Origin of the sequence: Bradyrhizobium diversitatis (assembly GCF_016031635.1) — a bacterium.
Taxonomy (GTDB): domain Bacteria; phylum Pseudomonadota; class Alphaproteobacteria; order Rhizobiales; family Xanthobacteraceae; genus Bradyrhizobium; species Bradyrhizobium diversitatis.
In genome coordinates this window covers 57,203-170,849 of record NZ_JACEGD010000040.1, presented here as the reverse complement: position 1 = coordinate 170,849, position 113,647 = coordinate 57,203, and the positions used below count along the sequence as shown (strand labels likewise).

Below are 113,647 nucleotides of genomic sequence, written 5' to 3'. Positions count from 1 at the left end.
GCCGCGGCGACGAATGCCACATGGCCTACCATTTCCCGCTGATGCCGCGCATCTACATGGCGATCGCGCAGGAGGACCGCTTCCCGATCACCGACATCCTGCGCCAGACGCCGGATATTCCCGCGACCTGCCAATGGGCGCTGTTTCTGCGCAACCATGACGAGCTGACGCTGGAGATGGTCACCGACGTCGAGCGCGACTATCTCTGGACCACCTACGCCAACGATCCGCGCGCGCGCATCAATGTCGGCATCCGCCGGCGCCTTGCGCCGCTGATGGACAACGACCGCCGCAAGATCGAACTGATGAACTCGCTGCTGCTGTCGTTCCCGGGCACGCCGATCATCTATTACGGCGACGAGATCGGGATGGGCGACAACATCTATCTCGGCGACCGCAACGGCGTGCGCACGCCGATGCAGTGGAGCCCGGACCGCAACGGCGGCTTCTCGCGCTGCGACCCGGCCCGCCTCTACGCGCCGCTGATCATGGATCCCGTCTACGGCTATGAATCCGTAAACGTGGAGGCGCAGTCGCGCAGCCTGTCCTCGCTGCTCAGCGCCACCAAACGGCTGATCTCGGTGCGCAAGTCGACGCTCGCCTTCGGCCGCGGCAGCATGACCTTCATCCGCCCGGCCAACCGCGCCGTGCTCGCCTATGTCCGGCAATACCGCGACGAGGTGATCCTCTGCGTCGCCAATCTCTCGCGCGCCGCGCAGGCGACCGAGCTCGACCTGTCACCGTGGAAGGACCGCATCCCGCAGGAGATGCTCGGCCGCACCCGCTTTCCCGCGATCGGCGAGCTGCCCTACATGATCACGCTCGGGCCCTACGGCTTCTACTGGTTCCAGCTGCTGGAACGCGACAAGTCCGAGCCGGTGACGCCGCGCGCGGTGCCGGAGTTCGAAACGCTGGTCGTGCCGGTGAATTCGAACTGGGTCTCTCTCGCTCGCGAGCGCGGCATATTCGAGCGCGACGTGTTGCCGGGCTTCTTGTCACGGACGCGGTGGTATCCCGAGCACAATCCCAAGCAGATCAGGACCGCGCTGACCTCGGCGGTGCCGTTCTGCGACATTGGCGACAACAGGCCCTGGATCGCGTTCTTCGAGACCAGGCAAGGGGACGCAGCCGCGCGCTACGTGCTGCCGCTGCAGATCGAATGGGTGCGCTTCGACCGCGAGCGGTTCAACCCCAGGGCCCTCGCTGCCGTGCGCCAGGGCGCACGCGAGGGCACGCTGCTCGACGTCGCGACCGACCAGATCTTCATCGGCCTGTTCCTGCGCAATCTGTCGCAGCACCTGGTGGTCGAAGAGAACAATCTGCGGCTGGAGTTCAAGCCCACCAGCCGTTTCGCCGACTACACCATCAAGGAGCCCGAACGCATCCGCGCGATCGAGCAGTCGAACAGCACCGCGCTGGTCGACAATCAGTACGTCGCCAAGATCTATCGCCAGCTCGAAAGCGGCATCAGCCCCGAGATCGAGATCGGCCACTATCTCACGGAGGTCGCGCGCTTCGCCAATACGCCGGCGCTGCTCGGCAGCGTCGAGTTGGTCGAGGGCGACCGGCGTAGCGCGCTCGGCGTGCTGCACGCCTATGTCGAGAACCAGGGCGACGGCTGGACCGTGACCACGGGCTATCTCGATCGCTATATCGACGAGCAGCGTGTGTTGCCGGCGGGCGAGAAGCTCCGCGAGACCCAGGGGCAGGCGCCTTACCTGCACTTCGTCGCGCAGATCGGCCGCCGGCTCGGCGAGCTGCATGTCGCTCTCGCCGCGGCAAAGCCGGACGATCTCGCTCCGGAGCCGATCGGCTCCGCATACATCAGGCGCTTGGTATCCGACCTCAAAGCACGCGCGGAACGGGTTCTGGACCGGCTCGCCGAGAGCCGCGACGGCCTGCGGGAGGCGGACCGCCCGCTGATCGATCAGCTCGCGGAGGCCCGTGCGAGCCTGTCCGACCGACTGAATGCGCTATTGCCTTCCGGGATCGGCGGGTTGAACATCCGTCATCATGGCGACTTCCGCCTGGGGCAAACTCTGATCGTGAAGGACGATATCTTCATCATCGACTTCGACGGCGATCCGCGTGTGCCGCTGGCCGACAAGCGGCGCAAGGCGCCGGCGGCGCGCGACGTCGCGGGCCTGATCCACTCGATTGACGTATCGATTGACACGGCTCTCAATCGCGCGCTCAAGGGCGCTTCCGACGAGCAGGGCCGGCTCACGGCGGCGCTCGACGAATGGCGCGAGCGCGCGACCGCAACCTTCTTGTCGGCCTACCACGAAACCATGACCGATCGGCGGGTATGGCCGGAAGATCGGCAAGCCGCGGACGGCCTGTTGAGGTTCTTCCTGCTTGATCACGCATTCAACGAAGTAGAGTACGAGCTGTCCCACCGGCCTGAGGGGCTGCATGCGCCGCTGACCGGACTGCTTCGCATTCTGTCCAGTGCCGAGAGCGAAGCCCATGCCTAAACTGCCTGCCGAGGCCTATGCGATCATCGAGGGCCGCCATTCCGATCCCTTCCACTATCTCGGACTGCATCCCGAGGGTGGTCGAAGCGTGGTGCGCGCGTTTCTACCCGAGGCCGTCAACGTGGAGGCGGTCGGCGAACATGGCGAGGTCGCCCCGCTCGACCGCGTCCACGATTCCGGCCTGTTCATCGGCGCCCTGCCCAATGGCTCGAAGCACTACCAGCTCCGCGCAAAGTTCGGCAACGACGTCGTCGAGTTCGAGGACGCCTACCGTTTTCCGCCGATCCTGACCGATTTTGATCTCTACCTGCTCGGCGAAGGCACCCATCAGCGCCTCTACGACAAGCTCGGCGCGCACCCGATGCAGCTCGATGGCGTCGACGGCATCGGCTTCGTGGTGCTGGCGCCGAATGCGCGCCGCGTGTCCGTGGTCGGCGACTTCAACTTCTGGGACGGTCGGCGTCATCCGATGCGGGTGCGCGGCAGCGGCTATTGGGAGCTGTTCATCCCCCATGCGAAGACCGGCGATCACTACAAGTTCGAGATCATCGGCCCGCATGGTCATCTGATTCCGCTGAAATCCGATCCGCTGGCATTCGCGAGCGAGGTGCGGCCGAAGACGGCGTCCATCGTGTTCGACGAAGCGCACCTGCCGCGGCCGCGGCCGGCGCCCGACGGCATCAATTCACTATCGGCGCCGATGTCGATCTACGAGGTCCATCTCGGCTCGTGGCGGCGCAAGAACGATAATGAATGGCTGACCTATCGCGAGCTGGCCGAGCAGCTGCCGGCCTACGCCCGCGACATGGGCTTCACCCATCTCGAATTCCTTCCCGTGAGCGAGCATCCCTTCGACGGATCGTGGGGCTACCAGCCGACCGGACTCTATGCGCCGACCAGCCGCTTTGGCACACCCGACGAGTTTGCGACACTGGTCGATGCCTGCCACCGCGAAGGCATCGGCGTGCTGCTCGACTGGGTGCCCGGTCATTTCCCCGACGATCCGCACGGGCTCGGCCATTTCGACGGCACCTCGCTCTACGAGCACGCCAACCCGCTGCAGGGGCGCCACCTCGACTGGGGCACGCTGATCTACAATTACGGCCGCACCGAAGTGACGAACTTCCTGGTGTCGAATGCGCTGTTCTGGCTGGAGCGCTATGCGATCGACGGCCTGCGCGTCGATGCGGTCGCGTCCATGCTCTATCTCGACTACAGCCGCCCGCCCGGCGCGTGGATTCCGAACCAGTATGGCGGCCGCGAGAACATCGAGGCGATCGACTTCCTGCGCCGCTTCAACACGGAAGTGTTCGCCCGCTTCCCGCAGGCGACCACGGCCGCCGAGGAGTCCACCGCCTGGCCGCAAGTCTCGCGCCCGGTCGAATTCGGCGGGCTCGGCTTCGGCTACAAGTGGAACATGGGGTGGATGCACGACACGCTGAGCTACATCAGCAAGGATCCGATCTACCGCAAGCACCATCACGGCGAGATCCTGTTCGGCCTGCACTACGCCTTCTCCGAAAACTTCATCCTGCCTCTGTCGCATGACGAGGTCGTGCACGGCAAGCGCTCCATCCTCGGCCGCATGCCCGGCGACGAGTGGCAGCGCTTCGCCAATTTGCGCGCCTATTACAGCTTCATGTTCGGCCATCCCGGCAAGAAGCTGCTGTTCATGGGTGCCGAGATCGCGCAGAGCCGCGAATGGAATCACGACCAGTCGCTCGACTGGCACCTGCTCGAATACAAATACCATTCCGGCGTCCAGGCGCTGATCCGCGACCTCAACCGGCTCTATCGCGCGGTGCCGGCGCTGCACCAGATGGATTGCGACCAGGCCGGCTTCGAATGGCTGGTCACCGATGACGCCAACCGTAACGTGTTCGCGTGGCTGCGCAAGGGATTCGACGAGCACGCGCGGTGCCTGGTGATCGTCAACTTCTCGCCGAACGTCTACCAGAACTATCGCGTTCCCGTGCCCCTTGGCGGCAAGTGGAAGGAAGTGCTCAACTCGGATTCCGCCCATTATGGCGGCAGCAATGTCGGGAATATCGGCGAAGTTCATGCCGAGGACGGCGAGCTCCGCCTCACCATTCCGCCGCTCGCTGCGATCTTCCTCGTTCCGGAAAGCTGACTGATGCGCCTGACTGCTGGATCGCCCGCACGCCTCGGCGCAAGCTGGGACGGACGCGGCACCAATTTCGCGCTGTTCTCCGCCAACGCGCAGAAGGTCGAGCTCTGCCTGTTCGACGCACAAGGCCGCCGCGAGCTCGAGCGCGTCGAATTGCCAGAGAAGACCGAGGATGTCTGGCACGGTTATCTCAACGACGTCTCCCCCGGCCAGCTCTACGGCTACCGCGTGCACGGCCCGTACGAGCCCGAGCACGGTCACCGCTTCAACGCCAACAAGCTGGTGCTCGACCCCTATGCCAAGCGGCTTGCCGGACGGCTGGTCTGGAGCGATGCGCATTTTGCCTACCGCACCGGGAGCCCGCGCGAGGACCTGTCCTTCGACCGGCGCGACAATGCGCGGGGCATGCCGAAGGCCGTTGTGGTCGACGAGACCTTCAACTGGGGCCGCCGCGAGATCCGCCCCAACATCCCCTGGGAGGACACCATCATCTACGAGGCCCACGTCAAGGGCCTGACGCAGAAGCGCGACGACGTGCCGCCGAATCTGCGCGGCACCTATGGCGGCCTGTCCTCGCCGGCGATGATCGAGCACCTGAAGAGGCTCGGCGTCACCACGGTCGAGCTGCTGCCGATCCACAGCTTCGTCGACGACCGCATCCTCGTGGAGAAAAAGCTCGCCAACTACTGGGGCTACAATACGCTGTCCTTCTTCGCGCCCGAGCCTCGCTACGCCCAGGACAATGCACTGGATTCCTTCCGCACCACGGTGGCGCGGCTGCACGATGCCGGCATCGAGGTGATGCTCGACGTCGTCTACAACCACACCGCCGAGGGCAACCATCTCGGCCCGACGCTGTGCTATCGCGGCATCGACAACGCTTCCTACTACTGGCTGAACCGCGAGAACCCGCGCTATTACGACGACTTCACCGGCTGCGGCTCGTCGGTGAACCTCACCCATCCGCGCGTGCTGCAGATGGTGATGGATTCCTTGCGCTACTGGGTCGAGGTCTGCCACGTCGACGGCTTCCGCTTCGACCTCGCCACCACGCTGGCGCGCGGGCCGAACGGCTTCGATCGCGGCAGCTCGTTCCTGACCGCGGTCCGGCAGGATCCGGTGCTGGCGACCGTCAAGCTCGTCGCCGAGCCATGGGACCTCGGCCTCGGCGGCTACCAGGTCGGCGCCTTCCCCTCGCAATGGTCGGAGTGGAACGACCGCTATCGCAGCGCCATGCGCCGCTACTGGAGCGGCGAAGGCAGCCTGATCGGCGACATTTCCAGCCGCATGACCGCCTCGTCCGACCTGTTCAATCACGACGGACGGAGGCCGCGCGCCAGCATCAACCACATCACCGTGCACGACGGCTTCACGCTCGCCGACCTCTTCAGCTACAACGAGAAGCACAACGAGGCCAACGGCGAGGACAATCGCGACGGCTCCAACGACAATCACAGCAACAATTGCGGCGTCGAGGGGCCGACCGACGATCCTGATATCATCAGCCTGCGCCGGCAGCTGCGCAAGAACGTGCTGGCCTGCCTGATGCTGGCGCAAGGCGTTCCGCTGATCCTCGCCGGCGACGAGGTCGGCAACTCGCAGTCCGGCAACAACAACGCCTATTGCCAGGACAACGAGGTTGGCTGGGTCGGCTGGGACAACCTCGGCAAGGACGGCGACGACATGATCGACTTCGTCGCCCAGCTCGCCGACATCCGCCGCCGTTTCTCGCAACTGCGCAGCCATCGCTGGCTCGACGGCCGTCCCAAGGACGGCGTCTCCTACGGCGCATTGTGGCTGACGCCCGCCGGCGACGAGATGACGGAGAGCGACTGGACATTCCCGGATGGGCGGTTTCTCTCCTATGTGATGGGCCCGATGGAACCGGGCGGGGCCGCGATCTTTATCGTACTGAACGCCGCTCCCGAAGAGATCGCATTCAAATTGCCCAAGATGACCGAATACAAGAGCTGGCAGCAGCTCCTGAACACGACCGATGCCAAGCTGAATACGATCGACTTTCTGCCCGGGAGCGACAGCAAGGCGCCGCCGCGTTCCGTGCTCGCCTTCGCGGGGGCGCTATGAGACCATCCTTCGGGGCGAGGCCGACGAAGGACGGCGTGTCGTTCCGACTATGGGCGCCCGCCGCGCGCCGCGTCGACCTCCTGCTCGACCGCGGGCACGCGATGCAGCGCCGGCAGGATGGCTGGTACGTCGCCGAGATTGCCGGCCTCTCGGCCGGCAGTCCCTACAAGTTCAGGATCGACGACGAGATCGACGTGCCGGATCCAGCTTCGGCCTTCCAGCCCGAGGACGTATTCGGCCCGAGCGAGGTGATCGATCACGACGCCTTCGTATGGCGCGCGCGCGAATGGCGCGGCCGTCCCTGGGAAGAGACGGTGCTGATCGAGACTCATGTCGGCACCTTCACACAGGAAGGCACCTACCGCGCCATGATCGACAAGCTCGATCATCTCGCGGCGACCGGCATCACCACGCTCGAATTGATGCCGCTGGCCGATTTCGCGGGCCGCCGCGGCTGGGGCTATGACGGCGTGCTGTGGTATGCTCCCGACAGCGCCTATGGCCGGCCCGAAGACCTGAAGACGCTGATCGACGAGGCGCATCTGCGCGGGCTGATGGTGTTTCTCGACGTGGTCTACAATCATTTCGGCCCGGAAGGAAACTACCTCGGCCGCTACGCACCGACCTTCTTCACCGACGCGCACACGCCGTGGGGCAGCGCGATCGATTATCGCGTGCCACAGGCGCGAGCCTTCGCCGTCGAGAACGCGCTGTCCTGGCTCGGCGACTACCGCTTCGACGGCCTCAGGCTGGATGCCGCCAACCACATCATGGCTGTCCCGGGCGAGCAGTCCATGCTGCAAGACCTCAGCGTCGCCGCCGGCGAGCTCGCCAAGGCCACGGGACGCCACATCCATCTCGTACTGGAGAACGGCGACAATCGCGCCAGCCTGCTCGACGCCGCGCAGGACCCGCCGAACGGCAAGTATCGCGGCCAGTGGAACGACGACTATCATCACGTCTGGCATGTGATGCTGACCGGCGAGCTCGCCGGTTACTACGCCGACTACCAGACGCCGCGCATGGACCTCGCCCGCGCGCTCGCCTCGGGCTTCGTCTATCAGGGCGAGATCTCGGAATTCTGGGGCAAGAAGCCGCGCGGCGAGCCGAGCGGCCAGCTGCCGCCGGCGGCCTTCGTCAATTTCCTGCAGAACCACGACCAGATCGGCAACCGCCCGCTGGGCGAGCGGCTGGAAAGCCTGGCATCGCCAAAGCAGATCGAGGCCGCGCTCGCGGTGACGCTGCTCGCGCCGATGGTGCCGATGTTGTTTCAGGGTGAGGAATGGGGCTCGACAGTCCCCTTCCCGTTCTTCTGCGATTTCCACGGCGGACTCGCCGAGGCCGTGCGCAAGGGTCGCAAGCAGGAATATGCCTGGGCTTACGAGAAATACGGCGACGAAGTGCCCGACCCGCTCGATCCGGCAACCCTGCAATCCGCCGTGCTCGACTGGACCCGCCGCACGCCGCAACAGGACGCGCGGCTCGCGCTGGTGAAAGACCTGCTCGCGCTGCGTCGCAAGGAGATCGTGCCCCGGCTCAAGGGCGCAAGCTTCGGCGACGCCGAGGCGGCCGACAACGGCCTCGTCACCGCACATTGGCGCATGGGCGACGGCACGACGTTGCGCCTCGTCGCCAATCTGTCGGATTGCGAGATCACCTCAATCCTCAGCGCGGGCACGCCGATCTGGGGCGGCGCCAGCGAGCGGCTCCCGCCCTGGTCGGTGGTCTGGCGTCTCGGAGGTTGAGATGCCTCCTGCCATTCCGCTCGCAACCTACCGGCTTCAGCTCACCGCGGATTTCGACTTCGACAAGGCCGCCGCGGTCGTCCCCTATCTCAAGGCGCTGGGGATCACGCACCTCTATGCTTCGCCGGTGATGAAGGCGCGCAAGGGCTCGACCCATGGCTATGACACCGTCGATCACAGCCAGTTCAATCCCGAGCTCGGTGGCGAGGCCGGCTTCGCACGACTGAGCGAGGCGCTCGAGGCGCACGATCTCGGACTCATCATCGATTTCGTGCCCAACCATGTCGGCGTGCATTTCGCCGACAACCCCTGGTGGCTCGACGTGCTGGAATGGGGCCAGGCCTCGCCGCACGCCGCCTCCTTCGACATCGACTGGGATCAACTGGCCTTTCGCGCCCGCGGCGGCGTGCTGCTGCCGATCCTCGGCTCGTCCTACGGCGAGGCGCTGGAGCGCGGCGACATCGAGCTGCGCTACGATCCCGACGAGGGAAGTTTCTCCGCCTGGTATTTCGAGCATCGCCTGCCGATCGCACCGGAGCGCTATGGCGAAATTCTGCGCGTGATCGTCAAGGAGGCGGACGCGGCGGAAACGGCGGCCGGCAAGCACCTGCTGTCACTCGCGACCCGCTACACGGGGCTGCGCCGTCCCAATCGCAAGGAAGCTCCCGGCTTCAAGGCCGAGCTCAAGGAGATCGCGGGCGCCGCCGACATCATCGGTCGCGGTCTCGCCGCCTATCGTGCCGGCAAGGACCGCCCGGCGCAGACGCTGACGCTGCATCATCTGCTGGAGCGCCAGCACTACAAGCTCGGGCACTGGCGGCTTGCCTCCAGCGACATCAACTATCGCCGTTTCTTCGACGTCAACGGGCTCGCCGGACTGCGCGTCGAGGACGCGAGCACATTTGCCGCCACGCACCGGCTGGTGAAGCAGCTCATCGCCGACGGCAAATTACAGGGAATCCGGCTCGATCACATCGACGGCCTGCGTGACCCCGCACAATATTGCCAGCGATTGCGCCGCTTGGTGCGCGACGCCCAGGGCAACACGAAGCCGTTCTATACCGTGATCGAAAAGATCCTGTGCGAGCGCGAGCGCCTGCAGAAGTTCGCCGGCGTCCAGGGCACCACGGGCTATGAATGGATGAACGTCATCACCCATGTGCTGGTCGATCCCAAGGGCCTCGAAGCGCTGGACGAGACCTGGCGGCAGATCAGCAACCGGCCGCCGCGGCTTGCGCCTTACGTCAAGGATGCCAAGCGGCGGGTGCTGGAGACGCTGCTCGCCAGCGAATTCACCGTGCTGTCGCGTCTGCTCGCGCGCATCGCCAACGGACATTACTCGACACGGGATTTCTCGGCCGACAGCCTGCGACAGGCGCTCGAGCTCTATGTGCTGCATTTCCCGGTCTATCGCACCTACCTGACGCACAGCGGCCCGACGGCACCGGACCGCAAGCTGATCGAGGACACCATCGAGCGCGCCCGCGGCGAGTGGTTTGCCGCTGACGAAGGCATTTTCGACTTCCTGCGCGATGCCCTCACCATGGACCTGCTCAAGCCCGGCCGTCCTCCGCACAGCGCCCCGCGCGTGCGCCGCTTCGCGCTCAAGGTGCAGCAATTCACCGGGCCGATGATGGCGAAGTCGCTGGAGGACACCGCGTTTTATCAGTTCCACCGGCTGCTTGCGCTGAACGAGGTCGGCGGCGATCCCGCGAGCAGCGGCCTCACCGTTCCCGCCTTCCACCAGGCCATGCAGGCCCGCGCCAGGGAATGGCCGCACGGCATGACCGCGACCGCCACGCACGACACCAAGCGCGGCGAGGATGCGCGCACGCGCATCGCCGCGCTCAGCGAGATTCCCGGCGAATGGACCAGCGCGGTGGCGCGGTGGAAGGTGTTGAACGCGCCGCATCTGACGCACCAGGGCAGTTTCCGCGCGCCGTCGGCGACGTTCGAATACATGCTCTACCAGACCCTGCTCGGCGCCTGGCCGCTCGAGGAGCCGGCCGATGCCGCTTTCGTCGAGCGCATCCAGGCCTATGCGCTCAAGGCCGCGCGCGAGGGCAAGGAGGAGACGAGCTGGCTCAACCCGCATGAAGCCTATGAGAGCGGCATACGGGACTTCGTCGGGAAAATCCTCGACCCCGCCCGGTCCGCAGAATTCCTGGAGGCGTTGCAGACGCTGGCTCGCCGCGTCGCGCTGCTCGGCACGCTGAACTCGCTGAGCCAGCTCACGCTCAAGGCCACACTGCCGGGCGTGCCGGACTTCTATCAAGGCACCGAGTTCTGGGATTTGTCGCTGGTCGACCCCGACAACCGCCGTCCAGTGGACTTTGCCGCGCGCCACGCGGCGCTGACCTCACTGCAAGCTCCGGACTGGAGTGGCCTGATCAAGTCCTGGCCGGATGGCCAGCTCAAGCTGGCCTGGACGCGACATCTTCTCAAGCTGCGCAATGGACTCGCCGACGTATTCGCCCGGGGCGATTATCAGCCGCTCGAGGTGCGCGGCGCACATGCCGACCACGTGATCGCCTTTGTGCGCCGTCATGGCCGCGCGGCCGCGGTCGTCGTCGTCGGGCGTCATTTCGCAGCGTTTACCCAAGGGGGCCGGGAATGGCCCGCGGTGGAAGGCTTCGATGCGACCGTCGATATCAGCGGCTATACCGCGACGGGCCTTGCGGGGAACGAAGTCCGGCTCGCGCAGGCCTGGCGGGATCTTCCCGTAGCCGTCATCGAAGCGCGGACAGCGAACGCGGTGAAGCCGATGCGGCAGCGCCTGCGCGGCTGAAGCTACTTGCCGCCGTCCTTGGTCAGCAGCAACTGGCCACGCTTCCTGATCGTCGCCTGCGCCATCTCGGCAAAGCGCTGCAACAGCCAGGGCAGCATCACCTCGACCCTGACCTGGTCGTCGGCAACGTCGACCTGACCGGTCGCGATCTGCCCGAGCGCGCGGATGCGGAAATTCATGCTGTCGCCGCTCCAGCGTTCCTCCTCGACCTCCATCACCGGAATGCTTGCCGCGGCGCGGCCAAGCCCCGTCTTGAGCCGGCGCACCGCCTCCTCGCGGCCGAGACGATGCGGGATTGAAACGACAAGCGGTGCTGACATGATTGCTGTCCGGTGATGGCTCTTCCCACATAGTCATGCCCGCCGCACCTGCAAAGGTTCCATGCAAGCTGGACCCCCGGCCTTGTTTCAACGCGGGAACTTTACAACCTGCGGCAAGTTGCCCCCGCACGACGGGACAGGTGCAAACGACCCTTGCAACAGAGGGCTGGAGGAGACTCGCATGTCAATCGGCACGATCATTCTGATCATTCTGATCATCGCCCTGCTTGGCGGTTTCAGCGGCATCGGCGGCGGGCCGTTCTACGGCACCGGCTATTATGGCGGCGGCGGCCTCGGGCTCGTCATCATCATCCTGCTGATCCTGCTGCTGATGGGACGGATCTAGGACGGGACTCCGGAGGGTGGGTTAACCGAGCGGACTGCGCGAAGCGCAGACTGCTTGGCGTAACCCACCACTTCTGTCTCTGCGGAAACCAAAGAGGTGGGTTACGCCTTGCGGCTAACCCACCCTACTTTTCGCCGCCAGCTTCTTCATCGCCGCCTTGATCGAAGCGGCGGCATCGTCATAGTCCTCCCACGCCTTCGACCGCGGCAACAGGCCCGGCACGGTGCGCAGCGTGTAGCGCTTGGGATCGAGATCGCTCTTCACCTGCGCCCAGGTCAGCGGCATCGATACCGTGGCCCCGGCGCGCGCCCGGGGCGACAACGGGGCCACCGCCGTCGACATGCGGTCGTTGCGCAGATAATCCAGGAAGATCTTTCCCTTGCGCAGCTTCTTCGACATGTTGATCAGGTAGCGTTCGGGATCGTCGTCGGCCATCCACTGACAGACGCCTTGTGCGAAGGCCTTGGCCTCCTTCCAGCTCACCTTGTCGCGCGCACCATGGAGCAGCGGCACCACGACGTGCAGGCCCTTGCCGCCCGTGGTCTTGCAGAAGCTGTCCATGCCGATGTCGGAAAGGCGCTGCCGCATCTCCTTGGCCGCCTCGACGACGTCGGCGAAGTCGACGTCGGGCGCGGGATCGAGATCGAACACCAGCCGGCCCGGCGTGTCATAGGCATAAGGCGCGCAATTCCAGGGATGCAGTTCGACGCCGCCGATCTGCGCCACGGCGGCGAGTCCCTCGACGCGATCGATCTGGAGATAGGGCTTGCGGTCGCCGGAAACTCTTGCGAGCTCCAGAAGGTTCGACGTCCCCTGCATCGCATGGCGCTGGAAGAAGCATTCGCCCTTGATACCATCAGGCGCGCGGATCAGTGAACACGGCCGGCCCTTGAGGTGCACGATCATCCATTCGCCGACGGCTTCGAGATATCGGGCAAGGTCCAGCTTTGTGACGACGCCGCCGTCGCCGTCGTCGGGCCAGAGCTCCTTGTCCGGCTTGGAGATGACGACACCCATGATCTCGGCGTTTTGAGCGGTCTGCTTCGACTGCCGCCCCGTCTTCGTGCGCGCCGCCTTCCTGGCGGAGGGCTCGGCGAGCTCGGTATCGACGGGCGTCTCCGCCTCGACCTCCTCAGCAGGCTTGTCCTGCCGCAGTCCCTTGAACGCCGCCTGGCGAATGTTGCCGTCGGCGGTGAAGCCGGCGAACTCGATCTCGGCGACGAGCTCCGGCTTCAGCCAGTGCACCTCGCGGGTCTTCTTCGGCGCATTCTTGCCGCCGAAGGGGCTGTCCTTGGCCGCCATGGCTTTCAGCGCAGGCATGATGCGCTTGACCTTGTCCGCGCCGAAGCCGGTGCCGACCATGCCGACAAAGGCGAGATGATCACCGCGCTGCACGCCCGCCATCAGCGAGCGGAACTTGCCGCTCGTGGTCTTGTAGCCGCCGATCACGACCTCATGGCCGGCGCGGCATTTGGCCTTGGTCCAGCTCTCGGTGCGGCCGGATCGATAGGGCGCGTCCAGCTTCTTCGACACCACGCCTTCCAGCTCGAGCTTGCAGGCCGATTGCAGCACGGCATCGCCGCCGCTCTCGAAATGCTCGACATAGCGGATCTGCGCCGACTTGCGCTTGCGTGCCTCCAATAGCTCCTTGAGCTGCGCCTTGCGCTCCCCGAGTGGGAGCCGGCGGTAGTCCCGATTCTCCGCGAAGAGGAGATCGAAGGCAAAGAAAATGAGGTCGTCGGTCTTGCCGTCCGACAGTGCTGCCTGGAGCGAGGAGAAATTCGGCGCGCCGTTGTGATCGAGCGCGACGATCTCGCCGTCGATCACGACGTCCGGCAGCGAGGTCGCCTCCTTCGCGATCGAAGCGAACTTGTCGGTCCAGTCCAGGCCCTTGCGCGTCTTCAGCGTCGCCTCGCCGTCCTCGACCCGGAGCTGCACGCGGTAGCCGTCGAACTTGATCTCATGGCACCAGCCCTCGCCGGCCGGCGGCCGCTCGACCAGCGTGCAGAGCTGCGGCGCGACGAAGTCCGGCATCTCCGAGACCTTCTTCGCGTTGGTCGCCGTCGTGGCCCTCTTCTTCGCCGCCTTGCCGCGCTTCAGCGCGGTGCGCGGCGCCGGCTTCACCGTGCGCCCTTTCGTCTCCTCGACACGGTTGGACTGCCAGACTGCATCGGCCCTGCCCTTCGTGCCCTTCGCCAGCATGAACGGCCTTGGCGCGCGGCCCTTGCCGTCGGCGATCTGCTCCATCGCGCGGCCGGAGGCGACGGACCTGTCCTGCTCGAGAATGTCGTTGTCCGCGCCTTCGCGGACATAATCGTCACGATGCTTGATCAGGAGCCAGTTGGTCCGCTTCTCGCCGCCGCGGTTGCGCATGCGCACCAGGACCCAGCTGCCATGCAGCTTCTCGCCGTGCAGGGTGAACTTCAGATCGCCCTTCTTGAAGCCGGCTTCCGGATCGTCCGATTCCCAGGTGCCGCGGTCCCACAGCATCACCGTGCCGCCGCCGTACTGCCCTTCCGGAATCGTGCCTTCGAAATCGCCATAGTCGAGCGGATGGTCTTCCACCTCGACTGCCAGCCGCTTGTCGTGCGGATCGAGCGAGGGTCCCTTCGTCACCGCCCAGGACTTGAATACGCCGTCGAATTCGAGTCGCAGATCGTAGTGCAGGCGGCTGGCGTCGTGCTTCTGGATGACGAAGCGCCGCCGCTTCGACGGCGCCACGGCGCTCTTGCCCGATGGTTCGGGCGTCTTTTCGAAATCCCGCTTCTGTCGGTAAGTGGAGAGTTTTTGCAGCACGACCGGTCCCGCTTCTCTTTCGGCATTAAGCCTATCACGGCGAAAGTCCCGCCCGGAACCAAAACCCTATGGGACGGTTGGGGTTCCAAAACGCCTTGAAAACGCTGGAGAACGGAATGGCCCCGCGCGCCTATTGGAAGGGAACGTTGAAGCTGTCGCTGGTCAGTTGCCCGGTCGTGCTCTATCCGGCGACCACTGCGGCCGAGAAGACGCGGTTTCACCTGATCAACCGCGAGACCGGGAACCGGCTCAAGCAGCAGATGATCGATTCCGAGACCGGCGACGTCGTCGAGAGCGACCAGAAGGGCCGCGGCTACGAACTGCGCAAGGGCAAATATGTCGAGATCGAGCCGGAGGAGCTCGAAGCGGTCCAGATCGAGAGCAATCACACCATCGACATCGAGAGCTTCGTGCCGCGCGACGAGATCGACCAGCGCTATCTCAACCATCCCTACTACATCGCGCCCGACGGCAAGGCCGCGGTCGACGCCTTCGCCGTGATCCGCGACGCCATGAAGGACGAGGAGCGCGTCGCGCTCGCCAAGATCGTGCTGACCAACCGCGAGCACGTGATGGCGATCGAGCCGCTCGGCAAGGGCCTGCTCGGCACCACGCTGCGCTTCCCGTACGAGCTGCGCGAGGAGGACCAGTTCTTCGACGACATCAAGAGCCCGAAGATCACCAAGGACATGGTCGAGCTCGCCGGCCATATCCTGCGCACCAAGGCGGCGCATTTCGACCCCGGCAAGTTCAAGGACGAGTACGAGGACGCGCTGAAGGCGCTGGTGAAGCGCAAGGCCAGCGGCAAGAAGATCGAGCTGCCGGAGCCCGAGGAGCGACCGAGCAACGTCGTCAGCCTGATGGACGCGCTGAAGCAGAGCCTGAAGGGACGCGGCGGGAAGAAGACGGCGACGAAGTCGCATGCGCGGCGTGCGACCGGACGGCATCGCGCCGCGAAGAAGGCGCATCGGTCCACGGCGCGGCACAGGAAGGCGGGGTGACAACCCAACCGTCATTCCCGGGCGATGCAAAGCATCGAGCCCGGAATCCATCATGCCAAGCGTGACGGGAGGAGAAATGGAATCCGGGCTCGCGCCAAGAGGCGCGCCCCGGAATGACAACGGGGATCAATCCCCCGCCTTCAGCCGGTACCCGATCCCGGTTTCCGTCAGCACGTATTGCGGCCGTTCCGGATCTGCTTCGATCTTCTGCCGGAGCTGGCGGACATAGACACGCAGATATTGCGCGTCGGTCAGTTCGTCCCACAGCTCCTTCAGCAGGAAGCGATGGGTGAGCACTTTGCCGGCGTGCTGCACCAGCACGCGCAACAGGTCATACTCCTTCGGCGAGAGCTTCACATCGCGCTCGCCGACCTTGACGATGCGGCGGACCAGATCGACCGAGAGATCGCCGGTGCGGAACACAGGGCGCTCGCCCATGACCTGAAGCTGGTGGCGCAGCGCGGCGCGCAGGCGCGCCAAAAGCTCCTCCATGCCGAACGGCTTGGTGAGATAATCGTCCGCGCCGAGATCCAGCGCCTGGACCTTGCCGGCCTCGTCGCCGCGGCTCGACAGCACCACGATCGGCACGGCTTCGTTGCGCGCGCGGATGGTGCGAAGCAGTTCGTGCCCCTGAACGTCGGGCAGACCGAGATCGAGGATGATCAGCGCCGGCTCTTCGTCGAGCTTCTCCAGCGCAGTCCTGCCGTTCGACGCCTCCAGTATCTCATAGCCTTGCGTGGTCAGCCCCATCCGCAGCAATTTGCGGATCGGCGGCTCGTCGTCGATGACCAGGACCTTGATCGGAGCAGCGCTCATGCGGCGGTATCCAATGCGTGGCTCTCTGCCGGAACGGGCAGGCGAATGGTGAGGACCGCGCCGCTCCGCTCGCTGCGATTGGCGGCGGAGATCGTGCCGCGCATCGCCTCGACGAAGCCACGGGAGATGGCGAGCCCGAGCCCGGTGCCGGGACGGACGTGATCGCCTTTCTGCGCGCGATAGAACTTGTCGAACACGCTCTCGAGCTCGGCAGGCGGAATGCCGGCCCCCTCGTCGGCGATATCGAGCACGACATGACCGCTCTCGCGCCGGCCGCGAATCGAGATCGTGGTCTCTGGTGGCGAATATTTTGCGGCATTGTCGAGCAGATTGAACAGCACCTGCTCGAACAGTACGGCATCGAGCTGGAGCATCGGCAGATCGGCGGCCAGCACCAGCTCGACCTTGTGTCGGCTAAGGATCTTGCTGGCGCGCCGCAGCGCGCTGCCCACGATTTCGCCGAGATCGTGCAGCGCCGTATTGGGCACGATAGCGCCGGATTCGAGCTTGGTCATGTCGAGCAGATTGGCAATGAAGCGGTTGAGCCGCTCGGATTCGTCGATCACGGTGGCGAGCAGGTCGCGCTTCTCGGTGTCGGAGAGGGCACCGGAAAGATCGCGCATGGTGGAGGCCGCCCCCAACACGGAGGCGAGCGGCGTCTTCAGGTCATGCGAGATCGAGGTCAACAGCGCCGAGCGCAGCCGCTCGGATTCGACCGTGCGCTTGACGCGGTCCATGTCCTCGACCAGCAGCACGCGCTCGATCGCGAGCGCGCCCTGGTCGACCAGCGCATCGAGCAGCCGGCGCTGGTCCGGCGTCAGCAGCGGGCCGGTGCGGTCGTTGTCGATGCCGATGACGCCGATCGGGCCGCGCCCGGTTCGCATCGGCAGGAACAGCCGCTTTGCGCCCGGCAACGTATCCGAGCCGCGGCCGGCGGGGCGATCGTTGCTCCAGGCCCAATTGGCGGCGGCAAGATCGGCCTGGTCGAGCTCGTCCTCCGGCGGATAGCCGGACTTCACCGTGAGCAGGCCCTCGTCAGGCAGCAGCAGCACCACGCGCACCTTCAGCATCAGCGCGATCTGGTAGGCGGTCGCCCACAGCACGTCGTCGAGCGTGGCGGTGCCGGCGAGCTTGCGACTGAAGGCATAGAGCTGCTCGGTCATCCTGATCCGGCCGATCGCGGTGTCGGCCTGGATGCGCACGCGCGCCGCGACATTGGAGACGATCATCGCCACCACCATGAACAGCACGAAGGCGGCGACGTTGGTCGGATCCGTGATGGTGAACGTGTAGATCGGCGGAATAAAGAAGAAATTGTAGCAGAGCGAGGCCGCGATCGTCGCCAGCAGGGACGGCCACAAGCCATAGCGCACGGCAACCACGACGACCGAAGTCAGCAGCACGAGGTCGACGTTCTCGATACCGAAACGGGGCTGGATCAGCTCCGCGGCGCCGAGACCGATCAGCACGATGCCGAGCGCCTTCAGATAGGGCAGCGGATCGAACGGCTCCGAGCGCGCGGCAGTCTGCACCGCCGTCTTTGGCGCAACCTCGCCGGGCAGCTCGTCACCGGCGATGACGTGGACGGTGATGTTGCCGGCGCGGCGCACCAGGTCGTGCACGACGGAGCCGCGCGTCATCTCGAACCAGCGCGAGCGCGTCGACTTGCCGATCACGATCTGGGTGACGTTGTTGCCTTGCGCGAAATTGACGACGTCATCGGCAATACGCCGGCCGACGGCGGGAATGGTCAGCGCTTCGCCGCCGAGAGCTTCCGCCAGCCGCAACGTGTCGGCCAGCCGATCGCGCTCCTCGTCGGACAATTGCAGGGATCGCCGCGTCTCGATCGAGATCGCGGTGAACGGCGCATGCAGCCGGTCGGCCAGCCGCTTGGTGTAGCGGACGAGGCCGGCGGCGCGCGGATCCTCGCTGACGCAGACGAGGATGCGTTCACCCGCGGCCCAGGGCCCGGCAATGGCATTGGCCTGCATGTGGGTGAGGAGCTGCTCGTCGACCCGCTCGGCGGTGCGCCGCAGTGCGAGCTCACGCAGCGCGGTGAGATTGCCCGGCGAGAAATAATGCTCCAGCGCCCGCTCGGCCTGCTTGGGCACATAGACCTTACCCTCCTTCAGCCGCTGGATCAGATCGTCCGGCGTGAGGTCGATCAGCTCGATCGCGTCGGCGCGGTCGAACACCGAATCCGGCACGGTCTCACGGACCCTGACATGGGTGATCTGGGCAACGACGTCGTTCAGGCTCTCGATGTGCTGGATGTTGACGGCGGTGTAGACGTCGATGCCGTGGGAGAGCAGCTCCTCGACGTCGAGATAGCGCTTGGGATGGCGGCAAAGGGGCGCGTTGGTGTGGGCGAGCTCATCGACCAAAGCAATCTGCGGCCGCCGCGCGATCACCGCATCGAGATCCATCTCCTCGACGATCTGGCCGCGGTACTCCAGCCTCTTGCGCGGGACCACTTCGAGGCCGCGCACCAGCGCCTCAGTCTCGGCGCGGCCATGGGTCTCGACGAAACCGACCACGACATCGATGCCGGCCTTGCGCTTGGCATGGGCGCTTTGCAGCATCTCGTAGGTCTTGCCGACGCCGGGCGCGGCGCCGACGAAGATCTTCAGCTTGCCGCTCGCGCTCTCCTCCCGGCGCGCGGCTTCCAGCAGCGCTTCGGGAGAGGGACGTTGTTCGGGATCGCGGCGCTCTCGGACCATCAGGACGGTTACGGCTCGTTAGGTTGTTCGCCTACCTCTTCGCCTCTCCCCGCGTGCGGGGAGAGGCCGGAATTCAAGCGCAGCTTGAATTTCGGGTGAGGGGGAGCCTCCACGAGTCCAATTGTCACCGTCGTCGTGGAGACTCCCCCTCACCCCAGCCCTCTCCCCGCAAGCGGGGAGAGGGAGAAGAAGGCTTCGTCCCAAATATAACCATCCGGGCGCCGCGAGCCTAGACTGCTACTTGGCGGCGATGCGATCGAGGGCGAGATTCAGCGCCAGAACGTTAACCCTGGGTTCGCCGAGCACGCCGAGCAGACGGCCTTCGGTGTTGGCGGTCACGAGCTGCTTGACCTGATCCTCAGGCAGATTCCGCGCCTTTGCCACGCGCGGCACCTGGAATTGCGCCGCTTCCGGCGAGATGTTCGGATCGAGGCCGCTGGCCGAGGTCGTCACCAGGTCGACCGGCACGGCCGCGTTCGGATTCTCGCTCCTGAGCTTGTCCATATCCTCCTTGAGCCGGTCCGCCAGCGCCTTGCTGGTCGGGCCGAGGTTGGAGCCGCCCGAATTGGCGGCGTTGTAGGGGGCCGACACCGTCTTGGTCGAATCATTCGGGTCCGGCGCAACCGTCGCCGAGGGACGGCCATGGAAGTATTTGTCGTCCTTGAACTCCTGCCCGATCAGGGCGGAGCCGATCACCTTGCCGTCCTTCTCGATGAGGCTGCCCTGCGCCTGCACGGGAAACAACGTGCCGGCAATGGCGGTCATCGCGAGCGGATAGGCAAGGCCGGTGATGGCGGTGAGTGCCAGCAAGAGGACGATGGCGGGGCGGATTTCTCTGAGCATGTTGGGTCTCCAGTGTCTTCCGTCATTGCGAACGAAGCGATCATCTCTCCCGTCGTTCCGCACTGACGGAATTAGGCCAAGTGCAAGGCAGTCACGACGAGGTCGATCGCCTTGATGCCGATGAAGGGGATGACGATGCCGCCAAGCCCGTAGATCAACAGGTTGCGCCGTAGCAGCGCGCCGGCACCGACGGCGCGATAGGCGACGCCCTTCAGCGCGAGCGGGATCAAGCCAATGATGATCAGCGCGTTGAAGATGATCGCCGACAGGATGGCGCTCTGCGGGCTCGACAGATTCATGACGTTGAGCACGCTGAGCTGGGGGTAGAACGCCAGGAACATCGCCGGGATGATCGCGAAATACTTGGCGACGTCGTTGGCGATCGAAAACGTCGTCAGCGCGCCGCGCGTCATCAGCAGCTGCTTGCCGATCTCGACCACCTCGATCAGCTTGGTCGGGTTGGAGTCGAGGTCGACCATGTTGCCGGCCTCGCGGGCGGCCTGGGTGCCGGTGTTCATGGCGACGCCGACGTCGGCCTGGGCGAGCGCCGGCGCGTCGTTGGTGCCGTCGCCGCACATCGCCACCAGCTTGCCCTTGGCCTGCTCGTCGCGGATCAGCTTGAGCTTGTCCTCGGGAGTTGCCTGCGCCAGGAAGTCGTCGACGCCGGCCTCGGCCGCGATGGCGGCGGCCGTCATCGGATTGTCGCCGGTGATCATGATGGTGCGGATGCCCATGCGACGCAGCTCCGCGAAGCGTTCGCGAATGCCGCCCTTGACGATGTCCTTGAGCTGGACGATCCCGAGCAGCTTGCCATCCCTGGCGACGGCCAGCGGCGTGCCGCCGGACTTCGACACGTCATCGGCGATGGCCTGGATCTCGCGGCCGAGTTCGGAAAGCGCGGCAGGCTGCATCGCCCGCGCAACGTTGCCGGAAGCGACCGCAGTCGGAGCGCCGCCGCCGACATAGTTCAGCATGGCATCGACCGCACCCTTGCGCACCGACGAGCCGCCGGCGTCGACGCCGCTCATGCGGGTCTGCGCCGTGAACGGGATGAAGGTGGCGCCGAGCTCCGCCATGTCGCGGCCGCGGATGCCGTACTTCTCCTTTGCCAGCACGACGATGGAGCGACCTTCCGGCGTCTCGTCCGCCAGCGAGGCGAGCTGGGCGGCGTCGGCCAACTCCTGCTCGGTCACCCCGCGCACGGGACGGAACGCGGTCGCCTGCCGGTTGCCGAGCGTGATGGTGCCGGTCTTGTCGAGCAACAGCGTGTCGACGTCTCCGGCGGCTTCGACCGCGCGGCCCGACATCGCCAGCACGTTGAAGCGGACCAGGCGGTCCATGCCGGCGATGCCGATCGCCGACAGCAGCGCGCCGATGGTGGTCGGGATCAGCGTCACGAACAGCGCCACAAGCACGATCACCGAGATCGAGCCGCCGGCATAGGCGGCGTAGCTCGGGATCGTCACGGTGGCGAACACGAAGATGATGGTGAGACCGGCGAGCAGAATGTTGAGCGCGATCTCGTTCGGCGTCTTCTGCCGCTCGGCGCCCTCGACCAGCTTGATCATGCGGTCGATGAAGGTCGAGCCCTGGGCTGCCGTGATGCGGACGCGAATCCAGTCCGACAGCACCTGCGTGCCGCCGGTCACCGCCGAACGGTCGCCGCCGGATTCGCGGATCACGGGCGCCGATTCACCGGTGATGGCGGCCTCGTTGACGGAGGCAACGCCTTCGATCACTTCGCCGTCCGAGGGGATCGTGTCGCCCGCCTCGACCAGCACGAGATCGCCGACCTTCAGGCTCGTGCCTGATACGAGCTTGAAATCGCGGCTCGCGCCGCTCAGGAGCTTGGCCTGGCTCTCGGTGCGGGTCTTGCGCAGCGTCTCGGCCTGCGCCTTGCCTCGGCCCTCGGCAACTGCTTCGGCAAGATTGGCGAACAGCACGGTGAACCACAGCCAGAGGATGATCTGGAAAGTGAAGGCGAGATTTTCCCCGCCGGTGAGGAGGTCGCGGACGAAGATCACGGTGGTGAGCGCGGCCACGATCTCGACCACGAACATCACGGGGTTCTTGATCATGGATCGCGGATCGAGCTTGGTGAAGGCAGCACCAATCGCGGGCACCACGATCCTGGGATCCAGCATCGCCGACACCGGCATACGCTTGTTGGGTTTATGGACGGGTTCCATGGAGGTCACTCCGAAAGAGCTGGATCAGAACAGGTTGCCGGCGTTCATCGCGAGTTGCTCGACGATGGGGCCGAGCGCGAGCGCCGGGAAGAACGTCAGGCCGCCCATGATCAGGATGACGCCGACGACGAGACCGACGAACAGGCCTCCGGTGGTCGGGAACGTGCCCATCGACGGCGGGATCGACTTCTTGGCCGCGAGCGAACCCGCGATCGCCATCGCCGGCACGATCATGAAGAAGCGGCCGACGAACATCGCGCTGGCGAGCGTGAGATTGTAGAAGAAGGTGTTGCCGGTGAGGCCGGCGAAGGCCGAGCCGTTGTTGGCGGTCCCCGAGGTGAAGGCATACAGCACTTCGGTGAAGCCGTGCGGCCCGGCATTCGCCATGGAGGCGACCGCCGCCGGATAGACCACGCCGACGGCGGTCCAACCGAGAATCATCAGCGGCAGGACGAGAATGGCGAGCATCGCCATCTTGACCTCGCGCGCCTCGATCTTCTTGCCGACATATTCCGGCGTGCGGCCGACCATCAGGCCCGCGACGAAGATCGCGAGGATGACGAACAGCAGCATGCCGTACATGCCGGCGCCGACGCCGCCGACGATGATCTCACCGAGTTGCATGTTGATCAGCGGGATCATGCCGCCGAGCGCGGTGAAGCTGTCGTGCATGGCGTTGACGGCGCCGCACGAGGCGGCCGTGGTGATCACGGCGAACAGCGAGGACGCGACGATGCCGAAGCGGACCTCCTTGCCTTCCATGTTGCCGCCGGTCAGGCCCAGCGCGTGCATGGTCGAGGTGCCCTGCGCTTCCGCCCAATAGCAGACGCCGACGCCGGCGACGAACAGCAGACCCATCACGGCGAGGATCGCCCAGCCCTGGCGCTGGTTGCCGACCATGCGGCCGAACACGTTGGTCAGCGCGGCGCCGAGCACGAAGATCGACAGCATCTGCACGAAGTTCGACAGCGCGGTCGGGTTCTCGAAGGGGTGCGCAGCGTTGGCATTGAAGAAGCCGCCGCCGTTGGTGCCGAGCATCTTGATCGCGACCTGCGAGGCGACCGGACCGACCGCGATGGTCTGCTTGGCGCCTTCGAGCGTGGTCGCCTCGACATAGGCCCCTAACGTCTGCGGCATGCCTTGCCAGACCAGGAACAGCGCGAACACGACGCAGATCGGCAGCAGGATATAAAGCGTGCAACGGGTTACATCGACCCAGAAGTTACCGACCGTGCGCATGGACGCGCGGGCAAAGCCGCGGATCAGCGCGACCGCGAGCACGATGCCGGTCGCCGCCGAGAGAAAATTCTGGTGCGTGAGGCCGACCATCTGGGTCAGATAGGACAGCGTGCTCTCGCCGCCGTAGTTCTGCCAGTTGGTGTTGGTGATGAAGGAGATCGCGGTGTTGAAGGACAGATCCTCGGCGACCGCGGACTGCCCGGCCGGGTTGAACGGCAGCACGGCCTGCAGCCGCATCAGGCTGTAGATGATGAGGAAGCCGCCGACATGGAACAGCAGCATCGCAACCGTGTAGGTCAGCCAGTGCTGCTCGCGCTTCTCGTCGACGCCGGAGATCCAGTAGATGCCGGCCTCGATCGGGCGCAGGACGGGCGACAGGAACGTGCGCTCGCCGTTGAACACGCGCGTCATGTACCAGCCGAGCGGCTTGGTCAGCGCGACGACGATCGCACAATAGAGAAAAATCTGGAACCAACCGATGACAGTCATGGCATTAACCCTTCAGGCTTCGGGTCCGGCGCAATAGCGGCAGGAGCAGCGCAAGCAGGCCAGCAACGAGCGCGGCGTCGGCCAGCAGCAATTGGATGATCAGCAGCACGGCGTCAGAACCGCTCGGGCCGCAGCAGTGCGTAGGTGAGATAGACCAGGAGGCCGAACGAGACGGCGCCGGCGAGCGCATAATCGAAGATCATGGTCCGCTCCCTCACAGCCGTTCGCAGGCGTAGGTGTAACCGATCGCGAGCGCGAAGAAGCCGAAGCCCAGCGCCAGCATCAGAAGGTCCATCATGACGATACTCCTCAGTTGAGACGTTTCCGGCATAGCCCGTCTCTGGATTCCGGCGGGCCGCTTGCGGCGACCGAAGGCGGCGCGGCCGGGAACTTCACCGCGCTGACTTGCCACCGCGCACATAGGTTTTCGAGATGGAGCCTACGGCGACGTTATAGGAATCTCATAAAGGCCGGCTCGCCATGACCGGCGGCGACGTGACGCCGGCAATGCATTCCAGGCGGTCGTTCCGGGCCGGCAGCGCAGCGGCGCGGCCCACCATCCCTCTCGCAATCGTGGTTACAGCAAGCCGTGGCGAAGGTCTTTTCAGAATGCCCTTCTTCCATAAGCCCCCACCTTCGGCGGAGATGACAGTCGAAGATCCGGCGCGCCTGGACGGAAGACTCCGTCCACTTATGAAATCCCTATATCTCTCGCCCGATCCCTATCTCGTTTTCAAATGCCCTCCGGGCCATCTTGGAGAGGCCGGCCGACTGACCGACGCCAACTTCAGGAGGCCTGACATGACCGCTGCTCTCCGACGCTACGATCCGCCATCACTCGGCGACCGCTTGCGCAATGCGCAGGCGATGACGCGACCGCTGATGATCGAGATCATCGAAACGGCCTCCCGGCGCATCCCCGCGCTCGGACAGAGCGGGCGCACCGCACGCCTCACGCGCCTGATCGACGCCGAAGCTCGCGCTCGCCCTGCTGTCGGCGTTCCTCGAGGTGCGGGTGCTGGCGACGGATGTGTCGCGGCCGAGCGTTCCTTCCGTCCGCCCTTTGCCGGATCCGCTTTGCGAGCCGGTCGCCTGCGATCACTACGGCTAGACCCGACGCCATGCCGCAAGCTCCGGACATGCCGCGCACGCAGAGCCCGGCGCGCGTGATCGCGCGATTCGCCGTCCGCCTCGTGCTGCTCATGGGCTTTGCCGCATTGGGCAGCGTCGGCTTCGGCCGGAGCCTCGTCGCCCTGCTCTGGATGTCGATCGTCCTGTGCGCGCTCGCCAGCCTCGCCAGGCGGGAGCCGCTGTTCGGCGCTGCGCTCAATCATTGGGACGAGGCTGTCGCGTTCGGCGCGCTGTTCGCGCTGGTCCACGTCGTCATCGATCCGGCCTGAACGACACAGTTCCGGCTTTATGATCTTCCTATGAGATCGCGGCTCGCCCGCCCTCGAAATCATATTCGCGACTGAGGATATTGAGCACGCCGGCAAGGACCTGCGTCCGAAACCGCCGTCGTTCCGAAGGATCAAACCCGTGAAACTCGTCGAACCTCCCTCGTGCAGTTCGCCTTCGACCATCGTCTTCATCGGCCGCAATCGCCGGGGACAATGGGTCGCTCAGGAGCAGAGCGGCCTCTATGGCGGCCTGTTCGTCAGCCGCGCCCAGGCGATCAAATATGCGCTGTTCGAGAACGGACAGCATCCCGAAACCATCGTCGAGCTGCCGCGCGAGATCGAGCTCGACATGGGCAAGCGCCCCAGCACCACCGTCGCGCGGCGCGTCGCCTGAGCCAACAGGGGAAAACCAATGCTCATCCCTCCCGCCGCCTGGTTCACCGGATTCATTCCTGACCTGCCGACCCCGTTCGACGCGGCAGATGCGATCGATCTCGAGGCATTCGCCGCACTGTGCGAGCGACAGGTCGCGGCCGGCGTTCCCGCCATCGTGGTCTGCGAGACGGCGGGGGAAGCGCCGACGCTCTCGCCGGCCGAGCAGGAGCTCGTCATCCGCACCGCGGTCGACGTCGCCCGCGGCCGCGTGCGGGTCATCGCTGGCGCGGTATCCAACGCAACCAGCCACGCCATCGAGCTTGCGCGGCGCGCGGAGGCAGCCGGGGCCGATGCCGTCATGTCGGTCGTGCCCGCCTACAACAAGCCGATGCAGGAAGGCATGCTCGCGCATTTCCGCGCCATCGCCGGTGCGATCGGACTGCCCGTGATCCTGCACGACAATCCCTCCCGCACGCTGCGCCCGCTCGCCGACGAGACGCTTCTGCGTCTGGTCGAGTCCCGCCAGTTCGTCGGCCTGCGCGATGGGAGCGGTGACATCACCCGTCCGATGCGGCTGTCCCGCAACCTGCCGGCAAGTTTTCGCTTTCTCTCCGGCGAGGACACCACCGCGTTCGGCTTCATCGCGGACGGCGGCGACGGCGCGATCTCGGAAGTCGCCAACATCGCGCCGGATCTCTGTCGCACGATCTTCTCGCACGTCAGGCAGGGCCGGCTGCAATCCGCCCGCTATCTGCACAAGCGCCTGATCCCGCTCATCGCCTGCCTGTCCAGGGAAAGTCCGGCCGCGCTCAAATACGGTCTCAACCTCCTTGGCCTGATGTCCGCCGCGACCAGGCTTCCGATCGTGCCGCTGGACGCAGCCGCGCAGAGAGGCGTGGTGCGCGCATTCGCTGCGATCGCCGACGAAGAATTGATCGACAGCGTCGGAGCCTGACTGGCGGGACGTTTCATTCCGTTCTCTCGATTTCCGTGACGTATCTCGAAGGCACCTCCACGTCTGGCAGACGCGGGCGCGAGGATCGGCATCCCTATGACATTCCTATGCGGGAACGCCGGCGCTCATCTCGCAATCCTACGCGGCGATCGACATCATAAACGGCAGATTGGCGCGGCCGTCTCGCCGCGCCAGGAATGAGGACTTCCACAATGTCGATCCTGACGCATGACCTTGACCGGCCCTTGGAGGCCGAACGCCCGATGCGCACCTCCGATGCGCGCAAGGCGCAACTCTCGCGCATCGCGCTCCAGGCGCTCAGCCTGCTCTCGATGGGCAGCGTGCTCACCGCGCTGATCGCGCTGAGAACCGCAATCCATATCTGGCACCTCCCCGCCTGACCGGCGCGGCAGAGATCATGACCCTGCAGATCCGTGAGGAGGCCGCCATGGCCGCGATCGCCCTCCCGCAGCGCGGTGGCAAGGCCCGGTTGAAGCCAGCTATCCCGCGGAAAAGGCGTTGCCTAAAAGTACCTGCCCGATCTGGCGCAATTTCATGGAACGGTGTAGAGCGGTTTCATGAGCACTGGCAACGTCAACGTCGTCGCGCACCCCCTGGTCCAGCACAAGCTCTCCCTGATGCGGGAGAAGGACCGCTCGACCAAGAGCTTTCGCGAGATCCTGAACGAGATCGGGATGCTGCTGTGCTACGAGGTGACGCGCGACCTGCCGCTAGAGCTGGTCGAGATCGAGACGCCGATCGCGCCGATGCGGGCGCCCAAGATCGCCGGCAAGAAGCTCACGCTGGCGCCGATCCTGCGCGCCGGCGTCGGCTTCCTCGACGGCATGCTCGCCTTGATGCCTTCGGCGCGCATCGCCCATATCGGGCTCTACCGCGACCCCGAGACGCTGCAGGCCGTGGAATATTACTTCAAGGCGCCGCAGGACCTGTCCGACCGCACCGTGATCCTGATGGACCCGATGCTGGCGACCGGCAACTCGGCCTGCGCCGGCGCCTCCCTGCTCAAGGCGCGCGGCGCCCGCGACATCCGTTTCGTCTGTCTTCTGGCCGCGCCCGAGGGCATCGCCCAGTTTCAGAGCGAGCATGGCGACGTGCCGATCTGGACCGCCGCGATCGACGAGCGGCTCAACGACCACGGCTACATCGTGCCGGGCCTGGGCGATGCCGGCGACCGGATGTTCGGCACCAAGTAGACAGCTTGGCGCGATCGGGTTACTCCGATTGCCATGAGCGCCAACGACTTTTCACTGCAATCGCTGATCCGTATCGAGACCGCCGCCGATCCCGCCCTGGTATTTGGCGACACACCCGTCTCTCGCGCGGAATTCTCGACGAAGGTCGAGCAGACCGCTGCCTGGCTTGCGGCCCAAGGCATCGGCAAGGGCGACGTCGTCGCGGTCTGGCTGGTCAACCGGATCGAGTGGCTGGCACTGCTGTTCGCCGCCGCACGGCTCGGCGCGGTCGTCGCCGCCGTCAATACGCGCTACCGCGGCGCGGAAGTCGCACACCTGCTCAAGGTGTCCGGTGCCAGGCTGATGGTGGTCGAGGCCGCTTTCCGCTCGATCGACTTTGCCGCCATCCTCGCCGATATCGCCAAGGCCGAGGTGCCCGCGCTGCAAAAGCTCGCCGTGGTCGGCGCGGATGCGATCCCGGCGCACTGGCCCTGCGTGCGGTTCGATGCGTTTGACAAGTCCTATCCGCCGGCTCCGCCTGCTCAAGGCGACGTCGACCTGCCGGTGCTGCTCTACACGACGTCAGGCACAACCAAGGGGCCGAAGCTCGTCGCACATTCGCAGCGGACGCTGGCGACGCACGCCGCCTCCGTCGCCCACGCGCTCCGGCTCGATCACCAGCGTCATTCGCTGCTGGCCATGCTGCCGTTCTGCGGCACCTTCGGCATGACCAGCCTGCTCGGCTTCATCGCAGCCGGCGCCACCATCCATGTACTCGACGCCTTCGAGGCCGCGCCGGCCCTGAATATCCTTGGCGAGCACGGGATCACGCACTCCTTCGGCTCGGACGAGATGTTCCGCCGCATCCTCGCCCTCACCGATGCGCCACGCCCATTTCCAAATCTCGAGGTCTGCGGCTTCGCCGCGTTTCAGCCCGGCTGGCGCGAGCTTGCCGCGGAGGCCGAGACGCGCGGCATGCTGTTGTTCGGCCTCTACGGCTCGAGCGAGGTGCAGGCGCTGTTCTCGATCTCCCGCGCCGGTGATGCCTTCGCCGACCGCATCGAGGGCGGCGGCTGGCCAATGTCGCCCAATGCGAAAGTCCGCATCCGCGACATCGAGACCGGCGAGCTTGCGGCCCAGGGCGTCTCCGGGGAGATCGAGATCAGCGCACCGTCACGCTTCCTCGGCTATTTCAACAATCCCGAGGCGACGCGCGAGGCGATCACCGCCGACGGGTTCTTCCGCACCGGCGACATCGGCCGGCTGCGCGGCGATGGCTCCTTCGTCTACGAGACGCGCGCCGGCGACGCGATGCGTCTCGGCGGCTTCCTGGTCGGGCCGGGCGAGATCGAGGACGAGCTCAAATCGTGCACCGGCGTGGCCGACGCCCAGGTGGTTGCTGTCGATCTGAAGGGCCAGGCGCGCTGCGTCGCCTTCGTGATTCCGGCAGGGGAGCCGCCACAGCAGGAAGCGCTCACGGCGCGTCTGCGCGAGCGGCTCGCCGGCTACAAGGTGCCGGCGCGGATCTATGTCGTGGACGCTTTCCCCGTCACCGACAGCGCCAACGGCGTCAAGATCCAGCGCGCGAGGCTTCGTGCCATGGCGATGGAGCGGATCGCTGCCGAATAGGCCGCCTCTCTGGTTTCCGCTCGAACAGTCGCTCAGTACGACTTCGCGAGCCCCAGCACCTTTTCTGCGATGAAGCTGAGCGCGAGCTGCGGGCTGACCGGCGCGATGCGCGGGATCAGCACTTCGCGCAAGTAGCGCTCGACGTGGAATTCCTTGGCATAGCCGAAGCCGCCATGGGTCATCACCGCCTGCTCGCAGGCCGAGAAGCCCGCTTCGCCGGCGAGATATTTCGCGGCATTGGCTGCGGCGCCGCACGGCATGCCCTTGTCGTATTGCCACGCCGCCGACATCACCATCAGCCAGGCGGCCTCGAGCTCGACCCAGTTCACTGCGAGCGGATGCTGGATGCCCTGGTTCTTGCCGATCGGGCGGTTGAAGACGACGCGGGTCTTGGCGTATTCGGTGGCGCGCGACAGCGCGAGCTTGCCGAGGCCGACCGCCTCCGCGGCAATCAGGATGCGCTCGGGGTTCATGCCTTCGAGGATGTACTCGAAGCCCTTGCCTTCCTCGCCGATACGGTCCTCCATCGGAATTTCAAAGTCCTCGAAGAACAGCTCGTTGGAGTCGACGATCTTGCGGCCCATCTTCTCGATCTCGTGGACCTTGATCCTGTTGCGGTCGAAATCGGTATAGAACAGGCTGAGGCCGTGGGTCGGCGAGCGCACCTCTTCCAGCGGCGTGGTGCGCGCCAGCAGCAGGATCTTGTGCGCGACCTGCGCGGTCGAGATCCACACCTTCTGCCCGTTAACGATGTAGCGGTCGTTCTTGGCGACCGCACGTGTCTTGAGCTGCGTGGTGTTGAGACCGGTGTTGGGCTCAGTCACGGCAAAGCAGGCCTTCTCGCGGCCCTCGACCATCGGCGGCAGCATGCGCTTGCGCTGTTCTTCCGTGCCAAACACGACGACGGGATTGAGGCCGAACACGTTGATGTGCACCGCGGAGGCGCCGGACATGCCTGCGCCGGACTCCGCGATGGTTCGCATCATGACCGCGGCTTCGGTGATGCCGAGCCCGGAGCCGCCATATTCTTCCGGCACGCAGATACCGAGCCAGCCGGCGTCCGCCAGCGCCTTGTGGAAATCGTGCGGGAAGCCGCCGTCGTGATCCTTCTTCAGCCAGTATGCGTCGGGAAAGCCCTCGCAGATCTTGGCGACGGCGTCGCGTATGGCTTCCTGCTGATCGGTGAGCGCGAAATCCATGTCCTCGATCTCCTTCTCGGGAGCCGCGGCCGCGCCATCTCCCTTCTCTTCGCGTTCCCCACGCAAAGGCCGTGGCCGCTTGCTGCGCCCGGGCGTGCCTTCGCCCGCGTTCTTTAGCTCGAAAAACCGGGTACAGATACGTGAAATTGGCGATCAACTGTGTCTAACATGCATGGGGTCATGCGGCGCGAAGGTATGCGCGCGCCGTTATTTCGCAGGGAGGAAACCGCGATGGCCGGACTTTATTTCGAAGATTTTTCCGTGGGCCAGGAGTTCAGGCATCCCCTGACCCGGACCGTCACGGAGATGGACAACACCATGTTCAGCCTGCTGACGCTCAACCCGCAGCCGCTCCACATCGACGCGCATTTCGCCGAGAAGACCGAGTTCGGCCAGCGCATTTTCAACAGCCTTTACACCCTCGGCATCATGATCGGCATGACGGTCTATGATACGACCTTAGGCACCACCGTCGCCAATCTCGGCATGACCGACGTCACCTTTCCAAAGCCGGTCTTCCATGGCGACACGTTGCGGGCCACGACAAAGGTGCTCTCGGTGCGGGACTCCAAATCGCGGCCCAAGGCCGGCATCGTCGAGTTCGAGCACCATGCCTTGAACCAGAACGACGAGATCGTCGGCACATGCCGCCGCATGGCGATGATGCACAAGAGGCCGGTCTGATGCGTTCGATGCTGTTCGTGCCGGGCGATTCCCCGCGCAAATTCGAGAAGGCGAGCGAAGGCAAGGCCGACGCGCTGATCATCGATCTCGAGGACTCCGTCGTCACCGAGAAGAAGGCGGAGGCGCGCGGGCTCACGCTCTCGATGCTGAAGAGCCGCCCCGGCCCGCATCAGCTCTACGTCCGGGTCAACGCGCTCGACACCGGCATGACGCTGGCCGATCTCGCCGCGGTGATGCCGGGCAGGCCCGACGGCATCGTGCTGCCGAAATCGCAAGGTGGCGACGACGTGCGGCAGGTCGCGACCTGGCTCGAAGCCCTGGAAGCAGCAGCCGGCATCGCGATCGGCACGACCCGCATCGTCTGCGTCGCGACGGAGACCGCCGGCTCGATCTTCGGGCTCGGCAGCTACAAGGGCTGCTCCCCTCGCCTTGCCGGCCTGATGTGGGGCGCGGAGGATCTTTCCGCCTCGCTCGGCGCGACCGAGAAAGCGAGCGGCGGCGTGTTCCACAGTCCCTATCGGCTCGCACGCGATCTCTGCCTGATGGCCGCGGCGGCGGCCGAGGTCGCAGCCATCGACACGGTCTACACCGACATCGACAATCTCACTGGCCTCGAGCAGGAAACGCGCGCCGCGCGGCGCGACGGCTTTTCGGCCAAGGCGCTGATCCATCCCAAGCACGTCGACATCGTCAACGCGGCCTTCGCGCCGACGGAGGCCGAGCGCGCCTGGGCGGAGAAGGTGATCGCGGCGTTCGCGAGCAATCCCGATTCCGGCACGCTGCGGCTCGATGGCCAGATGATCGACAAGCCGCACCTTCGTGCTGCGAGGAAGATCCTCGGCCAACCCTAGACCGGAATGCGAGCCTCGCCAGCTCGATCGGCTGCGCCCGAAGCTTCGACTTGAGGTCCCGGCCTCAGTCGAAGCCCTGAACGGGCGGCGCCGAGGTTGGGGCTGGCACGGCAGACGCGGCTTGAACCGGTGGGGCCGGATTGCCGGCAGCTCGCATCTGACCGTTGGCTGCCATCGCCTCGCGCGTGCGCGGTGCGGCGCGGCTCGCGGCCGTGCGGCGAGGCGGCTGCCGGTGTGTTACCGGCCGCGGGCTTCTCAGGCCCCAGGAGCGGGCGATCGAAGGTCCGGCCGTGTAGCCGACCAGAGCTCCGGCGACCGCTCCGACCGGGCCCAGCACGACGGCACCGGATAGAGCACCGAGCGCTGCATCGCCCGCGCGCTCCTGCGCGAAGGCGCTCGCCGGCACCCACGCCAGTATTGCAACAGCGGTGATCAGAGCTTTGGTCATCGGAGCGCCTCCCTCGCGGGAGATCACTCCTGTTCAAATATGGCCGCACGAGGTTCGCTTGCCGGCCAACAAGAGGCAATCGCTGGCGGAACCTAGCCGCCCGGGCACTTGGCCGAGCATCGATCTTCAGGACCCCAGCAACAAGGACAGGCGCGCCGACATCTTGACAGCGTTCACCCACCGCCTATTTTTTTCGCCGAGAAGAGACTTTCTCACCCTCGACATCAAAGGAATTAACGCGACCGTCTGGAGAGACGATGATGCTCGATGAGAATCTGGCCCGCATTCGTGCGCACCGCAACAATATCCACCGCTACCGGCGTCTGCTGAAGACCAGGCTGTCGGAGCTGGAGCGCCATTTCGTCGAGAGGCGCCTCGCGGAAGAGCAATCGGCGCTCGATGGACTGACCGCGGCGACCTTCCCGATCGGCTTCCGCGCTGCCGGAGCGCCGGCCAATGCGGCGGGGATGGCGCAATGAACAGCCAGCGAGATCTGCTCATTCGAGGCAGCGAAAAGGTCATCGGCCATTACGAGCTGCTTCTTGCAAGCGCCAGGACCGAGCATGAGCGCGAGCTCTACCGCCAACGCATCGAACGCGAGCGGCGGCTGATCCGGGACCTGCAGGGCGGATGGGATCACCGCGCCGCCTGAGCTGGGAGATCACACGGCCCGTCATCCCAGGGCAATCGCATTTGAATTTTGCAGAGGTCGTCATGCCCGGGCTTGTCCCGGGCATCCACGTTCTTTGTGTCGCGTGGAAAGGCGTCATGGCCGGGACAAGCCCCGCCATGACGCTGTGGAGACAGCCGGTGCCCATAGCGACATCTCATATGCGATGGCCCTGCCGTCGCAGGGGACGACCTGCTTCCGCGGTTCGTCCCCGCATTCGTTTCAGCGAACGAGGCGATTGGGGCCTGCGAGCGCGCTGCTGGGCTCAGCCGCCGGCGCCACTCTCACCGTGGCGGTGAGCGGCGCACCCTTGCGCAGCAGAGTGAGCTTCACGTCCTCGCCGATGCGCGCAAGGCCGATCGTGTTGCGGAGCTGGGCAGCAGTGCGGATCGGGCGGTCATCGGCGCCGGTGACGATGTCACCCTTGCGCAGGCCCGCCTTCTCTGCAGGGGAATCCGCCGCGATCTCGGCGACGACCGCGCCCTGGTTCAATCCCTTGTTGATCGAGGGATGCAGGTCCTTCAGCGAAACGCCGATGCGGCCGCGCTCGACGCGGCCGCTCACGATGATCTGCTCCATCACCTTGCGCGCCATGTTGGCCGGAATGGCAAAGCCGATGCCGACATTGCCGCCCGCGGGCGAGATGATCGCAGAGTTGATGCCGACGAGTTCGCCGCGCAGGCTGACCAGCGCTCCACCGGAATTGCCGGGATTGATCGCGGCATCGGTCTGGATGAAATCCTCATAGCCCTGCTTGCCGAGGCCGGTGCGGCCCAGCGCGCTGACGAGCCCCGATGTCACCGTCTGGCCGAGGCCGAAGGGATTGCCGATCGCAAGGACGAAATCACCGACATCGAGCCCGTCGCTGTCGCCGAAGGGAAGCGCTTTGAGCCCGGCCGGGTTCTGGACCTGGAGCACCGCGACATCCGTCGGCGGATCGCGGCCGATGACCCTGGCGGAAAACTGCCGGCCGTCCTTGGTCGTGATCTGGACGGCGGAGGTGCCTTCGACCACGTGATTGTTGGTCAGCACATAGCCTCGCTCGGCGTCGACGATGACCCCGGAGCCGGTCGCATTGACCTCCTTCTCGATCTGCCGGGGAACGTCGAAGAATTCGCGGAAGAGCGGATCGCGATAGAGCGGGTTGTCCTCGCGCACGCGACCGTGCACGGAGATGTTGACCACGGCAGGCGTCACCTGGCGCACCAGCGGCGCCAGGGTCGGAACCGGGCCGCCGGTCTTCAGATCCGGAACCTGGCCGGCGGCAGGCTGCGACGCCGTGAGCGTCAGCACCAGCAAGGCCAGGAACAGCAGACGCACAGCATTCATCATCGTCACCTGCCGCTTGTGTTGTGAGGACAGTTGGAACCTTGGTGCTTCAGCCTTCGTCGCCTGACGCGACGATCCAGCCCTGCAGGGCCAGAAACGGAACGGCCCAGGCGGCCGCGGACTGTCCGAGCAGCACGAGCCCGAGTACGGCGGGCGTGAACATCATGCCGCTCGCCTTTCAGCGGCGGCCCATGGCCGCCGCAGCCGCATCGGCACGCCGCCACCCCGCGGCGGGTCGTCATTGTCGTTGTCGCCGTCGAGCTTGCGCAACGCGGCCAGAATGTCGGCGAGCCGGACCGTGTGGCTCATACCGGGAATCTCGCGCAAGGCCGGACAGGATTCGACCGCGTACATGTCGGATGCCCAGGACGACAGGATGATGCGCTTCTCGGGCGAGGAAAGCTCCGGCGCATTCAGAACGTCGGCGGGCGAGCCGTAATGGGCTGCAGGGTGAAACAGCGGATTGAGAGTGCCGGGATTGGTATTCACGTTGGTCATCGGTGTGTCTCCCTCATGCTCCTTTCCGGGGGACGGTTTTGTTGACGATGGGACGGCGGCGTCATCGCCGCCGTCCCGCTTGACACTAGTGCGTGTTGATCGCGATGCGCTTGACGCCTTCGCGCGCCTTCTCCGATTTCGGCAGCGACACGGTCAGGACGCCGTTCTTGAACGACGCCTCGGCCTTGTCCTCCTCGACGCCCTCCAGCGGGATCTGCCGCTCGAAGGCGCCGTAGTAGCGCTCGGTGAAGTACCTGCCTTCGCCGTTGCGCTCCGCCTTCTTCTCGCCGCGGACGGTCAGGACGCCATTGGCGATCTCGACCTGCACGTCCTTCTCGGTGAGGCCGGGAAGCTCGGCCGAGACGGTCAGCGTCCTGTCGGTCTCGCTGAGCTCGACCTTCGGCCAGCCGAAGCGGCCTTCCATCAGCGGCGACAGGCCGGTCCCGCCGAAGCCGCGGAAGACGTCGTCGAACAGACGGTTCATCTCGCGGTGAAGCGTCAGGAACGGATCGAAATTATCGCGCGCCGGCGCAAGCTCCTGGTTTCTCGACCAGGGAATGAGATCACGAAAAGCCATGGTTCTCTCCTTGATGCATCGGGAGCGCGGCCCGCGCATCCGCGCGCCGCGTTCCGCCCTTCGATCGATCGAGCGCTTCAGGCTGCTTTCTTCTGCTCGATCTGCGATGCTGCAGGAGCGCCGCCCGCGATCGGAATCCGGCGCGGCTTCATGGCTTCCGGAACCTCGCGGACGAGGTCGATGATCAGGAGCCCGTCCTGGAACGAGGCCTGCTTCACCTGAACATAGTCGGCCAGGTTGAACACGCGCCGGAACGGACGCGCGGCAATGCCCTGGTACAGATATTCGCGCGCAGCGGTCTCGGGCTTCTTGCCCTCGATGGTGAGCGCGTTCTGCTCGGCCGTCACGGTGATATCGCTGGCGCCGAAGCCTGCCACCGCAAGGCTGATCCGGTAATGGTCTTCGCCGGAACGCTCGATATTGTAGGGGGGATAATTGTCCTCGGTCGCCTGGCGCAGCGTGCTGTCGACGAGGTCGGCCAGGTGGTCGAAGCCGATGGTGGAGCGCCACAGGGGCGCGAAATCGAAACTGGTCCTCATAACCAAGTCCTCCTGAGAGCAAGATGGATACGAAGGAGCGCAAGGCGGGTATTCAGACGGGTCCGAAACGACCTGCCCGGCGCCCGTGCCGGACCCGGTTGGCGTCCGGCACACCGCTCTCGCGGCGAAAAACGACTTAGAAAACCGGAAATGGCTTTCAAGAGGGTGCACGAAAAAAAATTTTGGGCCCCCCGGGGCGCCCCCGCCGTCCGTGGCCGGCGCAGCGCGCTGACCTTCAGGATCTCAGCGGGCCCCGCGCCGTCTCCGGCGCCAGCAGCGTGGCGATGATCGTGACGACCGAGAGCGCGATGATATAGACCGACACCGCCCAGTACGAGCCGGCCCATGCCAGCAGCCCAGCCGCGATCAGCGGCGAGAAGCCGCCGCTCAAAGCTGCCGCGACGTTGGCGCCGAGCGAGGCACCGCTGTAGCGCACCTGGGTGCGGAACAGCTCCGGCATGAACGCGGCCTTCGGCCCGAACAGCAGCGCATGGGTCAGCGTCATCGTGACGACGAGCGCGAGCGTGATCAGCGCCGGCTCCCTGCTGTCGAGGAACCAAAACAGCGGAAAGGCCAGCGCCACCGAGAAGACGCCGCCGGCGAGATACAGCGCCTTGCGTCCGAAGATGTCGGACAGCCAGCCGGCAAGCGGCAGCGTCGCGAATTCGACGATGGCGGCATAGACCACGGCATCCAGGATCACCTGCCGTGGCAGACCGAGCTTCGACGTGGCATAGACCACGGTGAAGACGGTGAGGAGATAAGCGAGCCCGACCTCCGATACCGTGATGCCGATCGCGAGCAGAAAGCTGCGCCAGTCGCGGCGCAGCACCTCGAGGGCCGGCTGCGCCAGCACCTCCCTGCGTTCGACGATCTCCTTGAAGTGAGGCGTCTCCGCGAGCTTGAGCCGCACCATGAAGCCGACGCCGACGAGCAGAATGCTGATCAGGAACGGCACGCGCCAGCCCCAGCTGAGGAAGTCCGCCTCGGGTAGCTTCGTCATCAGGGCGAAGATGCCGGTGGAGGCGGCGACCCCGACGGGAAAGCCGATCTGCACCAGGCTGCCGTAGAAGCCGCGGCGATTGCCGGCGTGCTCGATCACCATCACCACCGCGCCGCTCCATTCGCCGCCGAGCCCGATGCCCTGAACGAAGCGCAGGCAGACGAGCAGGATCGGCGCCCAGAGGCCGATCTGATCGTAGGTCGGCAGGCAGCCGATCAGGAAGGTGCCGAGTCCCATCGCGATCATGGTCGCGACCAGCATGGTCTTGCGGCCGAGCCGGTCTCCGTAGTGGCCGATGATGGCGCCGCCGATCGGCCGCGCCACGAAGCCGACCGCATAGGTCGAGAACGCCGCCAGCGTGCCGACGAAGGGGTCGAAGCTCGGAAAGAATAGCTTGTTGAAGACCAGCGCTGCCGCCGTGCCGTAGATCAGGAAATCATACCACTCGATGGCGGTGCCGAGTGCGCTCGCCCACACCACATGCGCCGTCGTCGATCTCTCCGCCGAAGCGGAGGCCCCTACTACCGCCGTCATGCCCTGCCCCAAAAGATTCCGTGAGCATCATGGCTAAACGCACCAGGGGTTGCAACCAGCGGGCGTACCGACGCCGCGGACTAGGCTGCGAGATTTTCGCGAGGTTGCCTCAACACCCGTCATTGCGAGGAGCCCTTGCGACGAAGCTGCTTCGCTTCGCTCGCAATGACGGGGCATTGACGCAGGAGCGCTCCTTACACGGCATTGCCCGGCCATAGCGGAACGCACCCGGCACGTCTAATTCGCCATTGACAGATTTATTCGCTATTATCTAATTTACCTCCACAACAACCCGCCGCGCCAAGCGGCCAAGAAGAGAGGAAACGGCAATGAAAGGGCTCCTGGCCTGCGCCATGCTCGCGGCCATGACTTCGGCTGCCATGACCACGGCGGCCACCGCGCAAGTCTCCGATGACGTGGTGCGGATCGGCGTGCTGACGGATCTGTCGAGCTGGGGCCGCGACAACAGCGGGCCGGGCTCGGTGGAAGCCGCGAAGATGGCGGTGGAGGAGTTCGGGCCGACCGTGCTCGGCAAGCCGATCGAGGTCATCAGCGCCGACCATCAGATGAAGACCGACGTCGGCGTGCAGATCGTGCGCGGCTGGTTCGACAACGGCAAGGTCGACGCCGTGGTCGACATTCCCAATTCCGGCATCGCGATCGCCGTGCACAACATGGTGCGCGAGCGGAGCAAGATCGCGCTGCTATCCGGTCCCGGCGCGAGCTCGCTGACCGACGAGCTGTGCAGCCCGAACACCGTGCACTTCACCTACGACACCTACGCGCTGTCGAAGGTGACGGCCTCGGCCGTCATCAAGGAAGGCGGCAAGTCCTGGTACTCCATCACGGCCGATTATGCCTTCGGCCAGCAGCTCGAGAAGGACGCAACCCGCTTCATCAACGAGATGGGCGGCAAGGTGCTCGGCGGTGTCAAGCATCCGACCAACACCGCCGACTTCTCCTCCTTCGCACTCCAGGCGCAGAGCTCGAAATCCGACGTGGTCGCCTTCGCCAATGCCGGCCAGGACACCGACAACGCCATCAAGCAGTCCGGCGAGTTCGGCCTGGTCCAAGGCGGCCAGAAGCTGGTCGGCCTCCTGATGTTCGACACCGACGTGCACGCGATCGGCCTGAAGGCCGCGCAGGGCACCTATATGACCACGGCTTCCTACTGGAACATGGACGAGGCCACCCGCGCCTGGTCGAAGAAGTTCTACGAGCGCACCAAGGTGATGCCGACCATGATCCAGACCGGCGTTTACGGGTCGGTGCTGCACTATCTGAAGGCCATCAAAGCTGCCGGCACCGACGAGTCCGCCAAGGTGATGGCCAAGATGCGCGAGCTGCCGATCGAGGATATCTTCGTTCACGGCGGCAAATTGCGCGAGGACGGCCGGGTCATCCGCGACATGTATCTCGCCAAGGTGAAGACGCCCGAGCAATCGAAGGAGCCGTGGGACTATCTGGATATCGTCAAGACCGTGAAGGGCGAGGACGCCTTTCGCCCCGTCTCCGAATCCAAATGTCCGCTCCTGAAGAAGTGAGGCTCAGATGACCGGCAACGAACATGGCGCCATTGAGACTTACGAATGCGATGTGCTCGTGGCCGGATCGGGCTGCTCCGGCATGTCGGCCGCGATCACCGCGCGCCACCGCGGCCTCGATGTGCTGATCGTCGAGAAGGAGCCGCGCTTCGGCGGCACCACCGCGCGCTCGGGCGGCTGGCTCTGGATTCCCGGCACCTCGCTGGCGAAAGCCTACGGCATCGAAGAGACGCCGGAACAGGCGCGCACATATTTGCGCCACGAGGCCGGCAACAACTACGACGCCGCGCGGGTCGATGCGTTCCTGAGCGCCGGCCCCGAGGCGGTCGATTTCTTCACCACCAGGACCGCGTTGCGCTTCGACATGCCGCTGGTGTTTCCGGATTATCACGCGGAGGCACCCGGCGGCGCGCAGGGCGGCCGCTCCATGGTGACGCGGCCGTTCGACGGGCGCGAGCTCGGTGATCAGATCAAGACGCTGGGCATGCCCCTGCCCGAGCTGACCGTGTTCGGCATGATGCTCGGCTCCGGCAAGGAGATCATCCATTTCATGCGGGTGACGAAGTCGCTGACCTCCGCGGTCTACGTCGCCAAGCGCCTGTCGCGGCATCTGATGGACGTGCTGCGCTACGGCCGCGGCATGACGCTCACGAACGGCAATGCGCTGGCGGGGCGCCTCGCGAAATCCGCGCTGGATCTGAAGATTCCGATGTGGCTGTCCTCGCCGGTGCGCGAGCTGACGGTCGAGAATGGCGCCGTCACCGGCGCGATCGTCTCGCGCGAAGGACGCAACGTGCGCATCCGGGCACGCCAGGGCGTCGTGCTCGCCTGCGGCGGTTTTCCCCATGACGTCGAACGGCGCAGGAAGATGTTTCCGCATGCACCGACCGGCAACGAGCACTATTCGCCGGGGCCGACCGGCAATACCGGGGATGGACTACGCCTGGCGGAAGCCGCCGGCGGGCATGTCGAGAATCGCTTGCCGAACGCGGCAGCCTGGGTGCCGGTGTCGCTGACCACGCGCAAGGACGGCTCGAAGGGTGTGATGCCGCATTTCATCGACCGCGCCAAGCCCGGCGTGATCGCGGTGATGCGCGACGGCAAGCGCTTTGCCAATGAAGGCAATTCCTATCACGACTTCGTCCAGGCCATGGTCAAGGCGGCCAAGCCCGGCGAGGAGATCGCCGCGTTCCTGGTCTGCGACCACAAGACGTTGCGCAAATACGGCCTCGGCTGCGTGCCGCCCTTCCCGATGCCGCTGGGCCATCACCTGAAGTCCGGCTATCTCATGCGCGGCGACACGCTGGAGGCGCTGGCGGCGAAGGCCGGGATCGATGCCAAGGCGCTCACCGAAACGGTCGGGCAGTTCAATGCGACCGCGCCGCTCGGTCACGATGCCGCCTTCGGCAAGGGTTCGAAAGCCTATAACCGCTACCAGGGCGATGCACTGCACGGCCCGAACCCCTGCGTCGCGCCGATCGAGAACGGACCGTTCTACGCCATCAAGATGGTGATCGGCGATCTTGGCACCTATGCCGGCATCGTCACCGACGAGAACGCGCGGGCGCTCGACGCCGAGGGCCGGGTGATTCCCGGCCTCTATGCCGCCGGCAACGACATGGCAAGCATCATGGGCGGCAATTATCCAGGCGCCGGCATCACCCTTGGGCCGGCGCTGACCTTCGGTTACATTGCCGGACGGCATCTTGCCGACAGCGCCGCCAAGCGCGACGCAGCGTAGGCCACCCCGCCAGGAGGCGCATGAAGAGAGAAAGCCGCGGCATCCAGTCGATCGAGGTCGGCGGAGAACTGCTCCGCGCGCTCGCAAGATGCGGCGAGCCGATGATGCTGCGCGATCTCGCACGCGAAGCTGGCATGACGCCGGCCAAGGCGCATCCCTATCTCGCCAGCTTCTCCCGCATCGGCCTGATCGAGCAGGACGAAACCACCGGCCGCTACGAGATCGGCGCGCTGGCGCTCGAGCTCGGCCTGATCAGCCTGCGCCGGCTCTCGGGCGTGCGCATCGCGCGTCCCAGGATCGCGGCGCTCGCGAACCAGATCGGACACGCAGTCTCGCTCGCTGTCTGGGGCACGCACGGCCCAACCGTGGTGCAGCTCGAAGAGCCGGCCCAGCCCGTCCACATCGTGATGCGGGCCGGTTCGGTGATGGCGCTGCTGGAGACCGCGACGGGCCGCGCCTTTGCGGCGTTCCTGCCGGAGAAGACGATCGCTGCCGCGCTCGAAAGCGGGCTCGATCGTCGCGGCGTCGGCTACAATCCAAAGCGCGCGGTGAAGGGCGCCAAGGTCGCCGAGATCCTCGCCGAGGTGCGCAAGCACGGCCTTGCCCGCGCCCTCGGCGATCCCCTGCCCGGCGTCAACGCATTCTCGGCGCCCGTGTTCGACCATTCCGGCCACGTCGCGCTGGCCATCACCGCGATGGGGCCGGAAGGCACGTTCGACGCGCGCTGGGACAGCCCGATCGCGCACGCACTGCGCGATTGTGCTGGCGGCATCTCGAAGCGGCTCGGCCACGGCATGACGGTCGCGGCGGAGTGAAGGGCGAGCTGCCCGCCTCACGACGACTGTCATTCCCCGCGAAAGCGGGGAATCCAGTACGCCGGGGCCCATCGATTCAACCCACGACCGCCTCGGAGTACTGGATCGCCCGCCTTCGCGGGCGATGACACCGAGTGTGGGGCGACAACGCCCTACTTCTCCTTCACCGGCACCGTGTAGTTCAGGACGAGCCGGCCGCCATCGGGATAGATCGTCTGGCCGGTGACGTAGGACGCATCGTCGCTGGCGAGGAACGCCACGACCGAGGCCACCTCGCTCGGCTCGCCGCCCCGGCCCGCCGGCGTGCGTGACATCACCGTCTTGCGGGCGTCCTCGGAGGTGTAGATCGACGACCTCACCATGTCGGTCAAAATCGTGCCCGGTCCGACCGCAACGACGCGGATGTTGTGCGGGGCGAGCGCAACGGCGGCAACCGACGTCAGCTGCTTCATGCCGCCCTTCGACATCGCGTAGGTCGCAAGCGCCGGGATCGCCAGCAGCGCGTTCACCGAGGACATGTTGATGACGACCCCGCCGCCGCCCTGCGCGATCATCTGCCTCGCCGCTGCCTGCACGCCGAAGAACGCGCCTTTCAGATTGATGCCGATGATCTCGTCGAATTCCTCTTCGGTAATGTCGAGGATGTCCCGGTTGCGGGCGACGCCGGCATTGTTGACCATGATGTCAAGACGGCCGAACTCCTTCACCGCGGTCGCGACCAGCTGATCGACATCAGCACGCTTGGCGACGTTGCCGACGATGGTGCGCAGCGCATCCGGCCGTCCGAGGTCGGCGGCCGTGGCAGCCAAGCCCTCGGCATCGACGTCGGAGATGACGACCTTGACCCCGTCGTCCAAAAATCTCTTCGCGCAGGCCTTGCCGATGCCGCGCGCTGCGCCGGTGATGGCGGCGACCTTGCCGGATAATTTCATGGGTTCACTCCTGGACTAAAGCGCGATGAGATGACGACGAATCGTCATCGCGCTTTGGGTTATTGTTTGAGCATGATCCTTTCGGAAAACCGCTGCGCATTTTTCCGGATCATGCTTTAGTGACGATCTCGCGGACGCATTCACGCAAAGACGCGCGGGCGCAGCCCGGCATGAAACCAGGTGATCATGGAATAGATGTCGTAGACCGGCAGCCCGACTTCGGCCTGAAGCGCTGCGGCATAAGGCGGCATGTTGGTGCATTCGAGCACGATGGCACCGACATCCGGATTCCTGGCGACGAGCTCTTTGCCGGCCTCGACCACGTCGCGCTCGGCTTGCGCGATGTCCATATCGTCCTTCTCGGCCTTGATCAGGACACGGAAGAACTCCTTGCCGTTCTCGGTGCCGACCAGCGGCGTGTCGAGCGGCACGCCGGCGCCTTCGAGATGGGCCGGCGTCAAGGTCGAGCCCGACACCGTGACGAGGCCGACGCGCTTGCCGGGCGGCAGGGTCGCCTGCACCCACGGCACCTGCATCAGCGACGAGGTCGCGACGGGAACGCAGACGGCCGCCGCGATCTCCTTCTGGAACAGCGAGAGGAAGCCGCAATTGGTGGTGATGGCCTCGGCGCCTAACCGCACCAAATCCTTGGCCGCGTCGATGAAGTCGGGCAGCAGGCCGGCGGCGCCCTTCAGCACCACTTTCTCCGGCGAGGCGCCGCTCACCACACGATAGAGCACGGGGAACGGCCAGGTCGTGCCGTTGCCCATGTCGCCGGGAATCCGGGGGAAGCGCGCCTCCAGCATCAGGATGCCGAGCGGCGCGCCATAGATGGCCTTGCCACCACGGGCGATGCGGGAGGATGGGCTGGCTGAGACGGTCATGGTGCGCTCTCAGAGGAAACGATCGGGCGCGAACGGCGCGAGTGGAATTTCTGGCGCCTTGCCGCTCAGGAGCTGGGCGACGAGACGGCCGGTGCGGGCCGAGCCGACGAGGCCGACATGGCCGTGGCCGAAAGCATAGACGATGTCGCGCGAGGCGCGCGCGTAGCCGATACAGGGCCGTCCGTCCGGCATGCTCGGGCGATGGCCGAACCAGGACTTGATGCGGGAGGCCGGGATGTCCTTCGGCAGTTTCGGAAACATGCTGAGGAGGTGGCTGCGCAGGATTTCGGCGCGCTTCCAGTTGGGCGCGGCCTCCAAGCCGGCGATCTCCACCGTGCCGGCGGCGCGCAGGCCCTTGTTGGTCCAGTTCACCACCATCTTGGCGTCGGACGCCATCATCGAGCTGCGCGGGCCCGATTCCGGATTCTCGATCACGACATGATAGCCGCGCTCGGTTTCGAGCGGGAGGGGATCGCCGACCGACGCGGTAAGCTGCCTGGATCGCGCGCCGGCGGCGATCACCGCGGCATCGCAGGCAATCTCGCCGGTCTCGGTGATAACGGCGACGAGCTTGCCACCATTGAGCTTCAGCCCGGTCGCCTTGGCGCGCACGTGCTTCGCACCACTCGCAATCGCATGATTGGCAAGCGCAGCAACGTAAGCGCCGGGATCGCGGCAGCGCCCGGCCTCCTCCACCACCACGCCAAAGGTGTAGCGCGGATGCAGCTCCGGCTCGCGCTGGCGCATCTCATCCGCGTTGAGCTCCAGCCATTGGACGCCGACCTTCCTGCGCAGGCGCCAGCCGAGGTCATTGTCGAAATTGCCGCGCGAGGGGAAGACATGCATCACGCCGTTGCGCTCGATCAGCTCGGGGACACCGGCTTCTTCCGCGAGCTTCCTGTGCAGCAGCGGCGCGTCCTTCAGGAGATCGCGCAGCGCGAACGCCGTGGTCTCGACCCGCGCCGCGGTCCAGCCCGAGAGCAGGTACTTGACCAGCCAGGGCAACGCCTTCGGCAAGTAGGACCAGCGGATCGCGAGCGGGCCGAGCGGGTCCATCAGATAGCCCGGCACCTTCTTCCAGATGCCCGGCTCAGCCGGCGGGATCACCGAATGCGAAGAGAGCCAGCCGGCATTGCCGTAGCTCGCCGCCTGCTCGCCGCCGGGCTCGCCCGGATCGATCAGCGTGACGCGATGGCCCTCGCGTAGCGCCTCGATCGCGCTGATCACACCGATCGCGCCGGCACCGATGATGGCGACGTGGCGGCCGGCCGGCATCGCTTTAAGCCTTCACCGCCGGCGTGAAATCCTTGCCGACCGAGATCGCGCGCGGATCGATGATGCAGTGGAGGATCGACGGCTTGCCCGACGCCAGCGCGCGCTCGAACGCCGGCGCGAACTCTTCCGTGCGCTCGACGCGCTCGCCATGGCCGCCGAACGCCTTCGCGTACATCGCAAAGTCAGGATTCTTGAGCTGGGTGCCGACGACGCGACCGGGGTAGTCGCGCTCCTGATGCATGCGGATGGTACCGTACTGCGAATTATCGACGACGATGACGACGAGCGGCGCGTCATACTGCACGGCCGTCGCGAACTCCTGGCCGTTCATCAGAAAGCAGCCGTCACCGGCGAAGGCGACGACGACACGATCCGGACACTGCCGTTTGGCCAGCACGCCCGCCGGCACGCCGTAGCCCATCGAGCCCGAGGTCGGCGCAAGCTGGGCGGCAAAGCTGTGGAAGCGGTGATGGCGATGGATCCAGCCGGCATAGTTGCCGGCGCCGTTGCAGACGATGGCGTCCTTCGGCAGGCGGTCGCGCAGCCAGGTCATCACCTGGCCGTACTGGAACGAGCCCGGCAGCTCGCGGGCCTTCCCGGTCCAGGCGAGATAATCGGCGTGTGCCTTGGCGGCCTCGCCCTTCCAGGCCACCGCGCCTGTTGGCTTCAGCGTCTCGACCGCCGCGGCGAACGTGGCAGGCGTCGCCTGGATCGCAAGCGCCGGCTGATAGACCCGGCCGAGCTCTTCGGAGCCCGGATGCACGTGGATCAGCTTCTGATGCGGGGTCGGAATGTCGAGCAGCGTATAGGACGAGGACGGCATCTCCGACATGCGGCCGCCAATCAGCAGAATGACATCGGCACCCTCGATGCGCGCCTTCAGGCCTGGGCTCGGCCCGATGCCGAGATCGCCGGCATAGTGTGAATGATCGGCGTCGATCAGCGAGGCCCTGCGGAACGAGGTCGCGACCGGCAGGTCGAACCGCTCGGCAAAGCGCGCAATGCTTCTGGTCGCCTCCTCGGTCCAGCGCGAGCCGCCGAGAATGACGAGCGGCGCCTTGGCGCTCGCAAGCATCGCACCGACGCGTTCGATATCGGCAGGTGCCGGCCAGCTCACGGCGGGCTCGATGCGCATGGCATCGGCAACGGCGGCGGTCTCGGTCAGCATGTTCTCCGGCAGCGCGATCACCACGGGACCAGGGCGGCCCTGCATGGCGACGCGGAAGGCGCGCGCCACCAGCTCCGGAATGCGATCAGGGCGATCGATCTCGACCGCCCATTTCGCCATGGAGCCGAACACCGCCTTGTAGTCGAGCTCCTGGAACGCCTCGCGCTCGCGCATGCCGGTGTCGACCTGGCCGACGAATAGGATCATCGGGGTCGAATCCTGCATCGCGATGTGGACGCCGTGGCTGGCATTGGTCGCGCCGGGCCCGCGGGTGACGAAGCAAACGCCGGGCCGCCCCGTGAGCTTGCCATAGGCCTCCGCCATCATCGCCGCACCGCCTTCGGCCCGGCAGATCATGACGTCGATCGGGCTGTCATGCAGTGCGTCGAGCGCCGCCAGATAGCTCTCGCCCGGCACGCAGGTGACGCGCTCGACGCCTTGGGCGACGAGCTGATCGATCAGGATCTGGCCCCCGATGCGGGTGTTGCGAATGGTCATGTCGGCTCCCTCGAGACTTCGGCAGTGCCCCTCACCGCCTCGCAAAATTTCGTCCGGACGTGGCGTAGGACAGGCCGACAGGACGCGCAAGATCGAAAGGCTTTTCGCACCCTGCGCAGGCGGCATGCCCGTCCCTGCCGTTTGCACGACCGCCCCTGTCGCGGCCACCCTGGACCAGATCCGTGAACAGATACCGGAGCGCTTCGAGGTGCGCGGCGTCAGCGCGGCGACCACGGAGTGCCGTTCTGACCTGGTGCGGCCCAACTCCGCTCCGACCGAATCCAACCGGTTGCAATCGCGCTCGCCCAGGTGAGCATGCCCTTGCTGCGCGCAAGTGCGGCCATGGCCGCACTATCGTAGGGCACGTAGCGGATCGTCGCGGTCCAGGCTCCTCCGGCATGCTCCAGCAGGGCATAGCACGCGTGGGGCGTGCCGACCTCAACGACGTAAGGCACAGGCAATTTCCCGTCGTAGCCGGGCAGCCCGACGCTGCCGGGGTTTACGACCAGTCGACCATCCCTCAGACGAACGACCCTCGGAATGTGAGTGTGCCCGCACAGGATGACTTCGGCCGTGATCCCCTCGGCCTCGGACTCGATCGCCTCGATCGGACTGGCACGCACGCCGCCGTCATCGGCTATCTGATCGAGCCAAAAGGCGGCATCGTTCCTGGGTGACGCATGGCACAGGAATACCCGGTCTCTGTACATCAGCGTGGGTGGCATGCTTGCCATCCAGTCGAAATGCTTGCGCGCGAGTTGCTGGAAATCGCTGCGCGCCGAAGTACCCGCCTGCCGGAGCTCCAGGAGGATTCGATCCTGATCGCCCCGCACCGACGGAAAGCCGCGCTCGATGAGCAGGTCTGCAGTTCTTGCGGCCTCGAGCGGCCCGCTGACGTGGTCGCCAAGATTTACGACGTCGTCGATACCGAGCGCGGCAATGTCCGCAAGGACGGCGTCCAGCGCCGGACGATTCCCGTGCACATCCGCGATCGCAGCAAATTTCATGTGACCCTCCCAGTCGAGATGGCCGACGATTCACGCAATGCGGGACGATGCAGGGATAGCGGTTCTCTTTAGCTGCATTTGTAGAAGCGCCCGCAAGCTGAGGATCAAATCGGCGCTGGGGAACAATGACACGACGAAGGTGCCGCAATCAAGGGACGGCTACCGGGCTTCGGCGTCTTCGTCTACGATCCCATTGAATCACTGCCGGGAGCACTGGAATGCAAACCATCGGCCTGATCGGCGGCATGAGCTGGGAGAGCACCGCGCTCTACTACAAGCTGATCAACGAGCGGGTCCGCGACCGCATGGGCAAGCTGCATTCGGCACCATTGTTGATGTATTCCTACGATTTCGAGGAGATCAAACAGATGCAGTATGCCGGCCGCTGGCAGGAGGCGGCGGCCAGCCTGGCGGAGGTCGCACGGAGGCTCGAAAGCGCCGGGGCGCGTGCGATCGTGCTCTGCACGAACACGATGCATAAACTGGCGCCCGAGATCACGGCCAGCGTGACCGTTCCGTTCATCGACATCGGCGACGCGACGGCGCAGCGGATTCGGGCCAAGGGATACCGGCGGGTCGGGCTGCTCGGCACCAAGTTCACGATGGAGCAGGATTTCTACATCGACCGGCTGCGCGCGCATGATCTCGATGTGCTGATTCCTCCGGCCGACGAGCGCGCCGACGTGAACCGCATCATCTACGACGAGCTGTGTCTCGGGCACGTCGCCGCTCCCTCGCGCCGTCGCTATCAGGAGGTGATGGCGGCCCTCGTCGTCCGCGGCGCCGAGTGCATGATCCTCGGCTGCACCGAGATCACGATGCTGGTCGGCCAGGACGATACCTCGGTCGAGACGTTCGACACGACGGCCATTCACGCGGAGACGGCAGCCGATTTTGCGATCGGATGATGCGTCTTCGCCCACCTTCCCCCGCGTGAACCGCCCACAGAGCGGACGCGAACTTGAATGCTGCACTGCGGCCAAAATCGACGGAAGTTGCGCTTGATTTTTGCCTGTCCTTGCCCCACCCCGGAGGCATGGCAAACGACAGTAAGGTCATCGCCGCCAACGCGGCCTTCTACGCCGCCTTTTCGGCCGGCGATTTCGACGAAATGCAGCGGATGTGGGCGGATGACGACGCCATCTCCTGCATCCATCCCGGCTGGCCGGCCATCATCGGGCGCGCCACCGTGATCGGAAGCTGGCGCGACATCCTGCAAAACCCGGAGCGGCCGCAGATCGTCTGCGCCGAGCCGCAGGTGATCGTCGATGGCGACAGCGCGCGGGTGCTCTGCATCGAGATTGTCGACGGCACCGCCTTGGCCGCCGCGAACCATTTTCGCCGCGTCGGCGACGACTGGCGCCTCGTGCACCACCAGTCCAGCCCGATCGCGCAGATTGTCGAACAGGCCGAGGACGATAGAGCGAGTCACCGCGTCCACTGACCGCAGCGATCACGTAGGCGTGATCTACTGTGCATGGGGTTGTTCCTCAGTTTTTGGTGGCGGCACCGAGTTCCGACAGGTCGTCCAGCACGACCCGCGCCGCGGTGAAGTCATCGTCCCCAAAGAACATGCTGCGCGTGATCAGAACCGGGATGCCGGCACGCGAGGCCGCAACCAGGCCGTTGGCGGAATCCTCGATCGGGCCGCAGCGAGCAGATCCGTCACGCCCGGCCGCAAGGGGCAGCAGCCGGTTTCGATCAGCTCGGCATAATGCGCGGTCTTGACGCGGTGCAGCTCTGCGATGTCCATGTCCGACAATGGCGGAGCGGTCCCCAGCCTCGTCTGGTAGGCGCGCATGCGCTCCTTGCCGCCCGTGACCCGCAACAGCTCCTTGTAGACGGCACGGTCCCACCGCCAGTCGAGACCGTGGCGGGCGAAGGCGAAGTTGAAGGCCTGCCGATGCAGCTCCTCGGTCTCGGCGAGGGTGCCGTCGACGTCGAAGATCAGCGCAGCCGCGCGCCGGATCAGTTCACCGGCATCGCATCGCGCTGCCGCGGGCGCTCCCGCCTGAACGATCGATCCGGTCGCCAACGACGCCTCCCTCCCGAGCTGCCTGTGACGAGCGAGGATCGCGCGAAGCGGCAGGCGCGACAAATCGCAATATCTTTTGCCGGACCCAAAAATCTCTTATGAGCGAGAGGCGCCACGGCGCGAGCGGGAACTCCGACCTGCACAGGAGACGCATGCGGCTCTTCATCCTCGGCCTCGGCTACAGTGCCCGGCACTTCGTTCGCCAATACGGCGGCAGCTTCTCGCATGTCGCCGGCACCGTGCGCGACCCCGCGCAACGGAACGATTTCGGCCGCCTTGAGGTGCATCCGTTTTCCGGCAGCCGTCCGTCGCAAGAGACGGTTCAGCAGGTTCGCGACGCCGATGTCCTCCTGGTGTCGATCCCGCCCGGCAGCGCCGGCGATCCCGCGACCACGGCGTTCGGCGACGTGCTACAGGAAGGCCGCCGCAAGGTCGTCTATCTCTCCACCATCGGCGTGTACGGCGATCACGGCGGCGCGTGGGTCGACGAGGGCACGCCGCTGCAGGCCGTCCTCGACCGCACGCGCATGCGGGTTGCCGCGGAGCAGGCCTGGACGGACGCGGCGCGCGGCGATGCGGCGATCCTGCGGCTCGCGGGCATCTACGGTCCCGGTCGCAACGCGCTCGTGACGCTGCGCGCGGGAACGGCGAGGCGCATCATCAAGCCGGGACAGATCTTCAACCGCATCCACGTCGACGACATCGCCAGCGCGATCATGGCCGCCATTCGTTACCCGAACGGCGGCACCTGGAACGTCTGCGATGACGAGCCCGCGCCGCCGCAGGACGTGATCGCCTATGCGGCGAAGCTAATGGGCGTGGCGCCGCCGTCAGAAGAAGCGTTCGCGACCGCCGAGATGTCGGCAATGGCCCGCAGCTTCTATGCCAGCAGCGCCCGTGTCTCCAACGCGAAACTGAAGCGCGAGCTCGGCGTCTCGCCGGCCTACCCCACCTATCGGCACGGCCTCGACGCGCTGTGGCGGGCAGGCGAAGGACGATAGGGTTCCTGCACTCCCACGCCTCCCAGACATGCCTTGCCCGCGCTTGACTTCATCCCAGTGCGGTCGTGATCTAGCCATCGAGCGAGCCACCACACAACGAGCTCGCCTCTTGGGAGAATGCAATGAACAAGACGATCGCCATGATCGCTGCGACTGCCGTCATCGCGCTCGGTGCGGCGCGCGCCGCGCCGCTGCCCGAAGCCAATCCCGACGACGTCGGTTTTTCGAAACAGGGCCTTGCGCGCCTCGATAGCTTCTTCGCGCGCGAGATCGCGGCCAAGCGCGTACCCGGCGCAGTGGTCGCCATCGCGCGCGACGGCAAGCTCGTCCACTACAAGGCCTATGGCATGCTCGATCCCGCCAAGAGCACGCCGATGCCGATCGATGCGATCTTTGCGCTGGCCTCGATGACCAAGCCGATGGCCGCGGTCGCCGGCCTGACGCTGATGGAGCAGGGACGGCTGCCGCTCCAGGCCAAGCTGTCCGACTACTACCCGGGCTTCGCCGACATGAAGGTCGGCGTTCCCCAGGCCGACGGTTCGCTCAAGCTCGAGCCGCAGGCCTCGCCGATCTTCATCCACGATCTCTACCGGCATACGTCGGGATTGATGTATGGCGGCCGCCCGGACTCATCGAGCCCGGTGGCGCGGCAATATCCCGACGGCATCGCGCCGGCGATCGAGGCGACACCCAGGCCTTCATCGACCGCATCACCAAACTGCCATTGGCGCATCAGCCCTCGACCGAGTTCGAGTATGGTTTTTCGATCGACGTGCTCGGCGCGGTCGTCGAGAAGGTGAGCGAGCAGAAGCTCGGCGACTATCTCGCCGCCAACGTCTGGCAGCCGCTCGGCATGAAGGATGCGACCTTCCACCCGACCGACGCCCAGCGCCCTCGCCTTGCCCGCCCGTTCACGAACGATCCGCTGACCGGCAAGCCGCAGGCCATCAAGCTCCTGGACACCCCGACCAAGTTCGATTGTGGCGGCGCGTGCTCGTTCGCGACGGTCGGCGACTACATCCGCTTCGGACAGATGCTGCTCAACGGCGGCGAGCTGGACGGCCAGCGCATCCTCGGTCCGAAGACCGTGCATCACATGACGTCCAATCACCTCGGCCCCGAGATCAAGAACAAGGTGGCCAATGTCGAGCCGCATCGCGGCGGCTTCGGTTTCGGCCTTTCGGTTGCGGTCCGGATCAGCGAGGGATTGTCGTCAGTCCCCGGCAATCCAGGCGAGTTCACCTGGAACGGCGCCTACGGAACGCAGTTCTTCTGCGACCCCGAGGAGCGTCTCGTCGTGGTGGTGGGGACGGCGGCCCCTGGTGAGCTCAGGAAATATTACCGCGAGCAGGTCCAGGACATCGTCTACGGCGCGATGGTGAAGTGAGGTCGCTGCGTGCAAATCAAAGGGCGGCCGATCGGGCCGCCCTTCGAAACCATGCATCAGCTCAACACGCCGTACTTCTTGAACCAGGCCTGCGCCTGCTTCCAGGCGTCTTCTGCGGCGTCCTTGCGGTAGCTCCCGCGATAGTCGGCATGGAAGCCGTGCGGCGCTTCGGGATAGATCTTGAACTCGGCCGTCTTCTTGTTCTGCTCGAGCGCTGCCTTCATCTGCTCGACCTGGGCGACGGGAATGCCGGTATCGGCGCCGCCATAGAGGCCGAGCACCGGCGCCTTCATCTCTGGCGCGAGCTGCATCGGGCTCTTCGGCCACAACGGACTGGCAGGATCGACCAGCGTGCCGTAGAAGGCGACGCCTGCCTTGAGAGCGCCGCTATGGGCGGCGTACTCCCAGACCGTGCGGCCGCCCCGGCAGAAGCCGATGATGCCGAGCCTGGTGACGTCACCGCCGCGCGATCCCGCCCACGTCACCGTCGCATCGAGATCGGACATCAGTTCGGCGTCCGGCTTGGCATTCACCACAGCCAGCAGATCCTTGATCTCCGAGACCTTGGTCAGGTCGACGCCCTTGCGGAAATAATAGTCGGGCGCGACCGCGAACGCACCGAGCTTGGCCAGGCGCCGCGTCACGTCCTTGATGTATTCGTGCAGGCCGAAAATCTCCATCGCCACGACGATCACCGGCGCCCTGGTATTGCCGGCCGGGCGGGCGAAATAGGCGGGCATCTCCTCGGAGCCGACCTTGATCTTGGCATCACCGGCCTCAAGACCGTTGGTGTCGGTCGTGACCACCTCGGCGCGCACGGGCCCGGCCGCAAGCGTATAGCCCGCCGCCACGGCCGCGGTGGCACTCATGAATCCGCGACGTGAGACCGGGGCGCTTTTGGTCAGCCCGACGACGTCGGATGCCATGGTGGTTTCGAAGCTCATCGGTCCATTCCTTCCTGCTGCCTGCTACCCCTGGGGCGACGCATTCGCCAATAGTTGCTGGCGAAACGCAAATCACCAGCCTGCGAGCATGAATCGTCGAATTCCAGGATATTGCCGGCCATAGCAATGAAGGCGGCACGTTTTGTCGTTGAACCGCGCGGCTTGTCCAATGCCCAACGACACCCTGACATTCCCTGGATCGCGCGTGTGCCGGACTTAACCGTCTAGCTGCATTGCATCGCAACATCCATTAACCGAAAAAGTCGGTTCTTTCCCGGCCTGCCACGCCGCCAGAGGTTGCGAAGAATGCCCCTGTTCGCACACTCGACATGATCAGCCGCAACAAATGGCCATTGGAGCGGCGGCAACGACACATCATGTTGCTCGCGCATCGAACACCATCGCCAATTACCGGGCGAACCGTCGTCATTTGATTGAAATTTTCTGAGGATCCGAGCTGCGCGATTTACTCGAACTTACTTTGTGACGCCCTAGTTCCACGGCCGGAAGTTCCATCTCCGAAACGGAAAGGCATCTTCCCCCAGCAATCCGCCGCCCGCCAACGGACGAAGGAGCGCCCGCGGGATTCATTCTCGTCCACTCAGATTGCGCTACCCAAAGCTCAATTGAATGGACGCTTATACGACCTGGAACTGAAATGAATTTGGCTCGCGAATCGATTGAACTGTTGGAGCAGGCCGCGCGAATCCTGTGGTTCGAAGGCACCAAGCACGGCTTGCGCGACCGCGAATGGATGGCGCTGCGCTTTCTCTCCCGGGCCAACCGGTTTTCCCGAACGCCATCGGCGCTGGCGAGCTACGTCGGCACCACGCGGGGCACCGCCTCGTTCATCATCGGCGAGCTCGAGCGGCTCGGCTACCTCGAACGAAAACGTTCGGCCACCGACAAGCGGTCGGTGATGTTGAGCGTGACCCAGCAGGGCAAGAAGTTCCTGGTGCGCGACCCCGTCAACGTTCTCATCGAGGCGATTGCCGTTCTCGACGACGACGTCAAGATCCGCTTCCGCGACACGTTCCGGCACGTGCTGGATCAGTCCGACGCAGCCGAGCAGCGGCATCACACCGACGTTTGCAAGCGATGCATCTTCCTGCGGGAAGATCGCACCACCACGGACGGCAAGACGACGGTCGAGTTCAGCTGCCGCCTGTTTCGTGCACCGATCGCGGAGACGGAGGTCGATCTGCTATGCACCAGCTTCGAGCATCACCGTCAATAGAAGGCTGCTCAAGGCGTCGCCTTGCGTAACGAATAGATGACGCCGCCGCTGGATTCCACCACCAGGCGCCCGTTCTCGTTTCTGATATCTTCGATGCGGCCGAGGCCGGGCACTTGTTGTCCCAGCACGGCCTCGATGACCCCGTTCGGGCCTTGCAGAATCGCAATCCCCTCATAGGCCTGGCGGACCGACCAGCCCTTGATCATCTTGCGCGGCACCGACGTACGCTCGGACGCAGGCACCGAGCCCGTGAATTCGGGCGCTGCGACCGAAGCCATCATCGGCCCTTGCGGCGACGCCGGCTGCGATTGCACCATTGCCGCCGGCGCTGGAGCCTGCACCTGGGTCTGAACCTGTGCCTGGGCAAGCTTGTCGAGCTTCGCCGTCGAGGACGAACTCACCCGCTCGATCCGGTCCAGGTTCTCGGCAAATCTGCCGAAGCGATCATTCGTCGCCTTGCTCGATTGATCGACCGCAGTACGCAAGCCATCGAGATTTTCGGACACGCCCGACACCTGCCTGCGCAGTTGCGCCACGGTCTCGCGCAGATTCCTGATCTCGGTATTGGTCGCAACGTTGTTCTGAGCGGGCTGGGTGGTGAGATAGGCGATCACGCCGGTGCAGGCGCAGACCACCAGCATGGCAGCGACCGCGAGAGTTGCGAGCGGTGCGACCCATGTCGGACGGGGCGGCGGTGGCTTGGCCACGATCACGGCCGGCTTGATCACGGCCGGCGCTGGTTTCGGGATCGCCATCTTGTCGAGGCGCGCCTTGGCACGAATGCGCTTCAGCCCCTCGAGAGCTTCCTTCGCGAGAGCTTCGTCGCTCGCCGCGGCCGATACACGCTTTGCGCTCGCAGCGGGCTTGTCCGCTCGCGTCGCACCATCCTTTGTATCGCGCGCCTCCGGAGCCGGCTTCGCCACCGCGGAAGCATCCGCGGTCGCGTTGGGACGAGCTTGTCCATCGGACAACATGTGAAATGCTCCGTTCGTTCGACCTGTCGAACGGTGACGTTATTTGCCGAAGCTTGCCTGAGACGTGTGCATCGAAACTTTCCATAGCGCGCGATGCGGTGTTGCGAATCGGATCACGTCATACACGCGGCGATAGTGCGACTCGAAAGACACACACTCGCCCAGATTTCACCAAGCTGGAGTCGTGTCGCCACAAGTGAGTCGACTTGTCGCATGTGGAAAGACAAGCGCCAGAGTCAATCCGGGGTTGAAGAGGGCTCGATTTGCAAGACCGTTGCTCTACTCAAAACAGCTGTAATTGCACGGGGATGCGGAACTTTACATCCGCCGCAGTGCAAAACTAGTTTGGAAACCAAATCAACTGATGCGATTGAATACATCAAGAAACAACCGGAAATGAATCAACAGCATCAAGCACGTGTAGCAACCGCTTTGCTGCGCACGCTTGATCGGAAATCGGCAATTGTTACGGTCCTACTCAAGTGATTCTCGCCAGTTGGCGAGGAGATCGACACGGTTCAGCAGTGTTCGGAAGCGATGAGCAACTTGGCGCAACTGATCTAGGTCGTTTCTCAATCCGCTCCGCGAGGTGATCCGCAAGGCACCCGCCGGGCCTCACGCCAGTAAGCGTTCAGTATCGAGTTGATGTAGCAGGCCTGCGTGACGCAGGCACTGAATGCGTAGGGCTGCCCGCGAATATCGAAACCATAACAACGGTTCGCGGGAAGGAATGTCGTCAAACAGCATCGTTGCCGAGCCGGAGCATCACAACAACCATCCGGCCGCAACAAGTGCGAAACAGGGGCGAAAGACTGATGTATATTATCGTTGATGATCGCGAGAGCGTCGCGAACAGCTACGTTGGAGGGCTGGTTCGCGAAGGCGTGTCGTCGATCGGCTTCTCTTCCGGAGAATTCTGGGACTGGCTGCAATCCGCGAGTGAATCGGATTTGGCGGCGGTGGACGCCTTTCTCCTCGGGGATTGCGATGCACGCGGAAGTCTGCCACGGGCAATGCGCAAGCGTTCCTCGGCGCCCATCATCGCCGTGAGCGGCCAGAAGATGCTCAAGAACACGTTGGAGCTGTTCGAATCGGGCGTCGACGATGTCGTGCACGTGCCGGTTCACTTGCGGGAGATCCTCGCCCGAACGGCCGCCATCGCGCGGCGCCGCGTAGGCGAGCTGCCGAGGCCCTGCGAGAGCAGGATTCAGGTCTTCTTCAACGGCCGTGACCCCGAGATCGCGGGCCACGCCCTCACCCTGCCCCGCCGCGAACTGCGCATTCTCGAATATATGGTCGCCAACCACGGCAAGTGGATCACCAAGACGCAGATCTTCAACGCGGTCTACGGCATCTTCGAGTCCACCTTCGACGAGAGCGTGATCGAGAGTCACGTCAGCAAGCTGCGCAAGAAGCTCCGCGACCGCCTTGGCTTCGACGCGATCGTGGCCCGACGCTACGTCGGATACCGCCTCAATATCCCGGCCGGCGAGACCCTCGACGAGCCGGTGCAGGAACTCGACGAGGTCGGGATCCTCCTGAACAGAGCCCATGCCGCCCCGGCGGCCTATCCGGCCGGAAACTGACACGGCAGGAGGCTGCCGCCAAACCTGCAACGGCCTCTGCGAGCAACTTCGCAGAGGCCGTTGTACTTCCAGCGGCAGAGACGGCAGGACATATGCGTGCATTCGCGGCGCGACTGTCGTGGCGCCGTCAGCTGGCCATTGGGGGCACGATCCTCCCGGAAACGCCGTTCCGGATGGCTTGCTCTACGGCTTCTGCTGGAATTCTTCCCTGGACACGTAGTTGAAATCCTCGACCAGGACGTCCTGGACCACTTCAGCCTGCATCCGTTCGTTGACGCGCTGCTTGATGGCCGTGGTCAGGATGGACAGGTCGTAACGGGCGAGCTTCCTGAAGTCGAGGCGCTCGTCGGCATAGATCCTGCGGAAGGCCTCGTCGACGACGAACGGCTCCGGCGGAACGTTCAGCTGGCGCATGGTCCGCCCCTCGACGGTGTAGACGAAGCGCGCGACGATGTAGCCCTGCACATTGCCGTTCTCGACCATGGGCACGCTCAGTGCCCGCGTCTTCTGATATTGCAGCCCGTCGAGATATTCGTCCTTCGCCGGCAGCAGGCTGCCGTTCTCCTTCCAATAGGCGACGGCATAGCTCGTGCCCGCGGTGAGGATGCATACCCAGAGCCCGGCCAGCACCAGTCTGATCATTTTCCGTCCTGCGCTGTGCGACCGGTATAGGTGCCGTCCGACTCGGCCTCCTTGATCGCCTTGACGATGATGCTCGCGACCTCACGCACCGCATCGTAGTGCATTTCCAGAATGGAACGATTCCGCTCGAGCTTCTCGCGCAGCCGCTGAATCTCCTCGGTGATCTCGACTTCGCCGCCGAGATGCATCCGCGCCCGCATCAGGCGGACGAATTCGAGCATGCTCCGGCTCTTCCGCGCGCTGAAATCGTCGAAATCGATCTTCCGACCCGTCGCGAGCGCGGCCGTCTCCTCCTCGACGATACTCGCGAGCCGGCGGATTGCGGCCAGCAGGCCGCGCACCTCGTCCGATCTCACCGCATCCGCGGCCTCGACCACCGCCTCGCCGCCCACGATCGGCAGCAGGACAGGCAGCAGCGCATCGCTTGCTGCTGCTTCCGTCGTCATCATTTCGCTGTCCGCGACCGCCTGGTCCATCGCCATGGCCGCCGCACCTTCTTGTGCCTGCATCGGAAATTCACCCCTCAACTTCTGTCACCCGTTCGCAGATCATGATCCAGCCTTCCCCGCCGCGTCCGGTCCGGCCGGATGTGCGGCGGCGAGCTGCTTGGCAATGCCAATGCCCTTGCCCTTTGCCAGCTGGTTGCCAAGCTGCTCTGCAAGCATCGACTTCCAGACGCCGCCAGCCGTGCCCTTGCCAAACACCTCCTCCGACTCCTTCGGCAACATCGTTTCGACGAAGGTCTGGAGGATGAACGCTTCGAACTTGCGATAAACATCGCCAGATCCCGGCGCCTTGATCACCTGCACCGGCGGACCGTTCACTGCACCCGGCTGCGATTCCGCAACCTTCGCGGATTGATCGGCGGCAGCCTTGCCGATCTCCGCGTCCATCGTGGCGGCGAAATCGGCATCGGCGGATTTCAACGTGTCGAGCTTCGCGGTCGCCGCGCGCTGCGTCACGGGATCGGCGGCTTCGAGGACATCGAGAACGAGGTCGGGTGTCGCGGTCACGATCATATCTTGTCCCGGTTGGCTGGCCGTGGCATCCAGGCGCGCACGGCAGGGCTTATTCCCGTCATCTCCTCGAGCGCACGCTTCTCCGCGTCACGGAGCTTGTCGGCGAGCGCGGCCTTCGCGACCTCCTCGAGCTGCTTCACGCGGCGGCTTTCCGCGCGGACATGGTCGAGCTGCTGCGCGGCCTGCGCCTGCACCGCGCGTGCGCCGACGCTCGTCCTGTTCAGGCGCCGCGCGATCGATTCGCTCGACGATCCCGCGGGCGGCCTGCCGTCGTTCAGGGCTCCGACCAGCCATTCCTGCTCGTCCTGCAGGCTGCGCTCCTGCTGCCGCAGTTGCGCGAGCTGCCATTCGGACAGCCGAAGCTGGAGCTTCACCAAGGAGACCAACCGGCCGAGCTTGTCCGAGCGCGACGTCATGACCGGATCACTCCGCCAGCCAGGACGAGACGCCGAGCATGAATTGCGTCAGCAGTTCGTCGCTGGTGAGGTAGAGCAGCAGGAAGCCGCCGAACAGCACGAACGGCACGGAGATGAAATAGACCGGGATCGCCGGCGTCAGCTTGTTGATCAGGCCGACCGCCAGGTTGACGATCACCGAATAGACGATGAAGGGACTGGTGATCCGCAGCGTCAGCACGAACGCTTCCGAGAGACGGCCGACGAGCAGCTCGAGCGCCATGCTGCCACCAAGCTTGCTGCCGGGCTGCCAGACGTCGTACGAGTTCATCAGCCCGCGCAGCACCTGCCAATGCTGGTCGGTCATGAAGAACAGCGTGGTGACGGCTGCCATGATCAGCGGCACCAGGGCCGGCGCCGGATCGGTGTCGGCGATCGGCGTGCCCGGGATGTTGCTGAGCCCGATCGCACTGGCCATCATGGTCGCCATGGTCTGGAGCGCGAGGAAGAACACGCGCCCGCCGAGCCCGATGACGCTGCCGACCACGAGCTCCGAACAGATCAGGAGCGCCAGCGTCAGCGGTGCCGCGTTGTCCGTGAGCGGCTTCAGGACCGCGATCAGGATCGGTGTCAGCGCAAACGTCGTGACCAGCGCGACGAACAAGCGCACCTGGGGCGGAACGTTGACGCTGGAATAGCCGGGCACCAGCATCAGGCAGGCGCCGATGCGGCAGAACACGATGAACGTCACCAGTACGCTGTCGGCGAGGCCGCTGATCACGATACGGCTCCGAGCGCCCTGATCTCGGCACTGCGCGCGACTTCGACATGCGACAGGATCGGCAGGGTCGGGAACACCCGCTCCAGGATCATCCGGACATAGGGACGGGCTTCAGGGGTCACCGCCAGCACCACGCTGGTGCCGTTCTCGGTGAACTTGCGGATCGCGGCGCTGGCTTCGGTCGCGAACTGCTCGATCAGGCGCGGGTCGGCGTCGAACTCGACGACGTCGCCCTTGGCATCGCGCTTCAGGCTCTGGTGGAACGCCAGGTCCCAGCGGTTGCCGAGACGGACCACGTTGAGCACGCCATTGTCGGAGAGGTCGCCGCAGATCTGCTGGGCAAGCCGCGTCCGCACGTGCTCTGCGACCTGCTCGGAGCGCCGCACATGGGGCGCGATCTCCGCGATCGCCTCGAGGATCAGGTGAAGATTGCGAATGGAGACTCGCTCGGCCAGCAGGATCTTGAGGATCGTCAGCAGGCCCGAATAGGAGATCTGCGAGGGGCAGAGATCCTCGACAAGGCGCTTGTATTCGGGATCGAGCCGGTCGAGCAGCCCGCGCATGTCCTTGTAGGACAGGAGCTGGGCGAGGTTCGCCCTGATCACTTCGCTCAAATGGGTGAGCAGCACCGACAGATTGTCGACCGGCTTGCAGCCCTGCCGCTTGACCTCGTCGGTGAAGGCTTCCGTCACCCACAGCGCCTTCATGCCGAAGGCAGGCTCGATCACCTCGTCACCCGGCACGTCGGGCTTGCCGTCCTTGTCGACCAGCACCAGCACCTCGCCGAGCCTGAGCTCGCCATGGGCAACGCGCGTGTCGTGGATCCGGATCTGGTAGCTCTTGGGATCGATCGACAGATTGTCGGTGAGCTTGATCTCGGGAATGACGAAGCCGTACTGCTTGGCAAACTTCTTGCGGATCTTGGCCACGCGGTGGGCAAGCTCGGTGCGCGAGCCCAAGAGATGGACCGAAAGGTGGCCGCCGAGCGCCAGCTCGATCTCGGCGGTCTTGAGCTGCTCCTTCACCGATTCCTTGGCCTCGGCCTGGGCGCGCTCGTCGGCCTTGGATGCCGCCTCCTTGCGCTCCCGCGCCGCCTGCCGCCTCGGCAGCGAATAGCCGACGAAGGCCATGACACCCCCAAGCAGCACGAACGGCGCCATCGGCAGTCCCGGCATCAGGGCGAGCACGAACATCATCAGCGCGGCAGCCGACACCGCGCGCGGATAGCCGCCGAGCTGCCGCAGCACCGCCTGCTCCGCCGAGCCTCTGGTGCCACCCTTGGAGACCAGGAGGCCCGCGGACAGCGAAACGATCAGCGCCGGCATCTGCGATACCAGACCGTCGCCGACGGAAAGCTTGGTGTAGACGTCGGCGGCGCGGGAGAGAGTCAATCCGTGATGGGTGACGCCGATGACGATGCCGCCAAAGATGTTGATCGCAGTAATGATGAGGCCGGCGATGGCGTCGCCGCGGACGAACTTCGAGGCGCCGTCCATGGCGCCGAAGAACGCGCTCTCCTCTTCGAGCTCGCGCCGACGGCGCTGGGCTTCCTTGTCGTCGATCAGGCCGGCGGACAGATCCGCGTCGATCGCCATCTGCTTGCCGGGAATGGCGTCCAGGGTGAAACGGGCGCCGACCTCGGCGATACGCGTCGCACCCTTGGTGATCACGACGAAATTCACCGTGACAAGGATCGCGAAAATGATCAGGCCGATGACGAAGTCGCCACCCATGACGAACTTCGAGAAGCCGGCAACGACATGACCTGCGGCCTGTTCGCCCTCCCCGCCCCGCGACAGGATCAGACGCGTCGTCGCGATGTTCAGCGCCAGGCGCAGGATCGTCGCGATCAGCAGCACGGTGGGGAAGGCCGAGAAGTCGAGCGGTCGCTGAATCCATAGCGCGACCATCAGAATCAGCGCCGACAGCGCGATCGAGAATGCGAGGCCGAGATCGATCAGGATCGGAGGAATCGGCAGGAACAGGATCGTGAGCATGGCCACGATGCCGGCCGCGAAGAAGGCGTCCGCTCCGAGGCGGCGCGGGCTGGGCAGGCTGGCAGCTAACGTATCGGCCATGGGTCACCGGCAGAAGGGTCCGGTTCGCAATCTGCCGCGCAAAGCTTACGCGAGGGTGGTGCCGGGGCTGTCCGGATCAGAAGCCGTGCTCGATCCGCGAATAGACCATCTCAGTGAAGGTCGACAGATGCGCGCCGATGAAGGAGCCCGAGACGGCAACGACGAGGAGAATGACGATGATCTTCGGAACGAAGGTCAGCGTCACCTCCTGGATCTGGGTCAGGGCCTGGATCAACGCGATGATGGTGCCGACCAGCATCGCGGCGCCGACCGCGGGCCCGGAGGCGACGATGATGGTCCAGATCGCGGCCTGGACGATATCGAGAGCGTCTCGCTCGTTCATGACTGGCTGATCGTGAGTCCGGGCCCGACGGCGACCTTCGTGCCGTCCGCGAGCGTCGCGATAGAGCCGTCGCTGTTGATGGAGACCGAAACGACCTTGCCGCTGAAACTGGCACCGGTCGAATCGGTGAAGCTGACCGTCTTCCCGATCAGCCCGTTGGCCTGCGACAGGGACTGCGAGGACAGCAGCGCGTCCAGCTTCGAATTCGTCTGCATCGCCTGCTCGACCGTCGAGAGCTGGGCGAACTGGCTCATATATTGCGAGGTATCCATCGGGTTGGTCGGATCCTGATTCTTCATCTCGGCGATGAGGAGCTGAAGAAACGTGTTGTAGTCGACGCTGTTGCTCGACGTCGGCGAGTTCGTGCTGTTCGAACTGGAGCCATTTCCGGTCGTGTCGGTTGCGCTGGTGACGTTCATCTGGCCTCTCCGCTGTCAGGCAGCCTCGAATGGGGAAACGGTGGCGGCGCCGGCCAGGATGGCCTGCTCCACCGGGAACAGGGCTCGAATCCGCTTGAGCGCTTCGAAGTAGCGGGTCGCGCTTACCAGCTCGTCGACGACACCAAGTCCGTCAAGCATCTCGCGGCTCTCGCACACGGCGCACAGGGCCGCGTGATGTTGCGCGTAGAGCGCCGCGGCATCGCGGACGTCGGTCGGATTCATCAGCATGAGCTGGACGATGAAATAGAGCTGCCGCAGCGCCGTGGTGGCGTCGGAAGCCTGCATGATCTGGCCTTCGAGCAGGAACATCACGTCGTTGACGAGCTCGACGGAGACCTTGCGGTCCACGCGAAGCACCGCGCCGTTGATGTAGATCCGCTCGCCCGCCCGCAAGGAGATCTTCATTAGAGCGCGTCTCTGATCAGGCGGTTGATCTCGATGAGCTGCACCACGTCGTTCGACCTCTGCTCGCGGAGACGGTCGGCTTCCTTGACGACCCATAGGCCGATCGAGATGATGTCGGCGCGCAGCTTGTCCGGCAGCCCGTTTTCCGGGTGCGCGAGATCTTCGATGAAGATCGTCCACAGCCGCCGCACATAGAGCAGGCTCTCGACCAGGTCCTCGATACTGAAGCGATCCTTCTGGATCCGCTCGAGCCGGTCGATTCCGAGAGTGAGCGCCTGTCGTTCGCGGCTTCGCGCCTCATAGCCACTTTCGTCAACGACCGCTTCATAGGCTTCAAACGTCATCAGGACCACTCTTCGCAGGAGACCGAACAACTCGACAAGGGTTACGAGGCTTCCAGGGGCAGCCTTGGCTCAGAGATAATTGATGAGGCTGATCTTCTGGAGCTGCGAGGTGAGCGCCAGGGCGGTCTGGATCTGGGTCTGCAGGGTGTTGACACGGACCGAGGCTTCGGTCGGGTCGACCTTCTCCATACCGACGATCTGATTGTTCAGAATGTCCTGCTGCGTCTTGAGCTTGGCGGTTGCGGTGGTGACCCGCTGCTGGACCGTGCCGACGCTGCCGCCGAGCACAGCGAGGTCGTTGATGGCGTTGCCGACAAGGCCGATGGCCTTGTCCACGACGACCTGGAACGTCTCCTGGCTCAGGTTCACATTCCCGAGATCGGCCATCATGGTGTAGGCCTCCGCGAGCTTGCGGAAGCCGGCCTCGTTGGCGCTGACGGACGTATCGGCGATCTCGGTCGTCGAGATGCGGCTTTGCATGGTCTGGTCCGTCGCCGATGACCAGTTGGTATTCCAGGCCGGGCTCGCGAACTCGGCATCGAACGTGGTGTCGAGGAAGGTCTGCATCTGGGCCGCGGTAATGGTGGCCACGGCGGCCGAGGATTGCGGGAAGCCGAACGCCGCGAGAAAATCCGCATCGACCTGGTTCTTGCTGGCCGAGCCCGCGGCGTACGGCGTGATCGGCGCGTTCTGCGTGTTGATGCCCGAGAACAGCGACGAGCCGTTATAGGAGACATTCAACGCGCCGATCAGGTCCTGGAGATTGGAGGCTGCAGGCGGCAGGATGACCCGCCCGCCGCCGTCGGTGCTGCGGGCCGCGATCAGATCCTTGAGGAAGTCGGTCGCGGTCTTGTTGAGCTGGGTGATGCGGTTCTGCGTCACGTCCAGGCGTCCCGCGACGAGCCCGTTGGTGTCGACGAGTTGATCGGCAAAGCTCCAGTCCGCCCGCAGCGTGAGGTCGCTTCCCGCCGTGGCGCCGAGTTCGAGGCCGACGTCGTAGAAGCGGCCGGTGGTTGCCTCCGTCGATGCCTTGCTCAGCGCAGCCTGGTTATTCGTGATCGAAGACCTCAAGGACGAGGACAGCATCAAGGTCGAGACGTAGTTCGCGCTCATCATGGCTTAGTTCCCCACGGCAGCCAGCAGGCTCTGCAGCATTTCATCGACGGTCGAAATGATCTTTGACGAGGCCGAGTAGGTTCGCTCGACCTGGAGCATCAACGCCATCTCGTCGTCCATGTTGACGCCGTTGACGTTCGACAACGCCGTGATGCTGCGGTTGAGCAGCGTGTTCTGGTACTCGGAGTTGTCGTTGGCGGTCTTGCGCTGGTTCTCGATCCAGCTCGTCGACGACGATGCGAAGTCGATCAGGTTGCCGCTCGGCTTGCCTTGCGTTGTTGGATCGAACGGTTGCGACGCATCCATGCCGTCGATGAGCTGCTGCAGCCGGGTCGAGTAGCCGCCGTTGCCCGCGGTGTTGTATTGGTAGGCGGGGTTTCCGCTGATCGCGCCGTCGCGCAGCAGGTTCGGGTTGCCGCCCAAGGCCGGATCGACCGATGCGGCGACCGAGATCGTGCCGGCGAGGCCCACCGAGACGGTGGCGCTCGCGGGCATGGCCGGCGCGCCGGGATAGGTGAACAGACCGGGGACGTCGGGCAGCGCCGCGGCGGTCTGATCGATTTCCCTGAAAGTGTTGATCAGGCCGCGCGCGATTTCGTCGAGCTGGCTCTGATAAGTGACGGCGTCCTGGTCACGCAGCTGGGCGAGACCCGCGAGCTTGCCCGACTTCAGCGGCATCACCGAATTGGCCCCGGTCACGGGGACGCCGTCGATGTAGACCGCATTGCCCGTGGTGCCGGCGGTGTAGGCATTCGTCGGCGCAAAGCTCACGGTCCGCGCCGTCTTGTCGAACAGCACGACACCGCTGTCGGCGTAGAGCGCAGCGTCGCCGTTGGGACGGATCGACATCGTGACGCCGACCTCCTGCGACAGCTGCGAGACGATGTTGTCGCGCTGGTCGAGGTAATCGGTGATGTCGTCGCCGGAGATCGTGCCCTTCACGATCGCGGTATTCACCGTCTCGAACTGGGAGAGCAGCTGGTTGATGTTCTGGACCGACGTCCTCATGTCGGCATCGGCGCCCTCGCGGACCGACTGCACGGTCCGGGTCGCCTGGTTCAGCGCGGTGGCCATGTCCTTGGCGGACGCGACCGCCGCCTGCGCCAGCGTGGTGTTGTCCGGGGCGTTGGCATATTTCTGCAGCGCCTGCTTCAGCGCATTGAGCTGCGCCGTCGGCGATTGATCCAGCTCGGGATCATCCACGGTCGATGCCGCAATCTTCTGGAGACCGTCATAGATCACGCTTTGCTTGGCGGACGCCGAGGTCGCGGTCAGGACGTTGGTGAACAGGCCGCCGCTCGCGGCGCGCTGGATCGCCGCGACGTAGACGCCGGCACCTGGCAGATTGTCCAGCACGGCGATCTTGCGCGAATAGCCGGCAGCGCTGGCACCGGCGATGTTGCGCGAGATCGTCGACGACTGAATGCCCGACGCCATGAGCGAAGCGCGAGCGGAGTCGAGAGCGGAGGTCAGGGACATGGGTTGCTCTTGCCCGGAATGGGCGCTGAAGAATTCAGCGCTTCAAGTTGACGACGACGTCGAGCAGGTCGGCACCGGTCTGGAACGATTTCGAGTTCGCAGTGAAGCCGCGCTGGGCCTCGATCATCCCGGTGAGTTCGTCCGCGAGGTCGACGTTGGAGGCTTCCAGGGCGCCGGACTGGATCGTGCCGAGCCCGCCGGTGCCGGCATTTCCCGCCTGCGCGTTGCCGGAATCCAGGTTGGTCGAATAGACGTTGCCCGGCTCGGGCGTCAGATTGTCGGGACTCGCGACGTCGGCAAGCATGATCGTGTAGAGCGTCAGCTGCTGCCCGTTCTTGAGAATCGCCGTCACGTGGCCCGCATCGTCGACGTCGACCTTGTCGATGGCCGAGGGAACGCTGCCATTGACGGTCGCCTTGAAGCTGAAGTCGGTTCCGACCTGCGTCATGTTCGACAGGTCCATGGTCAGCGCCGCACCGCCGGGGACGGTCACGGTGAGACCGGTCGGGCTCGCCGCGTCCAGCGCGCCCCTGCCGGCCGCCGTGGTGTCGAAGGTGAACGTGGTGGCGGCGCCGAGCGAGGTGCCCGTCGCGGAGTCATAGACCTGAATCTGCCAGGTATCCGAGCCGGCAGCCGTCGCCGTGTGGGACATATAGACGTCGAGCGTAACGGCCTGGCCGATATTGTTGTAGGCCACGATCGAGCTCTTCGATGAGTATGACGCCGGGCCGGGCGGACCGGCGATAACAGCCGCCTTCGGATCCAGATTTCCGGTCGTGAGCGTTGCCGCCGTCGACGGCACAGGCACCTGCGGAACCTGGGCAACGTTGACGATCTGCATGCCGGACAGGCTGTTCTGCGAGAAGTTGGTCACGAGACCGGGCTGCCCTAGAAGATAGTAGCCGGCCGCGTTGACCAGATTGCCCTGGGCGTCCGGCACGAACGAGCCGGCGCGCGTCAGATATTGCTGCGTGTTGTTGGCGTTCGAGACCACGAAGAAGCCGTTGCCCTGGACGGCGAGGTCCGTGGTCGACGTGGTGAACTGCGTGTGTCCCGCGTCGCTGATGGCGTAGCGGACCGTGGTCTCGACGGCGCCGGAATCGTAATTGCCGGAGCCGCTCTTCAGGATCAGCGAGGAGAACTCCGTGGAAGCCCGCTTGTAGCCGGTCGTGTTGACGTTGGCGATGTTGTCCGAGACCGTCGACAGCTTGTTGGACTGCGCAGACATACCGGAAACGCCGGTGCGCATAACACCATACAGGCTCATGAATTGGGCTCCTTTGGTAGGTTGCAGCTACAATGGGGGGTCTTGCTTGCGCGGGGCTGATGATTGGAAGCGATGCACAACTTCATGTTGTCATGTCGTTTTCGGTTGGCAGAACGAGCGCGCCTTGTCGGTCCACGCGCCGAACCCGCTCGAGACGAGATGAGCGACGATGTGACAGACGTAGCGCTTCTGCGCCGGCTGGTTGTTGGGACCGGCATTGTAGCGCGCGACCGCCATGGTCCAGCTGCCTTCGCGCTGCTTCAGCTCCTTGAGGAAGCGCGCGGCGTAGTCGACGTTCCTGGTGGGATCGAACATCGCCCGTACCGAAGCGAACTTCTCGCCGTGGTAATAATGGTTGATCTGCATGCAACCGAGGTCGATGAGCTTGATCCCCTTGCTGCGCATCGTCTCGAAATTCGCGATTGCGTCATCCATGTCCTTGGCGAACACGGTCTGGCCGTCGGCGCCGAGGGCGTAAGGATGCAGCGCGCCGCGCCGACCGGTCTCGGTGAGGCCGACGGCGTAGAGAATGCCGAGCGGAATCCCGTGCTGCCGAGCCGCGCGCGCCATCTCGCGTTCGCAGGGGCGCGCAATGTCGGCGGCCGCCTGGGCAGCGCTCGCACTAGAGATAAACAGGGCCGCGACGATGATGCGGCACCACGTCCTGATCATGACGCGTCTCCTGGTTGAACTGGCGCTCCTGCCGGGCCTGCTTCGCACCGCCGTCGGATTGTCCCGACGACGTGCCGGCGCCGCCGAACGTGCCTTGCGACTGCGACGAGGGCTGGTGCTGGCCCGAGAGCTGCGACTGCGATTGGCCGGAGCCGCTCTGGAATCCGTCCAGCGAGCCGTGCTGGACTGGCGCGACGTCGGCGACGTAGCCCGCCGACTGCATGAGATCGCGGATCTGGTCGCGCTGCTGGTCGAGCATCTGGCTCGTGTCCTTGCGCTCGGCCGCAAGCTGGACGGACACTTCGGTGCCGACGAGACGCAGGCGCACGGTGACGTTGCCGAGTGCCGGTGGTTCGAGATTGACGGTCAGGATCTTGAGCGGCTGATCCGGCGCATTGGTCTGGGAAGCCGCAAGGTCCGGCGCGGCCGACGCCGCCGGTGCCGAGGACTCCTTGAGCTCGGCGACGACTGCATTGGCGACCTGTTGCGGGGCGTTGAACTGCGCCGGCGGCAGATGGGTCTCCTGCTGGACCACGGTGACCTTGGTCGTCTCGGGCAGCGCGGCGCGTGCCGAGGCCTTGGCGGCGCGCTCGACATTGGCCGTGACCGCCTCGAAGCCCGCTGATGCGGGCATTGCACTCGAAGCCTCGATGCCTTGCGTCGGTGCCGATTGAGCCGCGCCCATCGCTTGCGAAACCGCAGCGTGCGAGCGCGCGGCGGTGGGAGCGACACCGGACGGGGCGGTGTCGACCGTCGCTACCTTCGCCGCGCCCGTGCCGGAAGCCTCGCGCTTCGTCGTGGAGGACCGCTCGTCGCGGGCGGGTCCGTCCTTGTCGGCGGACAGCAATTGCAGCTGCGTCTTCACGGCAGGCGCGGCAGCGATCTCCTGCCCGACCACCACGGCAATGCCCGATTGACCCTGGACGTCCGCTCCGGCGGCTTGATCCACCGGCCGTAGTTTCTCCGACGACCTGTCGGCCTTGTTGTCGGAGGAGGACTCCTCTGTGGCCTCTGGTTCCTGGGACACCGCGATGCGTTCGCGTACCGTCGCGTCCTTCGGCTTCTCCTGCTCGTTGGGGTGGACCAGACGCGTGCGCAGCGTTCCGGTCTTTGCGGTCGTGTCGCCGGCACCATCGCTCAGTGCCTGCTTCGCGAGATTCGAGACGGTGTGGAGCAGATCGTTGAACGACGAGTTTGCCTGCGGTCTGGTTCCGGCGCTCTTTGCGGATCGTGACGTCCCGCGCACGTTGAGGCTCTCGGCGAGACCCGAGAAGAGCTGTCCGGAGGTTCCACTGAGCTTGGTCATAGACGGCGGTCCCTGGTAAGGAGTTCGAGCTCGCCGAGCTGCTTCTGCGCGCGCGCGAGCGTCGCGATCGATGAGGACAGATCCAGCCGCGCCGGCGTTGCCGGAGGCTTGTCGGCGGCCGCAACGGATCCGCCTGCGAACGGCTTGCGGACGTCGAGCGCGAGCTGCACCGTGGCATTCAGAAGGGGGACGTCGCGCTCGGGCAGCTTCGACCGGTCGAGTGCCTTCAGCTCGGCGAGACCGCCGTCATATTCGTCGGTGAGCACCCGCGAGGCGCCGCGGAAGAAATGGGCGCGCTCGCGATCCGCCGAGGCGTCGGCGCTGAGCGCCAGCGCCCGCTCGCCGGCAAGCCGGGTCACGGCCAGCCGTCCGCGCACCATCGCGGCGCGCGCGATTACGAGGTACAGCTTGAGGCGGCTCGCACGATCGATCTGCTCCAACAGGGCTGTGATCCGCGCAAAGCGGCGCTCGTCGAGCGCCAGGCTCGACTGCGTCAGCCCTGCGGAGAATCGCTGCCAGAAATCGCCGGCATAGATCGAGTTGCGGTAATGGCGGATATAGGCCAGCGTCAGGAACTCGAACTTCTCGAAATCCTCCGCCTGACCCACCAGCAGGATCTCGCGCCGCAGCGCCGCCTCCTCGACGAGCGTGCCGGGCAACAGCAGGCGCGCATCGTCCAGACGCTCGATCGCGAGCGATGCCTCGGCGCGCGCGAACAGCGCGCCCTGGACCAGCGCGACCTGTCCGCCAAGGCCCGAGGGAATCGTCCGCGGCTTGACGTCCTTGAGCAACTCCCGCGCGTCGTCCTGACGACCCTCGACATAGGCGAGCGCACCATTGAACAGCCGCTCGTCGACGGTCATCCTGTCGCGCGGCAACTTGCGGACGACCTGCGGCGCACCGCCGCTGAGCAGGTAGATGACCACGGCCTGGCTGTTCTGCGGATTGCTCCACACGGCGGGATCGGCCGCGAGAAACTTCTCGCCGATCTGCCGGATCAGCGCGATGTGGCTGCTGTGCGCGGCGGTGTCGCCATTGGCGATGCCGTCCTGCACCGCCTGTAGCGCACGAACGAGCTCATAGGGCTCGCCGGACTGGGGCGCAGGCTGGGCAAATACGCTCGCCGCCGTGAACGGCAGCAGCAGCAAGGCGGCGCGGCGCAGCAGCCTGATCAAGGGCGTTTCTCCCGGATCAGGATCTCGATCCGGCGGTTCTGTGCGGCCGCCGGATCGTTCGGAAGCTTCGGCCGCCGGTCGGCGTAGCCTTCGATATGCTCGATCCGCCGCGCATCGACGCCGGAGCGAACCAGCATGTAGTAGGCCATTTGCGCACGAGCAGTCGACAGCCGCCAGTTGTCGTAGGTTTCCGAACGGTATGGCCGATTGTCGGTATGGCCGCGCACGATGATCGTGCCCTGGCGTTTCGTCAGCAGCGGCCCGATCTTGTCGATCACGCGGATCAGCTCGGGCCGCGGCTCGGCCGAGCCGACCGCGAACATGCCGAAGCTCGCATCGTCGGTCAGGCTGACCAGGAGACCTTCCTCGACCTGACGCACCTCGGCCGCCGGCCCCGCCCCCGTCTTGATGTCCGACAGCGCGTCCGCGATCGCGGACTGAAGCTGCTTGAGGGTCGGCTGCTGCGTTTGCGCCGCATCGCGCGGTTCGGACTCCTTTGCCGTGTCGTTGGGACGCGCCTGGAGGCCGGCATTGGCTTGAGCGCCAGGCTGGGCGCTGCCCTCGCGCGAGGATTGCGTGGGTGCGGGGCCCGGCGGCAGCAGGGGCGACAGGCTTGCGGACGGACTGTCCGCGTTCGGAGCCACGCTTCCGCCGGCCTCTTCCGCCTTGGCCCGGCGCGCCTGCGACTCGCCCGGGTTTGGTCCGGCTGCACCGTCGCGCGCGGAGGCATTCGGCTTGGGCTCACTCTCGATGAAACGATCTGCGTCCTTGGACGCCTGCGGCGCCAGCTTCCAATAGCCGGGATCGAAAGGATCGCGGTAGGCGTCGCCGCCCTTGAGGCCGTCCTCTTCGACGGACGTCAGAGCGCCGGCACGTCGCTGCCCCGTGGACTGGTTCGCGCTGTTGGCGATCTCCGCGAGCGTCGCATAGGGATCGCGGAACAGGACCTTCTCCTCGTAGGAGGCCGGCTTCTCGGCCGTCGGAGAGTCACCGCGACGTTCTTCGTTCGGTCCGGCCGGCTGCCGCTTGCCGTCCTGGCCTTCGAGCGAGGACGGCTCCTTCTTGGAGAGATCCTTGAGACCCTTTGGAGCAGGTGCGTTCTCCGCGAGCTTGATCGGGTTGAAGTAACTCGCGACCACCTGCTTCTGGTCCTGGTTGAGCGCATTGAGCAGCCACATGACCAGGAAGAACGCCATCATCGCGGTCATGAAGTCCGCATAGGCGATCTTCCAGACGCCGCCGTGATGCGCCTCCTCGGCGAAGGCGCTGCGCCGGCGGACGATCACGATCTCATGCTTGACCTCTTCCATGGCGGACTACCGGCGCGCTTCCTTGAGGCGTTCACTCCAGGCGGAGATCTGTGTCTCGATCACGGTCTGGTCGGCCACGACGCGGACCTCGAAGGTGTCGGCGGCCTCGTACGCGATGCCGGTTCGCCTGGACGCCTCGAGCTGCGTCTTCACGAGGTCGAGCAGTTCGCTCGGGCCGGTGACCTTGAAGACCGGCACCGGTGAACCGCCGGTCAGCACCGCAATCTGCTCGACCAGCGACCCGATGGCCTTGTCGCGCACCGCCTCGGTGAGGAACGGCAGCAATATCCGCGCAACGGAGCTTGCGATGTTGCTCTCGATCTCCCGGCAGGCCGCCTCGAAGCCGCCGACGATCGCGACCGCCTGCTGGTCGGACCATTTGGCCCGTTCCTCTCCGAGCCGGATCGCACTGCGGACGCGCTCCTCCGCCAACTTGGCGTCGCCCTCCGCGACGCCCGCGGCATGGCCTCGCCGATAGGCATCGTCCAGGAGGTTGGCGGGCGGAGCTTCCGTCGCGGGCGGCGGAGGCGGCGCCTGTAGCTGCGGTTGCGGCTGGGGCTGCGGTTGAGGTTGCGGCTCGCGCCGGGCTTCCTTCGACCGCGTCAGTACGTCCTGGATTTTCGGCGACGGAGGCGGCGACGACTTGACCCGGCCATTCGCGTCGAACTGCGTCAGGAGTTTTCCGATTGCCGCGTTCATGCCGCCTCCTCACGTCGCATCCAGTCTTTAAGGATCGCAGCCGCCTGCATCTGATCGAGCCGGACGATCTGCTCGAGCCGCTTCTGCGGCGTTCGCTGCATCTTGCCTTCGAGGTCTTCGACGAGGTTGAGCTCGGCCTCCTCGCTGTCGGGCAACGCAAGGGCCGCCGCAGCCTCGATCTGGGCGGCCTCAGCCGCCTCGGCCTGCTCCTGCTCCGCGCGATGGGTCAGAATGCCGTTGACCGCGGGCCGGAGTCCGAACCAGACCAGCATCGCAGCAACCGCCAGGATCGTCACTGCATTGATGACGCTGCCGAGCTGCTTGTTGATCATTTCGACGAAGCTGATCGGGGGCACCGGCGCCAGCTCACGCGATCCCTCGATGAAGTCGACAGCCGTCACCTGGATCTGGTCGCCGCGCGTCTTGTCCAGTCCGCCCGCCGTCGCCGCAAGCTGACTGATCTCTGCAAGCTTGCTGTCGACGATGGCCTGGTTGCTCTTGTCGCCGAGATCGGCGACCAGCCGCGCGCGGTTGACCAGGACGGCGATGAAGAGCTTCTTGACCGAATAGCCGTCGCTTACCGTCGTCGTGGTCTTGGACGAGACCTCGAAATTGGTGACGTCCTCGCGGCGGCTCTTGTCCTCGCTGGAGTTCTTGCCGCCGCCGGCATTCACCTGCTGGTCGGGAAGGTTCTGCTGCACCGTGGTCGGCGTCGAGCGGTCGGCGTTCTGCGACGATTCCTTCTCGCGTACGTTCCGGACCGAACGTTCGGCGCGGCTCTCGGGATCATAGACCGTCTCGTTGATCTGCCGCTTGTCGGTGGAGAGCTGCGGTGCAACGCTCACCTCGAAATTGTCGAGGCCGAGATAGGGCGTCAGCGCCTTGCGGATATTCTCCTGCACCATGCCGCCGACCGTCTTCTGAAGGCTGGCCATCTTGGTCGGCGCGGCGCTCGCCTCGTCCTCTTCGGCGAGCAGCATCGATCCGTCGGCGTCCAGCACCGTCACCTTGTCGCGGCTCATGCCGGGGATGGCGGCGGCGACGAGATGACGGATCGACTGCGCCGTGCGCGCCTCAATCGCGCCGTCGGTGCGCAGCACGACCGAGGCCGATGGCGGCTGCTGCGTCGCGCGGAACGAGCCGCGGACCGGCAGCACGATATGCACCCGCGCCGCCTTCACGCCCTTCATCAGTTGCACCGTGCGTGCAATCTCGCCCTCCAGTGCGCGGAGCTTGGTGACCTCCTGCATGAACGACGTCAGGCCGAGCGAGCCGATCTTGTCGAACAGCTCGTAACCGGAGTTGGCGCTGGTCGGCAGCCCCTTCTCGGCAAGCAGCATCCGCGCCTGCATGGTCTGGCTCGGGCGCACCGAGACCGCATCGCCGGCGGAATTGACGTCGAAGGTGATGTTCTGCTCGCGCAGCGCCGCGCCTATGCGTGTCACATCTTCGCGGCTGAGGCCGGTATAGAGCGTTTCGAACTCGGGGCGGCTGAGATAATAGGTACCGCCGACGACGGTGACGAGAACGGCAAAGCCGATCAGTCCCAAGGCCATCAGGCGTCGCGGCCCAAGCTCCAGCAGATTGTTGAGCAGTTGCTGTACCTGCGCACGACTGAGCATATGACCTCGTACCAATGCGAACGTACAGGACACTCAGCTGCCAACCTTGTCTGAAGGTTGCGCGATGCCGCGAATGTGTCAGTTCGCTGGCGAGGCGTTGCAATTTTGCAGGAAACCAGCACGACGCAATCGGTTCGGCGGCCGCAAGCCGGCGCTCGGGCGCATGGCAGCGCTATCGGCTGCGGCTTATTGCATGAAGTCTGGCGTCGGAAGGTCGATACCGGCGTGTCGTGTGCCGTCGCATCCGCCGATCATGGCGGGGACCGTGCTCCCTGAGGGAGCACGGTCGTTTTCGAGAGCGCCGCTTAGCCGCGGAACAGCGACAGGATGCTCTGGCTGTTCTGGTTGGCGATCGAGAGCGCCTGAACGCCGAGCTGCTGCTGGGTCTGCAGAGCCTGGAGACGGGTCGATTCCGCGTTCATGTCGGCGTCGACGAGCTGGCCGACACCGCGGTCAACGGAGTCCATCAGGGTCTTGACGAACTCCGAGTTGGTCGAGATGCGGTTCTTGACCGCGCCGAGATCGGCAGCGGCCGAGCTCACCGAGTTGATCGCCGCGGTGACCTGCGCGATATAGGTATCGAGCGTGGTCTGGTCGGCGGCCGAGTCGGTCAGCGCGGAGATGTTGATCGTGTCGACCGACGCACTGCCGGCCACGGTGTCCAGAATGCCGGTCTGCGTGGTCGAGTAGAGCGTGTAGTTGGCCGTCGTCACCGTGATGGAGCCGATGGTGGGCGTGCCGCCGACACGCGAATACGACGATACGAGATTGAAGCTCGTCGGAGTGGTACCGGTCGTCGTGCTCAGCCAGTTGATGCCGTTGAAGGTGGCCGAATTGGCCTTGAGCTTCATATCCTGCTGGATCTGGGTGATGTCGGCCTGGATCTTGGTGCGGTCGATACCCGCGGTCTTGGCTTCGACCAGCAGCGCCTGCAGCTTGGTCAGGCCGGATTCCTTGTCACCGATCACCGAGGTCAGAGCGGTATATTCGGTGTCCACGGTCGCGGCCGACAGACCGAGCGAGTCGGAGACGGCGGAGAGCGCGGCGTTGTCGGAGCGCATCGACGTCGCGATCGACCAGTAGGCGGCGTTGTCCGAAGCGGTGGCCACGCGCTGGCCGGTGGAGATCCGGTTCTGGGTGGTGGCGAGTTGCGCGCTGACAGACCGCAGGGTCTGGAGCGCGGTCATGGCGGAGGAGTTGGTGAGGAGACTAGAACCCATTTTGATGTCCCTTTGAAGATTGAATCGAGCTTGGGGGACATACCGGGCTTGCACCGGTACGACAGGGCGGCGTCATGCCTTTGGGCTTCCCGCAATCGCGGGTTCAAGGCCCAATCTGTCGTAGCGGCGAGGTTAGCGAGCGAAGCTTGTGCGAGGCTTGTGGCGCTGTGCTCCAGCGGCAACAGGGAGCGGAAATGACGCCGTGCGCGTGGCGTCACGCCCCAACGAAAGGGCCGCGCTTCGCGAGAAGCGCGGCCCTCCTTGGATGACTTCCGTCTTAGCGGAACAGCGACAGGATGCTCTGGCTGCTGTTGTTGGCGATCGAGAGCGCCTGCACGCCGAGCTGCTGCTGGACCTGCAGGGCGGCCAGGCGGGTCGATTCCGCGTTCATGTCGGCGTCGACGAGCTGGCCGACACCGCGGTCAACCGAGTCCATCAGCGACTTCACGAAGTTTGTGTTGGTCGAGATACGGTTCTTGACGGCACCGAGATTGGCAGCGGCCGAGGCCACCGAGTTGATCGCGGTCGTGACCTGCGCGATGTAGCCATCGAGCGTGGTCTGGTCGGCGGCCGAGTCGGTCAGCGCGGAGATGTTGATGGTGTCGACCGACGCACTGCCGGCTACGGTGTCCAGAATGCCGGTCTGCGTGGTCGAGTAGAGCGTGTAGTCGGCCGTCGTCACCGTGATCGAGCCGATGGTGGGCGTGCCGCCAACGCGCGAGTAGGACGACACCAGGCTGAAGCTCGTCGGTGTGGTACCAGTCGTGGTGCTCAGCCAGTTGATGCCGTTGAAGGTCGCCGAGTTGGCCTTCAGCTTCATGTCCTGCTGGATCTGGGTGATGTCCGCCTGGATCTTGGTGCGGTCGATACCGGCAGTCTTGGACTGGACCAGCAGCGCCTGGAGCTTGGTCAGACCCGAGTCCTTGTCGCCGATCACCGAGGTCAGAGCGGTATATTCGGTGTCGACGGTCGCGGCCGACAGGCCGAGCGAGTCGGAAACGGCGGAGAGCGCGGCGTTGTCGGCGCGCATCGACGTCGCAATCGACCAATAGGCGGCGTTGTCCGAAGCGGTGGCCACGCGCTGGCCGGTCGAGATCCGGTTCTGCGTGGTGGAGAGTTGCGAACTCACAGACCGCAGGGTCTGGAGTGCGGTCATGGCAGTCGAGTTCGTAAGCAGGCTTGACATTGCGAATGTCCCTTTTTTGTACGCGATACATTTTCACGAGGGGACATACCGGGCTTTCACCGGTACGGAGGGGCGGCATCATGCCTTTGGACTGATGTGGGTGGGGTCCAACCCGCCGTGCCGCATTGCTAGCACGCCGAATCTTGCCTCCAGATTAAGGTCGGATAGAATTTCGCTGTAAAATCATATGGTTAACATTACCCGGCGCTAACCATATCCCGCGCCTGTCGCTTAACCATATCCAGCCGGTCAGCGATCTCGGCTCTTACGAGAACGAGCGTACCAGTCCGGAGGCCAGCAGGTTCCAGCCGTCGATCAGCACGAAGAACAGCATCTTGAACGGCAGCGCGAGGATTGTCGGCGGCATCATCATCATGCCCATCGACATGGTCAGCGTCGCCACGATCATGTCGATCACCAGGAACGGCAGGATGATGAGGAATCCGATCTCGAACGAGCGCCTGAGCTCGGAGATCATGAAGGCCGGAATGATGACGCGCAGATCGACGCGCTTGTCGTCGAACTTCTTGCGGAAGCTTTCCGCGGCGAGCGCTTCGAAGGTCTGGAGATCCTTGTCGCGGACATGTGCCAGCATGAACTCGCGGAACGGATCGGTGATCTTCAGATAGGCTTGCTCTTCGGAGATCTCGTTCTTCATCAGCGGCTGGACGCCGGTCTCCCAGGCCCTGTCGAAGGTCGGTGCCATGACGTAGAAGGTCATGAACAACGCGAGACTGATCAGTACGAGGTTGGCAGGCGTGGTCTGCAGGCCGAGACCGGCGCGCAGGAACGACAACGCCACCGCAAATCGCGTGAAGCTCGTCACCATGATAAGCAGCCCCGGCGCCACCGACAGCACCGTGATCAGCGCCATCAGCTGGATGATGCGGCCGCTGGTCGAGCCGTTTCCCGGCGGCAACAGGGAATTCAGGTCCGGAATCTGGGCCAGCGCCACTTCGGGCAGCACGACCAGGGCCAATGCGAGCAGCAAGACTTTCACTCTCACTGGATCACCAGCGTCTCGATGATCAATTCGCGGACCTTGCCCGACGAGCGGATGTTGGCACGCTCGGTCAGGTCTTCACGCAGATGCTGGAGCCCGCGCGATCCCTCGAATTGCGCGACCGTCGCCGACCGCAGGTAGGTCACGATGTCCTCGCTGATGTGGGCGGCCAGAATGCCGGCATCCTCGTCGCTCATGCTATCGGTCACCATGGAGGCTTCGATGCGCGCCCAGTTGTTGGCCGGCGCGGCAAGATTGGTCACGATCGGAGACAGTTTCCTGAGCCGCGCGCTGCCGGCGTAGCTCGATGCGATCGGCGGCGGCGTGTCGCTCTTCTTCGCATCGGCAACGCGCTCGGCGGTCGCGATCAGATGCAGGCCGGCAACGGCGCCTGCGCCGACCGCGATCAGGGTCAGCACGACGATGGCGGCAATCAGGCGCATGGCGTCCCCCGCGATCACGACGCGACCCGACCGGCGCGGGACTCAGAATGGTGCCACGGCATCATAGATCCGGTGTCCCCATCCAGGCTGCTGCACGTCCGACAGATTTCCGCGCCCGCCATAGGACACGCGCGCCTCGGCGATCTTGTCGTAGGAGATCGTGTTGGTTCGCGAGATGTCGCGCGGACGTACGATGCCGCCGACGTTGAGCACGCGCATCTCCGTGTTGACGCGAAATTCCTGCGAGCCGCTGATCATCATGTTGCCGTTCGGCAGCACGTCGGTAACGATGGCCGCGATCGACAGCTTGATGTCCTCGGTGCGATCGATCTGGCCGTTGCCCTTGATCTGGGTATTGGTGTTGAGGTTGGCGTTGGCTTGGCCAGTGTCGTTCCAGCCTGCGACGTTCATCAGCCAGTCGAGCCCGAACTTGACCTGAGAATCGCGGGAGCGATCGGTCTTGTTGTCGAGCTTGGCCTTGTCCTGCATCGAGATGATCACCGTCACGACGTCACCGGTGCGCCGGGCCCGAGGATCGCGGTAGAGATCGGTGCCGTCGTCCCAGGTCGAGCGATAGCTGACGGGCGTGCGCATGCGCGGCGTCACCGGGATCGGATCGGCCTGCATCCTCAGGCCGCTGCCGACGGGCGACATTTGCGGGCCGATCAGGATTTCGGCCGGGTCATGGTAGCATCCGGCCAGGACCACGGACGCCAGCAGGAGCGAGGGGATGAGGATCGGCTTGTTCATCTATTTGGTCTTTCCGTCATCCACGCGACGCATGCCGCCGAGCAGGTCGGCGAGGTGGGCCGCGCGCGCCGTATCCATCTCGTTGAAGATCGCGCTCGAGCTCCTCGGGCTGAGCTTGGCGAGCACCGCGGCGGCGGTCTCGTCGCTCATGCCGGCGATCTGGGTCGCCGCGGCCTCGGGCTTCATGCGCGAATAGATCTCGACCATGCTCGCTTCGGCCTTCTTCAGGAAGTCGTCGCGCAGCGCCATCCACTTCTCGTATTCGGCGCGCTTGGCCTCGACTTCGGCAATGCGCTCGCGCAACTGGCTCTCGGCCTTCTCCAGCTCCTTGAGCTGCCAGGCCAGCCTTGCGTCGACGGCGGGATCGGCGACGTTGCTGCAGAACAGGGCGATTTCGTTGTCCGGGGCCGGCGCAGCCTGCGGCGGCGCAGGCTTCGGCGGCGCCGTGACGCTGCCGGGCCTGGCCGGACGGACCGGTGCGGGCGCAGGCGCGGGTATCGGGGTCTCGGAAGCCGGCATCGCCCCGGTGACCGCGGGTCCCGACTCCTCGGCCGCCCATGCCGTCGCCCGGATCGGAGCACTCTCGCCGGAACCCGGGGCGGCCGGCACCTGTGGCTTCTGCGGTCCCTCCGCGCGGGCGCGCGCGAAGGAGAGCAGGTTGAGCGGCTTCGACGGCCTGGCCTCGTCCAGCGCCAGCACGGGCGATGCGCTCGCGAGCATTGAGGCCGCGGCCAGCAGGAGGAGTTTGGCTTTGTGATCCAGCTTCAGCATCGGGCCGCGTGCGATTCTCGGTCGAGACTTGAGCATTGAGCGACCAAGCTTGCACGACGCTTATGCATCATTGCACGATGACGTCGGCCTGGAGCGCACCTGCCGTCTTGATCGCCTGGAGGATCGCGATGATCCCCGATGGCTTCAGGCCGATCTGGTTCAGCCCGCGCACCAGGCGCTGGAGATCGACCCCGCTCAGGATCGCCACCTGCGCTCCCGCCTCGTTGGCCTCGACCACCGTCTGCGGGACGACCACCGTCTGCCCTCGCGAGAACGGCGCCGGCTGCGACACGACCGGCATCTCCGTGACACGAACCGTCAGATTGCCGTGGGTCACGGCAACGGTCGATATCCGCACGTCGCGCCCGATCACGACCGTGCCGGTGCGCTCGTTGATCACGACCCGCGCCGGCGTATCCGGCTCGACCGTCAGTTCGCCGATCTCGGCCAGGAAACGGACAGGACCGATGTGGCGCGGCTTCGACAGCACGATGGTGCGGAAGTCGCGCTCGAAGGCGATCTGCGCGCGGTAGCGTCCACCGGCGTATCGGTTGATGGCGTCGAGGATGCGCGTCGCGGTGACGAAGTCGGGGTTCTTCAGCTCCAGCACCAGGAACTCCATCTCGCGGAGACTTCCCTGCACCTCGCGCTCGACCAGCGCACCGTTCGGGATGCGCCCGGCCGTCGGCGTACCCTGGCTGACATTCTGCGCCTGGCCTCCGACGCTGTAGCCGGCCACCGTGATCGCGCCCTGCGCCACCGCGTAGACGGCGCCGTCCGCGGCGCGCAGCGACGTCATGACCAGCGTGCCGCCGAGCAGCGACGTCGCATCGCCGAGCGACGACACGGTGACGTCCATGCGCTCGCCGGGCCCGATCGATGGCGGCAGGTCCGCGGTCACCATCACCGCCGCGACGTTGCGCGTGCGCAGCGTCGTCGGACGCGGGGGATTGTTGGTGCTGGTGGTCTCGTTCCTGACGTTGATGCCCATGTTCTCGAGCATCGATTGTAGGGACTGCTCCGTGAACGGCGCGTTGCGAAGCGTGTCGCCGGTGCCGTTCAGGCCGATGACGAGACCGTAGCCGACGATCTGGTTCTCGCGCAAACCCTTGATGTCCGCGATGTCCTTGACGCGGACGGCAGCCTGGGCGCTGACGACCGACATGAGCAGGACGAGCGCAAGCAGGAGTCTTGTCATGACCCGTCCACGACCTTGACGGTGCCGTCCGGCTGGACGACGCCCCTGATGATCACCCCGGTATCCGTATTGCGTACCGGGATGAGCGCGCCGGCCGCACCCGACTGCATCGCCGAACCGTAGGTGACGATGGACAGGCCGCTGTCTTCGACCACGACCTTGACCGTGGCGCCGCGGGCGACGGTCCAGGGGTCTTCCACCGCGTTGGTCGGAATGGGCTGGCCCGGAAACAGAGCGCGCCGCGCCATGCGGCCGACCAGGACCTGACGGCCCTCGATGAACATGGCGACACCGAGCAGGCTCGGCGCGAAGGCGCGTTCGGTGATCATCTCCTCCCGGATCAACTCGCCGGCGCGGATCGAGACGGCCGGCACGGGAAGCCGCTTCTCCTCGGCCGCAGCGCCGCGCGCCGCGACGAGAACCAGCAGCACGGCGGCCAACCCGCGCATGATCAGGCCCACCCTGTTCAACATCGAGACACCGGAACTAGCGCATGCCCTTCGAGACCGTCTGGGCCATTTCATCCGAGGCCTGGATGACCTTGGCATTCATTTCGTAGGCGCGCTGCGCCGAGATCAGTTCGGTGATTTCCTTGACCGGATCGACGTTGGAGGCTTCGAGCCATTTCTGGTTGATCTTGCCGTAGCCGGCATCGCCGGGCAGCCCGACGACCGGCGTGCCGGACGCGGTGGTCTCGCGATAGAGATTTCCGCCCAACGGCTCCAGGCCCGCTTCATTGGCAAAGTTGGCGAGGTTGAGCTGACCGATCTGCCGCGGGTTCACTTCCGTATCCAGCTTGGCGAACACCTGGCCGGTGGCGTTGACCGTGACCTCGACCGTCCCCTGCGGCACGGTGATCGCGGGATCCAGGAGATAGCCGTCGATCGTGACGAGCTGAGCGTTGGCATTGGTATTGAACGAGCCCGCGCGGGTGTATTGCACCTCGTTGTTGGGGCCGAGCACCTGAAACCAGCCGCGACCGTTGATCGCGAGGTCGTAGGGGTTGCCGGTCTGGGTCAGCGCGCCCTGGATGTGCAGCTTGCGGATCGCCGCCGACTTGACGCCGAGGCCGAGATTGGCGCCTTCCGGGATCGGCGAGGAGCCGTTGACGTTCGCGACGCCCTGCATGCGGTCCATCTGGTAGAACAGGTCGGTGAACTCCGCGCGCGCCCGCTTGTACGAGGTCGAGTTGATATTGGCGATGTTGTTCGCGATGACTTCGATGTTGGTCTGCTGGGCGTTCATGCCCGTGGCCGCAATGGCGAGCGATTTCACTTATTTCATTCCTTCAGGTCAGATCGACATCCGAACGACTTCCTGGTAGGCCTGCACGACCTTGTCGCGAACCGCGACCGCGGTCTGCAGGGCCTGCTCGGCCGACATCAGCGCCTCCACGACGCGACGCGTCGATTCCTTGCCCTGCATCGCCGAGATCGACGCCGCCTCGCCCGCCTTCAGCGTCCCGATCGCGTCGGTCGTCACCTGCTTCATCACGGATTCGAAGCCGAAATCGTCACCGGTCTGGATCGCCGTGGTCGCCGCGGGCGAGACAGCCTGCGTCTCGGTCGCGCGGGTCGCCGCCTGGCCGGCGGATATCGCCGTGGATGAAATCGCCTCAAGCATTGTCAGCTCCTCAGAAGATCGATGGTCATGCCGAGCATTGATCTCACCTGCTTCACGACCTGAAGATTGGCTTCATAGGACCGGTTGACTTCCCGCATGTCGGCCATTTCGATCATCATGTTGACGTTGGGCAGCTTGACGTAGCCGGCCTTGTCGGCAGCGGGATGTCCCGGATCGTACTCCACGCGATACGGCGTGGTGTCGACCCCGATCTCCTTGACCTTCGCGAGCTGCGCGCCCGAGGCCCGGTCCATCGCGGCATCGAAGGTGATGGTCTTGCGCTGATACGGATCGGCGCCGGCAATGCGCCCGGTCGAGGTGGCGTTCGCGAGATTCTCCGAGACGATGCGCATGCGCGTCGACTGCGCTTCGAGCCCCGAACTCGCGACCGTCAACGAAGCTTGCAGTGAGTCCAGCATGTCAGTTCACCTCAGGCTTTTGCGCTCGACAGAACCATGCGGTGGAACGACCGCACGATCGCCGAGTTCATCGAATAGTCGCGATTGACGTCGCTGCCCTTGATCATTTCCTGCTCGAGACTGACGGAGTTGCCGGAGTGAACCACCTCCCAGCTGTCCTTCTTCGCGGTCGCCCGCGTGTCGGTCTCGGTCGCGGACAATTGCATGTGCGACGGCGACGTCGTCGCAAGCCTGACCGGCATGCCGTCGAGCACCTTGTTGAACGGCTCGACGTCGCGCGCCCGAAAGCCCGGCGTGTTGGCGTTGGCGACGTTCGTGGCGATAGTCGACTGGCGGAGTTCGAGGTACCGCGCCTGCGACGATGCGAGTTCGAAGAGATAAAGCGGTCCCACGACAGCCCCATTCTGGTCCATTCGAAGGAAGCTTAGGGCGTCAAGCTTTCGTCAGGCTGATGAGGCAGACACCATCCTCAGAAAATTCTACTGGACCTTCTCCGGCCGCGGCGTCTGCTTGGACTGGAGGAAGTAGATGATCTCGGCGACGGGTCGGAAGAATTCGGCCGGAATCACCTGATCGACCTGGACCGCCTCGTAGAGCGCGCGCGCCAGTGCCTTGTTCTCGATGACGGGGATTCGGTTCTGCTCGGCAACCTCACGGATCTTCAATGCGATCACGTCCATGCCCTTGGCTACGACGAGCGGGGCGGCATTTTCCTCGCGCTTGTAGCGCAGCGCGATCGCGAAATGCGTCGGGTTCGCGATCACCAGCGTCGCGCGCGAGGCCGAGGCGATCATGCGCTGGCGCGAACGGTCGCGCGCCAGCGAGCGTAGCCGCGCCTTGATCAGCGGATCGCCTTCCGCCTGCTTGTGCTCGTCCTTGATCTCCTGCTTCGTCATGCGCAGCTCGCGCCGCCAGTGAAAGCGCGCCCAGGCGAGATCGATCGCCACCAGGACGATGGTCGCGATGCAGATCGCCGAGACGATCCGCATCGCGATGTTGAGAATCATCTCCGGCAGCGCGACCGGATCGGTATACATCGCCTCGAACGCTCTCGCTTCGGACGAGCGCAGCACGAAGGCGACGACGGCGCTCACCGCGCCAAGCTTGAACAGCGACTTGGCGAACTCGATCAGGCCCTGCGTCCCGAACAACCGGCTCCAGCCGCTGATCGGGGAGATCCGGTTCAAGTCCGGCTTGATGCGCGTGAGCACCACGCGCGGAGCGTTTTGCAGCAGCGAGGCGGCGAGCCCGAACACCACCAGGATGACGACCAGCGGCACCAGGAACCGGAGCGCCTGGAGTCCGACCACGGTGAGCAGGTTCTGCGCGTCTGCGCCCGTGCTGAGCGGGAAGCCCTCGGGATCGTCGAGGAGGCTCTTCAGCGTCGGCGTCAATTGCTGCACGCCCTGGCCGATCAGGAAGGCCTGGATCACCATCAGCGCGGCCATCGAGGCGAATATGGAGGCCTCCCGAGAGACCGGAATCTTGCCCTGCTCGAGCGCATCACGGACTTTCTTCTCGGTCGGCTCTTCTGTCTTGCTCTCCGGATCGGATGTTTCTGCCATGCCCGTTCAGCGGTCAGCGGAAGACCAGCTCATCCTCCTGCTCGGGGTTGAGCTCGATTTCGCCCTTCTCCGCCAGCTCGAGCGCAAGATCGGTGATCACGCGTCGCGCCTCCAGCACGTCGCGCTGGTTCGATGGCTCTCCAATGGCGAGCTCGTGCTCGACGACGCGGCGGACGCGCGAGGCGACCGAGGACAGGATCAGCTCGCGGAAATGCTTGTCGGTGCCCTTGAGCGCGACGACGATGCGATCGGTCGGCACCTGGTCGAAGATCATGGTGCGCGCCTTCGGTGTCAGGTTGACCACGTCGTCGAAGGTGAACAGCAGTTCCTTCAGCACTTCGGCCGACTTCGGCCGCTTCTCCGACAGGCTCTTCAGCATGTCCTCGATATGACCGCGCTCCATCTTGTTGATGATGTCGGCGACGCGGGCGTAGGTGTCGGCACCGAGGTTGCGGGCAAAGTTCAGCGTCAGATCCTCGTGCAGCGTCTTCTCGATGATGCGCATGGCGTCGTCGACGATCGGCTTGAGGCTCAGAACGCGCCGCATCAGTTCGTTGCGCAGGCTCGAGGGCAGCTGGCTCATCACCTTGGCGGCGCAGGCCGGCTTGACCTTGGACAGGATCAGCGCCGCCGTCTGCGGATGCTCCTTGGACAGGTAGCTCGCGAGCGAGTTTTCAGACACCGACGAGACGCGGTCCCATACCGACCGGCTCGAATTGCCGAGCAGATCCGACATGATCTGCGAGACCTGGTCGGCCGGAAGCACGTCGCCGAGCACGGCTTCCAGGCCGCCGAGGGTGCCCAGGATGTTGGCGCCCATCGAGAACTGCTGGGCGAACTCCTCGACGATTCCCTCGAGCTCCTGCGCGGTGATCGGCCGCAGCTCCGCCGCCGCCTTGGTGACGATGCGGATCTCCTGCGGCTCGAACTGCTGCAGCACGCTCGCCGCCGCCTGCCGGCCCATCGCCAGCAGGAGCGCGGCAACCTTTTCCGTGCCGCCCAGCGTGGTAACACCTCGCTGCTTGGCTGGCGCGATGCCGACCGGTGCCGCCATGATCAGGTATCACCTTGGCCCAGCGGACCAACAATCTCCGTGAGCGAGACGCCGAAGCGGGAATTGTCCTCTTCGACGACGACCACCTCGCCGCGGGCGACGATGCGGCCGTTGACGACGACATCGACGGGCTCTCCGACCCGGTGATCGAGCGGAACCACCGCGCCGCGGCCGAGCTTCATCAGGTTCGCCACCGGAATGGTCGCCGAGCCGAGCACCACTTGCATGGTGACGGGGATCCGCAGGATGGCGTCGATATTGGCGAACTTGCCGGTCTCCTCGGCCGTGCGTTGGGCGATCTCCGCCAGCCGCTCGAGGGGAGACGTTTCGGCCTCTGCCGATGCGGGTGCAGATTCATAGTCGAAGGATTGCGCCATCTGGTATCGCCTCTTGGTATGTCCGCTGCCGGAGCGCCGCGGCGCTCCCGTCGTAATCGTCCTGCCGGCTTCGCCTTCAATGCTTGTTCAAGTCGGCGCCGCCTGCGGTCGCGGCGGGTGCGAGGCCGCTTCTGGCATCGAGCGCCGCGATCGCCTCGTGGGCCTGATCGATCTTCGTGCTCAGCACGTTGGCGAGCCGTCCGAGATTTGCGGTGGAATCGTGCGCCGCCGTGATGACCGTGTCGAAGGCGCCCGCCGTCTCGTGCACGATGGTCGAGAATTCGCCCTGATAGCTGCGCAGCCGCGCCAGCTCGCGGTGCATCCTTGTCACCCGCATGCTGGTGAAGGCGAGCGCAACCAACAGCACGGCATCAACGAGATAGGATATCATCGACGAACTCCCGTTTCTGGTCGACCGGATCTGCCACCTGCATGGCGTAATAGCCGTCAAGCTGGCCGATCTGACACCAGAACAGTACCTGATTGTTGCTTTCGAGACGGGCCAGCGTGCGTGGCGTGGCTTCGAGCTCGAGCACCTGCCCGACCTGGAACTTCACGACGTCGCCGAGAGACACCGTCTTCTCATCGAGCACCGCGCTGAGCGTCACCTCGGTCCGGTGGACCTCGCTCTCCATCTGCTCGCGCCAGCGTGGGTCGGCCGCGCGACCGTCGCTGACCACGACATGAGCAAGCTTCTGCCGGAGCGGATTGAGCGCGGAGTGCGGGATGATGAGGAACATCTGGCCGCCGCGGTAGAGCGCCTGCAGCATGATGTTCGCGCAGATCGACATGTTGCCGCTTCGCCCGATCGCCAGCGAAGCCATCGCCGTCTCGACCCGCTCCACGCGAAAGGTGACGTTCGAAGTGCCGGCAAAGGCGGATTGCAGCGCCTTGGCAAACCGTTCGAACAGTGCCTGCACCAGGCGGAGCTCGATATTGGAGAAAGAGCGCTCGACGTCGAGCGGCGGCTCGGCGCCGTCGGAGCCGAACATCGCCTCGACCATGGTGAACACGAAGTCACGGTCGAGCATGATGATGATGCGGGAGTCCCACTGCTCGGCATAGAGCACCGCCGCGACCGCGTTGGCCTCGTAGTCCTTGATGATGTCGCCGACGCGGTCGTTGGTGATGCCGTTGACCGAGAAATAGCAGGGTGTTCCAGCCATCGGCTGGAGACTGTCGGTACACGATGCCGCCATGCGATCGAAGATCACATTGAGCATCGGCATACGATCGATCGATATGCCGGCGGCGTCCAGCAGGTAGTTCGGCAGCTGCTTGCGCTGATCCACTTCAGCGTCTTCCATCATCATGCGCGCGCCGCCTTGGGTTCGGCCTCGGCCGCGACCGGCTTGGGACCGGCGATGGTCTCGTTCTCGACGACGTCGATCGACGGCCGCTCCGTGCTCGCGATCATCTTGCGGCCGTGCTCGACCGCGATCTGCGGCATGGCGCCGTTCATGAACGCCAGCAGCGTCTGCTTGACGATGATGTAGGGCCGGCACTTCTTCTCGCGCGTCATCTTGATCTTGATCGCGATGGGCGAAAGCACGCCATAGGACAGGAAGATGCCGGCGAAGGTGCCGACCAGGGCAGCGCCGATGAAGCCGCCCAGCAGCTTCGGCGACTGGTCGAGCGCGCCCATGGCCTTGATGACGCCGAGCACGGCGGCGACGATACCGAGCGCCGGCAGCGCCTCGGACACCGTCACCAGCGCATGATAGGGCGCCAGCTTACCTTTCACGATGGTATGGATCTCCTCGTCCATCAGCGCTTCGATCTCGTGCGTGCGCGCATTGCCCATGATGATGAGGCGGACGTAGTCGCAGATGAACTGGAGCAGCGAAGGATCGCCGAGCACGCTCGGAAACGCCTTGAAGATCTCGGAGGACGAGGGATCGTCGATATGCGCCTCGACCTCGTTGCGCCCCTTGCCCCGCAGCTCGCGCATCAGGGCATGCAGCGCTCCCAGCAGGTCGAGATAGTAACGTTGCCCCGGCACCGCGTTGGTGATGGCCTGCATGCAGGCGACGCCCGTGTCCACGACCGTCTTCCAGGGATTGGCCACGATGAAGGTGCCGACCGCGGTGCCCATGATGATCACGAACTCCCACGGCTGCATGAGCACGGCCAGATGCCCGCCCATGGCTGCAAAGCCGCCGAGCAGTGCCGCTACCGTGATGAAAATCCCCACGAAACTGCCCAACGCGCCGCTCCATCGCCGATCCCATCGGGAATATCTAGTCGGCCACGCTTGCGCGAGGCTGGCTTCTTCGTCGCCAGCCTCGCGCAAGCAATTCGCGGCAGTTTGAGGCGAAGCCGCAACAGCGGCCAGAGGGGCGCGCGTCATGCTATCCACCATCGCAGACTACACCCGACTGACCAAGGACATGGGCAAGTCGCTGACGCAGGTCGCACAGCAGCCGGACGTCAGCCGAGAGACCGACTATTTCCTCAGCCATATCGGCAACGTGAAGACGATCGACGACTTCCTGAAGGACTATCGTCTCTATTCCTACGCGATGAAGGCCTACGGCCTCAGCGACATGACCTATGCCAAGGCGTTCATGCGCAAGGTGCTGACCGAGGGCGTTGCGAGCAAGGACGCCTTCGCCAACAAGCTGACCGACACCCGCTATCGGCAATTCGCGACCGCCTTCAATTTCGCCGCCCTCGGCGACAAGGCAACGCAGACCACAGCAGCCACGACCGGCACCGCGACCCAATACGTCACGCAGACGATGGAGGAGAAGGCCGGCGATCAGAACGAAGGCCTGCGCCTGGCGCTATATTTCACCCGCAAGGCTTCCACGATCACGACCCCCTACCAGATCCTCGCCGACAAGGCGCTGACGCAGGTGGTGCAGACTGCAATGGGCTGGTCGTCGACCATCAGCTCGTCCGACATCGATGCTCAGGCCAAGATGATCACGGACAAGATCGATCTCGCCGATTTCCAGGACCCGGCCAAGGTCACCAAATTCGTGCAGCGCTTTGCGGCGATGTGGGACGCGACCCAGGCCCAGAACGACACCTCGACCAACCCCGCGCTGGTCCTGATCGCCGGCGCCGCGACGTCGATCAACATGGATACCAACATGCTCACGACACTTCAGAACATCAAGTTCAACAGGTAAGTCATGCAATCGGCTCTCTATGTGGGATTGTCGGCGCAGGTCGCGCTCGAAAAGCGCCTCCAGACGATCGCCAACAACGTCGCCAACGTCAACACGGCGGCGTTCCGCACCGACGTGGTGAAGTTCGAGACCGTGCTCTCCAAGGCGGGCCCGACGCCGGTGGCGTTCTCCTCGCCCGGCGACAACATCATCTCCCGAGAGATGGGCAGCATCACCGAGAGCGGCAACCCGCTCGACGTCGCCGTGGTCGGACAGGGCTGGATCGCCTTCGCCGGTCCGAACGGCACGGTCTACACGCGCGACGGCCGCCTCCAGATCGCTCCCAACGGCGACCTTCAGACCGTGAGCGGCTTCCCCGTCGTCGATTCCGGCGGCGCGCAGATCACGCTCGACCCCAACGGCGGACCGGTCTCAATCGCGCGTAGCGGCGCGATCACCCAGGACAACAACGAGATCGGCACTATCGGCCTGTTCAACATTCCGCCCGACGCCAATCTCGAACGCTACGGCAATTCCGGCGTGACGCCCGACCGGCCTGCCACCGCCATCGCCGATTTCTCCCGGGACGGCTTCAAGCAGGGCTATGTCGAGGGCTCCGGCGCCAATCCGATGCTTGAATTGACGCGGTTGATCTCGGCCTCGCGCGCCTTCGACGGCACCAACTCGATGATCGAGGGCACCGAGAGCTCGCTCCAGAACGCGATCCGGACACTCGGCGAACCCGGCAAGTAGACTGCGCCTCGTGCTTTAGGTTGTTGTTTAAGCATGATCTTTTCGGAAAACCGCTGCGCACTTTTCCGGATCATGCTTCAGGATTGAGGTTGGACGGTTTCCTTGAACGCTCTTCGGCAACTCGAGTGGGCGCTGCTGGAGCTTCAGCAGAGCACTCCCCTGGCAAGCGTCAGCGGCGCGATCTCCGAGATCGCACCGACGCATTTCCGCGTCTCCGGCCTGTCGCGCTTCGTCAGGCTCGGCGAGCTCATCGGCGTCAATTCGGCCGGAAAGCGCCAGATCGGCGAGGTGGTGCGGATCGACAGCGACGGCATCGTTGCCAAGCCGTTCGACCGGCAATTTGCCGGCGGGCTCGGCTCGGTCGCCTACCGGATGCCGCCTCTGTCCTTCGCGCCCGATCCGAGCTGGAAGGGCCGCGTCATCAACGCCCTCGGCGCACCGCTGGACGGACAGGGCCCCCTCATCCAGGGACCCCAGGCGGTCTCGGCGGAAGCGGAGGCGCCGTCGGCCATGAAGCGCGCTCGCGTCCACAAGCCGCTGCGCACCGGCGTACGCGTCATCGACCTGTTTTCGCCGATCTGCGCCGGCCAGCGCGTCGGCATCTTCGCCGGCTCCGGCGTCGGCAAATCGACGCTGCTTGCGATGCTCGCCCGCAGTCAGGGCTTCGACACCGTCGTGCTGGCCCTGGTCGGCGAGCGCGGCCGCGAGGTGCGCGAGTTCATCGAGGACGTACTGGGCACCGACCGTCACCGCGCCGTCACCATCGTGTCGACGGGCGACGAGAGCCCGATGATGCGGCGGCTGGCGCCGAAGACGGCCATGGCGGTCGCCGAATATTTCCGTGACCGGGGCGAATCGGTCCTGCTCATGGTCGATTCGATCACCCGTTTCGCCCATGCGGCCCGCGAGGTCGCGCTCGCCGCCGGCGAGCCCGCAGTCGCGCGCGGCTACGCACCGACGGTCTTCACCGATTTGCCGCGTCTCCTGGAGCGCGCTGGTCCAGGCGAGGAGGGATCCGGCACGATTACCGGGATTTTCTCCGTGCTGGTCGACGGCGACGATCACAACGAGCCGATCGCCGACACCATCCGCAGCACGCTTGATGGGCACATCGTGCTCTCCAGGCACATCGCCGACCAGGCGCGCTATCCGGCCGTCGACGTTCTGGCGTCGGTCTCACGCCTCGCCCATAACGTGTGGGACCCCGAGGAGCGCGAATTGGTGAGCAAGCTGCGCGCCATGATCGCGCAATACGAGGACACGCGCGATCTTCGCTTGATGGGCGGATATCAGTCGGGACGTGATTCGGGTCTCGATCAGGCGGTCGACATGGTTCCGAGAATCTACAACGCGATGCGGCAGGGCGCTTCGGCTCCGCCGAGCGCCGATCCGTTCCGCGAGCTCCGGGACATGCTCAAGGGTGACCAGCGAACGGAAGGGTGAGGCGGCGTATGAGAGGCGCCTGCCGCCCGTCCTGCTCGTGGTTTTCGACAGGAGATTGCGCATGGCGTTGCGCTTCTCGCGCATGCGTTCCCATATCCATCACCGATTTCCGTCATGAGCCCGTCACCGTTCGGGTGAGCACCGCGCGCCGCCGCGGTGCAAGCGATCCAGCGCGACGATTCCGCGAGCACGGCGACGACAACCGCCACGTGCAATTCCTCTGAGTTCCCTTGAGCGATTCTCCGCCGGAACGCACAAGTTGTGGATGATGTGCCGATACACATCATCGTCGTGCACAAGCTTCGGTCAATTTGCGTCGACGACAGACAACAACATGCCGCGCAATCAGCCGCTCGCAAAGTCGGGCGCATGTTGCTCGTCGAGTAGCGCATTGCGTTCACCATCATGTGTCCCGAAGAGCGCGATTGTCTTGAACGTTAAAGTCGCTTACGACGACATCCAGTCTCAGCGAGCGTCTTGACTTGATTTTGTTGAGAAGCTCATTCATCGTTTCGCTCGAGTATAAAAAACGTCTGCCTGCGACTTGAACTTTTGGGGGCTTCGGTTGAACCACTCCGATCCACCGTCTGCCGGTGACGGCAATCCGGGCTCCCGCGCGACGACGACGCTGCTGGCATGCCATCGACGCAGCCTCTCGTTCCGAGGGACGCGTTCCGCAACGGTCAAGGTGCGGCGCGTTAAGGTCCGTGCCTTTGAACGAGAGTTCCGCACGACAGGCTCGTCGCACACTCTGGGCGCAGAGCGGCTCCGCGACGCCGCAGACAAAGTTCCGGGGACGAGGTAGATTCCATGCCGTTGGCGCGAGAAGCCGTCGAGCTGCTGGTTCAGGCGGCGAGGGCTTGGTATTTCGAAGGCGATCAGCATGGATTGCGCGATCGGGAGTGGATGGCGCTGCGCTTTCTCGGCCGCGCCAACAGATTTTCGCGCACCCCGTCCGCGCTGGCCGGCTTCATCGGCGCCACCCGAGCGACTGCATCGCAGATCGTGAAGACTCTGGAGGGCAAGTCCTTTCTGGTGCGAAAGCCGTCGCATGAGGACAAGCGTTCTGTCGTCCTGCACGTCACCGCCCAGGGCGAGAAATGCCTGAGCCAGCACGACCCGATCAATCACGTGGTGAATGCGGTCACTTCGCTCGGCACCGACGAGTGCATCAGGTTGCGCGACTCTCTCCGCGAGATCCTCAATCACCTCGATGCAGCCCATCAGCGGCTCAATGCCAGTATCTGCCGGGACTGCATGTTTCTCGCAGAGCGCGGTCCGGGCACCGGCAAGGGACGTGCAACCGTTGAATTCATGTGCCGGCTCTATCGTGCGCCGGTCTCGCTCGAGGAGACCGAGCTGCTCTGCACCAGTTTCGAGCGCACGCGCGACCGCCCCAAGATCGAGCAGCATCTCGACCCCGCGCGCGTGGCGAGCCGGGGGTAATGCGGACGACCCGACCGCAGCCTGGGATGACGACCCAAGACTTGCGGAAGATCTCGCAGCGGAAGAATCTCTTCGAGACGCGCACGTGTCCCTCCCGGGAGCACCTCGGCATTGCGAGCGCAGCGAAGCAGATCCGGTGTGTTTTCCCTGGAGGGATTCCAAAGTTTCATCCAGCGCGCGCCTGCTTCTCAAGCCTGGTTCCAACTCGCAATTGCGGAGCACAGGCGCCATCGCAGTCCCAACACCGCATCTCAACTTGCAGACATGCCTTCGCATCCTCGCGGCTGAATTCGCCCGAGCTTTGCTTCGTCGCTCGCCTTCTCGAGCCAAGAGGGCGCAGGGAAGGCCGGGTGCCGGCTCGCACCCGCGGTCTGCTGTGCATGGAGCACACGCAGAAAACCGCACAGCAGCATACAGGTGAAGCCCAACACACGGCCTTCCCTGCGCGATGGTCGGACGGCTTATGCCGTGCTCTCCCGGGAGCCGAGTTCGTTCTGGCCTCCCTCACCCCTCGCGAAATTCACCGGCGCCGCGCCGGTTGACGCGACTGCCGCATCCGCAAGAGCTTGACCGTAGCAACGACGGCCAGGACCACACGGTTTTGCCGTACGCACGGCCCGCCATTTCGCCGCAGTTTTCCCGGCCCTGTCGACGGAGCCGGAAACTTACAGACGAGACGAAACCTAGCAGCGCCGCTCGTCCGCACGCAGCTTCGGGCTCACGGAGAGCAATCCGCCCTACCCTTCACCTTTCGTGCACGACGCTGCCGCGTCCACCGCAAGCCCGGCTCGCGACAATGACGACCTCATGATCGCCCCTCAAGAATGAGCCGGGATGGGCGACACATACGCTAAATCCGAATTTCGGTAAAGCGGAATATTTTCGCGATAGTGGGTTGACAGAGGGCGACACAGCAATGCCCGCAAAGCCCCCCGCCCCCGCAGGGCAATCGCATATGGATTTCACGGGGATTGTCCGCTGGCTTGCTCCGCCTCTCCCGCTTGCGGGAGAGGCCGACGCGCTCGCAGAGCGCGGCGGGTGAGGGCTCTCGCCACGCAGGGATGTCCTCAGTTAATCTCAATAGTCCCAGCGCGGAGACACCCTCTCCCCAACCGTCCCCCGCAAGCGGGGGAGGGAGCCTAGTGCCGATGCCGCTGCACCGTGCGCACCATATGCGATTGCCCAGGCCGCCCCCGGGGTCGCGCGCAACGTCATCCGACAATCGCGCCTCAGGCGCGGACGCCCGGATGTTCGCAGCGCGCGATCGGACAAACGATCCAATTGCATGGCGCGAACCACACAACAAAAAAGCACCCGGCGGTTTCCCGCCGGGTGCTCGTCGAAATGCTTCGACAGATCTTACCAGTTGCGCTGGGCGCGGAGCAGCAGCGTGAAGCTGTCCTGGTCCTTCAGCTCGTACACAGCAGTCGGCTTGGCCGTGTTGGCAGCCGGGCTGAGCACGGCAGTGCCCGAGTACTTCTGGTCGAGACGGGTCCAGTTGAAGTCGCCCGAGAAGGTGAGGTTCTTGACCGGGGTCCAGCGGGTGATGATACCGATCTGGCCGATGGCGAAGTCAGGGTTACAACCCGTGACACCGGCGAGACCGCCGAACACGCCGCCTGCACCGTTGGCGCCGCAGAGCGTGGTCTTGGCGAGCGTGCCGAACTGGGCCTGAGCGTAAGCACCGTAGAGCGCGGTGTTCCAGTAGGGATCCCAGTTGTGGGTGTAAGCACCACGGAAGCCCCAGGTCTTGACGGTCTCCTGCGAGCCGCCGGTCACGAACACGGTGTCCGGAGCATTGGCGAAGCCAACGCTCTGGTACGCATTGCCCGAGCTGCCGTACATCTGGTAGGAGCTGCCCGCCAGGTTCTGGAAGTTATAGCGGGTCGCACCGTCGGTGTAGACGCCCTGGATGTTGATCGTGTCACCCGCGCCGGTCGGGATGTTCTTGATCGACAGAGCGAGCTGAACCGCCCAACCCCACTTGTCGTCGGGGTGGCCAGAGGTCTCGGTCGCGCCGTAATAGGCGACGTGGTTGTCATGCGCGGCAACCGACGCCTGGAACAGACCCCAAGCCTGGTCGACACGGACCATACCGACGAGGTTCGGCGAACGCGAGCCGCCGATGGCATTCGAGCCATACGAACCGCCAACCATGCCAGCGGCAGTCGCGCCGTTCAAGTTGAGGTTGCCGGCCTGGTAGTAGGCCGTCGCATCTTCGGCCGAGAAGGCCGCCGTGATGCCCTGACCGAAGTCAGCGGTGTAGGTGAACTGGTTGACACCAGTGACCGTGCCGCTGCCGCCGACGAGGCTGTCGATGTTGTTGCCGGGATAGTTGGTCCAGGGCGCGTCGAACTGCGACACGGCCTTACCCATGGTGAAGCCGGCGAACTGGATGAAGGCGTAGTACACGCCGAGCGAACCACCCGAGGTGCCGCCGTCGGTCGAGTTGATGGTGGTGGTACCAGCCGTCGTGGCCGTGTAACCAGTCGTGCCCGTACCGGAGCCGGTGCCGACGTAGCCACCGGTCGTCCAGGTGAAGACCGCGTCGAAGTAGGTGCGGACGACGCCGTATTCGGTCGCGGTGCGCGTGTCGATGTTGAGATCCTGACGAGCGCGCATCGAGTAGTAGTTGCTCAGACGGTTGTGCGCACCGGCGGGAGCGCCGTTCGAGATGCCGTAGTTGCTGTTGGTGTTGAACGCGACTTCAGCGCGCAGATAACCACCCAGCTTGATGCAGGTGTCGGTGCCCGGGATGTAGTAGAAGCCGGCGCCGTACAGCGAGCAGATCTTCACGTATTCGACGGCCTTGGCCTTCACGGGAAGATCGGCTGCGAACGCACCGGAGGCAGCCATCAGGCTGGCTGCCGAGCCGAGAAAGAGCGTCTTCGTCAACTTCATTGGTAAACCTCCACGTCGGTTCAGGGGGCTCGGCTCCTCGGCGGAGGCCGCTTAACCCTCTTTAATTTCCGTTCAATTCAGATCCGCACTGAAGGTCCGGACTGAAACGACAGCGAGGTGCCCCCCCTCCGTCGTACCTCACGTATAGTTTATAAAATTCATTGCCTCAATTTGTTGATCCAGTGAATTGAAACTTCGATGGGGGGTGTTGCCCGAGCGCAACAGGCGCCCCCAACACATCCAATAAATAGCTTGAAACAAAGGAAAAAGCCCCCAGGGGGCATCCCGGGGGCTTTCTTGGAGGTCTCACATCGCTGCCTGTCGCAACGGTCAAGAGCAGCAAATTCTGAGTGTGAGGAGACGTAATCCAATTAATTGTTTTTTGCAAGCATCGATGCGTCGGGTTTGGTTTTTGCGATGCGGTGTCTACCGTTCCATCTTTACGCGAAGTCCGAGACGGCTCCGCAATATCCGGCTAAAACACTGCTCCAGGGCACAACAAGAAGAACGATCAGAGCAGAATGGGGCAGCTGGATGATCGAGAAGAAACTCGACAGGGCGATCATGGACTTCGTCTGGAACGTCGTCGAAATTCACTCGCAGCTGGAGAACATTCACACCAGCTGGGCCGGACTGCTGGGCATTACCCAGCCGCAATGGCTGATCCTGATGGCGATCACCGAACTGGACGAGGGGCGCGGCGTCGCCGGAATCGACATCGCCAACAAGCTGCGGGTCCACCCGGCTTTCGTGACCAACCAGACCAAGACCCTCGAAAAAGGCGGCTTTCTGTCACGACGACCGGCGGCGGACGATGCCCGCTTCGTCCTGATGTCGCTCACGGCGAAGGCGACGACCGAGATCGAGAAATTATCGAAGCGAAAGCTCGCCCTGAATTCGACGATGTTCAACGATCTGGACGAAAAGACCCTGGCTGAATTGAACGCTTCGCTCGCAATGATCGCCAAGAACGCCCGGCTGGCTGCGCGATTGCTGGCTATCGACGCGTCCTGATCGGCCGATGCCGAGCCCAGAATGCGAGCTGGACGCTGCTGTCGTCGCGCCGCGGGGTCCTGCAATGCGCCGGACCCAGGTTAGAGGTGGGTCACCGGGTCGAGCTTGCGGGCAGTTCCAAGCTTGCTGTCGAGCCACTCGACAATGAAGTCGTCAACGGCGACAAAATTCTCGACCTCACCGAGGGGGTGCGGGACGTTGTTGGGCACGACGACCGAGCAATCGGCTCCAATCCGCCGGTAGTCGGCTTGCAGCTCGAGAGCATCCTGCTCCCATACCATGGAGCGACTCCCGACGACCATGAGCAGCGGGCACGGGACTCGGCGCGGCGGCAGCATTGCCTCTCTCGAGACCTCGTCAGGGACGGCCTGCCCGAAGCCGGTCATCCAGCGAAGTGACGCCTGACACATGACCGGCCTCACAAGCCCGCCGTCGCACACGGCGGCCGCGATCCTGCGATCCGAGAACGCAAGGCGGGAGGCATGAGCGGCGCCCGCCCCTTCGCCGTAGATACCGATCCGCCGCGGGTCGACGTCGGGGCGGGCTTCCAGGTAGTCCAACCAGAACTGTAGCCTGTGCTCCGGCTTGAAGGAGCGATGAACGGTCGAATTGCCGGAATCGACGAGCAGCAGCGACATGGTCCCGCAGAGCGAGGCGGGCAACAGCCTGCTCATCATCGAGCCCAAGGTGGCATCGTCGTCGCTGACGCAGATCACCGCCGGCGCGGCAGAGCCGCGACGAAGCGCGGGCAGGAAGAAGCCAGCCAGGGCGCCTTGATCGAAGCAGTCGATCTTGACGCGCTCAATCGGCAGACCCGCCTCTGTCTCGAGGCCTCTCAGGCCGGTGCCGACCTCGTCTGCGAGGTCGGCACTCTCGACATCTCCCGGACTACTCAGACTTCTGACGACTTCGAGGGCCGTCAGCGAGCACAGCCACGCTTCCCCGGCAATCTGAGCCGAACGCGTTTCGCGCGCAGATTCGGCCAATGTCCGGTAATCGTCGGCGACCCTCAGCCAGTCCGAAATCCACAGATGCCGGCGCGACTCGTGCGCAAGCTCCATGACGGACAGGCGTTCGAAAAACTGGGAGGCTCGATCCCGCAAGTGAGCCAGATTTCGTCCGGCGCCGTCGCACGAACGGTGAGGCGAAGTTTCACCATCCATGTCAGCCCCCGAACGCCGCCAACGATTGCGCGGACCTGCATCCAAACTCGCCAGCGTCGCCCTCTGCGCGGCGTGCGGCAAAGCACCTGCGCGAAACGGTAAGCATTCCAAACAAGCGGGCTTGGGCACAAAGTCCCGGCCGGCTCACCCCAATCGTCACGTCCCCAGCTCCGTCGCTGATACACAGTCTAGCGCCGCGCAACCGCAAGGCTACGCGGCGGGCTTTGTCGTTTCTTGTTGCGATCGGCGAGTCAAAACCACGCGTGCCGACACAAGAGTCATGCCTGTGTAAGCTTCGATTGTGAAAGCACGATGTGGTGAAGGGTGCAGCGCACTACCATCGTGTGCCAAGCCCGCAGGAAGACGCCAAGATCAACCATTGTGACAGTCTTTCGCGAAGGACACGTGACGACGACGGTCGCGCCCGCGAGGAGTGGAATAGCCGAAACGCCAACCCAATCCGGGAAGCTCAATCGCCTTGAAAGAACAAGGTCCGAGCCTCAGCTCCGGGGGCAGTGGCGTCTCCTTGTATGCATTATCCCAGTTGCCAACTTCCCGCAGTTCGCCTTACATGCCGTCAACTCGCCCGCGGAGAAAGGGCAGGGCTGAAAATTGCACACATTCAAAGGGACGGAGCATGGCGCGCAACATATTGATTCTGGGGGCTTCTTACGGCTCCCTGCTGGGCACGAAGCTGCTGATGGCAGGGCATAACGTAACCCTGGTCTGCCGCGCCAAGACCGCGGAGCTGATCAACCGGGATGGTACCGAGGTGCGCATCAAGTTGCGCGACGAGGCGGTCCACCGGGCGATCTTCTCGCGCGACCTGCCCGGCAAGCTCGATGCCGTCACGCCGGCCAATGTCGACCTCTCCCGTTACGATCTGGTCGGCCTTGCGATGCAGGAGCCACAATACACCAACCACACGGTGCGCGTTCTCATGGTCAAGATCGCCGCGGCGAAACTGCCGTGCCTGTCGATCATGAACATGCCGCCGCTGCCCTATCTGAAGCGAATTCCGGCACTCGCCGGCATGAATCTCGAGGAGGCCTACACCAATGCGCAGGTGTGGGAGCGGTTCGAGCCGGGGCTGGTGACGCTGTGCTCGCCCGATCCGCAGGCGTTCCGTCCGCCGGAAGAAGCCGCCAACGTGCTGCATGTCGGCCTGCCCACCAACTTCAAGGCGTCGGTTTTCGCCGACGAGACGCACAACAAGCTGCTGCGCGAGCTCGAAGCCGACATCGACGCCGTGACGCTCGACGGCCACGACGTGCCGGTGAAGCTGAAAGTGTTCGACTCATTATTCGTGCCGCTAGCGAAATGGTCGATGCTGCTGACCGGCAATTACCGCTGCATCACGCCCAGCGAGCCGCAGTCGATCCGCGACGCCGTGCACGGCGATCTCAAGCGCTCGCAGACGATCTACGACCATGTCGACGCGATCGCCCGCCGGCTCGGCGCCGACCCGCAGGACCAGGTGCCGTTCGCGAAATACGCCAAGGCAGCCGAAAGCCTGCTCAAGCCGTCCTCGGCCGCGCGCGCGGTCGCGAGCGGCGCGCCCTTCATCGAGCGCGTCGATCTCCTGGTGAAACTGATCTCGCATCAGCTCGGCGTCCCGAACGCCGAGATCGACCGCACCGTCGACACCGTGGACCAGAAGCTGAACGAGAAGATCGTGCAGGGTGGATCGGGCGCGCAATAACGCGCCCGATCAGGAACGATTTAAGCCAGATCAGGCCGGTCACGCCGACCAGCGCGACCGCGCCGAGTGTGGGATCGCCTCTTTGCATCGCCGCTCAGTCCAGCTTCGGCCCGGCACTGTTCCCGGTGTTGCGCAAATTCAACGATAGTCGTTGCACCTCATGGCTACGCGATCGGGTCGCGCCCCCGCGCGCGGGCGGCTGATATCACGACTGCGTGAGACGGCCGCATGCCGGTCGTCAGATCCCGGCACTTCGCGGGCAAAGCGAGCCGATTGGACGCGAAATCAGCTCCCGCACGTGCAGGTCCTTCATTCGCGCAGACGTTGCATGCGCGCAGGACGGCCACGGCGTCTTGTCCTGCCATGGGGAGATGAGCAAGATACGTTTCTAAGTCAGGTTTTCGCAACCTGTTAGCCGGTCCGTTTGTTCCGGCGCGATTGCTATGCACTGCTGAGATAGCCAGACAAGAACAACAAGAATGGATCAGGCGATGCTGAGCGTCGTCCGCGCAGTGGAGGCGGGCGCGACGACGATGAAGGGCGTGATCGACGCCACCGGACTATCCCGTCTCAAGATCGAACGTGCGTTGAATGCGCTGGAGAAGCAGAAGCTGCTGGTCCGCGACGGACAAGGCTTTCGCGCGACCGGCCTGCCGAAGACGACCCGGCCGGCCCGGCAATGCGGATCGTGCAACGCCTGCTGCGATATCCTCGAAGTGGCCGCGGTCGACAAGCCGGTGAACCAGCTGTGCCGGCATTGGCAGACAGGCACGGGGTGCACGATCTATGACCGCCGCCCGCAAATGTGCCGCTCATTCGCGTGCGCCTGGCTGCAAGGCCATCTCGACGACGACTGGTTTCCCGAGACGGCCGGCCTCGTCGTGCATTTCAGCCAGGACGCCGTCAATGTCACCGTCGACGACGACTGCCCGGATCGCTGGCGCGGGGAGCCATATTTCAGCAAGCTCGCCGAATGGTCGCTGAACGGCATCAGGCGGATCGGAAACCGCGGCTATGCCACCCTCGTCGTCTCCGCCACCGAGCGATTCCTGCTGCTTGGACGCACCATCGTTCCCGATCCGACGCCGTTCGGCACCGCCTTCCTGCCGCTCACGGCCGACACATTCCGATTCTGGAAGGCGACATCGCCGGAGCATTTGCAGCGGCTGCACGAGCGAATCGCCGAGATCGAGCGGATCAGGCAGGAATTCGGCTCCTGCGCGATCCCCGAGACCGAGGACGATGATCCGCAAGCCCCCTATCGGCCTGCGCTTCTACGGTTGTCAGGGCACGCCTGAACCCCGTCGTTGGCAACGCGACATGATTCGCCCCGCGCCGCTCGACGCGCCGCGACGGGATTGATAAGCCCCTGTCCGCGAATGATGGGGACTTGAGTCGGGGACATGACGGTTGCGATCGAGATGGGACAGACCACGGCAGGCGCCGCGGCCGCCATGGACCTCGAGGAACTGCTGGCGACCCGCCTCCTGGTGCAGGGCAATTCGGGCTCCGGCAAATCTCACCTGCTGCGGCGGCTCCTGGAGCAGAGCGCGCCCTGGGTGCAGCAGGCCATCATCGATCCCGAGGGCGACTTCGTGACGCTGGCCGAGCGCTTCGGCCATCTCGTGATCGAGGCCGAGGACCATACCGAGCGCGGCCTTCAGGTCGCGGGCGAGCGTGCCCGGCTGCACCGCGTCTCCACCGTGCTCAATCTCGAAGGGCTCGACGCCGAGAACCAGATGCGGCGAGCCGCGGCCTTCCTCGGCGGCCTGTTCGACGTCGACCGCGACCATTGGTATCCGATGCTGGTCGTGGTGGACGAGGCGCAGCTGTTCGCGCCGGCCGTTGCCGGCGAAGTCTCCGACGAGGCGCGAAAACTGTCGCTCGGCGCCATGACCAATCTGATGTGCCGCGGCCGCAAGCGCGGGCTCGCCGGCATCATCGCGACCCAGCGGCTGGCGAAGCTCGCCAAGAACGTCGCGGCGGAAGCCTCCAACTTCCTGATGGGCCGGACCTTCCTCGACATCGACATGGCGCGCGCCGCCGATCTGCTCGGCATGGAGCGGCGGCAGGCCGAAGCCTTTCGCGATCTCGAGCGCGGACAGTTCATGGCGCTGGGACCTGCGCTGTCGCGCCGTCCGCTGCGCCTGAACATCGGCCCGACCGATACAAGCCCGCGCAATTCGACGCCGCGGCTGATGCCGCTGCCGGAGGCAACCCTGGAGGATGCGCGCGCCGTGATCCTGGCGGCACCACCGCCCGATGCCAGCCGGCCGCAGCGCCGGCCTGCGCCGGATCTGCTGGAGCAGCTTCGCGCAGCGAAGGCGGCCGCCGCGCCGGAGATCCGGCCCGAGGTGGCCGAGGTGCCGGTCAGCGCAGAAGAACTCGCCGAGCGGCGCGAACGTGTCGCCCGCACCTTGCGCGCCGTGCTGGCGGAGCCCGATGCCGGCTTCCGCGCCATCGGCGTGCTCTATCAGGAGTTCGTGGTCCGCTGTCGCATCGAGGGCCTCGGCGCGGCGGTGCCTGATCTCAACGAATTCCGCCGCATGCTGACCCATGCGCGCGCCGGGCTCGGGACCGATCTCACTGAAGACGACGCCTGGCAGGACGTCACGCTGCGCGCCTCGATCCTGCCCGACGACATGCAGGGCGTGTTCATGATGATCGCGCGCGCGGCCAAGGAAGGCTGGCCTTGTCCCGGCGATGCTGCGATCGCCCGCGCCTACGGCTCGCATTCGCTGCGCCGCGCGCAGCGGCTGCTCGGCTACATGGAGGAGCAGGGCCTGATCGTCTGCCAGCTCGACGGCGGCGGGCGCCGGATTGTTACCCTGGTGGAACTCGCCTGGGCGACGGCGCCTGGTGATCCCAACGCCGATGACTTGCCGGTGGAACAAGTCCAGAGCGCGGCTTCGCTCTGAACCGGTAGAATCAGGGACGTCTCACCACGACGGCCTCGGTCGCATCGAAGCCTTCTACCGCGTCCGCCGAACCTCGCCCGTCATCCGAGAACATGCGGCGATAGAGCACGATCGAGGCGAGCCATGCGATCGCGAACAGCGCGATCACGGCGAAGCCGACATTCGCCAGCGACTCGTTCAGGCCATCGACCAGCGTCCACATGCCGCCGGAGAGGCCGAGCCGATCGCTGATCAGGCCGAGCGCTTCGATGCCGCCGATGAACAGGGCGACCGCGACCGAGGCGCCGGTGATCGTGAGATTGTACCAGAGCTTGCGCAGGGGATCGACGAAGGCCCAGCGATAGGCGCTGACCATCAGCGCCGAATCGGCAGTGTCGACCAGCGCCATACCGGCGGCGAACAGCGCCGGGAAGACCAGGACATCGGCGAGCGAGGCGCCGCGGGCGGCTTCGCTTGCGGAGATGCTGAGCAGGCCGATCTCGGTGGCGGTGTCGAAGCCGAGGCCGAATAGGAACCCGAGCGGATACATGTGCCACGGTTTCGTCACCAGACGGAACAGCGGCCCGAGCAGCCGCGCCAGGACGCCGCGACGGGCGAGAAGCGCATCGAGGCCTGCGGCATCGTGAACGCCCTGCTCTCGCGCCATGCGAAACGTCCGCCACAGGCCGGCGAAGATGGCGAGATTGATGGCCGCGATCACCAGCAGGAACAGCGCCGACACCGAATCGGCATCGACGGCGTGGCGGAGGCCGAAGACCCAGGCCAGCAGCGCCGTTGCCATCACCGTCGGCCGGTCGCCGAACAGCGAGACGGCCCAGGCCCATGCGGCGACGTTGGCGGCGACGAGCCCGCCGAGCAGCACCACCGTTCCGGGCTCGGCCGCCCGCACCAATTTCGTCACGAAGTTCATTCCGTCCCGCCGCACACCCCGTCGCGCCAACGGTATGATATTTTCACAGATTGGTCACACTGGCTAGTCCCGGAGAGGGTTCGTCATGCCGCGTTGTCCCGCCTGCGGGCGCGTCATCGCACCTGAATTGCTACGCTGCCTCGGAGCCGCCGAGATAGGCATCGCGCACGCGCGGATCATCCTTCAGCGCCCGCGCCGGACCTGACAGCACGATCCTGCCGGTCTGCAGCACATAGGCTTCATGTGCGATCTCGAGCGCGAGGCTGGCGTTCTGCTCGACCATGAACACCGAGACGCCCGCCTGGTTGATGCTGCGGATCAGTTCCAGCACGCGGTCGACGTAGAGCGGCGACAGGCCCATGGTCGGCTCGTCCATCACGATCATGCGCGGCCGGCTCATCAGCGCGCGCGCCATCGCCACCATCTGCTGCTCGCCGCCGGACAAGGAGCCGGCGCGCTGCGACAGCCGCTGGCCGAGCTTCGGGAACAGCGTCAGCATCCGGTCGAGATCCAGCGCCACCGCCTCACGGTCGTTGCGCACGAAGGCGCCCATCAGGATGTTCTCGCGCACGCTCATGTCCGCAAACAGCCGCCGCGCCTCCGGCACCGAGGCGATGCCGCGGCGGACGATCTGCGGCGTGGTGAGCCCGATCAGCGAAGCGCCATCGAACGTCACCTCGCCCGAGCGCGGTTTGACCAGACCGAGAATGATCTTCATCGTCGTCGACTTGCCGCTGGCATTGCCGCCGAGCAGGCAGACGATGTGGCCGCGCGCGACCGTGATCGACAGGTCGAAATGCACCTGGGCCTGGCCGTAGAAGGTGTTGACGTTGAAGAGGGACAGCAGCGGTTCGGGCGAAGGATTCGTCATGCCGCACTCTCCTGCTCCGTCGTGCCTGATAGCCCGTGACCGAGATAGGCCTCGATCACCTTGGGATCACCACGCACCTCTTCGCCCGGCCCTTCCGCGATCTTCTTGCCCTCGTCCATGACGATGACGCGATCGGACAGGCGCATCACCATCTCCAGCTTGTGCTCGATCAGCAGGATGGTCAGCCCTTCGGCTTTCAATTCGGCGACGAGGCCCTGCATCTCCGCGGTCTCGGTCGGGTTCATGCCGGCGGTGGGCTCGTCGAGCAGCAAGAGGCGCGGCCTCAAGGCGAGCGCACGCGCGATCTCGACACGGCGGCGGTTGGCGTAGGACAGGCTATAGGCGGGCTGGTCGATCCGCGGCAGCAGCCGCTCGCCAAAGCGGGCGAGAATGGCCTTCACCTCCTCGCGCAGCCGCTCCTCTTCGGCCCTGACGCTGGCGGGTCGCAGCAGTGCAAGGCCCAACTCCAGCAGCGGGCCGATCACCGGCACCGTCGGCTTCACGGCACGCAGTCGCGTATGCGCGCCGATCAGAACGTTGTCCATGACGCTGAGATTGCCGAACACGCGCCCGAGCTGGAAGGTGCGGGCGATGCCTTCGGCCGCGAGCCGTTCCGGCGAGAGACCGGTGATGTCCTGGCCTTCGAAGCGTACGGCGCCATCGTCGGGCCGGTCGAGCCCGGTCACGAGATTGAACAGTGTCGTCTTGCCGGCGCCGTTCGGGCCGATGATGCTGACGAGCTCGCCCTTACCGAGGTCGAGATCGATCGCATCGACCGCGGTGAGGCCACCGAAGCGGCGCGTCAGGCCGCGCAGGGACAACATGGGCGCGTGCTGCTCCGCCATCAGATCGTCCCCAACAGGCCCTGCGGCCTGAACCGCACCAGCAGCAGCAGCACGATGCCATAGATCAGGATGCGGTACTCGGCCGCGATGCGGAAGAGTTCGGGCAGGCCGACCAGTGCGACCGATCCGACGATCGCGCCGACGACGTTGCCGAGACCGCCGAGGATGACGACCGTCAGCGCCAGGATGGATTGCTGCGTGTTGAAGGTCTCGTGGTTGATGTAGGAGTACAGATGCGCGGCGATGCCGCCGCTGACGCCGGCGGCGAAACCGCCGAAGATGAAGGCCAGCGACTTGTAGCGGTTCAGGCTGAGGCCGTAGGCACGTGCGGCGATGTCATCGTCGCGGATGGCGCGAAAGCTGCGGCCGAGATGCGAACCGAGCAGCCGTCCCTGCAGCAGCGCCAGCACGAGCATCACCGCGAAGCTGAACCAGTAGACCGAGAACGGGCTGATCAGGTCATAGCCGAACAGCGACAACGGCGGGATGCCTGAAATGCCGATCGGACCGCGGGTGACGCTCTCCCAATTCAGGATCACCAGCGAGACGATTTCGCCGATGGCGAGTGTCGCAATCGACACATAGTGCCCGCGCAGGCGGAACGACGGCGAGATCAACAGCGTGCCGAGCGCAGCACTCATCAGGCCGCCGCCGATGACGGCAAGGCCGACCGGAACGGCCAGCGTCAGCGACAGCAGCGCGGAGGTGTAGGCGCCGATCGCGAGCAACGCGGCGTGACCGAGCGAGACCTGGCCCATCGTGCCCGCAACCAGAGTCAGGCTGAGCGCGAGCATGCCGAGCAGCCAGGCGTTGATCAGGGTCTGGAGCACGTAGGAGGACACCGGGAAGAACGGCAGCACTGCGAAGGCGGCAGCCGCGACCAACAGGGCCCAGCGCGGGATGCGGACCGGACGGCTCGGCGCGATGAAGGTGCCAGTGAGCGGCTCGGGCGGAGCCTGCCGCGCGCTTGCGAACAGACCGCTCGGGCGCAGCACGAGCACCACGACCAGCAGCAGGAACGCGAACAGATTGCGATAGCTGGTGCCGAACACGGCGACACCGTAGCTCTCCACCAGTCCGAGCAGCAGGCTGCCGATCACCGCGCCCGGCACGTTGCCGGCGCCGCCGACCACTTCCGCGACGACGCCTTTGAGGGTCGCCTGCAGGCTCATCGCGGTGTCGATCTGGTTGTAGTACATGCCGACCAGCATGCCGGAGACGCCGCCGAGCGCGGCCGCGATGCCGAACACTGCCTGATTGACGCGATTGACGTCGACGCCCATCTGCATGGCGGCGTCGCGATCCTGCGCGGTAGCGCGCACCGCCCAGCCGAGCTTGGTGTAGCGCAGGAACACGAACAGCAGCAGCGCGCTGGTGAGCCCGACGCCGGCGATCAGGAGGTCAAGCGGTCCGATGGTGCCGCCACCGAGCTGGAAGCGAACGTCCGGCAGCTGGCTCGGCAGCGCGCGCGGATTGGGCGAGAAGGTCAGCATCACCAATTGATCGAGCACGAAGCTGATGCCGATGGTCGCGAGCAGCGGCGCGATGCGCACCGAGTTCTGAAGCGGACGCAGGCCGAACCGCTCGATGATCAAGCCGACCATTGCGGCGGCCGCCGCCACCACGATGATGGTCAGCGGCAGCGGCGTGTGCAGCCGCACCACCGCGACCCAGCCGATATAGGCGCCGACCAGATAGATCGATCCTTGCGCGAAGTTGATCAGCCGGCTGACGCCGAAGATCAGCGCGAGCCCGACCGCAACGAGGGCGTAGACATTGCCGACGATCAGCCCGTTGATCGTGTAGTCGAGCCAGGAAGACACGCAGCGTTCCTATTGAAGGGAGAAAGCGGCCGGAGCGCCCGCTCCGGCCATCAGGTCAGGTCGGCTTGCCGTCCCACAGCGTGAATTGGCCCTTGCGCACCACGAGCTCGGCGTTCATGGCGCCCTTGACGCGGCGGCTCTCGACGTCGAACGTCGCCTGGCCGTAGATGACGCTGGAGACGTCCTTCACCTTGGCGAAGGCGTCGCGGATGGCCCGGCGGTCGGTGCCGCCGATCTTCACCACGGCAGCGGCCATGTTCATCGCGTCATAGGAATAAGCGTTGAATGCATCGGGCTCCTGTCCGTTGTACTTGGCCTTGAAGCCCGCGATGAACTTCTTCACCTCGGGCCTCGGATCCTCGGGGAAATAGCGCGTGCCGAGATGCACTTGCTCGACCGCTTCACCGCCGAGCTCCAGGAATTTCGGCGAGTACACCGAGCTTGCCGCGCAGATCGTCTGCTTCAGGCCGACCTGGCGGGCCTGGCGGGCGATCAGCGCACCGTCGGAATAATAGGAGATCAGGATCAGCCCGTCCGGACTGGCATCGCGCACGCGCACCAGCGTCGAGCGGAAATCGCGCTCCTCCGCGATGTAGCCCTCGGTCACCGCGATCTCGGCGCCGTACTCCTTCGCCGCCTTGACGAAGTGGTCGCGGCTGGTGCGGCCCCAGTCGGTGTTGAGGTGCAGCACCGCGAGCTTTTTCAGGCCGAGGCGCCTGACGGCATAGGACGCCAGCAGCGGCTGCTCGTCGGCCTGGCTGACAGACGTGCTCCACATGAAATCGCCGCCCTTGGTGAAATCAGGGTGCGAGTTGGTGAAGCCGAACTGCACGAGGCCGCCGCGCTGATAAATCGGCGAGGCGGCCATCGAGGCGGGACTGGAGAAATCGCCGAGCTCCATGACGATGCGGGGATCGGAGACGAATTTCTGGGCGATCGCCACCGATTGGCGCGGATCGCTCTGGCTGTCCTCGAACTGGTAGGCGAGCTTTCGCCCGTTGATGCCGCCGGCGGCGTGAATCTCGTCGAGCGCGAGATCAAAGCCCTGCTTCCACTGGGCGCCATATTGCGCGTTGGGCCCGGTCAAGGGGCCGCTGACGCCGAGCAGGATCGGTTCGGCGGATTGCGCAAGGGCGGCGCGCGAAGACGCCGCTCCCGCCATCATGGCGGCGAGTGAGCCCCTGACCAGGGTACGACGATCGATGTTGCTCATGCACGGCTCCATCCATTCAATGTTGAAACAGCAGCAATTCTCGTGCCGGTGAGATTGCCTATTTCGAGGGCTCGCCGAGCGACAGCATCAGCCGGTTCGCCCAGTTGAAGAACGAGGCGCCGTTGATGACGTCGACGATCTCGGCATCGTCGAGGCCCGCACGGCGCAGCTCCTCGATGTTGTCGGGACCGAACGCGATCGGCGTCGCGGCCAATGCCACGGACGCCTTGACCACGGCATTCCAGCGTTCGCCGAGATCGGCCTTGATGCCTTCGTCGAGCAGGCGCTGCACATCGTCGCGGCGCTTGGAATAGGTGCTGGCAAAGCGCGCATGCACGGAGGCGCAGTAGATGCAGCCGTTGTAACGCGAGGTTGCAGCCGCCGCAAGTTCGCGCTCCGCGCGCGGCAGGCCATCGGCCACATTGTAAAAGATGTCCTTGTCGGTCCTGGTGCGGGCTTCAAGGACTTCGGGATCGCGCACCAGGAGCCGGAAATATTCCGACTTGGCGCGGGCGCGGTCGACCAGACCGGCGAAGTGCCGTTCGGTCAGCTCGGTCTCGGGCAGCGGGTCGATCCACGAGACCCAGCCGAGTTCGTCCTGAGTGAAGACGACGGGCGGATTGACGGTATTCATGATGCGACCTCCTGCGCGCTTGCCGCTGCGAGCGTGCGCAAGCCGCTGACGACGCGCACCTGGAACGACAGGAACGCAACGAGCTGGGAGAACGTGACGATGCCGGTTGGCGACCAGCCGGCCGTCAGCAGCCCCTTCATGTCGGCGGACGACGCGTCGCGCGGGCGGAACACCAAGAGATGCGCATGCTCCAGCGCCGCTGCGAGCCTCGCACCGAGTACGGGCTTGCGCTCCGCGCTGACGCGATAGATCAGCCCGGCCTTGTTCTCGATCGACAGTGGGCCGGCCGGAAAGGCGCCGTACGGTCCCGACGTCCTGCCGCGCTCGATCTCGGCTGTGATCGGTTCGAGCAAGGCCGCTCCATCGGCATTCGCGGCAAGCTTCTCTCGATAGAAGGCGGCGACGGGTGACTCGCCATGGAGCCCGGTCACGAAGGCCGCGACCGCCGCGCGCTCGGAAAGCGAGAACTCGCTCGAATCGATCGGCTCGAACAGGGAGAGATAGCTCTTCTGCGCGTTCTCGCGCGCCTGCGGACGCCGCGCGCGGATGGCGTCGAGAGCCGATCCCGGCTCGATCCCGGCGAGCGTGTCGATGATGTCCAGTGTACCCATCAGTCAGCCTCGTGCAGCGCGAACATGTTTCATTCCGGCTAGCCCGCCAGCGCCACTTCGGGTGCCGTCCGGGTCCAGCCCAGCGCCGGCGCGACCTTGTCGGCGACGAGCTCGATCGATCGCAGCACATAAGGATGCGGCGCATCGACCGAGTGCACCTGGAAGACGAGATCGGTCACCCGCTCGAGCGTGGCATCGATGCGGAGCGAGGCGATCACCTCATCGGCGGCGCCGACATGGGTGTCGAACGCGGTGATCATTTCCTCCAGCGTCTCGCCCGGCCTGGCGTGACCTCCCTTGAGGAACTGCGGCAGCGCGCGCCGCAGTCCGATGTCTGCGAAGCGCATCGCCTCGCGATGGTCGTCGGCGACGAAGACGCTACGCGAGGCCATGATGCGGGGCTCGCATCCCGGCGGCAGCGCTGCGAGATAGGCATCGATGATCGGGTTCTGGATCTCGGCGAGCGTGGCTTTCGGCGCCTCCTTGGCCCGCGGCTGGGTGCGCGACAGCAACAGGCCATCGCCGACCTTGCCGGCCCGGGCACCGCCCGCGACCGAGAATGTCGCCTGCCAGATGCGCTTGTCCAATTGTGGCCGCAGCGGATAGAGCGTGTCGCCGCCGTCGAGCGGCTTGCCGACCAGGGCCGTGCGAACGATTTCGAGATTGCGCGCAAAGATCTCGTTGCGCTGCGCGCTGTCGAGGCCGAAAGCGGCAAAGGCCGAAGGATTGCCACCGGTGCCGACGCCGAGCTCGAAGCGGCCGTTGCAGAGCAGATCGAGCACCGCGGCGTTCTCCGCAACCCTGACCGCATTCTCCAGCGGCAGCGTGACGATGCCGGTGCCGAGGCGGACGCGCGAGGTCTGCGCGGCGACGTAGCCGAGGAACGTGAAGGGCGATGGCAGGCCGCCCTCGCGCTCGTGAAAATGATGCTGCGCGATCCATGCGGAATCGAGCCCGGCCTTCTCGGCGTGCACGATCTGTTCGGCCGCGAAGCGATAACGGTCCGCCGGCGGCGCCTCGTCGAGCAACCGCGTGAAGAAGCCCAGGCGTTTCAGGTTTGCGAAGCGTTTCATACGACCCCTGTCGGGCGAGGATTGCCACGCCCCCGATGATGTCGGTTGCTGCAGTTCCAGACAAGCGGGGCATTGCGCAAGGCTGCCCGCCGGATCGCCGTTACTTGGACTTTACGCAGGCAGATTGCCTACCAGCTCGGCAGCACGGCGCCCTTGAACTTGGTCAGCACGAACTCCTTGACCTCCGGGGTGTGATAGCTGTCCACGAGGATCTTGACCCAGGGCTTGTCCTTGTCGGCGGTACGGACGGCGATCAGGTTGACGTAGGGGCCCTTCGGATCCTCGCGCAGGATCGGATCCTTGACCGGATCGAGGCCGGCCTGGGTTGCATAATTGGTGTTGATCGCGGCGGCGTCGACGTCGTCGAGCGCGCGTGGCGCCTGCGCCGCGTCCACCTCGATGAACTTCAGCTTCCTGGGATTCTCGGTGATGTCGAGCACCGTGGGCTTGAAGCCGACACCGTCCTTCAGCTTGATCACGCCCTTGTCGCGCAGCAGCAGCAGCACGCGGCCGCCATTGGTCGGATCGTTCGGGATCGAGACCTTGCCGCCCTCGGGGAGGTCGGCGAAGGCTTTATGCTTCTTCGAATAGACGCCGATCGGGAAATTCACAGTCAGGCCGACGGCCTCGATCTTGTAGCCGCGGTCGGCCTTCTGGTTGTCCAGGTAAGGCTGGTTCTGGAACGAATTGGCCTGGATGTCGCCGGAATCGAGCGCCGCGTTCGGCACCACGTAGTCGGAGAACTCGAGGAGCTGAATATCGAGTCCCCGCTTGGCGGCGATCGGCTTCACGGCCTCGAGGATCTGCGCATGCGGCCCCGGCGTCACGCCGATCTTGATGGCCTCGGCCCCGGCTGTGGAGGACCATGCGGCGAGCACGGCAGAGAGGATCAGAGGCAGGCGAAACGACATCTTGGTCTCCGTAGGTCTGCGACAAATATGGAACCGTATTCGCTTCCCCGCCGCGCGAAATCAATGAAATGGAAAACCATATTGGCAGGCCCCCGCGGACGCACGTTCTCCATTCGACATCAAACGGAAAAGAAATCACGCCGGGCATCTTTCATGTGTGGCGATTTCCCGGCCGCGGCAATGATTCTTTCGCCAGCGCAACACTCCGAAACTTGATGGATCTGCGCCTGCCGGGGTAGCGTTCCGGTGCGGCCTTAGAACTTCCCCAAGTTCACCTAGATCGCACCGGATCGCCGCCTGGATCTCTCAGGCAGGCGATCCGGGTCCGTGCCCCGCCAGTGGGCGCTCTCCGCATCGTCATTTCGTCGCATCCCCGGCTTGCCGGCATTGCCGCCCCCGCCGTCATGAAACATGATGGCTGCTTGGCGACGAGTTGCGCAGGTGGAGGACGTCCGATGAACGAGAATGAGATCCGCGGTTTGATCGCCGAGGTGAAGCAAGGCAGGCTGTCGCGACGCTCGTTCATCCGGAAGGTCGCCGCGATCGGGATCGCCGCACCGGTCGCGAGCCAGATCCTGGTGTGGCATGACGTGGCGATGGCGGACGCCACGCTTGCCTACAAGCCGACCAAGGCCGGCGGCGGCGGCACGCTCAAGATCCTGCTGTGGCAGGCGCCCACCCTGCTCAATCCGCATTTCGCGATCGGCACCAAGGACCAGATCGCCACGCGCATCTTCTTCGAGCCGCTCGCCGGCTGGGACAAAGACGGCAATCTCATTCCCTGCCTGGCCGCCGAGGTGCCGACCAAGGCGAACGGCGGCCTTGCCGCGGACGGCATGAGCGTGATCTGGAAGCTGAAGCGGGGCGTCAACTGGCACGACGGCAAGCCATTCACCGCCGACGACGTCGTCTTCACCTGGCAGTACGCCGCGGACCTCGCGACCGCGGCCTACACCACGGGCTCCTACAAGGACATCAAGGTCGAGAAGATCGACGACTACGCCGTCAAGGTGCTCTTCAAGGCGCCGACGCCGTTCTGGGCCGACCCGTTCGTCGGCGGCTCGGTCGGCCAGATCCTGCCAAAGCATCATTTCGGCGACTATGTCGGCGCCAAGTCGCGCGAGGCTCCGGGCAATCTCAAGCCGGTCGGCACCGGTCCGTACAAATTCGTCGAGTTCAAGCCGGGCGACATGATCCGCGCCGAGCGCAATCCCGACTATCACGTCAAGAACCAGCCGCATTTCGATACGCTCGAGGTCAAGGGTGGCGGCGACGCGGTGTCTGCGGCGCGTGCGGTGCTGCAAACCGGCGAATACGACTTTGCCTGGAACATGCAGGTGGAGGAGGAGGTCCTCAAGCGCATGGAGGCGGGCGGCAAAGGCAAGCTCGACATCACGCCTTCGGGCAATGTCGAGTTCATCATCCTCAACACGACGGACCCCTGGACCGAGGTCGACGGCGAGCGTTCGAGCGTCAAGACCAAGCACCCGACACTGTCCGATCCCGCGGTTCGTCGGGCGATCAATCTCCTGATCGACCGCGATTCGATCCAGAAATTCATCTACGGGCGCGGCGCCCTCGCAACCGCGAGCTTCGTCAACGCGCCCAAGCAGTTCAAGTCCCCCAGGCTGAAATACGAGTTCGACATCGACAAGGCCAACAAGATCCTCGACGAGGCCGGCTGGACCCGGGGCGCGGACGGCATCCGCGAGAAGGACGGCAAGAAGCTCAAATACGTCTTCCAGACCTCGACCAACGCCCCGCGCCAGAAGACTCAGGCCATCATCAAGCAGGCCTGCCAGAAGGCCGGCATCGAGATCGAGATCAAGGCCGTCACCGCATCGGTGTTCTTCTCCTCCGACGTCGGCAACCCCGACACCTATTCAAAATTCTATGCCGACATGGAGATGTACAACACGACGCAGCCGCAGCCCGATCCGGAGCGCTTGCTGAACCAGTGCGTCTCCTGGGAGATCGCCACCAAGGACAATAAATGGCTGGGCCGCAACAACTCGCGCTATTCCGATCCCGAAGCCGACAAGGCCTACAAGGCCGCCCAGAACGAGCTCGATCCGGTCAAGCGCGCCGCGCTGCTGATGAAGGTCGACGAGATCTTCTGCGGGGCCAACGTGTTCCTGCCGCTGCTCTCGCGCCACATCGTTAACGCGAGCGTCAACAGCCTCATGATCGACATCTCCGGGTGGGACACCATTACGTGGAACCTGGCGGCGTGGTATCGGAGCTGAGGGGCGTTCGCCGAATCTCTCGGGTCCCGGACAAGCTGTAACGCAGATCGCGTGTCGAAGACGCGCGTGAATGCGCTTATCGCGGTGCAGCGCCGGGATCCGGAAGGCGACATGGACCGAATCCCTTCCATTGTGTGCTCCAGATCACAGCAGAAGCACGCGCCTTCCCCTACAGAGACCGGGCATGGCCGCAAACAAGGTAACGGCGGTACGCACGAGCTGCGGAGACGATCGACAGCTACGGACTTTCGAAAGCCGCCAGGGCGAGGAACCCGGCGGCTTTTCTCCTTCTTGCGAGAGATACGGGCAATCAAGCTCTCAGGAACGGCAGGGCAAGCGAGGCCCATCAACGCCCCAAAGCGCGATGACGATTCATCGCAATCGCATCGCGCCTTAGTGCCACGTCGTGTCCGCTTCGACGATTACCACCCTGGCTTCGGGAACTTCGGCCGTGTTGC

At 65.0% G+C, this 113,647-nt stretch carries 105 protein-coding genes and 2 pseudogenes (1 of these 107 only partly in view); 36 read left to right on the top strand and 71 right to left on the bottom strand.

Annotated elements, in window-relative coordinates; all coding sequences use genetic code 11:
• The 5 genes in view from treS to treY are tightly spaced (at most 3 nt apart) and all read left to right on the top strand, a layout consistent with a single transcriptional unit that may run on beyond the window.
• A protein-coding gene (treS, locus tag H1B27_RS32985; protein ID WP_197968907.1) for a maltose alpha-D-glucosyltransferase crosses the window boundary here: on the top strand, positions 1–2,477 show its 3' portion. Its footprint begins 817 nt before the window's first position; 2,477 of the gene's 3,294 nt are visible here — the last part of the coding sequence; its start codon lies beyond the left edge, outside the window; the stop codon is at positions 2,475–2,477.
• Positions 2,470–4,608 carry a 1,4-alpha-glucan branching protein GlgB gene (glgB, locus tag H1B27_RS32980; RefSeq protein ID WP_061877075.1) on the top strand — a complete coding sequence of 713 codons (2,139 nt, stop codon included), beginning with the start codon at positions 2,470–2,472 and terminating at the stop codon, positions 4,606–4,608. The genes treS and glgB overlap by 8 nt, the downstream gene beginning before the upstream one ends.
• Positions 4,609–4,611: 3 nt before the next feature.
• A complete protein-coding gene (gene glgX / locus H1B27_RS32975) occupies positions 4,612–6,690 on the top strand; it encodes a glycogen debranching protein GlgX (RefSeq protein WP_061877076.1) in 2,079 nt (692 codons plus the stop codon).
• Positions 6,687–8,435, top strand: a complete 1,749-nt coding sequence (gene treZ, locus H1B27_RS32970) for a malto-oligosyltrehalose trehalohydrolase (protein ID WP_197968906.1) — start codon at positions 6,687–6,689, stop codon at positions 8,433–8,435. The genes glgX and treZ overlap by 4 nt, the downstream gene beginning before the upstream one ends.
• A gap of 1 nt (position 8,436) precedes the next feature.
• Entirely contained in the window at positions 8,437–11,223 is a 2,787-nt protein-coding gene (treY, locus tag H1B27_RS32965; RefSeq protein WP_197968905.1) for a malto-oligosyltrehalose synthase, read from the top strand.
• Between the two features lie 2 nt (positions 11,224–11,225).
• Here treY and H1B27_RS32960 read toward each other — a convergent pair whose 3' ends face one another.
• Positions 11,226–11,543 (bottom strand): polyhydroxyalkanoic acid system family protein, encoded by a 318-nt coding sequence (locus tag H1B27_RS32960; protein WP_197968904.1) that lies wholly within the window; start codon positions 11,541–11,543, stop codon positions 11,226–11,228.
• 181 nt (positions 11,544–11,724) lie between these two features.
• On the opposite strand from H1B27_RS32960, the gene H1B27_RS32955 reads away from it, so the two are divergent.
• The gene (locus tag H1B27_RS32955) at positions 11,725–11,889 is read left to right on the top strand and encodes a DUF3309 family protein (RefSeq protein WP_074117325.1); all 165 of its coding nucleotides are present in this window, start codon (positions 11,725–11,727) and stop codon (positions 11,887–11,889) included.
• 114 nt (positions 11,890–12,003) lie between these two features.
• On the opposite strand, the gene ligD is transcribed toward H1B27_RS32955, so the two are convergent.
• A complete protein-coding gene (ligD, locus tag H1B27_RS32950) occupies positions 12,004–14,685 on the bottom strand; it encodes a DNA ligase D (RefSeq protein ID WP_197968903.1) in 2,682 nt (893 codons plus the stop codon).
• 116 nt (positions 14,686–14,801) lie between these two features.
• Here ligD and ku point away from each other — a divergent pair, with 116 nt between their 5' ends.
• Positions 14,802–15,686, top strand: a complete 885-nt coding sequence (ku, locus tag H1B27_RS32945) for a non-homologous end joining protein Ku (protein WP_197968902.1) — start codon at positions 14,802–14,804, stop codon at positions 15,684–15,686.
• Positions 15,687–15,812: 126 nt separating this feature from the next.
• Here ku and H1B27_RS32940 read toward each other — a convergent pair whose 3' ends face one another.
• From H1B27_RS32940 to H1B27_RS32915, 6 genes are all read right to left on the bottom strand, one after another.
• Positions 15,813–16,502, bottom strand: a complete 690-nt coding sequence (locus H1B27_RS32940; protein ID WP_197968901.1) for a response regulator — start codon at positions 16,500–16,502, stop codon at positions 15,813–15,815.
• Positions 16,499–19,222, bottom strand: coding sequence for a DUF4118 domain-containing protein (locus tag H1B27_RS32935; RefSeq protein WP_197968900.1), 2,724 nt, complete (start codon positions 19,220–19,222; stop codon positions 16,499–16,501). Before H1B27_RS32935 ends, H1B27_RS32940 begins: the two co-directional genes overlap by 4 nt.
• A gap of 237 nt (positions 19,223–19,459) precedes the next feature.
• Positions 19,460–20,065 (bottom strand): K(+)-transporting ATPase subunit C, encoded by a 606-nt coding sequence (locus tag H1B27_RS32930; protein ID WP_197968899.1) that lies wholly within the window; start codon positions 20,063–20,065, stop codon positions 19,460–19,462.
• Between the two features lie 71 nt (positions 20,066–20,136).
• A complete protein-coding gene (kdpB, locus tag H1B27_RS32925) occupies positions 20,137–22,254 on the bottom strand; it encodes a potassium-transporting ATPase subunit KdpB (RefSeq protein ID WP_197968898.1) in 2,118 nt (705 codons plus the stop codon).
• 24 nt (positions 22,255–22,278) lie between these two features.
• Positions 22,279–23,982, bottom strand: a complete 1,704-nt coding sequence (gene kdpA / locus H1B27_RS32920) for a potassium-transporting ATPase subunit KdpA (protein ID WP_197968897.1) — start codon at positions 23,980–23,982, stop codon at positions 22,279–22,281.
• Between the two features lie 113 nt (positions 23,983–24,095).
• Positions 24,096–24,185 (bottom strand): K(+)-transporting ATPase subunit F, encoded by a 90-nt coding sequence (locus H1B27_RS32915; RefSeq protein ID WP_018641117.1) that lies wholly within the window; start codon positions 24,183–24,185, stop codon positions 24,096–24,098.
• A 918-nt stretch (positions 24,186–25,103) separates the two neighbouring features.
• Here H1B27_RS32915 and H1B27_RS32910 point away from each other — a divergent pair.
• From H1B27_RS32910 to H1B27_RS32885, 6 genes are all read left to right on the top strand, one after another.
• The gene (locus H1B27_RS32910) at positions 25,104–25,382 is read left to right on the top strand and encodes a hypothetical protein (protein WP_197968896.1); all 279 of its coding nucleotides are present in this window, start codon (positions 25,104–25,106) and stop codon (positions 25,380–25,382) included.
• A 139-nt stretch (positions 25,383–25,521) separates the two neighbouring features.
• A complete protein-coding gene (locus tag H1B27_RS32905; protein WP_197968895.1) occupies positions 25,522–25,776 on the top strand; it encodes a hypothetical protein in 255 nt (84 codons plus the stop codon).
• 18 nt (positions 25,777–25,794) lie between these two features.
• A complete protein-coding gene (gene dapA / locus H1B27_RS32900) occupies positions 25,795–26,712 on the top strand; it encodes a 4-hydroxy-tetrahydrodipicolinate synthase (protein ID WP_197968894.1) in 918 nt (305 codons plus the stop codon).
• Positions 26,713–26,924: 212 nt separating this feature from the next.
• On the top strand, positions 26,925–27,113 hold the full coding sequence (locus tag H1B27_RS32895; protein WP_061877090.1) for a hypothetical protein: 189 nt from the start codon (positions 26,925–26,927) through the stop codon (positions 27,111–27,113).
• Between the two features lie 177 nt (positions 27,114–27,290).
• Positions 27,291–27,926, top strand: a complete 636-nt coding sequence (gene upp / locus H1B27_RS32890; protein WP_061877091.1) for a uracil phosphoribosyltransferase — start codon at positions 27,291–27,293, stop codon at positions 27,924–27,926.
• Between the two features lie 33 nt (positions 27,927–27,959).
• Positions 27,960–29,534 (top strand): AMP-binding protein, encoded by a 1,575-nt coding sequence (locus H1B27_RS32885; protein ID WP_197968893.1) that lies wholly within the window; start codon positions 27,960–27,962, stop codon positions 29,532–29,534.
• A gap of 32 nt (positions 29,535–29,566) precedes the next feature.
• On the opposite strand, the gene H1B27_RS32880 is transcribed toward H1B27_RS32885, so the two are convergent.
• Positions 29,567–30,733, bottom strand: coding sequence for an acyl-CoA dehydrogenase family protein (locus tag H1B27_RS32880; RefSeq protein WP_197968892.1), 1,167 nt, complete (start codon positions 30,731–30,733; stop codon positions 29,567–29,569).
• Positions 30,734–30,913: 180 nt separating this feature from the next.
• Here H1B27_RS32880 and H1B27_RS32875 point away from each other — a divergent pair, with 180 nt between their 5' ends.
• Together H1B27_RS32875 and H1B27_RS32870 are read left to right on the top strand one after the other, a co-directional pair.
• A complete protein-coding gene (locus H1B27_RS32875; protein ID WP_376709015.1) occupies positions 30,914–31,417 on the top strand; it encodes a MaoC family dehydratase in 504 nt (167 codons plus the stop codon).
• A complete protein-coding gene (locus H1B27_RS32870; protein WP_197968890.1) occupies positions 31,417–32,268 on the top strand; it encodes an HpcH/HpaI aldolase/citrate lyase family protein in 852 nt (283 codons plus the stop codon). The genes H1B27_RS32875 and H1B27_RS32870 overlap by 1 nt, the downstream gene beginning before the upstream one ends.
• 64 nt (positions 32,269–32,332) lie before the next feature.
• Here the strand turns inward: H1B27_RS32870 and H1B27_RS32865 are convergent, their stop codons facing one another.
• Positions 32,333–32,716 (bottom strand): hypothetical protein, encoded by a 384-nt coding sequence (locus tag H1B27_RS32865; RefSeq protein WP_197968889.1) that lies wholly within the window; start codon positions 32,714–32,716, stop codon positions 32,333–32,335.
• 257 nt (positions 32,717–32,973) lie between these two features.
• Here H1B27_RS32865 and H1B27_RS32860 point away from each other — a divergent pair, with 257 nt between their 5' ends.
• Positions 32,974–33,195, top strand: a complete 222-nt coding sequence (locus H1B27_RS32860; RefSeq protein ID WP_376709014.1) for a hypothetical protein — start codon at positions 32,974–32,976, stop codon at positions 33,193–33,195.
• Entirely contained in the window at positions 33,192–33,368 is a 177-nt protein-coding gene (locus H1B27_RS32855; RefSeq protein ID WP_194392206.1) for a hypothetical protein, read from the top strand. The genes H1B27_RS32860 and H1B27_RS32855 overlap by 4 nt, the downstream gene beginning before the upstream one ends.
• Before the next feature lie 240 nt (positions 33,369–33,608).
• Here the strand turns inward: H1B27_RS32855 and H1B27_RS32850 are convergent, their stop codons facing one another.
• From H1B27_RS32850 to H1B27_RS32830, 5 genes are all read right to left on the bottom strand, one after another.
• A complete protein-coding gene (locus H1B27_RS32850) occupies positions 33,609–34,718 on the bottom strand; it encodes a trypsin-like peptidase domain-containing protein (protein WP_376709013.1) in 1,110 nt (369 codons plus the stop codon).
• Between the two features lie 159 nt (positions 34,719–34,877).
• Positions 34,878–35,213: a hypothetical protein gene (locus tag H1B27_RS32845; RefSeq protein WP_197968888.1), complete on the bottom strand. Its 336-nt coding sequence runs from the start codon at positions 35,211–35,213 to the stop codon at positions 34,878–34,880.
• A gap of 85 nt (positions 35,214–35,298) precedes the next feature.
• On the bottom strand, positions 35,299–35,790 hold the full coding sequence (locus H1B27_RS32840) for an Hsp20/alpha crystallin family protein (RefSeq protein WP_061877195.1): 492 nt from the start codon (positions 35,788–35,790) through the stop codon (positions 35,299–35,301).
• A gap of 77 nt (positions 35,791–35,867) precedes the next feature.
• On the bottom strand, positions 35,868–36,329 hold the full coding sequence (locus tag H1B27_RS32835) for an Hsp20 family protein (RefSeq protein WP_122401819.1): 462 nt from the start codon (positions 36,327–36,329) through the stop codon (positions 35,868–35,870).
• Between the two features lie 235 nt (positions 36,330–36,564).
• Positions 36,565–37,866: an MFS transporter gene (locus H1B27_RS32830; protein ID WP_197968887.1), complete on the bottom strand. Its 1,302-nt coding sequence runs from the start codon at positions 37,864–37,866 to the stop codon at positions 36,565–36,567.
• A gap of 329 nt (positions 37,867–38,195) precedes the next feature.
• Between H1B27_RS32830 and H1B27_RS32825 the strand changes: the two genes are divergently transcribed.
• From H1B27_RS32825 to H1B27_RS32815, 3 genes are read left to right on the top strand one after another with little or no spacing between them, the layout of a single operon-like run.
• Positions 38,196–39,410, top strand: coding sequence for an ABC transporter substrate-binding protein (locus tag H1B27_RS32825; RefSeq protein WP_197968886.1), 1,215 nt, complete (start codon positions 38,196–38,198; stop codon positions 39,408–39,410).
• Between the two features lie 7 nt (positions 39,411–39,417).
• A complete protein-coding gene (locus H1B27_RS32820; RefSeq protein WP_197968885.1) occupies positions 39,418–41,151 on the top strand; it encodes an FAD-dependent oxidoreductase in 1,734 nt (577 codons plus the stop codon).
• A 20-nt stretch (positions 41,152–41,171) separates the two neighbouring features.
• Positions 41,172–41,966 carry an IclR family transcriptional regulator gene (locus tag H1B27_RS32815; protein ID WP_061877103.1) on the top strand — a complete coding sequence of 265 codons (795 nt, stop codon included), beginning with the start codon at positions 41,172–41,174 and terminating at the stop codon, positions 41,964–41,966.
• Positions 41,967–42,118: 152 nt separating this feature from the next.
• Here the strand turns inward: H1B27_RS32815 and H1B27_RS32810 are convergent, their stop codons facing one another.
• From H1B27_RS32810 to H1B27_RS32790, 5 genes are all read right to left on the bottom strand, one after another.
• The gene (locus tag H1B27_RS32810; RefSeq protein ID WP_061877104.1) at positions 42,119–42,898 is read right to left on the bottom strand and encodes an SDR family NAD(P)-dependent oxidoreductase; all 780 of its coding nucleotides are present in this window, start codon (positions 42,896–42,898) and stop codon (positions 42,119–42,121) included.
• A 140-nt stretch (positions 42,899–43,038) separates the two neighbouring features.
• Positions 43,039–43,782, bottom strand: a complete 744-nt coding sequence (locus H1B27_RS32805) for an aspartate/glutamate racemase family protein (RefSeq protein ID WP_061877105.1) — start codon at positions 43,780–43,782, stop codon at positions 43,039–43,041.
• A 9-nt stretch (positions 43,783–43,791) separates the two neighbouring features.
• A complete protein-coding gene (locus H1B27_RS32800; RefSeq protein ID WP_197968884.1) occupies positions 43,792–45,057 on the bottom strand; it encodes an NAD(P)/FAD-dependent oxidoreductase in 1,266 nt (421 codons plus the stop codon).
• A gap of 4 nt (positions 45,058–45,061) precedes the next feature.
• Positions 45,062–46,723: a thiamine pyrophosphate-binding protein gene (locus H1B27_RS32795; protein WP_197968883.1), complete on the bottom strand. Its 1,662-nt coding sequence runs from the start codon at positions 46,721–46,723 to the stop codon at positions 45,062–45,064.
• A gap of 218 nt (positions 46,724–46,941) precedes the next feature.
• Entirely contained in the window at positions 46,942–47,730 is a 789-nt protein-coding gene (locus tag H1B27_RS32790; RefSeq protein ID WP_197968882.1) for a metallophosphoesterase family protein, read from the bottom strand.
• A gap of 218 nt (positions 47,731–47,948) precedes the next feature.
• Between H1B27_RS32790 and H1B27_RS32785 the strand changes: the two genes are divergently transcribed.
• Positions 47,949–48,638, top strand: a complete 690-nt coding sequence (locus H1B27_RS32785; RefSeq protein ID WP_197968881.1) for an aspartate/glutamate racemase family protein — start codon at positions 47,949–47,951, stop codon at positions 48,636–48,638.
• A 128-nt stretch (positions 48,639–48,766) separates the two neighbouring features.
• Positions 48,767–49,174 carry a nuclear transport factor 2 family protein gene (locus tag H1B27_RS32780; protein WP_197968880.1) on the top strand — a complete coding sequence of 136 codons (408 nt, stop codon included), beginning with the start codon at positions 48,767–48,769 and terminating at the stop codon, positions 49,172–49,174.
• 46 nt (positions 49,175–49,220) lie between these two features.
• Here the strand turns inward: H1B27_RS32780 and H1B27_RS32775 are convergent.
• Positions 49,221–49,750, bottom strand: a pseudogene (locus H1B27_RS32775) (HAD family hydrolase).
• A gap of 167 nt (positions 49,751–49,917) precedes the next feature.
• Here H1B27_RS32775 and H1B27_RS32770 point away from each other — a divergent pair.
• Positions 49,918–50,766, top strand: a complete 849-nt coding sequence (locus tag H1B27_RS32770) for an SDR family oxidoreductase (protein WP_197968879.1) — start codon at positions 49,918–49,920, stop codon at positions 50,764–50,766.
• Between the two features lie 122 nt (positions 50,767–50,888).
• A pseudogene (locus H1B27_RS32765) lies at positions 50,889–52,153 on the top strand (serine hydrolase domain-containing protein).
• Positions 52,154–52,209: 56 nt separating this feature from the next.
• Here the strand turns inward: H1B27_RS32765 and H1B27_RS32760 are convergent.
• A complete protein-coding gene (locus H1B27_RS32760; RefSeq protein ID WP_061877113.1) occupies positions 52,210–53,097 on the bottom strand; it encodes a dienelactone hydrolase family protein in 888 nt (295 codons plus the stop codon).
• Between the two features lie 658 nt (positions 53,098–53,755).
• On the opposite strand from H1B27_RS32760, the gene H1B27_RS32755 reads away from it, so the two are divergent.
• Positions 53,756–54,334, top strand: a complete 579-nt coding sequence (locus tag H1B27_RS32755) for a MarR family winged helix-turn-helix transcriptional regulator (RefSeq protein ID WP_197968878.1) — start codon at positions 53,756–53,758, stop codon at positions 54,332–54,334.
• An 8-nt stretch (positions 54,335–54,342) separates the two neighbouring features.
• Here H1B27_RS32755 and H1B27_RS32750 read toward each other — a convergent pair whose 3' ends face one another.
• The gene (locus H1B27_RS32750; RefSeq protein WP_197968877.1) at positions 54,343–55,308 is read right to left on the bottom strand and encodes a hypothetical protein; all 966 of its coding nucleotides are present in this window, start codon (positions 55,306–55,308) and stop codon (positions 54,343–54,345) included.
• Between the two features lie 213 nt (positions 55,309–55,521).
• Between H1B27_RS32750 and H1B27_RS32745 the strand changes: the two genes are divergently transcribed.
• Positions 55,522–55,794 (top strand): hypothetical protein, encoded by a 273-nt coding sequence (locus tag H1B27_RS32745; RefSeq protein ID WP_197968876.1) that lies wholly within the window; start codon positions 55,522–55,524, stop codon positions 55,792–55,794.
• Positions 55,795–56,123: 329 nt separating this feature from the next.
• The gene (locus H1B27_RS32740; protein WP_035670259.1) at positions 56,124–56,894 is read left to right on the top strand and encodes a winged helix-turn-helix transcriptional regulator; all 771 of its coding nucleotides are present in this window, start codon (positions 56,124–56,126) and stop codon (positions 56,892–56,894) included.
• 183 nt (positions 56,895–57,077) lie between these two features.
• Here the strand turns inward: H1B27_RS32740 and H1B27_RS32735 are convergent, their stop codons facing one another.
• The 37 genes from H1B27_RS32735 to motA form a co-directional block, all read right to left on the bottom strand.
• The gene (locus H1B27_RS32735) at positions 57,078–57,536 is read right to left on the bottom strand and encodes a hypothetical protein (RefSeq protein WP_061877116.1); all 459 of its coding nucleotides are present in this window, start codon (positions 57,534–57,536) and stop codon (positions 57,078–57,080) included.
• Positions 57,533–58,045: a flagellar biosynthesis protein FlgN gene (locus tag H1B27_RS32730; RefSeq protein ID WP_156504731.1), complete on the bottom strand. Its 513-nt coding sequence runs from the start codon at positions 58,043–58,045 to the stop codon at positions 57,533–57,535. The genes H1B27_RS32735 and H1B27_RS32730 overlap by 4 nt, the downstream gene beginning before the upstream one ends.
• Before the next feature lie 39 nt (positions 58,046–58,084).
• Positions 58,085–58,555, bottom strand: a complete 471-nt coding sequence (locus H1B27_RS32725) for a rod-binding protein (RefSeq protein ID WP_197968875.1) — start codon at positions 58,553–58,555, stop codon at positions 58,085–58,087.
• A complete protein-coding gene (locus H1B27_RS32720) occupies positions 58,552–58,971 on the bottom strand; it encodes a hypothetical protein (RefSeq protein WP_197968874.1) in 420 nt (139 codons plus the stop codon). The genes H1B27_RS32725 and H1B27_RS32720 overlap by 4 nt, the downstream gene beginning before the upstream one ends.
• Positions 58,972–58,978: 7 nt before the next feature.
• Entirely contained in the window at positions 58,979–59,731 is a 753-nt protein-coding gene (fliR, locus tag H1B27_RS32715; protein WP_061877119.1) for a flagellar biosynthesis protein FliR, read from the bottom strand.
• Positions 59,728–61,809 carry a flagellar biosynthesis protein FlhA gene (gene flhA / locus H1B27_RS32710; RefSeq protein WP_061877120.1) on the bottom strand — a complete coding sequence of 694 codons (2,082 nt, stop codon included), beginning with the start codon at positions 61,807–61,809 and terminating at the stop codon, positions 59,728–59,730. Before flhA ends, fliR begins: the two co-directional genes overlap by 4 nt.
• Before the next feature lie 76 nt (positions 61,810–61,885).
• Positions 61,886–62,152: a flagellar biosynthesis protein FliQ gene (fliQ, locus tag H1B27_RS32705; RefSeq protein WP_027556656.1), complete on the bottom strand. Its 267-nt coding sequence runs from the start codon at positions 62,150–62,152 to the stop codon at positions 61,886–61,888.
• Positions 62,149–62,571, bottom strand: coding sequence for a flagellar hook assembly protein FlgD (flgD, locus tag H1B27_RS32700; RefSeq protein WP_061877121.1), 423 nt, complete (start codon positions 62,569–62,571; stop codon positions 62,149–62,151). The genes fliQ and flgD overlap by 4 nt, the downstream gene beginning before the upstream one ends.
• A gap of 15 nt (positions 62,572–62,586) precedes the next feature.
• Complete coding sequence (gene flbT, locus H1B27_RS32695; protein WP_061877122.1) at positions 62,587–62,997, bottom strand: flagellar biosynthesis repressor FlbT; 411 nt, start codon at positions 62,995–62,997, stop codon at positions 62,587–62,589.
• The gene (gene flaF / locus H1B27_RS32690; RefSeq protein ID WP_061877123.1) at positions 62,997–63,341 is read right to left on the bottom strand and encodes a flagellar biosynthesis regulator FlaF; all 345 of its coding nucleotides are present in this window, start codon (positions 63,339–63,341) and stop codon (positions 62,997–62,999) included. The genes flbT and flaF overlap by 1 nt, the downstream gene beginning before the upstream one ends.
• A gap of 69 nt (positions 63,342–63,410) precedes the next feature.
• A complete protein-coding gene (locus tag H1B27_RS32685) occupies positions 63,411–64,457 on the bottom strand; it encodes a flagellar hook-associated family protein (RefSeq protein WP_197968873.1) in 1,047 nt (348 codons plus the stop codon).
• A 3-nt stretch (positions 64,458–64,460) separates the two neighbouring features.
• Positions 64,461–65,936, bottom strand: a complete 1,476-nt coding sequence (flgK, locus tag H1B27_RS32680; protein WP_061877125.1) for a flagellar hook-associated protein FlgK — start codon at positions 65,934–65,936, stop codon at positions 64,461–64,463.
• Between the two features lie 34 nt (positions 65,937–65,970).
• Entirely contained in the window at positions 65,971–67,203 is a 1,233-nt protein-coding gene (locus H1B27_RS32675) for a flagellar hook protein FlgE (protein ID WP_131869544.1), read from the bottom strand.
• 90 nt (positions 67,204–67,293) lie between these two features.
• Complete coding sequence (locus tag H1B27_RS32670; protein WP_197968872.1) at positions 67,294–67,875, bottom strand: transglycosylase SLT domain-containing protein; 582 nt, start codon at positions 67,873–67,875, stop codon at positions 67,294–67,296.
• Positions 67,826–69,181, bottom strand: a complete 1,356-nt coding sequence (gene fliK, locus H1B27_RS32665; protein ID WP_197968871.1) for a flagellar hook-length control protein FliK — start codon at positions 69,179–69,181, stop codon at positions 67,826–67,828. Before fliK ends, H1B27_RS32670 begins: the two co-directional genes overlap by 50 nt.
• Positions 69,178–70,356 carry a chemotaxis protein gene (locus H1B27_RS32660; RefSeq protein WP_197968870.1) on the bottom strand — a complete coding sequence of 393 codons (1,179 nt, stop codon included), beginning with the start codon at positions 70,354–70,356 and terminating at the stop codon, positions 69,178–69,180. The genes fliK and H1B27_RS32660 overlap by 4 nt, the downstream gene beginning before the upstream one ends.
• Positions 70,353–71,666 (bottom strand): MotB family protein, encoded by a 1,314-nt coding sequence (locus tag H1B27_RS32655; protein ID WP_061877130.1) that lies wholly within the window; start codon positions 71,664–71,666, stop codon positions 70,353–70,355. The genes H1B27_RS32660 and H1B27_RS32655 overlap by 4 nt, the downstream gene beginning before the upstream one ends.
• A gap of 6 nt (positions 71,667–71,672) precedes the next feature.
• Positions 71,673–72,365, bottom strand: coding sequence for a hypothetical protein (locus H1B27_RS32650; protein WP_061877131.1), 693 nt, complete (start codon positions 72,363–72,365; stop codon positions 71,673–71,675).
• Entirely contained in the window at positions 72,362–73,987 is a 1,626-nt protein-coding gene (gene fliF, locus H1B27_RS32645; RefSeq protein ID WP_165935957.1) for a flagellar basal-body MS-ring/collar protein FliF, read from the bottom strand. Before fliF ends, H1B27_RS32650 begins: the two co-directional genes overlap by 4 nt.
• Before the next feature lie 305 nt (positions 73,988–74,292).
• Positions 74,293–75,207 carry a flagellin N-terminal helical domain-containing protein gene (locus H1B27_RS32640; RefSeq protein WP_061877133.1) on the bottom strand — a complete coding sequence of 305 codons (915 nt, stop codon included), beginning with the start codon at positions 75,205–75,207 and terminating at the stop codon, positions 74,293–74,295.
• A gap of 277 nt (positions 75,208–75,484) precedes the next feature.
• Positions 75,485–76,393 carry a flagellin N-terminal helical domain-containing protein gene (locus H1B27_RS32635; protein ID WP_061877134.1) on the bottom strand — a complete coding sequence of 303 codons (909 nt, stop codon included), beginning with the start codon at positions 76,391–76,393 and terminating at the stop codon, positions 75,485–75,487.
• 265 nt (positions 76,394–76,658) lie between these two features.
• Positions 76,659–77,399, bottom strand: a complete 741-nt coding sequence (fliP, locus tag H1B27_RS32630) for a flagellar type III secretion system pore protein FliP (protein WP_197968869.1) — start codon at positions 77,397–77,399, stop codon at positions 76,659–76,661.
• Positions 77,396–77,839: a flagellar basal body-associated FliL family protein gene (locus H1B27_RS32625; protein ID WP_061877135.1), complete on the bottom strand. Its 444-nt coding sequence runs from the start codon at positions 77,837–77,839 to the stop codon at positions 77,396–77,398. Before H1B27_RS32625 ends, fliP begins: the two co-directional genes overlap by 4 nt.
• A gap of 42 nt (positions 77,840–77,881) precedes the next feature.
• Entirely contained in the window at positions 77,882–78,589 is a 708-nt protein-coding gene (gene flgH / locus H1B27_RS32620; RefSeq protein WP_061877136.1) for a flagellar basal body L-ring protein FlgH, read from the bottom strand.
• Positions 78,590–79,360: a MotE family protein gene (locus H1B27_RS32615; RefSeq protein WP_197968868.1), complete on the bottom strand. Its 771-nt coding sequence runs from the start codon at positions 79,358–79,360 to the stop codon at positions 78,590–78,592.
• A gap of 67 nt (positions 79,361–79,427) precedes the next feature.
• Complete coding sequence (gene flgI / locus H1B27_RS32610) at positions 79,428–80,558, bottom strand: flagellar basal body P-ring protein FlgI (protein ID WP_061877138.1); 1,131 nt, start codon at positions 80,556–80,558, stop codon at positions 79,428–79,430.
• Positions 80,555–81,031, bottom strand: coding sequence for a flagellar basal body P-ring formation chaperone FlgA (gene flgA, locus H1B27_RS32605; RefSeq protein ID WP_081494926.1), 477 nt, complete (start codon positions 81,029–81,031; stop codon positions 80,555–80,557). Before flgA ends, flgI begins: the two co-directional genes overlap by 4 nt.
• Before the next feature lie 13 nt (positions 81,032–81,044).
• Positions 81,045–81,833, bottom strand: a complete 789-nt coding sequence (gene flgG, locus H1B27_RS32600; protein WP_035670189.1) for a flagellar basal-body rod protein FlgG — start codon at positions 81,831–81,833, stop codon at positions 81,045–81,047.
• A gap of 18 nt (positions 81,834–81,851) precedes the next feature.
• Complete coding sequence (gene fliE / locus H1B27_RS32595; RefSeq protein ID WP_061877139.1) at positions 81,852–82,181, bottom strand: flagellar hook-basal body complex protein FliE; 330 nt, start codon at positions 82,179–82,181, stop codon at positions 81,852–81,854.
• A 2-nt stretch (positions 82,182–82,183) separates the two neighbouring features.
• Complete coding sequence (flgC, locus tag H1B27_RS32590; protein ID WP_035670180.1) at positions 82,184–82,600, bottom strand: flagellar basal body rod protein FlgC; 417 nt, start codon at positions 82,598–82,600, stop codon at positions 82,184–82,186.
• An 11-nt stretch (positions 82,601–82,611) separates the two neighbouring features.
• The gene (flgB, locus tag H1B27_RS32585) at positions 82,612–83,013 is read right to left on the bottom strand and encodes a flagellar basal body rod protein FlgB (protein WP_061877140.1); all 402 of its coding nucleotides are present in this window, start codon (positions 83,011–83,013) and stop codon (positions 82,612–82,614) included.
• 66 nt (positions 83,014–83,079) lie between these two features.
• The gene (gene flhB / locus H1B27_RS32580; protein WP_197968867.1) at positions 83,080–84,165 is read right to left on the bottom strand and encodes a flagellar biosynthesis protein FlhB; all 1,086 of its coding nucleotides are present in this window, start codon (positions 84,163–84,165) and stop codon (positions 83,080–83,082) included.
• 13 nt (positions 84,166–84,178) lie between these two features.
• Positions 84,179–85,219 carry a flagellar motor switch protein FliG gene (locus tag H1B27_RS32575; RefSeq protein ID WP_035670173.1) on the bottom strand — a complete coding sequence of 347 codons (1,041 nt, stop codon included), beginning with the start codon at positions 85,217–85,219 and terminating at the stop codon, positions 84,179–84,181.
• Between the two features lie 2 nt (positions 85,220–85,221).
• On the bottom strand, positions 85,222–85,596 hold the full coding sequence (gene fliN / locus H1B27_RS32570; protein ID WP_061877142.1) for a flagellar motor switch protein FliN: 375 nt from the start codon (positions 85,594–85,596) through the stop codon (positions 85,222–85,224).
• Positions 85,597–85,672: 76 nt separating this feature from the next.
• Positions 85,673–85,987 carry a hypothetical protein gene (locus H1B27_RS32565; RefSeq protein ID WP_061877143.1) on the bottom strand — a complete coding sequence of 105 codons (315 nt, stop codon included), beginning with the start codon at positions 85,985–85,987 and terminating at the stop codon, positions 85,673–85,675.
• Positions 85,968–86,909 (bottom strand): flagellar motor switch protein FliM, encoded by a 942-nt coding sequence (locus H1B27_RS32560; protein ID WP_061877144.1) that lies wholly within the window; start codon positions 86,907–86,909, stop codon positions 85,968–85,970. The genes H1B27_RS32565 and H1B27_RS32560 overlap by 20 nt, the downstream gene beginning before the upstream one ends.
• Positions 86,906–87,802 carry a flagellar motor stator protein MotA gene (gene motA / locus H1B27_RS32555; protein WP_197968866.1) on the bottom strand — a complete coding sequence of 299 codons (897 nt, stop codon included), beginning with the start codon at positions 87,800–87,802 and terminating at the stop codon, positions 86,906–86,908. The genes H1B27_RS32560 and motA overlap by 4 nt, the downstream gene beginning before the upstream one ends.
• Positions 87,803–87,944: 142 nt before the next feature.
• On the opposite strand from motA, the gene H1B27_RS32550 reads away from it, so the two are divergent.
• From H1B27_RS32550 to H1B27_RS32535, 4 genes are all read left to right on the top strand, one after another.
• Complete coding sequence (locus H1B27_RS32550) at positions 87,945–88,733, top strand: DUF1217 domain-containing protein (protein ID WP_061877146.1); 789 nt, start codon at positions 87,945–87,947, stop codon at positions 88,731–88,733.
• 3 nt (positions 88,734–88,736) lie between these two features.
• Entirely contained in the window at positions 88,737–89,465 is a 729-nt protein-coding gene (gene flgF / locus H1B27_RS32545; protein WP_061877147.1) for a flagellar basal-body rod protein FlgF, read from the top strand.
• A gap of 102 nt (positions 89,466–89,567) precedes the next feature.
• The gene (fliI, locus tag H1B27_RS32540) at positions 89,568–90,908 is read left to right on the top strand and encodes a flagellar protein export ATPase FliI (protein WP_197968865.1); all 1,341 of its coding nucleotides are present in this window, start codon (positions 89,568–89,570) and stop codon (positions 90,906–90,908) included.
• 810 nt (positions 90,909–91,718) lie between these two features.
• Positions 91,719–92,354, top strand: coding sequence for a MarR family winged helix-turn-helix transcriptional regulator (locus H1B27_RS32535; RefSeq protein WP_197968864.1), 636 nt, complete (start codon positions 91,719–91,721; stop codon positions 92,352–92,354).
• Between the two features lie 1,359 nt (positions 92,355–93,713).
• Here H1B27_RS32535 and H1B27_RS32530 read toward each other — a convergent pair.
• On the bottom strand, positions 93,714–95,255 hold the full coding sequence (locus tag H1B27_RS32530; protein WP_061877150.1) for a porin: 1,542 nt from the start codon (positions 95,253–95,255) through the stop codon (positions 93,714–93,716).
• A gap of 534 nt (positions 95,256–95,789) precedes the next feature.
• On the opposite strand from H1B27_RS32530, the gene H1B27_RS32525 reads away from it, so the two are divergent.
• Positions 95,790–96,269 carry a MarR family winged helix-turn-helix transcriptional regulator gene (locus H1B27_RS32525; RefSeq protein WP_061877151.1) on the top strand — a complete coding sequence of 160 codons (480 nt, stop codon included), beginning with the start codon at positions 95,790–95,792 and terminating at the stop codon, positions 96,267–96,269.
• Between the two features lie 80 nt (positions 96,270–96,349).
• Here H1B27_RS32525 and H1B27_RS32520 read toward each other — a convergent pair whose 3' ends face one another.
• Positions 96,350–97,432 carry an alpha/beta hydrolase family protein gene (locus tag H1B27_RS32520; RefSeq protein ID WP_061877152.1) on the bottom strand — a complete coding sequence of 361 codons (1,083 nt, stop codon included), beginning with the start codon at positions 97,430–97,432 and terminating at the stop codon, positions 96,350–96,352.
• A gap of 637 nt (positions 97,433–98,069) precedes the next feature.
• Between H1B27_RS32520 and H1B27_RS32515 the strand changes: the two genes are divergently transcribed.
• From H1B27_RS32515 to H1B27_RS32505, 3 genes are all read left to right on the top strand, one after another.
• Positions 98,070–99,134, top strand: a complete 1,065-nt coding sequence (locus tag H1B27_RS32515) for a ketopantoate reductase family protein (RefSeq protein WP_061877153.1) — start codon at positions 98,070–98,072, stop codon at positions 99,132–99,134.
• Positions 99,135–99,613: 479 nt separating this feature from the next.
• Complete coding sequence (locus H1B27_RS32510) at positions 99,614–100,432, top strand: CxxCxxCC domain-containing protein (protein ID WP_197968863.1); 819 nt, start codon at positions 99,614–99,616, stop codon at positions 100,430–100,432.
• Positions 100,433–100,537: 105 nt separating this feature from the next.
• Positions 100,538–102,052: a helicase HerA domain-containing protein gene (locus H1B27_RS32505; RefSeq protein ID WP_197968862.1), complete on the top strand. Its 1,515-nt coding sequence runs from the start codon at positions 100,538–100,540 to the stop codon at positions 102,050–102,052.
• Positions 102,053–102,062: 10 nt separating this feature from the next.
• Here H1B27_RS32505 and H1B27_RS32500 read toward each other — a convergent pair whose 3' ends face one another.
• The 9 genes from H1B27_RS32500 to H1B27_RS32460 form a co-directional block, all read right to left on the bottom strand.
• Positions 102,063–102,962, bottom strand: a complete 900-nt coding sequence (locus tag H1B27_RS32500; RefSeq protein WP_197968861.1) for a HoxN/HupN/NixA family nickel/cobalt transporter — start codon at positions 102,960–102,962, stop codon at positions 102,063–102,065.
• 130 nt (positions 102,963–103,092) lie between these two features.
• The gene (locus H1B27_RS32495; RefSeq protein WP_061877157.1) at positions 103,093–103,833 is read right to left on the bottom strand and encodes an ABC transporter ATP-binding protein; all 741 of its coding nucleotides are present in this window, start codon (positions 103,831–103,833) and stop codon (positions 103,093–103,095) included.
• A complete protein-coding gene (locus tag H1B27_RS32490) occupies positions 103,830–104,678 on the bottom strand; it encodes an ABC transporter ATP-binding protein (RefSeq protein WP_197968860.1) in 849 nt (282 codons plus the stop codon). The genes H1B27_RS32495 and H1B27_RS32490 overlap by 4 nt, the downstream gene beginning before the upstream one ends.
• Positions 104,678–106,501 (bottom strand): ABC transporter permease, encoded by a 1,824-nt coding sequence (locus H1B27_RS32485; RefSeq protein WP_061877159.1) that lies wholly within the window; start codon positions 106,499–106,501, stop codon positions 104,678–104,680. The genes H1B27_RS32490 and H1B27_RS32485 overlap by 1 nt, the downstream gene beginning before the upstream one ends.
• A 55-nt stretch (positions 106,502–106,556) precedes the next feature.
• On the bottom strand, positions 106,557–107,714 hold the full coding sequence (locus H1B27_RS32480) for an ABC transporter substrate-binding protein (RefSeq protein ID WP_061877160.1): 1,158 nt from the start codon (positions 107,712–107,714) through the stop codon (positions 106,557–106,559).
• Positions 107,715–107,772: 58 nt separating this feature from the next.
• A complete protein-coding gene (locus tag H1B27_RS32475) occupies positions 107,773–108,348 on the bottom strand; it encodes an alkylhydroperoxidase domain protein (protein WP_197968859.1) in 576 nt (191 codons plus the stop codon).
• Positions 108,345–108,959 (bottom strand): CMD domain protein, encoded by a 615-nt coding sequence (locus H1B27_RS32470; RefSeq protein WP_061877162.1) that lies wholly within the window; start codon positions 108,957–108,959, stop codon positions 108,345–108,347. Before H1B27_RS32470 ends, H1B27_RS32475 begins: the two co-directional genes overlap by 4 nt.
• A 38-nt stretch (positions 108,960–108,997) precedes the next feature.
• Positions 108,998–110,032, bottom strand: coding sequence for a putative FMN-dependent luciferase-like monooxygenase (locus tag H1B27_RS32465; RefSeq protein WP_197968858.1), 1,035 nt, complete (start codon positions 110,030–110,032; stop codon positions 108,998–109,000).
• Positions 110,033–110,160: 128 nt separating this feature from the next.
• Complete coding sequence (locus H1B27_RS32460; protein WP_061877164.1) at positions 110,161–110,943, bottom strand: MetQ/NlpA family ABC transporter substrate-binding protein; 783 nt, start codon at positions 110,941–110,943, stop codon at positions 110,161–110,163.
• Between the two features lie 455 nt (positions 110,944–111,398).
• On the opposite strand from H1B27_RS32460, the gene H1B27_RS32455 reads away from it, so the two are divergent.
• A complete protein-coding gene (locus H1B27_RS32455; RefSeq protein WP_061877165.1) occupies positions 111,399–113,189 on the top strand; it encodes a peptide ABC transporter substrate-binding protein in 1,791 nt (596 codons plus the stop codon).
• The last annotated feature ends 458 nt before the right edge of the window (positions 113,190–113,647 follow it).

Coding starts and splice junctions, on each gene's coding strand:
- glgB (WP_061877075.1), top strand. CDS start 2,470: ATGCCTAAACTGCCTGCCGAGGCCTATGCGATCATCGAGGGCCGCCAT.
- glgX (WP_061877076.1), top strand. CDS start 4,612: ATGCGCCTGACTGCTGGATCGCCCGCACGCCTCGGCGCAAGCTGGGAC.
- treZ (WP_197968906.1), top strand. CDS start 6,687: ATGAGACCATCCTTCGGGGCGAGGCCGACGAAGGACGGCGTGTCGTTC.
- treY (WP_197968905.1), top strand. CDS start 8,437: ATGCCTCCTGCCATTCCGCTCGCAACCTACCGGCTTCAGCTCACCGCG.
- H1B27_RS32960 (WP_197968904.1), bottom strand. CDS start 11,543: ATGTCAGCACCGCTTGTCGTTTCAATCCCGCATCGTCTCGGCCGCGAG.
- H1B27_RS32955 (WP_074117325.1), top strand. CDS start 11,725: ATGTCAATCGGCACGATCATTCTGATCATTCTGATCATCGCCCTGCTT.
- ku (WP_197968902.1), top strand. CDS start 14,802: ATGGCCCCGCGCGCCTATTGGAAGGGAACGTTGAAGCTGTCGCTGGTC.
- H1B27_RS32940 (WP_197968901.1), bottom strand. CDS start 16,502: ATGAGCGCTGCTCCGATCAAGGTCCTGGTCATCGACGACGAGCCGCCG.
- H1B27_RS32935 (WP_197968900.1), bottom strand. CDS start 19,222: ATGGTCCGAGAGCGCCGCGATCCCGAACAACGTCCCTCTCCCGAAGCG.
- H1B27_RS32930 (WP_197968899.1), bottom strand. CDS start 20,065: ATGCTCAGAGAAATCCGCCCCGCCATCGTCCTCTTGCTGGCACTCACC.
- kdpB (WP_197968898.1), bottom strand. CDS start 22,254: ATGGAACCCGTCCATAAACCCAACAAGCGTATGCCGGTGTCGGCGATG.
- kdpA (WP_197968897.1), bottom strand. CDS start 23,982: ATGACTGTCATCGGTTGGTTCCAGATTTTTCTCTATTGTGCGATCGTC.
- H1B27_RS32915 (WP_018641117.1), bottom strand. CDS start 24,185: ATGATCTTCGATTATGCGCTCGCCGGCGCCGTCTCGTTCGGCCTCCTG.
- H1B27_RS32910 (WP_197968896.1), top strand. CDS start 25,104: ATGCCGCAAGCTCCGGACATGCCGCGCACGCAGAGCCCGGCGCGCGTG.
- dapA (WP_197968894.1), top strand. CDS start 25,795: ATGCTCATCCCTCCCGCCGCCTGGTTCACCGGATTCATTCCTGACCTG.
- H1B27_RS32895 (WP_061877090.1), top strand. CDS start 26,925: ATGTCGATCCTGACGCATGACCTTGACCGGCCCTTGGAGGCCGAACGC.
- upp (WP_061877091.1), top strand. CDS start 27,291: ATGAGCACTGGCAACGTCAACGTCGTCGCGCACCCCCTGGTCCAGCAC.
- H1B27_RS32885 (WP_197968893.1), top strand. CDS start 27,960: ATGAGCGCCAACGACTTTTCACTGCAATCGCTGATCCGTATCGAGACC.
- H1B27_RS32880 (WP_197968892.1), bottom strand. CDS start 30,733: ATGGATTTCGCGCTCACCGATCAGCAGGAAGCCATACGCGACGCCGTC.
- H1B27_RS32875 (WP_376709015.1), top strand. CDS start 30,914: ATGCGGCGCGAAGGTATGCGCGCGCCGTTATTTCGCAGGGAGGAAACC.
- H1B27_RS32870 (WP_197968890.1), top strand. CDS start 31,417: ATGCGTTCGATGCTGTTCGTGCCGGGCGATTCCCCGCGCAAATTCGAG.
- H1B27_RS32865 (WP_197968889.1), bottom strand. CDS start 32,716: ATGACCAAAGCTCTGATCACCGCTGTTGCAATACTGGCGTGGGTGCCG.
- H1B27_RS32860 (WP_376709014.1), top strand. CDS start 32,974: ATGATGCTCGATGAGAATCTGGCCCGCATTCGTGCGCACCGCAACAAT.
- H1B27_RS32855 (WP_194392206.1), top strand. CDS start 33,192: ATGAACAGCCAGCGAGATCTGCTCATTCGAGGCAGCGAAAAGGTCATC.
- H1B27_RS32850 (WP_376709013.1), bottom strand. CDS start 34,718: ATGATGAATGCTGTGCGTCTGCTGTTCCTGGCCTTGCTGGTGCTGACG.
- H1B27_RS32845 (WP_197968888.1), bottom strand. CDS start 35,213: ATGACCAACGTGAATACCAATCCCGGCACTCTCAATCCGCTGTTTCAC.
- H1B27_RS32840 (WP_061877195.1), bottom strand. CDS start 35,790: ATGGCTTTTCGTGATCTCATTCCCTGGTCGAGAAACCAGGAGCTTGCG.
- H1B27_RS32835 (WP_122401819.1), bottom strand. CDS start 36,329: ATGAGGACCAGTTTCGATTTCGCGCCCCTGTGGCGCTCCACCATCGGC.
- H1B27_RS32830 (WP_197968887.1), bottom strand. CDS start 37,866: ATGACGGCGGTAGTAGGGGCCTCCGCTTCGGCGGAGAGATCGACGACG.
- H1B27_RS32825 (WP_197968886.1), top strand. CDS start 38,196: ATGAAAGGGCTCCTGGCCTGCGCCATGCTCGCGGCCATGACTTCGGCT.
- H1B27_RS32820 (WP_197968885.1), top strand. CDS start 39,418: ATGACCGGCAACGAACATGGCGCCATTGAGACTTACGAATGCGATGTG.
- H1B27_RS32815 (WP_061877103.1), top strand. CDS start 41,172: ATGAAGAGAGAAAGCCGCGGCATCCAGTCGATCGAGGTCGGCGGAGAA.
- H1B27_RS32810 (WP_061877104.1), bottom strand. CDS start 42,898: ATGAAATTATCCGGCAAGGTCGCCGCCATCACCGGCGCAGCGCGCGGC.
- H1B27_RS32805 (WP_061877105.1), bottom strand. CDS start 43,782: ATGACCGTCTCAGCCAGCCCATCCTCCCGCATCGCCCGTGGTGGCAAG.
- H1B27_RS32800 (WP_197968884.1), bottom strand. CDS start 45,057: ATGCCGGCCGGCCGCCACGTCGCCATCATCGGTGCCGGCGCGATCGGT.
- H1B27_RS32795 (WP_197968883.1), bottom strand. CDS start 46,723: ATGACCATTCGCAACACCCGCATCGGGGGCCAGATCCTGATCGATCAG.
- H1B27_RS32790 (WP_197968882.1), bottom strand. CDS start 47,730: ATGAAATTTGCTGCGATCGCGGATGTGCACGGGAATCGTCCGGCGCTG.
- H1B27_RS32785 (WP_197968881.1), top strand. CDS start 47,949: ATGCAAACCATCGGCCTGATCGGCGGCATGAGCTGGGAGAGCACCGCG.
- H1B27_RS32780 (WP_197968880.1), top strand. CDS start 48,767: ATGGCAAACGACAGTAAGGTCATCGCCGCCAACGCGGCCTTCTACGCC.
- H1B27_RS32770 (WP_197968879.1), top strand. CDS start 49,918: ATGCGGCTCTTCATCCTCGGCCTCGGCTACAGTGCCCGGCACTTCGTT.
- H1B27_RS32760 (WP_061877113.1), bottom strand. CDS start 53,097: ATGAGCTTCGAAACCACCATGGCATCCGACGTCGTCGGGCTGACCAAA.
- H1B27_RS32755 (WP_197968878.1), top strand. CDS start 53,756: ATGAATTTGGCTCGCGAATCGATTGAACTGTTGGAGCAGGCCGCGCGA.
- H1B27_RS32750 (WP_197968877.1), bottom strand. CDS start 55,308: ATGTTGTCCGATGGACAAGCTCGTCCCAACGCGACCGCGGATGCTTCC.
- H1B27_RS32745 (WP_197968876.1), top strand. CDS start 55,522: ATGTGGAAAGACAAGCGCCAGAGTCAATCCGGGGTTGAAGAGGGCTCG.
- H1B27_RS32740 (WP_035670259.1), top strand. CDS start 56,124: ATGTATATTATCGTTGATGATCGCGAGAGCGTCGCGAACAGCTACGTT.
- H1B27_RS32735 (WP_061877116.1), bottom strand. CDS start 57,536: ATGATCAGACTGGTGCTGGCCGGGCTCTGGGTATGCATCCTCACCGCG.
- H1B27_RS32730 (WP_156504731.1), bottom strand. CDS start 58,045: ATGCAGGCACAAGAAGGTGCGGCGGCCATGGCGATGGACCAGGCGGTC.
- H1B27_RS32725 (WP_197968875.1), bottom strand. CDS start 58,555: ATGATCGTGACCGCGACACCCGACCTCGTTCTCGATGTCCTCGAAGCC.
- H1B27_RS32720 (WP_197968874.1), bottom strand. CDS start 58,971: ATGACGTCGCGCTCGGACAAGCTCGGCCGGTTGGTCTCCTTGGTGAAG.
- flhA (WP_061877120.1), bottom strand. CDS start 61,809: ATGGCCGATACGTTAGCTGCCAGCCTGCCCAGCCCGCGCCGCCTCGGA.
- fliQ (WP_027556656.1), bottom strand. CDS start 62,152: ATGAACGAGCGAGACGCTCTCGATATCGTCCAGGCCGCGATCTGGACC.
- flgD (WP_061877121.1), bottom strand. CDS start 62,571: ATGAACGTCACCAGCGCAACCGACACGACCGGAAATGGCTCCAGTTCG.
- flbT (WP_061877122.1), bottom strand. CDS start 62,997: ATGAAGATCTCCTTGCGGGCGGGCGAGCGGATCTACATCAACGGCGCG.
- flaF (WP_061877123.1), bottom strand. CDS start 63,341: ATGACGTTTGAAGCCTATGAAGCGGTCGTTGACGAAAGTGGCTATGAG.
- H1B27_RS32685 (WP_197968873.1), bottom strand. CDS start 64,457: ATGATGAGCGCGAACTACGTCTCGACCTTGATGCTGTCCTCGTCCTTG.
- flgK (WP_061877125.1), bottom strand. CDS start 65,936: ATGTCCCTGACCTCCGCTCTCGACTCCGCTCGCGCTTCGCTCATGGCG.
- H1B27_RS32675 (WP_131869544.1), bottom strand. CDS start 67,203: ATGAGCCTGTATGGTGTTATGCGCACCGGCGTTTCCGGTATGTCTGCG.
- H1B27_RS32670 (WP_197968872.1), bottom strand. CDS start 67,875: ATGATCAGGACGTGGTGCCGCATCATCGTCGCGGCCCTGTTTATCTCT.
- fliK (WP_197968871.1), bottom strand. CDS start 69,181: ATGACCAAGCTCAGTGGAACCTCCGGACAGCTCTTCTCGGGTCTCGCC.
- H1B27_RS32655 (WP_061877130.1), bottom strand. CDS start 71,666: ATGGAAGAGGTCAAGCATGAGATCGTGATCGTCCGCCGGCGCAGCGCC.
- H1B27_RS32650 (WP_061877131.1), bottom strand. CDS start 72,365: ATGAACGCGGCAATCGGAAAACTCCTGACGCAGTTCGACGCGAATGGC.
- fliF (WP_165935957.1), bottom strand. CDS start 73,987: ATGCTCAGTCGTGCGCAGGTACAGCAACTGCTCAACAATCTGCTGGAG.
- H1B27_RS32640 (WP_061877133.1), bottom strand. CDS start 75,207: ATGGGTTCTAGTCTCCTCACCAACTCCTCCGCCATGACCGCGCTCCAG.
- H1B27_RS32635 (WP_061877134.1), bottom strand. CDS start 76,393: ATGTCAAGCCTGCTTACGAACTCGACTGCCATGACCGCACTCCAGACC.
- H1B27_RS32625 (WP_061877135.1), bottom strand. CDS start 77,839: ATGCGCCTGATTGCCGCCATCGTCGTGCTGACCCTGATCGCGGTCGGC.
- flgH (WP_061877136.1), bottom strand. CDS start 78,589: ATGAACAAGCCGATCCTCATCCCCTCGCTCCTGCTGGCGTCCGTGGTC.
- H1B27_RS32615 (WP_197968868.1), bottom strand. CDS start 79,360: ATGCTGAAGCTGGATCACAAAGCCAAACTCCTCCTGCTGGCCGCGGCC.
- flgI (WP_061877138.1), bottom strand. CDS start 80,558: ATGACAAGACTCCTGCTTGCGCTCGTCCTGCTCATGTCGGTCGTCAGC.
- flgA (WP_081494926.1), bottom strand. CDS start 81,031: ATGTTGAACAGGGTGGGCCTGATCATGCGCGGGTTGGCCGCCGTGCTG.
- fliE (WP_061877139.1), bottom strand. CDS start 82,181: ATGCTTGAGGCGATTTCATCCACGGCGATATCCGCCGGCCAGGCGGCG.
- flgC (WP_035670180.1), bottom strand. CDS start 82,600: ATGCTGGACTCACTGCAAGCTTCGTTGACGGTCGCGAGTTCGGGGCTC.
- flgB (WP_061877140.1), bottom strand. CDS start 83,013: ATGGACCAGAATGGGGCTGTCGTGGGACCGCTTTATCTCTTCGAACTC.
- flhB (WP_197968867.1), bottom strand. CDS start 84,165: ATGGCAGAAACATCCGATCCGGAGAGCAAGACAGAAGAGCCGACCGAG.
- H1B27_RS32575 (WP_035670173.1), bottom strand. CDS start 85,219: ATGGCGGCACCGGTCGGCATCGCGCCAGCCAAGCAGCGAGGTGTTACC.
- fliN (WP_061877142.1), bottom strand. CDS start 85,596: ATGGCGCAATCCTTCGACTATGAATCTGCACCCGCATCGGCAGAGGCC.
- H1B27_RS32565 (WP_061877143.1), bottom strand. CDS start 85,987: ATGATATCCTATCTCGTTGATGCCGTGCTGTTGGTTGCGCTCGCCTTC.
- H1B27_RS32560 (WP_061877144.1), bottom strand. CDS start 86,909: ATGATGATGGAAGACGCTGAAGTGGATCAGCGCAAGCAGCTGCCGAAC.
- H1B27_RS32550 (WP_061877146.1), top strand. CDS start 87,945: ATGCTATCCACCATCGCAGACTACACCCGACTGACCAAGGACATGGGC.
- flgF (WP_061877147.1), top strand. CDS start 88,737: ATGCAATCGGCTCTCTATGTGGGATTGTCGGCGCAGGTCGCGCTCGAA.
- H1B27_RS32535 (WP_197968864.1), top strand. CDS start 91,719: ATGCCGTTGGCGCGAGAAGCCGTCGAGCTGCTGGTTCAGGCGGCGAGG.
- H1B27_RS32530 (WP_061877150.1), bottom strand. CDS start 95,255: ATGAAGTTGACGAAGACGCTCTTTCTCGGCTCGGCAGCCAGCCTGATG.
- H1B27_RS32525 (WP_061877151.1), top strand. CDS start 95,790: ATGATCGAGAAGAAACTCGACAGGGCGATCATGGACTTCGTCTGGAAC.
- H1B27_RS32520 (WP_061877152.1), bottom strand. CDS start 97,432: ATGGATGGTGAAACTTCGCCTCACCGTTCGTGCGACGGCGCCGGACGA.
- H1B27_RS32515 (WP_061877153.1), top strand. CDS start 98,070: ATGGCGCGCAACATATTGATTCTGGGGGCTTCTTACGGCTCCCTGCTG.
- H1B27_RS32510 (WP_197968863.1), top strand. CDS start 99,614: ATGGATCAGGCGATGCTGAGCGTCGTCCGCGCAGTGGAGGCGGGCGCG.
- H1B27_RS32505 (WP_197968862.1), top strand. CDS start 100,538: ATGACGGTTGCGATCGAGATGGGACAGACCACGGCAGGCGCCGCGGCC.
- H1B27_RS32500 (WP_197968861.1), bottom strand. CDS start 102,962: ATGAACTTCGTGACGAAATTGGTGCGGGCGGCCGAGCCCGGAACGGTG.
- H1B27_RS32495 (WP_061877157.1), bottom strand. CDS start 103,833: ATGACGAATCCTTCGCCCGAACCGCTGCTGTCCCTCTTCAACGTCAAC.
- H1B27_RS32490 (WP_197968860.1), bottom strand. CDS start 104,678: ATGGCGGAGCAGCACGCGCCCATGTTGTCCCTGCGCGGCCTGACGCGC.
- H1B27_RS32480 (WP_061877160.1), bottom strand. CDS start 107,714: ATGAGCAACATCGATCGTCGTACCCTGGTCAGGGGCTCACTCGCCGCC.
- H1B27_RS32475 (WP_197968859.1), bottom strand. CDS start 108,348: ATGAATACCGTCAATCCGCCCGTCGTCTTCACTCAGGACGAACTCGGC.
- H1B27_RS32470 (WP_061877162.1), bottom strand. CDS start 108,959: ATGGGTACACTGGACATCATCGACACGCTCGCCGGGATCGAGCCGGGA.
- H1B27_RS32465 (WP_197968858.1), bottom strand. CDS start 110,032: ATGAAACGCTTCGCAAACCTGAAACGCCTGGGCTTCTTCACGCGGTTG.
- H1B27_RS32460 (WP_061877164.1), bottom strand. CDS start 110,943: ATGTCGTTTCGCCTGCCTCTGATCCTCTCTGCCGTGCTCGCCGCATGG.
- H1B27_RS32455 (WP_061877165.1), top strand. CDS start 111,399: ATGAACGAGAATGAGATCCGCGGTTTGATCGCCGAGGTGAAGCAAGGC.